The organism is Kitasatospora sp. NPDC048239 (genome assembly GCF_043202015.1).
In the GTDB taxonomy this organism is placed as follows: domain Bacteria; phylum Actinomycetota; class Actinomycetes; order Streptomycetales; family Streptomycetaceae; genus Kitasatospora.
Genome location: NZ_JBICZP010000018.1, coordinates 1 through 113,395, shown reverse-complemented (window position 1 = coordinate 113,395; position 113,395 = coordinate 1). Strand labels below are relative to the sequence as shown.

Annotated in this window: 102 protein-coding genes and 1 pseudogene (1 of these 103 cut by a window edge); 52 read left to right on the top strand and 51 right to left on the bottom strand. The window is 74.4% G+C overall.

Annotated elements, in window-relative coordinates; translation table 11 throughout:
* Together ACGFZP_RS34055 and ACGFZP_RS34050 are read right to left on the bottom strand one after the other, a co-directional pair.
* Positions 1-432, bottom strand: the 5' portion of a protein-coding gene (locus ACGFZP_RS34055) for a DUF6629 family protein (protein WP_392940329.1). Its footprint begins 363 nt before the window's first position; the window shows 432 of its 795 coding nt (coding positions 1-432); it begins with the start codon at positions 430-432; the stop codon falls past the left edge of the window.
* 16 nt (positions 433-448) lie between these two features.
* On the bottom strand, positions 449-1,468 hold the full coding sequence (locus ACGFZP_RS34050; protein ID WP_392940327.1) for a DMT family transporter: 1,020 nt from the start codon (positions 1,466-1,468) through the stop codon (positions 449-451).
* 386 nt (positions 1,469-1,854) lie between these two features.
* Here ACGFZP_RS34050 and ACGFZP_RS34045 point away from each other — a divergent pair, with 386 nt between their 5' ends.
* On the top strand, positions 1,855-2,118 hold the full coding sequence (locus tag ACGFZP_RS34045; protein ID WP_392940326.1) for a dsRBD fold-containing protein: 264 nt from the start codon (positions 1,855-1,857) through the stop codon (positions 2,116-2,118).
* Positions 2,119-2,434: 316 nt separating this feature from the next.
* On the opposite strand, the gene ACGFZP_RS34040 is transcribed toward ACGFZP_RS34045, so the two are convergent.
* Positions 2,435-3,031, bottom strand: a complete 597-nt coding sequence (locus tag ACGFZP_RS34040; protein ID WP_392940324.1) for a hypothetical protein — start codon at positions 3,029-3,031, stop codon at positions 2,435-2,437.
* A gap of 336 nt (positions 3,032-3,367) precedes the next feature.
* Entirely contained in the window at positions 3,368-4,261 is an 894-nt protein-coding gene (locus ACGFZP_RS34035; RefSeq protein WP_392940322.1) for an alpha/beta fold hydrolase, read from the bottom strand.
* 208 nt (positions 4,262-4,469) lie between these two features.
* Between ACGFZP_RS34035 and ACGFZP_RS34030 the strand changes: the two genes are divergently transcribed.
* On the top strand, positions 4,470-4,904 hold the full coding sequence (locus ACGFZP_RS34030) for a MarR family winged helix-turn-helix transcriptional regulator (protein ID WP_392940426.1): 435 nt from the start codon (positions 4,470-4,472) through the stop codon (positions 4,902-4,904).
* A gap of 284 nt (positions 4,905-5,188) precedes the next feature.
* Here ACGFZP_RS34030 and ACGFZP_RS34025 read toward each other — a convergent pair whose 3' ends face one another.
* Both ACGFZP_RS34025 and ACGFZP_RS34020 read right to left on the bottom strand, forming a co-directional pair.
* Entirely contained in the window at positions 5,189-5,314 is a 126-nt protein-coding gene (locus ACGFZP_RS34025) for a hypothetical protein (RefSeq protein WP_392940321.1), read from the bottom strand.
* A gap of 137 nt (positions 5,315-5,451) precedes the next feature.
* Positions 5,452-6,372, bottom strand: coding sequence for an AEC family transporter (locus ACGFZP_RS34020; protein WP_392940319.1), 921 nt, complete (start codon positions 6,370-6,372; stop codon positions 5,452-5,454).
* Between the two features lie 101 nt (positions 6,373-6,473).
* Between ACGFZP_RS34020 and ACGFZP_RS34015 the strand changes: the two genes are divergently transcribed.
* Entirely contained in the window at positions 6,474-6,914 is a 441-nt protein-coding gene (locus ACGFZP_RS34015) for an HD domain-containing protein (protein ID WP_392940424.1), read from the top strand.
* Between the two features lie 237 nt (positions 6,915-7,151).
* Here ACGFZP_RS34015 and ACGFZP_RS34010 read toward each other — a convergent pair whose 3' ends face one another.
* Together ACGFZP_RS34010 and ACGFZP_RS34005 are read right to left on the bottom strand one after the other, a co-directional pair.
* The gene (locus ACGFZP_RS34010; protein WP_392940317.1) at positions 7,152-7,526 is read right to left on the bottom strand and encodes a transglycosylase SLT domain-containing protein; all 375 of its coding nucleotides are present in this window, start codon (positions 7,524-7,526) and stop codon (positions 7,152-7,154) included.
* A gap of 591 nt (positions 7,527-8,117) precedes the next feature.
* On the bottom strand, positions 8,118-9,629 hold the full coding sequence (locus ACGFZP_RS34005; protein WP_392940315.1) for a carboxyl transferase domain-containing protein: 1,512 nt from the start codon (positions 9,627-9,629) through the stop codon (positions 8,118-8,120).
* A gap of 214 nt (positions 9,630-9,843) precedes the next feature.
* On the opposite strand from ACGFZP_RS34005, the gene ACGFZP_RS34000 reads away from it, so the two are divergent.
* Complete coding sequence (locus ACGFZP_RS34000) at positions 9,844-10,905, top strand: NAD(P)-dependent oxidoreductase (RefSeq protein WP_392940314.1); 1,062 nt, start codon at positions 9,844-9,846, stop codon at positions 10,903-10,905.
* Between the two features lie 96 nt (positions 10,906-11,001).
* Here the strand turns inward: ACGFZP_RS34000 and ACGFZP_RS33995 are convergent, their stop codons facing one another.
* From ACGFZP_RS33995 to ACGFZP_RS33980, 4 genes are all read right to left on the bottom strand, one after another.
* Positions 11,002-11,409: a protein-tyrosine phosphatase family protein gene (locus ACGFZP_RS33995; protein ID WP_392940422.1), complete on the bottom strand. Its 408-nt coding sequence runs from the start codon at positions 11,407-11,409 to the stop codon at positions 11,002-11,004.
* 476 nt (positions 11,410-11,885) lie between these two features.
* The gene (locus tag ACGFZP_RS33990) at positions 11,886-12,452 is read right to left on the bottom strand and encodes a GNAT family N-acetyltransferase (RefSeq protein ID WP_053694483.1); all 567 of its coding nucleotides are present in this window, start codon (positions 12,450-12,452) and stop codon (positions 11,886-11,888) included.
* Positions 12,453-12,721: 269 nt separating this feature from the next.
* Positions 12,722-13,144 carry a hypothetical protein gene (locus ACGFZP_RS33985; protein WP_392940312.1) on the bottom strand — a complete coding sequence of 141 codons (423 nt, stop codon included), beginning with the start codon at positions 13,142-13,144 and terminating at the stop codon, positions 12,722-12,724.
* A 207-nt stretch (positions 13,145-13,351) separates the two neighbouring features.
* Positions 13,352-14,113, bottom strand: coding sequence for a maleylpyruvate isomerase family mycothiol-dependent enzyme (locus tag ACGFZP_RS33980; RefSeq protein WP_392940310.1), 762 nt, complete (start codon positions 14,111-14,113; stop codon positions 13,352-13,354).
* Positions 14,114-14,177: 64 nt separating this feature from the next.
* Here ACGFZP_RS33980 and ACGFZP_RS33975 point away from each other — a divergent pair, with 64 nt between their 5' ends.
* On the top strand, positions 14,178-15,104 hold the full coding sequence (locus tag ACGFZP_RS33975; protein WP_392940309.1) for a MerR family transcriptional regulator: 927 nt from the start codon (positions 14,178-14,180) through the stop codon (positions 15,102-15,104).
* Positions 15,105-15,170: 66 nt separating this feature from the next.
* On the opposite strand, the pseudogene ACGFZP_RS33970 reads toward ACGFZP_RS33975, so the two are convergent.
* Positions 15,171-15,578, bottom strand: a pseudogene (locus ACGFZP_RS33970) (EamA family transporter); the annotation flags it as partial.
* Between the two features lie 326 nt (positions 15,579-15,904).
* Between ACGFZP_RS33970 and ACGFZP_RS33965 the strand changes: the two are divergent.
* The 4 genes from ACGFZP_RS33965 (at position 15,905) to ACGFZP_RS33950 (ending at position 18,931) form a co-directional block, all read left to right on the top strand.
* Positions 15,905-16,684 (top strand): DUF2071 domain-containing protein, encoded by a 780-nt coding sequence (locus tag ACGFZP_RS33965; RefSeq protein WP_392940307.1) that lies wholly within the window; start codon positions 15,905-15,907, stop codon positions 16,682-16,684.
* The gene (locus tag ACGFZP_RS33960; RefSeq protein ID WP_392940305.1) at positions 16,681-17,451 is read left to right on the top strand and encodes a class I SAM-dependent methyltransferase; all 771 of its coding nucleotides are present in this window, start codon (positions 16,681-16,683) and stop codon (positions 17,449-17,451) included. The genes ACGFZP_RS33965 and ACGFZP_RS33960 overlap by 4 nt, the downstream gene beginning before the upstream one ends.
* Complete coding sequence (locus ACGFZP_RS33955) at positions 17,448-17,879, top strand: hypothetical protein (RefSeq protein WP_392940303.1); 432 nt, start codon at positions 17,448-17,450, stop codon at positions 17,877-17,879. The genes ACGFZP_RS33960 and ACGFZP_RS33955 overlap by 4 nt, the downstream gene beginning before the upstream one ends.
* Before the next feature lie 104 nt (positions 17,880-17,983).
* Positions 17,984-18,931: a LysR family transcriptional regulator gene (locus tag ACGFZP_RS33950; protein WP_392940301.1), complete on the top strand. Its 948-nt coding sequence runs from the start codon at positions 17,984-17,986 to the stop codon at positions 18,929-18,931.
* 124 nt (positions 18,932-19,055) lie between these two features.
* On the opposite strand, the gene ACGFZP_RS33945 is transcribed toward ACGFZP_RS33950, so the two are convergent.
* Both ACGFZP_RS33945 and ACGFZP_RS33940 read right to left on the bottom strand, forming a co-directional pair.
* Positions 19,056-19,982 (bottom strand): sirohydrochlorin chelatase, encoded by a 927-nt coding sequence (locus ACGFZP_RS33945; RefSeq protein WP_392940299.1) that lies wholly within the window; start codon positions 19,980-19,982, stop codon positions 19,056-19,058.
* Entirely contained in the window at positions 19,982-21,103 is a 1,122-nt protein-coding gene (locus tag ACGFZP_RS33940; RefSeq protein WP_392940297.1) for a uroporphyrinogen-III synthase, read from the bottom strand. The genes ACGFZP_RS33945 and ACGFZP_RS33940 overlap by 1 nt, the downstream gene beginning before the upstream one ends.
* 408 nt (positions 21,104-21,511) lie before the next feature.
* Between ACGFZP_RS33940 and nirB the strand changes: the two genes are divergently transcribed.
* The 10 genes from nirB (at position 21,512) to ACGFZP_RS33890 (ending at position 33,365) form a co-directional block, all read left to right on the top strand.
* Entirely contained in the window at positions 21,512-24,142 is a 2,631-nt protein-coding gene (gene nirB, locus ACGFZP_RS33935; RefSeq protein WP_392940296.1) for a nitrite reductase large subunit NirB, read from the top strand.
* Positions 24,139-24,531 carry a nitrite reductase small subunit NirD gene (gene nirD / locus ACGFZP_RS33930; RefSeq protein ID WP_392940294.1) on the top strand — a complete coding sequence of 131 codons (393 nt, stop codon included), beginning with the start codon at positions 24,139-24,141 and terminating at the stop codon, positions 24,529-24,531. Before nirB ends, nirD begins: the two co-directional genes overlap by 4 nt.
* Positions 24,528-25,922 carry a nitrate/nitrite transporter gene (locus ACGFZP_RS33925; protein WP_392940293.1) on the top strand — a complete coding sequence of 465 codons (1,395 nt, stop codon included), beginning with the start codon at positions 24,528-24,530 and terminating at the stop codon, positions 25,920-25,922. The genes nirD and ACGFZP_RS33925 overlap by 4 nt, the downstream gene beginning before the upstream one ends.
* Before the next feature lie 166 nt (positions 25,923-26,088).
* Complete coding sequence (locus ACGFZP_RS33920) at positions 26,089-26,997, top strand: hypothetical protein (RefSeq protein ID WP_392940291.1); 909 nt, start codon at positions 26,089-26,091, stop codon at positions 26,995-26,997.
* Between the two features lie 105 nt (positions 26,998-27,102).
* A complete protein-coding gene (locus ACGFZP_RS33915; protein ID WP_392940289.1) occupies positions 27,103-29,397 on the top strand; it encodes a hypothetical protein in 2,295 nt (764 codons plus the stop codon).
* A gap of 224 nt (positions 29,398-29,621) precedes the next feature.
* Positions 29,622-30,320: a type 1 glutamine amidotransferase domain-containing protein gene (locus ACGFZP_RS33910; protein WP_392940287.1), complete on the top strand. Its 699-nt coding sequence runs from the start codon at positions 29,622-29,624 to the stop codon at positions 30,318-30,320.
* A complete protein-coding gene (locus ACGFZP_RS33905; RefSeq protein ID WP_392940420.1) occupies positions 30,221-30,601 on the top strand; it encodes a TetR/AcrR family transcriptional regulator in 381 nt (126 codons plus the stop codon). Before ACGFZP_RS33910 ends, ACGFZP_RS33905 begins: the two co-directional genes overlap by 100 nt.
* Positions 30,602-30,762: 161 nt before the next feature.
* On the top strand, positions 30,763-32,109 hold the full coding sequence (locus ACGFZP_RS33900; protein WP_392940286.1) for an aldehyde dehydrogenase family protein: 1,347 nt from the start codon (positions 30,763-30,765) through the stop codon (positions 32,107-32,109).
* Between the two features lie 111 nt (positions 32,110-32,220).
* Complete coding sequence (locus tag ACGFZP_RS33895) at positions 32,221-32,847, top strand: hypothetical protein (protein ID WP_392940285.1); 627 nt, start codon at positions 32,221-32,223, stop codon at positions 32,845-32,847.
* 311 nt (positions 32,848-33,158) lie between these two features.
* Positions 33,159-33,365, top strand: coding sequence for a hypothetical protein (locus ACGFZP_RS33890; protein ID WP_392940284.1), 207 nt, complete (start codon positions 33,159-33,161; stop codon positions 33,363-33,365).
* Between the two features lie 30 nt (positions 33,366-33,395).
* Here the strand turns inward: ACGFZP_RS33890 and ACGFZP_RS33885 are convergent, their stop codons facing one another.
* The 4 genes from ACGFZP_RS33885 to ACGFZP_RS33870 all read right to left on the bottom strand — a co-directional run bounded on the left by ACGFZP_RS33885 (position 33,396) and on the right by ACGFZP_RS33870 (position 39,622).
* Entirely contained in the window at positions 33,396-36,506 is a 3,111-nt protein-coding gene (locus ACGFZP_RS33885) for a BTAD domain-containing putative transcriptional regulator (RefSeq protein WP_392940282.1), read from the bottom strand.
* A 271-nt stretch (positions 36,507-36,777) separates the two neighbouring features.
* Positions 36,778-37,503, bottom strand: coding sequence for a TfuA-like protein (locus ACGFZP_RS33880; RefSeq protein WP_392940280.1), 726 nt, complete (start codon positions 37,501-37,503; stop codon positions 36,778-36,780).
* A complete protein-coding gene (locus tag ACGFZP_RS33875) occupies positions 37,500-38,708 on the bottom strand; it encodes a thiopeptide maturation pyridine synthase (protein WP_392940278.1) in 1,209 nt (402 codons plus the stop codon). The genes ACGFZP_RS33880 and ACGFZP_RS33875 overlap by 4 nt, the downstream gene beginning before the upstream one ends.
* A 440-nt stretch (positions 38,709-39,148) precedes the next feature.
* The gene (locus ACGFZP_RS33870) at positions 39,149-39,622 is read right to left on the bottom strand and encodes an Lrp/AsnC family transcriptional regulator (protein WP_392940276.1); all 474 of its coding nucleotides are present in this window, start codon (positions 39,620-39,622) and stop codon (positions 39,149-39,151) included.
* A gap of 147 nt (positions 39,623-39,769) precedes the next feature.
* Between ACGFZP_RS33870 and ACGFZP_RS33865 the strand changes: the two genes are divergently transcribed.
* From ACGFZP_RS33865 to ACGFZP_RS33840, 6 genes are all read left to right on the top strand, one after another.
* Positions 39,770-40,768, top strand: a complete 999-nt coding sequence (locus ACGFZP_RS33865) for an asparaginase (protein ID WP_392940274.1) — start codon at positions 39,770-39,772, stop codon at positions 40,766-40,768.
* Positions 40,769-40,957: 189 nt separating this feature from the next.
* Positions 40,958-42,328 (top strand): hypothetical protein, encoded by a 1,371-nt coding sequence (locus ACGFZP_RS33860; protein WP_392940272.1) that lies wholly within the window; start codon positions 40,958-40,960, stop codon positions 42,326-42,328.
* Positions 42,329-42,334: 6 nt separating this feature from the next.
* A complete protein-coding gene (locus ACGFZP_RS33855; RefSeq protein WP_392940271.1) occupies positions 42,335-44,317 on the top strand; it encodes a hypothetical protein in 1,983 nt (660 codons plus the stop codon).
* Positions 44,314-45,693 (top strand): hypothetical protein, encoded by a 1,380-nt coding sequence (locus ACGFZP_RS33850; protein ID WP_392940269.1) that lies wholly within the window; start codon positions 44,314-44,316, stop codon positions 45,691-45,693. Before ACGFZP_RS33855 ends, ACGFZP_RS33850 begins: the two co-directional genes overlap by 4 nt.
* Before the next feature lie 156 nt (positions 45,694-45,849).
* Complete coding sequence (locus ACGFZP_RS33845; RefSeq protein WP_392940268.1) at positions 45,850-47,940, top strand: VWA domain-containing protein; 2,091 nt, start codon at positions 45,850-45,852, stop codon at positions 47,938-47,940.
* Positions 47,941-48,191: 251 nt separating this feature from the next.
* Positions 48,192-48,731 (top strand): universal stress protein, encoded by a 540-nt coding sequence (locus tag ACGFZP_RS33840; protein WP_392940266.1) that lies wholly within the window; start codon positions 48,192-48,194, stop codon positions 48,729-48,731.
* A 7-nt stretch (positions 48,732-48,738) separates the two neighbouring features.
* Here ACGFZP_RS33840 and ACGFZP_RS33835 read toward each other — a convergent pair whose 3' ends face one another.
* Positions 48,739-49,563, bottom strand: coding sequence for an alpha/beta hydrolase (locus ACGFZP_RS33835; protein ID WP_392940264.1), 825 nt, complete (start codon positions 49,561-49,563; stop codon positions 48,739-48,741).
* A gap of 466 nt (positions 49,564-50,029) precedes the next feature.
* Complete coding sequence (locus ACGFZP_RS33830) at positions 50,030-50,932, bottom strand: IclR family transcriptional regulator (protein ID WP_392940262.1); 903 nt, start codon at positions 50,930-50,932, stop codon at positions 50,030-50,032.
* Between the two features lie 321 nt (positions 50,933-51,253).
* On the opposite strand from ACGFZP_RS33830, the gene ACGFZP_RS33825 reads away from it, so the two are divergent.
* Genes ACGFZP_RS33825 through ACGFZP_RS33815 form a run of 3 tightly spaced genes read left to right on the top strand, consistent with a single transcriptional unit; the run spans position 51,254 to position 54,427 of the window.
* Entirely contained in the window at positions 51,254-52,564 is a 1,311-nt protein-coding gene (locus ACGFZP_RS33825; protein ID WP_392940260.1) for an extracellular solute-binding protein, read from the top strand.
* 40 nt (positions 52,565-52,604) lie between these two features.
* The gene (locus ACGFZP_RS33820) at positions 52,605-53,582 is read left to right on the top strand and encodes a carbohydrate ABC transporter permease (RefSeq protein ID WP_392940258.1); all 978 of its coding nucleotides are present in this window, start codon (positions 52,605-52,607) and stop codon (positions 53,580-53,582) included.
* A complete protein-coding gene (locus ACGFZP_RS33815) occupies positions 53,579-54,427 on the top strand; it encodes a carbohydrate ABC transporter permease (protein ID WP_392940256.1) in 849 nt (282 codons plus the stop codon). Before ACGFZP_RS33820 ends, ACGFZP_RS33815 begins: the two co-directional genes overlap by 4 nt.
* Before the next feature lie 81 nt (positions 54,428-54,508).
* Here ACGFZP_RS33815 and ACGFZP_RS33810 read toward each other — a convergent pair whose 3' ends face one another.
* A complete protein-coding gene (locus ACGFZP_RS33810) occupies positions 54,509-55,153 on the bottom strand; it encodes an alpha-ketoglutarate-dependent dioxygenase AlkB (RefSeq protein ID WP_392940254.1) in 645 nt (214 codons plus the stop codon).
* Between the two features lie 267 nt (positions 55,154-55,420).
* On the opposite strand from ACGFZP_RS33810, the gene ACGFZP_RS33805 reads away from it, so the two are divergent.
* Positions 55,421-55,624 carry a cold-shock protein gene (locus ACGFZP_RS33805; RefSeq protein ID WP_392940252.1) on the top strand — a complete coding sequence of 68 codons (204 nt, stop codon included), beginning with the start codon at positions 55,421-55,423 and terminating at the stop codon, positions 55,622-55,624.
* 81 nt (positions 55,625-55,705) lie between these two features.
* Here ACGFZP_RS33805 and ACGFZP_RS33800 read toward each other — a convergent pair whose 3' ends face one another.
* The gene (locus ACGFZP_RS33800; protein WP_392940250.1) at positions 55,706-56,398 is read right to left on the bottom strand and encodes an ester cyclase; all 693 of its coding nucleotides are present in this window, start codon (positions 56,396-56,398) and stop codon (positions 55,706-55,708) included.
* A 267-nt stretch (positions 56,399-56,665) separates the two neighbouring features.
* Here ACGFZP_RS33800 and ACGFZP_RS33795 point away from each other — a divergent pair, with 267 nt between their 5' ends.
* The 7 genes from ACGFZP_RS33795 (at position 56,666) to ACGFZP_RS33765 (ending at position 64,280) form a co-directional block, all read left to right on the top strand.
* A complete protein-coding gene (locus ACGFZP_RS33795) occupies positions 56,666-59,809 on the top strand; it encodes a CHAT domain-containing protein (RefSeq protein ID WP_392940248.1) in 3,144 nt (1,047 codons plus the stop codon).
* A gap of 1 nt (position 59,810) precedes the next feature.
* Complete coding sequence (locus ACGFZP_RS33790) at positions 59,811-60,554, top strand: hypothetical protein (RefSeq protein WP_392940246.1); 744 nt, start codon at positions 59,811-59,813, stop codon at positions 60,552-60,554.
* A 638-nt stretch (positions 60,555-61,192) separates the two neighbouring features.
* Positions 61,193-61,576, top strand: a complete 384-nt coding sequence (locus ACGFZP_RS33785; protein WP_392940245.1) for a hypothetical protein — start codon at positions 61,193-61,195, stop codon at positions 61,574-61,576.
* A 94-nt stretch (positions 61,577-61,670) separates the two neighbouring features.
* On the top strand, positions 61,671-62,765 hold the full coding sequence (locus ACGFZP_RS33780) for a hypothetical protein (RefSeq protein ID WP_392940243.1): 1,095 nt from the start codon (positions 61,671-61,673) through the stop codon (positions 62,763-62,765).
* An 82-nt stretch (positions 62,766-62,847) separates the two neighbouring features.
* A complete protein-coding gene (locus ACGFZP_RS33775; RefSeq protein WP_392940241.1) occupies positions 62,848-63,243 on the top strand; it encodes a roadblock/LC7 domain-containing protein in 396 nt (131 codons plus the stop codon).
* Positions 63,244-63,355: 112 nt separating this feature from the next.
* On the top strand, positions 63,356-63,730 hold the full coding sequence (locus ACGFZP_RS33770; RefSeq protein ID WP_392940239.1) for a hypothetical protein: 375 nt from the start codon (positions 63,356-63,358) through the stop codon (positions 63,728-63,730).
* A 142-nt stretch (positions 63,731-63,872) separates the two neighbouring features.
* Positions 63,873-64,280 carry a VOC family protein gene (locus ACGFZP_RS33765; protein WP_392940237.1) on the top strand — a complete coding sequence of 136 codons (408 nt, stop codon included), beginning with the start codon at positions 63,873-63,875 and terminating at the stop codon, positions 64,278-64,280.
* Between the two features lie 45 nt (positions 64,281-64,325).
* Here the strand turns inward: ACGFZP_RS33765 and ACGFZP_RS33760 are convergent, their stop codons facing one another.
* From ACGFZP_RS33760 to ACGFZP_RS33750, 3 genes are all read right to left on the bottom strand, one after another.
* A complete protein-coding gene (locus ACGFZP_RS33760) occupies positions 64,326-64,709 on the bottom strand; it encodes a DUF6188 family protein (protein WP_392940236.1) in 384 nt (127 codons plus the stop codon).
* Positions 64,710-64,810: 101 nt separating this feature from the next.
* Positions 64,811-65,893, bottom strand: a complete 1,083-nt coding sequence (locus ACGFZP_RS33755) for an NUDIX domain-containing protein (protein ID WP_392940235.1) — start codon at positions 65,891-65,893, stop codon at positions 64,811-64,813.
* A 214-nt stretch (positions 65,894-66,107) separates the two neighbouring features.
* Positions 66,108-68,831, bottom strand: coding sequence for a hypothetical protein (locus tag ACGFZP_RS33750; protein WP_392940234.1), 2,724 nt, complete (start codon positions 68,829-68,831; stop codon positions 66,108-66,110).
* Between the two features lie 437 nt (positions 68,832-69,268).
* On the opposite strand from ACGFZP_RS33750, the gene ACGFZP_RS33745 reads away from it, so the two are divergent.
* Positions 69,269-70,513: an NAD(P)/FAD-dependent oxidoreductase gene (locus ACGFZP_RS33745; protein WP_392940232.1), complete on the top strand. Its 1,245-nt coding sequence runs from the start codon at positions 69,269-69,271 to the stop codon at positions 70,511-70,513.
* Positions 70,514-70,812: 299 nt separating this feature from the next.
* Entirely contained in the window at positions 70,813-71,709 is an 897-nt protein-coding gene (locus ACGFZP_RS33740) for an RNA polymerase sigma-70 factor (RefSeq protein ID WP_392940231.1), read from the top strand.
* A 305-nt stretch (positions 71,710-72,014) separates the two neighbouring features.
* On the opposite strand, the gene ACGFZP_RS33735 is transcribed toward ACGFZP_RS33740, so the two are convergent.
* A complete protein-coding gene (locus ACGFZP_RS33735; protein WP_392940229.1) occupies positions 72,015-72,620 on the bottom strand; it encodes an RICIN domain-containing protein in 606 nt (201 codons plus the stop codon).
* 216 nt (positions 72,621-72,836) lie between these two features.
* On the opposite strand from ACGFZP_RS33735, the gene ACGFZP_RS33730 reads away from it, so the two are divergent.
* On the top strand, positions 72,837-73,961 hold the full coding sequence (locus ACGFZP_RS33730; RefSeq protein ID WP_392940227.1) for a helix-turn-helix domain-containing protein: 1,125 nt from the start codon (positions 72,837-72,839) through the stop codon (positions 73,959-73,961).
* Positions 73,962-74,110: 149 nt separating this feature from the next.
* On the opposite strand, the gene ACGFZP_RS33725 is transcribed toward ACGFZP_RS33730, so the two are convergent.
* The 4 genes from ACGFZP_RS33725 to ACGFZP_RS33710 form a co-directional block, all read right to left on the bottom strand.
* Complete coding sequence (locus ACGFZP_RS33725) at positions 74,111-74,923, bottom strand: SGNH/GDSL hydrolase family protein (RefSeq protein ID WP_392940225.1); 813 nt, start codon at positions 74,921-74,923, stop codon at positions 74,111-74,113.
* 521 nt (positions 74,924-75,444) lie between these two features.
* The gene (locus tag ACGFZP_RS33720) at positions 75,445-76,737 is read right to left on the bottom strand and encodes a glycosyltransferase (protein WP_392940224.1); all 1,293 of its coding nucleotides are present in this window, start codon (positions 76,735-76,737) and stop codon (positions 75,445-75,447) included.
* Between the two features lie 106 nt (positions 76,738-76,843).
* Positions 76,844-78,196 (bottom strand): glycosyltransferase family 4 protein, encoded by a 1,353-nt coding sequence (locus ACGFZP_RS33715; protein ID WP_392940222.1) that lies wholly within the window; start codon positions 78,194-78,196, stop codon positions 76,844-76,846.
* Between the two features lie 178 nt (positions 78,197-78,374).
* The gene (locus ACGFZP_RS33710; RefSeq protein ID WP_392940221.1) at positions 78,375-78,563 is read right to left on the bottom strand and encodes a YegP family protein; all 189 of its coding nucleotides are present in this window, start codon (positions 78,561-78,563) and stop codon (positions 78,375-78,377) included.
* Positions 78,564-79,024: 461 nt separating this feature from the next.
* Here ACGFZP_RS33710 and ACGFZP_RS33705 point away from each other — a divergent pair, with 461 nt between their 5' ends.
* Complete coding sequence (locus tag ACGFZP_RS33705; protein ID WP_392940220.1) at positions 79,025-80,968, top strand: ABC transporter ATP-binding protein; 1,944 nt, start codon at positions 79,025-79,027, stop codon at positions 80,966-80,968.
* 97 nt (positions 80,969-81,065) lie between these two features.
* Here the strand turns inward: ACGFZP_RS33705 and ACGFZP_RS33700 are convergent, their stop codons facing one another.
* From ACGFZP_RS33700 to ACGFZP_RS33685, 4 genes are all read right to left on the bottom strand, one after another.
* Positions 81,066-81,827 (bottom strand): hypothetical protein, encoded by a 762-nt coding sequence (locus ACGFZP_RS33700; RefSeq protein ID WP_392940218.1) that lies wholly within the window; start codon positions 81,825-81,827, stop codon positions 81,066-81,068.
* Between the two features lie 223 nt (positions 81,828-82,050).
* Positions 82,051-83,118, bottom strand: a complete 1,068-nt coding sequence (gene sph, locus ACGFZP_RS33695; protein WP_392940216.1) for a sphingomyelin phosphodiesterase — start codon at positions 83,116-83,118, stop codon at positions 82,051-82,053.
* Positions 83,119-83,190: 72 nt separating this feature from the next.
* The gene (locus ACGFZP_RS33690; RefSeq protein ID WP_392940214.1) at positions 83,191-85,287 is read right to left on the bottom strand and encodes an MMPL family transporter; all 2,097 of its coding nucleotides are present in this window, start codon (positions 85,285-85,287) and stop codon (positions 83,191-83,193) included.
* Positions 85,288-85,411: 124 nt separating this feature from the next.
* Positions 85,412-86,389 (bottom strand): deoxyribonuclease IV, encoded by a 978-nt coding sequence (locus ACGFZP_RS33685; protein ID WP_392940212.1) that lies wholly within the window; start codon positions 86,387-86,389, stop codon positions 85,412-85,414.
* A gap of 166 nt (positions 86,390-86,555) precedes the next feature.
* On the opposite strand from ACGFZP_RS33685, the gene ACGFZP_RS33680 reads away from it, so the two are divergent.
* From ACGFZP_RS33680 to ACGFZP_RS33670, 3 genes are all read left to right on the top strand, one after another.
* A complete protein-coding gene (locus ACGFZP_RS33680; RefSeq protein ID WP_392940210.1) occupies positions 86,556-87,803 on the top strand; it encodes a cytochrome P450 in 1,248 nt (415 codons plus the stop codon).
* A 426-nt stretch (positions 87,804-88,229) separates the two neighbouring features.
* A complete protein-coding gene (locus ACGFZP_RS33675) occupies positions 88,230-89,312 on the top strand; it encodes a nitrous oxide reductase family maturation protein NosD (RefSeq protein ID WP_392940209.1) in 1,083 nt (360 codons plus the stop codon).
* 137 nt (positions 89,313-89,449) lie between these two features.
* Complete coding sequence (locus tag ACGFZP_RS33670; RefSeq protein WP_392940207.1) at positions 89,450-90,481, top strand: methyltransferase; 1,032 nt, start codon at positions 89,450-89,452, stop codon at positions 90,479-90,481.
* A gap of 83 nt (positions 90,482-90,564) precedes the next feature.
* Here ACGFZP_RS33670 and ACGFZP_RS33665 read toward each other — a convergent pair whose 3' ends face one another.
* The 4 genes from ACGFZP_RS33665 to ACGFZP_RS33650 all read right to left on the bottom strand — a co-directional run bounded on the left by ACGFZP_RS33665 (position 90,565) and on the right by ACGFZP_RS33650 (position 94,015).
* Positions 90,565-91,263, bottom strand: coding sequence for a class F sortase (locus ACGFZP_RS33665; protein ID WP_392940205.1), 699 nt, complete (start codon positions 91,261-91,263; stop codon positions 90,565-90,567).
* A gap of 105 nt (positions 91,264-91,368) precedes the next feature.
* Positions 91,369-91,803, bottom strand: coding sequence for a hypothetical protein (locus tag ACGFZP_RS33660; RefSeq protein ID WP_392940203.1), 435 nt, complete (start codon positions 91,801-91,803; stop codon positions 91,369-91,371).
* 333 nt (positions 91,804-92,136) lie between these two features.
* Positions 92,137-92,640 carry a hypothetical protein gene (locus tag ACGFZP_RS33655; protein ID WP_392940201.1) on the bottom strand — a complete coding sequence of 168 codons (504 nt, stop codon included), beginning with the start codon at positions 92,638-92,640 and terminating at the stop codon, positions 92,137-92,139.
* A gap of 1 nt (position 92,641) precedes the next feature.
* Positions 92,642-94,015: a tyrosinase family protein gene (locus ACGFZP_RS33650; RefSeq protein WP_392940199.1), complete on the bottom strand. Its 1,374-nt coding sequence runs from the start codon at positions 94,013-94,015 to the stop codon at positions 92,642-92,644.
* A 273-nt stretch (positions 94,016-94,288) separates the two neighbouring features.
* On the opposite strand from ACGFZP_RS33650, the gene ACGFZP_RS33645 reads away from it, so the two are divergent.
* Complete coding sequence (locus ACGFZP_RS33645) at positions 94,289-94,936, top strand: DUF4360 domain-containing protein (RefSeq protein WP_392940419.1); 648 nt, start codon at positions 94,289-94,291, stop codon at positions 94,934-94,936.
* Positions 94,937-95,033: 97 nt separating this feature from the next.
* On the opposite strand, the gene ACGFZP_RS33640 is transcribed toward ACGFZP_RS33645, so the two are convergent.
* The 7 genes from ACGFZP_RS33640 to ACGFZP_RS33610 all read right to left on the bottom strand — a co-directional run bounded on the left by ACGFZP_RS33640 (position 95,034) and on the right by ACGFZP_RS33610 (position 100,295).
* A complete protein-coding gene (locus ACGFZP_RS33640) occupies positions 95,034-95,369 on the bottom strand; it encodes a TcmI family type II polyketide cyclase (RefSeq protein WP_387948841.1) in 336 nt (111 codons plus the stop codon).
* Positions 95,370-95,374: 5 nt separating this feature from the next.
* Complete coding sequence (locus tag ACGFZP_RS33635) at positions 95,375-95,830, bottom strand: SRPBCC family protein (RefSeq protein WP_392940197.1); 456 nt, start codon at positions 95,828-95,830, stop codon at positions 95,375-95,377.
* A 1-nt stretch (position 95,831) separates the two neighbouring features.
* On the bottom strand, positions 95,832-96,092 hold the full coding sequence (locus tag ACGFZP_RS33630) for an acyl carrier protein (protein WP_392940195.1): 261 nt from the start codon (positions 96,090-96,092) through the stop codon (positions 95,832-95,834).
* Between the two features lie 67 nt (positions 96,093-96,159).
* Positions 96,160-97,401 carry a beta-ketoacyl synthase N-terminal-like domain-containing protein gene (locus tag ACGFZP_RS33625; protein WP_392940193.1) on the bottom strand — a complete coding sequence of 414 codons (1,242 nt, stop codon included), beginning with the start codon at positions 97,399-97,401 and terminating at the stop codon, positions 96,160-96,162.
* A 5-nt stretch (positions 97,402-97,406) separates the two neighbouring features.
* A complete protein-coding gene (locus tag ACGFZP_RS33620) occupies positions 97,407-98,663 on the bottom strand; it encodes a beta-ketoacyl-[acyl-carrier-protein] synthase family protein (RefSeq protein WP_392940191.1) in 1,257 nt (418 codons plus the stop codon).
* Positions 98,660-99,085, bottom strand: a complete 426-nt coding sequence (locus ACGFZP_RS33615) for a cupin domain-containing protein (RefSeq protein ID WP_392940190.1) — start codon at positions 99,083-99,085, stop codon at positions 98,660-98,662. The genes ACGFZP_RS33620 and ACGFZP_RS33615 overlap by 4 nt, the downstream gene beginning before the upstream one ends.
* A 46-nt stretch (positions 99,086-99,131) precedes the next feature.
* The gene (locus tag ACGFZP_RS33610; RefSeq protein WP_392940188.1) at positions 99,132-100,295 is read right to left on the bottom strand and encodes a SchA/CurD-like domain-containing protein; all 1,164 of its coding nucleotides are present in this window, start codon (positions 100,293-100,295) and stop codon (positions 99,132-99,134) included.
* 304 nt (positions 100,296-100,599) lie between these two features.
* Between ACGFZP_RS33610 and ACGFZP_RS33605 the strand changes: the two genes are divergently transcribed.
* On the top strand, positions 100,600-102,225 hold the full coding sequence (locus tag ACGFZP_RS33605) for an FAD-dependent oxidoreductase (protein WP_392940187.1): 1,626 nt from the start codon (positions 100,600-100,602) through the stop codon (positions 102,223-102,225).
* 84 nt (positions 102,226-102,309) lie between these two features.
* Here ACGFZP_RS33605 and ACGFZP_RS33600 read toward each other — a convergent pair whose 3' ends face one another.
* Positions 102,310-103,971 carry an APC family permease gene (locus tag ACGFZP_RS33600; protein WP_392940185.1) on the bottom strand — a complete coding sequence of 554 codons (1,662 nt, stop codon included), beginning with the start codon at positions 103,969-103,971 and terminating at the stop codon, positions 102,310-102,312.
* Between the two features lie 386 nt (positions 103,972-104,357).
* Between ACGFZP_RS33600 and ACGFZP_RS33595 the strand changes: the two genes are divergently transcribed.
* From ACGFZP_RS33595 to ACGFZP_RS33570, 6 genes are read left to right on the top strand one after another with little or no spacing between them, the layout of a single operon-like run.
* On the top strand, positions 104,358-104,660 hold the full coding sequence (locus ACGFZP_RS33595; protein WP_392940184.1) for an urease subunit gamma: 303 nt from the start codon (positions 104,358-104,360) through the stop codon (positions 104,658-104,660).
* A gap of 14 nt (positions 104,661-104,674) precedes the next feature.
* Positions 104,675-104,986: an urease subunit beta gene (locus ACGFZP_RS33590; RefSeq protein ID WP_392940417.1), complete on the top strand. Its 312-nt coding sequence runs from the start codon at positions 104,675-104,677 to the stop codon at positions 104,984-104,986.
* Positions 104,979-106,715 carry an urease subunit alpha gene (locus tag ACGFZP_RS33585; RefSeq protein ID WP_392940182.1) on the top strand — a complete coding sequence of 579 codons (1,737 nt, stop codon included), beginning with the start codon at positions 104,979-104,981 and terminating at the stop codon, positions 106,713-106,715. Before ACGFZP_RS33590 ends, ACGFZP_RS33585 begins: the two co-directional genes overlap by 8 nt.
* 13 nt (positions 106,716-106,728) lie before the next feature.
* Entirely contained in the window at positions 106,729-107,397 is a 669-nt protein-coding gene (locus ACGFZP_RS33580) for an urease accessory protein UreF (RefSeq protein WP_392940180.1), read from the top strand.
* Complete coding sequence (gene ureG, locus ACGFZP_RS33575) at positions 107,387-108,067, top strand: urease accessory protein UreG (RefSeq protein ID WP_392940179.1); 681 nt, start codon at positions 107,387-107,389, stop codon at positions 108,065-108,067. Before ACGFZP_RS33580 ends, ureG begins: the two co-directional genes overlap by 11 nt.
* On the top strand, positions 108,064-108,822 hold the full coding sequence (locus ACGFZP_RS33570; RefSeq protein WP_392940177.1) for an urease accessory protein UreD: 759 nt from the start codon (positions 108,064-108,066) through the stop codon (positions 108,820-108,822). Before ureG ends, ACGFZP_RS33570 begins: the two co-directional genes overlap by 4 nt.
* A gap of 75 nt (positions 108,823-108,897) precedes the next feature.
* Here ACGFZP_RS33570 and ACGFZP_RS33565 read toward each other — a convergent pair whose 3' ends face one another.
* Together ACGFZP_RS33565 and ACGFZP_RS33560 are read right to left on the bottom strand one after the other, a co-directional pair.
* The gene (locus ACGFZP_RS33565; RefSeq protein WP_392940176.1) at positions 108,898-109,977 is read right to left on the bottom strand and encodes a copper resistance D family protein; all 1,080 of its coding nucleotides are present in this window, start codon (positions 109,975-109,977) and stop codon (positions 108,898-108,900) included.
* Between the two features lie 190 nt (positions 109,978-110,167).
* The gene (locus ACGFZP_RS33560; RefSeq protein WP_392940175.1) at positions 110,168-110,665 is read right to left on the bottom strand and encodes a MarR family winged helix-turn-helix transcriptional regulator; all 498 of its coding nucleotides are present in this window, start codon (positions 110,663-110,665) and stop codon (positions 110,168-110,170) included.
* A 320-nt stretch (positions 110,666-110,985) separates the two neighbouring features.
* Between ACGFZP_RS33560 and ACGFZP_RS33555 the strand changes: the two genes are divergently transcribed.
* Positions 110,986-111,711 (top strand): phosphatase PAP2 family protein, encoded by a 726-nt coding sequence (locus ACGFZP_RS33555; protein ID WP_392940173.1) that lies wholly within the window; start codon positions 110,986-110,988, stop codon positions 111,709-111,711.
* 19 nt (positions 111,712-111,730) lie between these two features.
* On the opposite strand, the gene ACGFZP_RS33550 is transcribed toward ACGFZP_RS33555, so the two are convergent.
* Positions 111,731-112,684 (bottom strand): M48 family metalloprotease, encoded by a 954-nt coding sequence (locus tag ACGFZP_RS33550; protein ID WP_392940171.1) that lies wholly within the window; start codon positions 112,682-112,684, stop codon positions 111,731-111,733.
* On the bottom strand, positions 112,681-113,061 hold the full coding sequence (locus ACGFZP_RS33545) for a BlaI/MecI/CopY family transcriptional regulator (protein ID WP_392940169.1): 381 nt from the start codon (positions 113,059-113,061) through the stop codon (positions 112,681-112,683). The genes ACGFZP_RS33550 and ACGFZP_RS33545 overlap by 4 nt, the downstream gene beginning before the upstream one ends.
* Positions 113,062-113,395 lie beyond the last annotated feature (334 nt).

The following is a 113,395-nucleotide window of genomic DNA, read 5'->3' as shown; positions in this document are numbered from 1 at the left end:
AGCATCCCCCGGGCCGGCTGCGGGTCGGTCTCCTGCGGCGACTGGCCTCGCGACCGGCGACCCTCCAGCGAGGGCAGGCCGGGCGGTGACGGTGGACCGTTCGTCGACGGGAGACCGGTCGTTGACGGCGGTGCCGCCGTCGGCCGCGGCGGCGGCGCACCAGACCCCGGCCGGGACCAGCAGGGGCAGCAGCGGTAACGCGATGGCCGCCCAGGCGGTGCGGGCCCAGGCGGCCGGTCCGGGGGCGAGATCGCCGTCCAGGCCGAACCAGACGGCGGCCTCGATCAGTTGGTGCAGGCCCAACACCAGGGGGAGCGCCGCCAGTGGCAGCCGCTCCGGGTGTCCGGCCCGGTGCGCCCGGACCAGGCACAGCACGCCGACGCCGGACACCACGCCACCGGCGACCAGGTCCGCCTGCGCGCTCCAGCACATCCGAGCCTCCCGCCGGCTACCGGGGGCCCGGGCCGTCGTCGCCGGCTCCGTCGTTGACACCGTCGACCGTTGTGCCGCTCGCTGTGCCGTCCGCTGCACCGCTCGCTGCGCCGCCCGCGGTTTCGTCGGCGGTGTCGCCCTCGGTGGAGGCGCCGCCCGTGGCCGTCCCGCCGTCGCCGCCCTTGGCGGCGCTGCCGGGCATGGCGGGGTGGCGTCCGATCACCACCACCCCGACCACGATCGCGACCAGACCCGCGGACTCCCAGGCCAGGGCGCCCGGAGTGATCCGGAGCCGGTCGCCGAGGAAGGCGACCGCGCAGGCGATGCCGGTGATCGGCTGCGCCGCCGTCAAGGCGGGCAGCGACATCCGCAGGGGTGCGGCCTCGAAGGCGCTCTGCACCAGCAGCAGTCCGACCACCCCCGCGGCCGCCACCGCGTACGGCTGCCAGGTCTGCAGCACCGCGCCCAGGCCGTCCTGGCCCAGGCGCTGCGCGGTGGCCCGGGTGAGCGCGTCCTGGAGGCCGTACAGCAGCCCGGCGGCGAGGGCGAGCAGCGTGGCCTCCTCGAACAGCGGCAGTCGGCGGGCCATCGAGACCAGCAGCAGGGTCAGGCCCACCACCGTCCCGAGCACCAGCCACTGCCGCAGCTCCCCGCCCGCCTCGCCGCCGCCGGTCGGGCGGCCGGCCACGATGAAGGCGGTCACGCCGAGCGCGAGCAGCAGCACTCCGGCCCAGCCCGAGCGGCCGAGGCTCTGGCGGGTCAGCACACGCGACAGGGCCATCGCGAAGATGAGGTTGGTGGCGAGCAGTGGCTCGACCAGTGAGACCTCGCCCTGGTCCAGAGCGAGTGCGGAGAGGATCAGGCCGCTGACCATGAAGCCGGTCCCCAGCAGCCATTCGGGCATCCGCAGCAGGTCGAGCAGCAGCCGCCAGTGCAGTAGGTCGGCACGCGGAGCCCGCTGCGCGGCGTGCTGCTGGAGGACGAATCCGAGACCCAGGCAGCAGGCGGCGCTCAGGGCGAGAAGGAAGACCGCCACGAAGGGACCACCCGAACGTTGCTGCCGGCGCCGCACCGGCGGTCCGGGGTTCGACAGCGGTCGCGGCGCGCTGTCGCCAGCCTACCGCCGGGGTGGTTTGCGGGCGGCTTGTCGGCGGCCGGCCGGTCGCGCTCGCGACTCCTGCTCCACCGTGCCCGCTGCTGCCTCCGCCCGCCTCTCCGCCCGGTCGTTCGCCCGGCCGTTCGCGGGGGTGCCGCGTCCGCCCGTCCGGCCGGTCCCGACCGCCGTGGTGCCCGCGCTTGCCGCGGTGGGCGGGGCGGGCGCACGCTGGTGTGAGCAGCCGCCACGGAGCAGGTATCCGTGCCGGGTGACCATCCGTGCCGGTCAGAGCAGGCACGACGGGGGCCGGCGCCAGGAGGTGTGGCATGCACAACCAGTGGGATGTGGAGCTGAGCTTCGAGGAAGACGGCGTGCACACGGGATGTGACGCGAGGCTGACCGGTGCGAGGGCGCCGGGCCTCAGCGCCCACGGCGAGTCGATCAAGAGCGCGGACGACCGTCCGCTGGCCCGGATCGGCGAGGAGGTCGCGGCCTCCCGCGCCCTGGAAGCGCTGTCCCGCAAGCTGCGGGCGCAGGCCACCGGGGAGATCGAGGACGAGGGCCACCGGCCCGGCTACCTGATCTACTGACACCTGCACCTGCTCGAACCCGTGCCTGCCGGTGCCTGCTTTTACCGGCACCTGATCCGCGGGCGACGACCGGCCGGGCCGGGAACGACCGGCGCCGGCCGGCGGGGACGGCCTCCGGCCGGTCGCTCCGGCCGCGACCGGTGGAGCCGTTCCTCGCCGCGGTCGGCGGTCGGCGGTCGGCGACCGGTCGGCGGAGGCGCAGAGGCACAGAGGCGCGGAGGCACGGAGGCGCAGAGGTGGGGCGACCCCGGTCAGCGCCGCGCAGCCGCGGCCCGGCCCGGTACGAACACCACCGCGATCAGCGCCGTGACGCCCATCAGCGCCGCGGTGACGACGAACGCCCGGTCGTACCCGGCCGCCAGCGCCGCCAAAGGGGTGTCGCCCGCCGCCGAGGCGTGTCGGGTGGCACCCACGGCGAGGGCGGAGAGTACGGCGAGCCCGATGCTCCCCCCGCACTGGCGCCCGGCGTTGAGCAGGCCGCTGACCAGTCCGGCCTCGCGCGGGTCGACCCCCGAGGTGCCCACCCCTGGGCCGCGGCCTCGATGGACTCGGTGCAGTCGATGACGACCAGGCCGCGGTCGCCCTCGACGAAGGCCAGGTTCGCGATGTCGTTGTTGCGGACCTGGTAGATGCGATCGGTGACCTTGAACAGGCCGCCCTTGGCCAGGACCTGGGACTGCCGCCACAGGCTCGGGTTCACGGTGTCCGGGCAGGGCGCGTCCTCCGCCAGGTAGGCGAAGTCGGCGGGGTCGAACAACACGTGCCCGTCCTCGCGCAGCACCCGGCCCGGCAGCGGCGCGACCAGGCCCCGGTCGGCGAAGGCGAAGTCCTGCCGGTCCTCCATGGCGTAGCGGCCGGTGGCCTGCTGGTTCGCCGCGGCCGTGGGAGCCGTTGCGGGCTTGGCGGAACTCACGGCACGTCGACCCTTCTCCCGGTCGGTGCCGCCCTCGGGACACCACCCGTGGGGCGGACGCCACACCTGTCGTATGCCCCGTTTCACGAGTGCTTCCGGGTCGACGCCCGGCGAGCCCGGTCTGCGCAGGGTCGGGGCGGAACCGCTCGAACCGCGCGGCCGGCCGGCCGGCTCCCGCCCCGACGGCCGCTGCTCACGACGGGCCCGGCGGACTCTCGCCGGACCCCACCTCAGGCGGCCTGTGCGCCGGCGGTCTCCCCGGCCTGGACCGTGATCGACAGGCGCCGAGTGACGGCCGAACGGCCCATCGCCTCCGATTGCTCCGAAAGGGTTAGGTCACCCGTTGGGGGCGGTGAGGAACTCCGTGAGGCGGCGGTTCAGTTCGGCGGGGCGGGCCGTGGGGAGGGTGTGGTGAGAGACGCCGGGCAGCACGGTCACGGTGGCGGCGGGCAGGGCGGCGCGGGCCGCGTCCGCCATGCGGCTGGCGTCGTGGGGGCGGCTGAGCTCGGCGACCAGGACCAGGGTCGGGGTGGCGAGGCCGTGCAGACGGGCCGGGGTCGGGCGGGGGCCGGTGACCGGGCGCGAGGCCGGGAAGCCGGCGTGGCCCAGGGCGTACACCTCGCTCAGGTCGGCGTCGAGACCGCTGCCCCGGCTCTCCCAGTCCAGGTAGGAGCGGGCACGGGCGGCCGTGCGGGGCAGGAGGAGGAGCGGGAGCACGCGCAGCAGGTATCCGGGCCGAAAGCCCGCGAAGCACTGGGTGGGGTCGAGCAGGGCGAGTCGGCCGACCCGTTTCGGGGCGTGCAGCGCGTACTCCAGGGCGATCCACCCGCCGTACGAGTGACCGCAGAAGTCGGCGCTGCGGACGCCGAGCCCGTCGAGCACCGCGTCCAGCCAGGCCAGCAGCCCCGCCACCGAGCCGAGCGGGGGGCCGTCGAGGACGCTGCGCCCCGGGTCGCCGATCAGGTCGACGGCGAGGACGCGGTGACCGGCGGCGGCGAGCGCCCCGACGTTGGCCGACCAGGCGGCGGAGGTGGCGCCGCCGCCGTGCAGCAGGACCAGGGGTCGGCCGTCCCGTGGGCCGCAGGCGTTGACGCGGGTGGTGCCGTGCTTGGTCCGCACGTCGAGGGCCTCGGTCGGGGCGGGCCAGCGGGCCAGGGCCGCGTCGTAGGCGGCGAAGAAGGCGGATTCGGCGGAGTCGGTGGCGGAGGCCGTGGTCGGCGTGGTGGACATCGTGCCCTCCGGGGTGGCAGGTTTCCTCGCTGAACAATAATCTCGCTGAGCGAGAGAATAGTCGCACGGGCGGGGCCCCGGGAACGGCGATACCGGGGAAGGGTCGGCGCAGTGAAGAAGTAGCGTCGTGGAGACGTGGCGCCAGGGAGAGGACGACAAGGTGGAGAAAGCGGCTGAATCGGATGGACCGGACGGATCGGGCGAGCGGCTGCAGCTGGTCCATCTGCTGCGCGGGCTGACCGTCGAACTCGACCTCTTCGGTGCCGAGTTCGCCGGCCGCCACGGACTGCACCCGACCGACCTGCGGGCGCTGATCCACCTGTTGGACGCCGCCCGCGCCGGGACGGTGGTGACCCCCGGGCGTCTCGGCGACGCGCTGCGGCTGAACTCCGCGGGTACCACCGCCCTGGTCGACCGCCTGGAGCGGCTCGGGCTGATCCGCCGTGAGCGGGACCCGGGGGACCGGCGCAAGGTCCGGCTGCTGGTGGAGGAGCAGGCGATGGAGCTGGGCGAGACCTTCTTCGGCCGGCTGATCGCCGACCTGGTCGCGGCGATGGGCCGCTTCGACCCGGCCGAGCTGGCCGCCGCCCGCCGGTTCCTGCTCGCCATGACCGAGGTGGTGGCCGCGGCGCGCGAGGAGTGAGCGCAGGTCAGGGCCGGTCGGGCCAGGCCTCGCCGCCGTCGGGCCCTGCGGCGGGGGTTCAGCCGAACCAGTGGTCCCCGCCGCAGTGCTCGCCGGGGTGGCCGTCGCGCAGCAGGCGGATCGGGCGCCTTCGGCGGCGGATCCTGGTCGTCCGGGTCGAGGACCGCGGGGCGTCGCGCCGCCTGCTCGACCAGGTACTCCGGCCAGGACACCCGGTAGAGGTCGAATCCGACGCCCTGCAACAGCGCGGAGTGGACGCCCTCGTGGCGGGTCATGAGATCGCACTACAGGGTGGGCTCCACCATGAAGGCGCCCTGCGGGATCCGGTCGAAGTCGTCCAGGTCGGTCTTGGGGAGGGTGACGCGGGCCCGACACTGCTTCTCGTCGAAAGGCGGCAGGTGCGAGGTCATGGCGGCCGGCATTCCACTCCGGGTGACGGGTGCAGGTGGTTTCCGTCATCTTGGACCCGCGGGACGGCGGTCGCCCACAGGCTGACAGGTGCTGGTGCTGGTGCTGGTGCTGGTGCTGGTGCCGGTGCTGGTGCCGGTCAGGCCAGCGCCCAGCTGATCGCCGAGAGGGTGACCATCGAGACCAGGGTGGAGCAGAGCACCGAGTCCCGGGCGAGTGCCGTGCCCCGGCCGTACTCGCGGGCGTAGACGAAGACGTTCTGCGCGGTGGGCAGGGCCGAGAACAGCACGACGGTGAGCAGCTGGTGGGCGGGCAGGTGCAGCAGGTAGGCCCCGACGGCGTACGCGGCGAGCGGCTGGACGAGGGTCTTGACCGCGACGGTCACCCCGACCTCGGCGTACCGCGCGGACCCGGTGGCGGGCGGGCGGTTGTGCAGTGACATGCCGAGCGCCACCAGGGCGGTGGGCACACCCGCGCCGCCGAGCATTTCGCAGGACCGGTCCAGCTCGGCGGGCAGGTGCCATCCGGCGGCGGAGACCAGCGCGCCGAGGGCGACGGCCAGCAGGATCGGGTTGCGCAGCGGCAGGGTGAGCGCTGCCCGCAGGCCCGTGGTCCCGGTGTCCAGGACGGTCAGGACGGCGGGCGTCACCAGCAGGATCTGGAACAGCACCACCGGGGCGACGAACGAGGCGTCGCCGAGCACCTGCATCGCCACCGGGATGCCAAGGTTGGCCGAGTTGACGTACCCGGCCGCCATACCGCCGATCGCCCGCTCGGCGACGCCCCGGCCGAACAGCAGGTGCGCGGCCAGGACCCCGAGGGCGGTGGCGAGCACCGTCCCGGCGGCGAAGGCCAGCATCGACGGGTTGGCGAAACGGCCCAGCGGTGTCCGCGCGATCATGACGAACAGGGCGGCGGGCATGGCCACGTGGAAGACGAACCGGCTGAGCACCGCCTCCGCGTGTGGCCCGAGCAGCCCGCCGCGGCCGACCAGGTAGCCGACCCCGGTGAGGGCCCAGACGGGGACGAAGCCCGAGAGCAGCGGGTGCAGGCTGGGCATGGTTCCACGGTCCTTCCGGCAGATTCCGCCGTTACCAGCGCAGTCAACCAGGCGGCCGGACGCGGCCCGCAGGCAGGTCCTACGATGGGCCGGTGGAGTACCTGAGCCTGGCCGAGGTGGAGACGATCGCCCGGCGTGCCCATGCGGGTCAGACCGACAAGAACGGCCACCCGTACACCGAGCACCTCGCCGCGGTCGCCGGCGGCACCGCGGCGCGCGGCGGCGCCGAGGAGCAGATCGCGGCCGGCTGGCTGCACGACGCGATCGAGGACGACGCGCTGACCAGGGAGTGGCTCGCGGAGGCGGCCCTCCCGGACACCACCAAGGCGATCGTCGACGCGCTCACCAAGCGCCCCGGTGAGCCGCCCGAGCAGTACGCCGCCCGCATCCTGGCCACCCCCGGGGCCCTGCTGGTCAAGCAGGCCGACCTTGCGCACAACTCCGACCCGGGCCGCCTGGCCGCTCTGGACCCGGCCACCGCGGCCCGCCTCACCGCCAAGTACGCCCGGATGCGCGCCCTGCTCGGCCTGCCGGAGGCCTGACGAGGCCGCTCCTCGACATGCCCGCCGGAGGCCGGCGGGTGAAGGGGTCTGCGGCTCCGGGTCGGCGACGTCCAGCACGGTGAACTGGCCCGGCCTCCGTGCGGGCACACACGAGGGGCCCGGCCCGCGCGGATCGCGCGCGGGCCGGGCCCCTCGGTCACCCCGGTGGTCCCTGTCCGACCCCCGGGGTGGCGGGGAGTGGTCTGGACGCGGGTGGGGTCCTGGTGATGTGGCGGCTTAGTACCAGTGGTGGTTCTGCCAGAACGACCAGGCGGCGTTCGGGCTGCCGTAGCGGCCGTTCATGTAGTCCAGCGCCCACTTGATCTGGGTCTTCGGGTTGGTCTTCCAGTCCGCGCCGGCCGAGGCCATCTTGGAGCCCGGCAGCGCCTGGGCCAGGCCGTACGCGCCCGAGCTGGGGTTGGTCGCGGTCACGTTCCAGCTGGACTCGTGGGAGATGATCTGGTTGAACGAGGCGAGCTGGTTCGCCGGCACGATCTGCGCCGCGATCGCCTGCGGGGACAGGGTGGCGGCCGAGGCGGTGGCGGGCACCAGGCCGGCGCCCAGGGCGGTCAGACCGGCGGCACCGGCAAGAAGTGCGGCGGAAGTGCGCATACGGAGCTTGAAAGCGGGCATGAAGAAGAAGACCTCAATCAGGTTGGGCCGGTGTCATGCCCCGTTCCGATCCGCGGCCGGACAGGGGCCAAGGCGGATCACGGGGCGTGACTCGGCGAAGAGCCGCAGCCCGGCGGGACAGGTGCCGGTGCGGCTGACGACTGAGCCATTGTTGGCAGACGGCAGGGGCCGTCGCCAAGGGCCCTCTGCTACGACCCGCCGTCGTACGCGGCCGACGTGCCGTGGATTCGAAGGGCTCCGGGCGGGCGTGCTGCGCCGGGCCGACGGTTCGTGCTGCCCACCACTACCGCGCGTCGTGGAGGGCAATTGCATGTGAGCGCACTCACCGGGCGGCCGTCCCCGGCCATCACCGGCCGACGCGGCGCCGCCACACCGGGTACAGGCGATCTGTACGGCGCTGAGACCGGGGCCACACCGGTACCGATGAATGCCAGGCGCCGTGCTGAGACCGGGGCCACACCGCGGGCCCGGACTCAGGCATCGGGCCCGGGCCACATCGGATCGGCCACATCGGGTCGGCCGCGGCGCGACTGACGCGGCGCGACTGGCGCCGGCTCCCCGGTGGAGGCGTCAGCGGGTGAGTACGTCCCCCAGCCGCCGGTGCCGCAGCGCCCGGGCGGCCAGGCGGTCCGCCTCCGGCACGCCGGTCAGACCGTCGAGCGCCGCTCCGACCGCCCGGCCGAGCCGCTCGCAGAAGGCCGCGGGCTCCTCGGCGGCGTCGGGCCGCTCGGGGACGACGGCGTCCACCAGGCCGACTTCCGCCAGGTCGAGGGCGCCGATGCCCTGCGCCCGGGCGAGCTCGGCGGCGTGCGCGCCGTCCCGGTGGACGATCGCGGAGGCGCCCTCGGGCGGCAGCGGCGCCAGCCAGGCGTGCTCGGCGGCGAGGACCCGGTCGGCGGGCAGCAGGGCGAGCGCGCCGCCGCCCGAACCCTGGCCGAGCAGGACGGCCAGGACCGGAGTGCGCTGCGCGAGCAGGGTGGTCAGGCAGTGCGCGATCTCGATCGCCACCCCGTCGAGCTCGGCCTGGGCTGACAGCTCCGCGCCGGCCGTGTCCACCACGGTCACCAGCGGCAGCCCGAGCTGTTCGGCGAGGCGGGCGGTCCGTCGGACGGCGCGCAGGTCGGCGGCGGTGAAGGGGCGCTCCCGGTCGGCGGCGGCGCGCTCCTGCCCGACCACCAGGACGGGGTGTCCGTGCAGCACGGCGAGTGCCCGCACCAGTGCACCGTCCCGGCCGCCGGGCGCGTCCAGCAGGACCAGCTCCTCGGCGGCCCGGCGCAGCAGCTCGCGGGTGCCCGGCCGGTCGGGGCGGCGGGTGCGCTGCACGGAATCCCAGGAATCGGGGACCGTCGGTCGGACGGCCCGCGGCGCGCCCTCCCTCTCCTTCTCCCTCTCCTCTGTCCGCGTCGGACCAGGCCCCGGCCCCCGGGTCAGTACGGACAGCGAGCGCCGCAGCACCTCCCGCAGTTCCTCCGGCGCCACCACGGCGTCCACCAGCCCGCGTCCGGCCAGCGTCTCGGCCCGCTGGACGTCCGCCGGCAGCTCCACGCCGCGCAGCTCCTCGTAGACGCGCGGTCCGAGGAACCCGAGCCGTGCCCCGGGCTCGGCGAACACCAGCTGCCCGAGCGTCCCCCAGGAGGCGAAGACCCCGCCCATCGTGGGGTTGCGCAGATAGGTGAGGTACGGGAGTCCGGCGGCCCGGTGCGCCTGGACGGCGGAGGTGATCCGCAGCATGCAGAGGAACGCCGCCGACCCCTCCTGCATCCGCGTGCCGCCCGAGACCGGCAGCGCGACCAGCGGCAGGCGCTCGGCCGTCGCCCGCTCCACGGCCCGGGTGATCCGTTCGGCCGTGGCGACCCCGATCGATCCGCCGAGGAACCCGAACTCGGAGGCCACCAGGGCCACCGCCCGACCGCCGATCAGCGCGGCCCCGGTGACCACCGCCTCGTCCACCCCGGTCCGCTCCCGCGCCCGGGCGAGTGCCGCCCGGTACCCCTCGTCCACCGGCGCGGCCCCGGTCGGCGCGTCCCAGCCCTGGAAGCTCCCCGGATCCACCAGCAATCCAATCAACTGACGTGCGGTCAAGCCGGTTGCACTTCCCGTAGTCATCGCCCTGCCCACCCCAGACGCCGTCGCACACCGGACAAGATCCACCCTACGCACCCCGGCCGCGCCCGGCGGCGAGCAACGTGCGGGTGTGAGCAGCCTGACAGCGCCGCCCGCCCACCCGGGCGGGCCCGGGGCGCCCGATGGGCCCGGGGCGCGCAGTAGGGTCCGTGCGGGGAGAGGGGGTGCCGGCATGGAGCGGGCCCGAGTGCTGTTGCTGGACGTGGCCCCCGGCGAGTTGCTGGGCCGGGAGCTGGAGCGGCTGCTCGGCCACGGACTGGCCGTCACGCTGAACCTGCGGCGGGTGGCCGACCCTGCCGGGGTGCGGGCCGCCTGGACCGGTCGGGTGGACTTCACCGACGTCGACGGCTTCGACGAGACCGCGCTGATCGCCGAGACCGTCCGGGGCGGGATCGGTTTCCACGCGGTCAAGTCCCGGGCCGGGGTGCCTTTGCGCGCCGCGTTCCTCGCGGCGGCCACCGATCCCGCGCTGGCCAACCGGCTCCGGGTGATCGGCCGGGCGGGGGCCGGCACCGACCATGTCGAGCTGGCGGCCGCCGTCCGGCTCGGGGTCGCCGTCACCCACACCCCGGCCTCCAACGCGAACGCGGTCGCCGAGTTCGCCCTGGCCCAGCTGTTCGCCCTGACGAGATCCCTCGTCGCTCACAACACGTCCGCACACCAGGGCAGTTGGTCCCCACAGCTGACACCCGCGGTGGAGCTGTCGGAGCTGACCCTGGGCATCGTCGGCCTGGGGCGGATCGGCCGGGCGCTGGCCGACCGGGCGACCGCCCTGGGCCTGGCGGTCCAGGGTTTCGCGCGGAGCCCCGCCGAGCCGGGGCCGGTGCCGCGGGCAGCCTCCCTCGCCGCGCTGCTGGCGACCAGTGACGCGGTCTCCCTGCACCTGCCGCTGACCGCGCAGACCCGGGGCCTGATCGGCCGCTCGGAGCTGGCGCTGATGCGGCCGGGATCGATCCTGCTGAACACCGCCCGCGGCGGGATCGTCGACGAGCAGGCGCTGGCCGACGCGCTGCGCGATCCCGCGCACCCGCTCGCCGCGGCCGCCGTCGACACCTTCGAGCACGAGCACGCCGCGTTCGCCTCACCGCTGTTCGGCCTGCCCAACGCGCTGCTGACCCCGCACGTCGCCGGGATGACCAGGGCCGCGATGGCCACGGCGGCCCTGCGCTGCGCGGACCACATCGCAGCACTGCTCGCGGGCCGCCCGGCCGGGGTGCCCGTGGTGACGGGGTGACGGCCGCCCCGGGCTTACGACGCTCCGGCTACCGGCGTGACGAGGAGGGGTTCACCGGGTCGGCGAGGCGGCTCGGGGTCGCTCTGACGGGGCGGTTCACGGCCGGAAGCGGGAGACGAAGCGGCGTTGCCAGGGTGTCTCAACGGCGCGTGGCGCGTAGTGCTCGCGGACGTAGGCGACGGCCTCGTGGTGGGGCACTCCGTCCAGCACGGCGAGGCAGGCCAGTGCCGTGCCGGTACGTCCGCGTCCGCCGGCGCAGGCGACCTCGACACGTTCGGCCTCGGCGCGTCCCCATGCCTCGCGCAGTGCGTCGGCGGTGGCGGTGCGGTCGGACGGCAACCAGAAGTCGGGCCAGCGAAGCCACCGGGTTTCCCAGGCGACGGGGGGTGGCTCGTGGCCCAGCAGATACAGAGCGAACGCCGGCGCCGGACCGGCCGGGAGCGGTCGGCTCAATGCCCGACCGCGAACGAGCCGACCCGAGGGCAGTTGCAGCACGCCCGCCATCGCGGGCTCCCAGGTCTTGACCGGTTCTGCCACCGCACCTCCACGCGCCTGATCAGATGTGTCCTGACATCCAACAGGCCTGCCGCTCCTCCGCGCCATCGGCATACCCGGTGGACCTTCGCGGTCACAGCACTACCGCGCACCACGTCGTCGGGGCCGCTCTTTGGGGCAAGGCCGTGAAGCTACGGGCTGATTGCACCGCCTCGCACTCGGCGAGGACCTCATCGACCATCTCGAACGGCACGATCTGCGTCAACTCACCCAGATGACCAGGAGCGAAGACACCTTCGGCTACCGCGATCTCGCGGCTGATGACACACTGACCGGACAGCGGAGCTCCCGTGGTGAACGACTCGTCTGAGCAGACAACGTCGTTCTACCGGGGCTCCGCTCTCCACGTCAGGTGGTCCGCCAGAACCAGCTGGTGGAACGGCCGACCTATGACCAAGCCACTCAAGCAGCACTGCCTAAACTTCTCATTGAGCCCGATCGGCCTTCCACTCCCGGGCAAGCGTCGCATAGACGTACTCGCTGCCCCAGCGCTCGTTGTCGAGGTCGTTCTCGACAAGGTGCGCCTCCCGGCGCATGCCGAGGCGCTCGCACACGCGCACCGACCCGGTGTTGAGTACGTCGAGGCGGGCGAAGAGCCGGTGGACGCCCAACTCGGCGAAAGCCAACGCGGCGGTCGCACGCGCGGCCTCGGTCGCGTAACCCCGGCCGCCGTACGCTGGGTTGAAGATCCAGCCGATCTCCACCTGGCGTGCTCGCGCGCTCGTGAGCTTCAGGACAACCTCGCCGACGACCGTTGCTTCGCCGACCGGGCAGACGGCGACCACGAGGTCGTCGCCGTCCTCGGCCCACGCCGTGCCAGCCGCGCGCCTCGTCAGGCTCTGCGCGCACCGTTCACGAGTGAGCGGCTCCCGGTAGAGGTAGCGAGCGACTTCGGGGAGGCCCTGGTACGCGTACAAGTCATCGAGGTCGTCCGGCGTGAACATACGCAGAAGGAGCCGTTCGGTGCTGAAGGGCAGCGAGAGCATGGTCATCGATCTGGTGTTTCTCCCCCCGGGGGCTACCGCGCCAGCCTGAGTGACCGGACCGCGGACCTCCCAACGACTCATCTTGGGCAACAACGCCGTTCTAACCCCCTTGCCACCAGCAGCGCAACCGTAATTTCACGGCCTTGCTCTTTGGGGTCACGCGGGGTGGGCGAGGCCGGAGCACGCACTCCACCGCTGCCCGCCGATCCGACGTGATCCGAAGGAGAGGCCCTCGTTCCGTCCGGCGGATCGCCCGGCGGATCGGGCGGCGGAGCTCAGCGCAACCAGCCAGGGGTTTCGACACCTGTGAAGGTGTTCCAGGCACGGCAGTAGTCACGAGAGCGCGGGCCTACGGCCGCCCAGACGGAGGCGAGGTCGAACCCCTTGTCCCAGGCGTTCAACAGCGCTTCAAAGAACCCGGTGGCGACGGCGTTCCCGTCCTCCTCACCACCCTTCGCCAGGGCCTCCTCCAGGAGCTGGAACAGCTGCCGGGTCTGCTCGTCGGTGAACTCGGCCGCGTGCTCGGCGAAGACGCGTCCCAGCGTGCCCAGCCGAAGCGTCAACGGTGGCACGTCGTCCCCGTCCGCCGCGACCGTCTCTGCCGCGGGACCTCGCCAGCTCTCCACATCGGCACGGTCGGCAGCCGCCAGGATGCCGTTGATGCCTATCAGTTCTTCCCACCACGACGGGGTCGCCACGTGTGACCTCTCCTATCTGCCTGTACCGAGCCCCACTATCCCCCACGAGACCGCCGGTAGTGCCTGATGGCCTGACCATGATCCGCCGGACAGGGCCCACGCGCCCGCCCCTCCAACCGGGCCCGAGCCGGCCGCGGAGCAGGAAGTCGGTCTCGCCGACTTCCTGCTCCACCGGCGGTCCGGGGGGAGCCCCGGTCCGGGCGGATCCTAGAACGCGGTGTGGGTGAGCCAGTGGTCCAGTAGGGGGCGGTCACCCGTCACTGCCACCCGGTCGTTGTCCGGTGGGAGGCGGCGGGAGAGGAGCAGCATGAGGTCCGCCACCGCTCCGGACGCCACCACGTCGGCGTCGACCGGTCCGCGCTCCCACCGCACGGCCTCGGGCGTCCTGGTGACCGTCCAGCCCTCCGCGGAGGCCGGCCGGAAGCCGAGCCGCTCGCCGTGGCCGCGCAGTTCGGCGACCGCCGGTCGGATCGCCGCGAAGGCGGGTGTGGACAGCAGGTCCAGGTGTTCGGCGATCACGTCGGCCGCGAGGTCCTCGGCGATCGCGAACGCGGTGTCCGTCGCGAGCGCCGCGTCGTAGTGGTGGACGCAGGTGTCGCTCAGCACCCTGCGCAGCCAGAAGGCCGCCGGCCGCGGCCCGATGAAGGTGGGCAGCGGGGTGTCCGCGCCGGTCCGCCGGATCGCGCCGACCAGCTCCTCCACCCCCTCGCGCAGCCACCGGGCCCACCCGCCCGGGCTGCCGGGATCGGCCTCCTGCGGGTCGGGGACGGGCAACTGCGCGCGCCTGCGGACGAGTTCGGCCGCCCACCGGTGCTCCTGGCCGACGTGTCCGACGAGGGTGCGCAGCGGCCACTGCGGGCAGGTGGGCACCCGCGTGTCCGGGGCCCTCCCGGCGACCGCGCGGCCGAACCCCTCGGTCTGCTCCCGCAGGCCCTCCACGAGCCGTGCGGTGTCCAGCGTCGACGTCATCACGAACGCTCCTCTCAGGGGGTGACGCCGGTACGGTAGAACCTCCAGTCCGGTGGAGGTTCAAGTGCCTTTGCTCGATGAGACGCTGGGGATCGGCGACCTGGCGCGACTGACCGGTGTACCGGTGCGGACCATCCGCTTCTACTGCGACGAGGGCATCGTCGACTCGGTGCGCAGCACGGGCGGGCACCGCAGGTTCGACCCGGCGGCGGTGGAGCGGCTCGGCCTGGTCAGGCGGCTGCGCGGGCTCGGGCTGGGGCTGCCCGCAGTCAGGCGGGTGCTGGACGGCGAGCGCTCCCTGGCCGAGGTGGTGGCGGCCGAGCGGGCCGCGCTCGACGTGCGGCTCGCGGACCTGTCCTGGCGGCGGGCCTCGCTGCGCGCGGTCGAGGAGGCCGGACCGGCGGACCGGGCCGGCCGGCTGGAGCTGCTGGCCGCCGTGGAGAACGGGGGCGCCGCCCGGGACGCGCTGGTCGACTTCTGGAGGCGCGCGATGGTCGCCCCGGTGCCGGAGGCGGTGTTCACCGCGCTGGTGGCGATGACCGTGCCCGAGCCGCCCGCCGACCCGACCCCGCCGCAGGTGGTCGCGTTCGCCGAGCTGTTCGCCCTGGCCGGCGACCGGACGCTGACCCGCCTCCTGCTGGCCATGGCGCGGGAGAACGCCGAACTGGTCGCCGACCAGGCCGAGCTGATGAACGGGATCGGCGAGGCGTGCGCGCTGGCCAGGCCCCTGGTGCAGGCGGGGGAGCCTCCCCGGGCGGGGCCCGCGCTCGACCGGTTCGTCGCGGCGCACGCCTCGGTGCGCGGCGGCGGCGACACCCCGCGGTTCAGGGGGCGGCTGCTGGCCCGGCTGGCCGTCGACCGCGATCCGCGGATGCGCCGCTACTGGCGGCTGGTGGCCGAGGCCGGTGGCGATCCGGCCACCCTCGGCGCGTCCCACCTGTGGCTGAGCGACGCCCTCGAACGCTCGGTAGGGCAGGGCCGGACGGCGTGATCGGGACGGTGTGATCCGGGCGGAGCGACCCGGACACCGTGTCCGGACGCCGTGACCGGGACGGCCTCAGGCCAGGGCGAGCAGGCTGACCGCCACGGCGGCGGCGCCGAGGCCGATGAGCCGGCCGCGGTGGATGCGTTCGCCGAGCACGCTGCGGGCGAGCAGCACCGTGCCGGCCGGGTAGAGGGCGGTGATCACGGCGACGACGGCGAGGTCCCCGCTGCGGGAGGCGAGCAGGAACAGCAGGTTCGCCTCGGAGTCCAGTACCCCCGCGGCGGCCGACATCGCGTACGCGGGCCGCTCGGAGCCGAGCCTGCGGTACAGCAGCCCGGCGGCCAGGTGCTTGCCCTGCCGCAGCCCCACCCTGACGGGCAGCACGGCGGAGACCAGCGCGGTCACGGGCGAGAGCACGTTCATCGGCCCGATCGCCAGGGTGCGGCATGACGGTCCACCTGCCGCCCGCCCCCGTGCTCCGGGCCTGACCCGCTCCCGTGCCCCGGGCCTGGCCCGCTCCCGCGCCCCGGGCCTGACCCGCCGTCCCCGGGGGCGGGGGCTCCCGGCCCGCCGGGTCGGCATGGTGGGGAAGCGCCGGCCACCTGCAGAGTTGAACATGTTCAAATCGTTCGCCATGATGATGCCCGGCAGGGAACGGGCCTCCGACCACCGAAGTCCCGGCCGCCCTGTGGTGCCCCGGCGCGGCCGGCGCCGGTGACCGCCCCCTGCCCCGGGGCGTCCTCCGGCCGGTCCGACCGCCCCTCGCACGCTTCCCCACCACACCACCCGACCCCGAGGAGCCGGCCGTGAGACACCTGCTGCAACGCCACCCCTTCCCGATGCGGACCCGTTTCGCGCACTCGCTGGTCCTCACCTACGCGCTGCCGCCGGAGCTGCTCGCCCCCCTGGTGCCCCCCGGGCTCGACCTGGACACCTACACCGCCCCGGACGGCACCGCACACGGATTCGTCGCCGCGGCCCTGGTGGACGTCCGCGGGCTGCGCCCGGCCGGGCTGCCCGCCCGGTTCGGCGGCGACTTCGTGCTCACCGGCTACCGGGTCTTCACCCGCTTCCCCACCCCCGGCGGGCGGACCATGCGCGGTCTGCGGATCCTCCGCAGCGACACCGACCACCGGCTGATGGCCGCCGGCGGCAACCTGTTCTCCCGCTACAACTACCGCCTCGCCCGGATCGGCACCCGGGTGGCCGGCGACCACCTGGAGTTCAAGGTGCTGAGCGGCGACGGCCGCGCCGACCTCCACGTCCGGGCGGACCTCGCGAGCGGCCCGGCCCCGCTGCCCGCCGGCAGCCCCTTCGCCGACGCGCGCGCCGCCCGCCGCTTCGCCGGTCCACTGCCCTACACCTTCGAGTACGAGCCGCAGACCCGGTCCATGATCGTGGTGAAGGCCGTCCGCACCCGGTGGGAGCCGGTGCCGGTGACGGTCGAGGTGTCCCGGCTGACGTTCTTCGACCACGGCCCGCTCGCCGGGAGCACGCCGCGGCTCGCCAACGCCTTCCACGTCGCGGACGTCGACTACGGCTGGGAGGCGGGCAGCCGCCGCGCGCTGACGGGGGCGGCCCGGTGACCGGCGCGACCGCCCGGCCGGAGCAGCGGTTCTCCGGAGTCGCCGAGGTCACCAGGTTCAACTGGCCGCTCTACGCCGCGGGGGCGCTCACCGCGGCCGCCGGCTGGGCGCTCTCCCGGCGGCTCACGGGGGCGCCCGCCGCACTCGCGCGCACCGGCGCGCTGGGCGCGGCCGGCCTGCTCGCCACCAGCACGCTCGCCACCTGGTGCGTCTACGACCGCTCCGAGCTGCGCTCCTTCGACTGGCTGCCGGACCTCCTGCCGGACGGCCCGGGCGACCACCTGGTCGTCTCCACCGGGCTCGACGAGGCGAGCGGGCCGCTGGCCGCCCGCTGGCCGGACGGCAGGCAGCTGATCGCCGACCTCTTCGACCCCGAGCGGATGACCGAGGGCTCGATCCGCCGGGCCCGCCGCCTGGTGCCGCCCGCCCCCGGCACCCGGCCGGGCCGCCCGGACGCCCTGCCCGCCGCGAGCGCGTCCGTGGACACCGTCGTCTGCCTCTTCGCCGCCCACGAGCTGCGCCGCCCCGCCGACCGGAGGGCCCTGTTCGCCGAGTGCGTGCGGGTGCTGCGCCCCGGCGGCACGCTGCTGCTGGTCGAGCACCTGCGCGACCCCGCCAACGCGGCCGTGTACGGGCCCGGCGCCTGGCACTTCCTGTCGCGCGGCACCTGGCTGGGCCACGCGGCCGAGGCCGGGCTGCGGACGGCCGGCGAACGCCGGATCGCATGCCTGGTCAGCGGGTTCGCCTTCCGAAAGGCCGCCTCGTGAACGAGCTGCTGTCGATGGAGGGGCAGCTGCGGCTGGTCGGCGCCGTCCTGGTGGGAGTCGGCCTGTTCCACGCCCTGCTGCCGAAGGTGATCGGCTGGCCCGTCGACCTGGCCGGTACGAGCCTGCTGACCCGCCAGGTCTCCTACGCCCACCTGTTCTTCATCGCGCTGACCTGCGTCCTGCTCGGGCTGCTGCCGCTCTGCCTGGCACCGGACCTGCTGGCCGGCACACCGCTCGGCACCGCGCTGCTGGCCGGGCAGGTGCTCTTCTGGGGGATCCGCTGGATCCTGGAGTTCGCCTACTTCTCGCCCGCGCTGTGGCGCGGCGACGCGCTGCGGACGGCCGGCCACATCGCGCTCTCCCTGCTGTGGACCTGGGTCACCGCGGTCTTCGCGACGGGCCTGTGGCAGGCGCTGCGGACGGGCTGAGGCGCGCGGGCCGCGCACGGCCTGCGGCGCGCCCGCCAGTCCGGGGCCACACGGCTACGCTGGTCGGTGTCCGCCGTCAGCAGTCCCCCTGGGAGGGTGAGGTCATGGCGTCCGAGCCGGAGGAGGCCCCGGGCGGTGCGCCCGCCGGCCCGCCGGACCTGAACCTGCTGCGCACCTTCCTCGCCGTCCACCGGTCCGGCTCCTTCACCGCCGCCGCCCAGCTGATCGGGCTGTCGCAGCCGACCGTCACCACGCAGATCCGGGCGCTGGAACGCCAGTTGGGCCGCGAGCTGTTCCAGCGGCTGCCGCGCGGAGTGGCCCCGGTCGCGTACGCGGACGAACTCGCCGCCCGGGTCACGGCGCCGCTGGACGCCCTCGCCGCCGTGACCGGGCGCGGGGTCGACGGGGTCGGCGGCGTGGCCGGGCCCGTGCACCTGGCCGGGCCGGCGGAGCTGCTCTGCCTGCGGGTGCTGCCCGCCCTCGCGCCACTGATCGCGGACGGGGTGCGGCTGCGGTTGACGGCCGGTCTGACCGACGCACTGCTGGAGGAGTTGCGGGCCGGCCGGCACGATCTGGTGCTCGCGACCACCCGGCCGCGCGGTCGGACGCTGTCCGCCGCGCCGCTGATGGACGAGGAGTTCGTGCTGGTCGCGGCACCCGCCTGGGCGGAGCGGATCGGTGCACCCGGGTGCGGCGCCACGGCGCTGCTGGAGTCGCTGCACGGCGTCCCGCTGGTCGTCTACGCGGAGGACCTGCCGATCGCGCGCCGCTACTGGCGGCACGTCTTCGGCCGGCGCCTCACCTGCGGGGCCGCCGTCACCGTGCCCGACCTGCGCGGCGTGCTGGCCGCCCTCACCGCGGGCGCCGGGTTCAGCGTGCTGCCCCGCTACCTCTGCACGGAGGAGCTGGCCGCCGGCGCGCTGGTGGCCCTGCACGAACCCGAGGACCCGCCGATCAACACCGGCTACCTCGTCCAGCGGCCGGGCGCCGCCGCCAACCCGCACGTGGGCCTGGTCCGGGACCGTCTGGTGGCGACGGCCCGCACCTGGTGACCGGACCGCCGGACACCGGCATGCGGCCGGACAGGCCGTAGGACCCGTCTGACGGTTCCCGCCGGGCGCGCCACGCCGGGCATCCTCCCCGCGCGCTGATCCGACGCGAATTGTCAGACACGGCCTACCGGAGGGCCGCGGTGCGGCAGGCCTCGTCGTAGCGGAGCGCGACCAGCCGGGCGAGGGCGTCGTGGGTGCCGAGCGGCGCGGAGGTCCAGCGGGCGCCGGTGCCGGCCGCGCGGCGGGCGAAGAAGCCGGGGCCCAGCAGGTGGGTGGCGACGGCGACGTCCCGGTGGCCGGCGGCGTGCAGGGCCGCGACGGCCTCGGCGGGCGTCGGCCCGGCCGCGGACAGGAAGGCCGGGACGACGGGCCGGCCGTCGCCGAGGCGGCGGGCGAGGAGATCGGCCATCCGGCGGGTGTCCGCGTTGGCGGCCGGGTCGGAGGAGCCGGCCGCGGCCAGGACCACCGGCCCCGCGCCGGGCGGCCGGCCGGACTCGGCGAGGCGGTCCGCGAGCACGGCGGCCAGCAGCGGGTGGGGGCCCAGTGCGGGGGCGAGGCGGGCCGACGCGTCCGCCTCGGTCAGCGCGGTCGGGATGTCCACCCGCAGGTGGTACCCGGCGCCGAGCAGCAGCGGTACCAGCACCACCTCCTCCCCGGCGTCGGCCGGCTCGGCCAGGGCCTGCGGCAGCGAGGGCTGCGCCAGATCGAGGAAGCAGCAGCGCACCCGCAGCTCCGGTCGCAGCGCGCGCACCCGGGCCAGCAGCGCCCCCGTCGCGGCCACCCCCTGCTGGTCCCGGCTGCCGTGGGCCACGGCGAGCAGGACGGGTCGGCGGCCGGCGGCGTACCGGTCACCGGGCGTCGGCGCGGCGCCGGTGGGACGTCCGGTGGGGCGTCCGGCGGGGTGTCCGGCGCAGACGGCGCAGGGCAGGGCGCCCCGCGGGGCACCCGTGGTGCGCACGCCGGAGTGCACCCCGGAGCGAAGAGCCGACCGGGCGGCCGGGGCGAGCCCCTCGACGGTCCGGGTGGCGAGCCCGACCGCGTCGGCGGCCATCAGCCCGCCGCCAGTCGGTAGCCGCGCTTGGGCACCGTCCGGATCAGCCGACCGTGCGGTCCGAGCGCGGCGCGCAGCCGGCCGACCGCGGCCTCGACGGCGTGCTCGTCCGCCTCCGCGTCGACCCAGACGGTGCGCAGCAGGTCCGCCCGGCTGAGCACCCGGCCCGGCTGTTCGGCGAGGGCGCGCAGCACGGCCGCGCCGCGCGGGCTGAGCCAGTGGCTCTCGCCGTCGACCAGGACGGCGTTGCCCTGCAGGGTCAGGACCGTTCCGGCCAGGGTGAGTTCGCGCCGACCGCGGGTGGGCAGGGTGTCGGCGAGCAGCCGCACCAGGGCGCCCAGCCGACCGCGTTCGGGGAACACCGCGGGCAGGCCGAGCTCGGCGAGCGGGCGCGCGCACAGCGTGCCCACGCAGACCGGCAGGACGTCGTCGCTCAGCGCGTCGAGCAGTGCCTCGCGCAGGCCCTCGGACTCGGCGGTCGCCAGCAGGGCGGTGATCGCCGGCGCACTGGTGAAGGTCAGCGCGTGGACCTGCCGCCGGACGGTCTGCTCGACCAGCCGCCGCACCGGGGCCGGGTCGTCCGGCGGGAGCCAGCGGTAGACCGGGACGGAGATGACCTCCGCGCCGCGCTCGCGCAGCGCCGCCGCGAAGGCGTCCAGGCGTATCCCGTGCTCCTGGACGGCGATCCGCCGACCGGCCAGCGGGCGGGCCAGCAGCCAGGTGAGCAGCTCGTCGGTGGCCTCGGAGCCGGGGGAGAAGCCCTCGCCGAGGCCGCTGGCGCGGACCGCGCCGGTCGCCTTGGGGCCGCGGCTGAGCACCACCGCCTGCCGGAAGGCCTCGGCGAGGGCCGCGCCCCGGCCCCAGCCGTCCGCCGCGCTCATCCAGCCGCGCCAGCCGACGCCCGTGGTGGCGACCACGTAGTCCAGCGGGGCGGCCAGACAGCGTTCGGTGGCCTGGCGCAGGGCGAGGTCGTCGGAGAGCGGCATGATGCGCAGCACGGGGGCCTCGACCACCTGGGCACCGCGCCGGCTGAGCAGGGCGGTCAGTTCGTCGCGGCGACGCGCGGCGGTCACGCCGATGGTGAAGCCGGTCAGCGGGCCGGGCTGGGTGGTTGTTGCCATGGCCGGAAGCGTGCGGCTTCGGCGTTACGGGCGCGTTGCCCATCGGTCACCTGCGGGTTAGCGAAACCGCCCTCCCTGTTACGGCCGATGTCCGGCGGCGCACTCCGGCCGGGTCGGGGAGTGAGCGAGGCGTACCGCGTGCGCAACACAAGGGACATTGTGCGGAAACGGCGGTTCGGGAAGGTCCTCGGCATGACGGCGACCGTCACGACGACCGGGACAGCGGCCAGGACGACCGCCGGGACGACGACCGCGGTGCCGGCCGGGACCACCAGGACCACCGGCACCCCCCGCATCTGACCTACCGGCACCCGGCCCCGAACCCCGGTGCCCCCGAACCGCGGTGCCCCGCACCCGATCACCGGCACCCGATCACCGGGCACCACCCAGCACTGGAGGAGCAACACGATGACGCCGTGGACGCACGACCGCCCCCGGGACCTCGTCCTCGTCGGGCACGGCATGGTAGGACAGCGCTTCCTGGAGGCGTGGGTCGAGCAGCCCGGCGCGACGGCCTGGCGGGTCACCGTCCTCGCCGAGGAGCCGCGCCCCGCCTACGACCGGGTCCACCTGAGCTCGCTGTTCGACGGCCGCACCGCCGAGGACCTGTCGCTCTGCCCGCCCGGCTTCCTCGCCGAGCACGGCATCGACCTGCGGCTCGGCGACCCGGTCACCGCCGTCGACCGCGACGCCCGCACGGTCACCACCCGCTCCGGGCACCGGCTGCGCTACGACGCGCTGGTGCTGGCCACCGGCTCGGCGCCGTTCGTGCCGCCCGTCCCCGGGCACGACGCCGACGGCTGCCACGTCTACCGCACCATCGAGGACCTGGCCGCGATCCGGGCGGACGCCGAACGGCCCGCCGGCGCACCGGAGACCGCCGACGCGGCGCAGGCCGCGACCGGCGTGGTGGTCGGCGGCGGCCTGCTCGGCCTGGAGGCCGCCGGCGCGCTGCGGGCGATGGGCCTGAACACCCACGTGGTCGAGTTCGCCCCCCGGCTGATGGCCGTCCAGGTCGACGAGGGCGGCGGCGCCCTGCTCCGCCGCAAGATCGAGGACCTCGGCGTCACCGTCCACACCGGCGCCGCCGCACAGGCCGTCGCGACCACCCCGGACGGCCGGGTCCGCGCCCTGTCCCTCGCCGGCGGCACCGAACTCCCCGCCGACCTCGTGGTGTTCTCCGCCGGCATCCGGCCGCGCGACCAGCTCGCCCGGGACTGCGGCCTGCCGGTCGGCGTCCGCGGCGGCATCGTCGTCGACGAGCGCTGCCGCACCGCCGACGAGGCGGTCCTGGCCATCGGCGAGTGCGCCCAGGCCGCCGACGGCCGGGTGTACGGACTGGTCGGCCCCGGCTACCAGATGGCCGAGACGGCCGCCCGCGAGCTCGCCGGCCAGCGCGACGACCGCGGGTTCACCGGCGCCGACACCTCCACCAAGCTCAAGCTCCTCGGCGTCGACGTGGCCAGCTTCGGCGACCCGCACGGCACCGCCGAAGGCGCCCTCGACGTGCTGTACAGCGACAACCGGCGCGGCGTGTACCGCAAGCTGGTGATCGGCTCCGACGGCGCGCTGCTCGGCGGCGTCCTGGTCGGCGACACCGACGCGTACGGCACCCTGCGCCCGCTCGCCGCGAGCGGGAAGCCGCTGACCGAGGCGCCCGAACGCCTCGTCCTGCCCGCCGGGTTCGGCGGCGGCCCGGTGGCACTGCCCGACGAGGCGGTGCTCTGCTCCTGCCACAACGTCACCCAGGGCGCCGTCCGCGCCGCCGTCCGCGACCAGGACTGCGACAGCGTCGCGGCGGTCAAGAAGTGCACCCGGGCCGGCACCGGCTGCGGCAGCTGCCTCAAGCAGCTGACCAGCGTGGTCAACGAGGAGCTGGCGGCCGGCGGGGCGGCCCCGCCCACCGGCCTGTGCGAGCACTTCTCGTACGGCCGCGCCGAGTTGTACGAGATCGTCCGGGTCACCGGCATCACCGGGTTCTCCGACCTGCTGGACCGCCACGGCCGCGGCGAGGGCTGCGACGTCTGCAAGCCGGTCGTCGCCTCGATCCTGGCGAGCCTGGGCGGCGGCCACATCCTGGACGGCGAACAGGCCGCGCTCCAGGACACCAACGACCACTTCCTGGCCAACCTGCAGCGCAACGGCTCCTATTCGGTGGTGCCGCGGATCCCCGGCGGCGAGATCACCCCCGACGGGCTGATCACGATCGGCGAGATCGCCCGCGACCACGGCCTCTACACGAAGATCACCGGCGGCCAGCGGATCGACCTGTTCGGCGCCAGCGTCGACCAGCTCCCGGTCATCTGGCAGCGGCTGGTGGACGCCGGCTTCGAGTCCGGACACGCCTACGGCAAGGCGCTGCGCACCGTGAAGTCCTGTGTCGGGGAGACCTGGTGCCGATACGGTGTGCAGGACTCCGTCGCCCTCGCGATCGAACTCGAGCTGCGCTACCGGGGCCTGCGCTCCCCGCACAAGCTCAAGTCGGCGGTCTCCGGCTGCGCCCGCGAGTGCGCCGAGGCGCAGAGCAAGGACTTCGGAGTGATCGCCACCTCCGCCGGCTGGAACCTCTACGTCGGAGGCAACGGCGGTATGACGCCCCGCCATGCCGACCTGCTCGCCGCCGACCTGGACCGGGAGACGTTGATCCGCACCATCGACCGCTACCTGATGTTCTACATCCGCACCGCCGACCGGCTGGAGCGCACCTCGGTCTGGCTGGACCGGCTCGAAGGCGGTCTGGACCACCTGCGCGCCGTGGTGCTCGACGACTCGCTCGGCATCGCCGACGAGCTGGACGCCCTGATGGAGCGCCATGTCGGCGTCTACCAGGACGAGTGGGCGGCCACCCTGGCCGACCCCGACCGGCTGCGCCGCTTCGCCTCCTTCGTCAACGCCCCCGGCACCCCCGACCCGGCCGTGACCTTCGTCCCCGAACGGGGTCAGATCCGGCCCGCCCGCCCCGGCGAGAACGGGCGCATCCTCACCGCAACCGCCCCGGTCATGGTGGCCGGGCCCCGACTGGAGGTGGTCACCTCGTGAACGTACAGATCCACGACGGCGCGCACTGGCAGCCCGTCTGCCCCCTCGAACACCTGGAACCGGGACGCGGCGTGGCCGTGCTGCTGGACGGCGAGCAGGTGGCCGTCTTCCGCGACCGGACCGGGGACCTGCACGCCGTCGCCAACCGCGACCCGTTCAGCGGCGCGTACGTCCTCTCGCGGGGGCTGCTCGGCAGCCGCGGCGACCGACCCACCCTGGTCTCCCCGATGTACAAGCAGGCCTTCGACCTGCGCGACGGGCGCTGCCTCGACGAGGACACCGCCCCCGACGGCAGCCCGGCGGTCCTGCGGCTGTGGCCCGTCCGGGTCGCCCCGGCAGGCGAGCGGGCGGCCGAGCGGGTCGTCGCCACGGCGGGTGAGCGCGGATGAACGCCGTCCTCGACACGAAGGGATCGGACACCCGGCGGCCCGGCGGCAGAGCCGGCGCCGCCCCGCTCACCCCCTGGGACCCGGAGGACGAGGACTTCTGGGAGCAGGCCGGCGCCCGGATAGCCCGGCGCAACCTGGTGTTCTCGGTGCTCTCCGAGCACATCGGCTTCTCGGTCTGGAGCCTCTGGTCGGTCCTGGTGCTCTTCCTCGGGCCGCAGTACCACATCGACACCGCCGGCAAGTTCACCCTGACCGCGCTCCCCACGGCGCTCGGCGCCCTGCTCCGGCTGCCCTACACCTTCGCGGTGACCAGGTTCGGCGGCCGGAACTGGACGGTGTTCAGCGCCCTGCTGCTGCTCGTCCCCACCGTGCTGGCCGCCGTGGTGCTCACCCCGGGGGTCTCCTACGGCACCCTGCTCGCGGTGGCCTGCGTCGCCGGCGTCGGCGGCGGCAACTTCGCCTCCTCGATGGCCAACATCAACGCCTTCTACCCGCACCGCCTCAAGGGCTGGGCACTCGGCATCAACGCCGGCGGCGGCAACCTCGGCGTCCCGGCGGTGCAGCTGCTCGGCCTGCTGGTCCTGGCCACCGCGGGCGCGGCGCACCCCCGGCTGCTGCCGCTGCTCTACCTGCCGCTGATCGTGGCGGCCGCGGCCGGCGCGTGGTGGCGGATGGACAACCTGGCGGCCCCGCCGCGCGGCGCGGGCCGGGCACTGGGCGAGGTGGTCCGGGACCGCTACAGCTGGGTGATGTCCACCCTGTACGTGGGGACCTTCGGCTCGTTCATCGGGTTCGGCTTCGCCTTCGGGCAGGTGCTCCAGGTGCAGTTCCACGACCGCTTCGACACGCCGGTGAAGGCCGCCGCGCTGACCTTCCTCGGACCGCTGCTGGGCTCGCTGGCCCGGCCGCTGGGCGGGCGGCTGGCCGACCGCTGGGGCGGGGCCCTGGTCACCCTGGTCACCTTCGTGGCGATGGGCGCCGGTACGGCCGTCGTGCTGGCGGCCTCCCGGGCCGGCTCGCTGCCGCTCTTCCTCACCGGCTTCGTGGCGCTGTTCGTGCTGAGCGGGATCGGGAACGGCTCGACGTACAAGATGATCCCGGCCCACTTCCAGGCCAAGGCGCGGGCCGCCGTCCGGGGCGGCGCCGACCAGACGGCGGCCGAGGCGGACTCGCGCCGGCGGGCGACGGCCCTGATCGGCCTGGCCGGTGCGGTGGGCGCGTTCGGCGGGGTGCTGGTCAACCTGGCGTTCCGGCAGTCCTTCCTGGCCAGCCACAACGGTGACGCCGCCTACCTCGGCTTCCTGGCGGCGTACCTGCTCTGCTCCGTGCTGACCTGGGTGGCGTGCCTGCGGCCGGGCTCGGGCTGGGCGGAGGGCCGCGGGCGGGACTGAGCCGCGCCCGCAGAGCCCGGGGTCCGTCTTTGAACTCCCGTCGTTCGCCCGGAGGGCGGGCCGACGACGGCGGGAGGCCGAAGGCGGACCCCGGGCCCGGTTCGGCCGCCGGTGGCGGCGCCGCAGCCGAGCGGGGAGGATGGCCTCGCCGAGGAGGTGTGGCCGAGTGGCGGACGAACAGGGCTTCCCCCCGGGTGCGGTGAGCGGCCCGGGGGCGTTCCACGACGGACCGGCGCTGCGCCCGGAGGCGGTCGGCCGGGAGGACGGGGGCCGTCGGCGCCCCGCGCTGAGCGTGCTGGACACCCGCACCGGGCGGAGCACCGGGATCCCGCCCGGCCGCCGGATGCTGCTGCGGACCGGCGTCCGGCTCGCGGCCACCGGCGGCCGGGCCGGGCCGGGGGACCTCCGGGCCGCACTGGTCGGCGACGTGCTGCAGCGCGTCGCCGAGATCGAGGGCCTCCAGGTCCTGCGGGTCCTGCTCCTGCCGGTCCTCGACCCGGGCCGGGCCACCGCCTTCGACCGCGCCGCCGCGGCCCTCGGCATCCATCCCCCCGTCGCCGTCGTCGCCGCAGGGGATCCGGCAGACCCCGGCGAGGCGCTCGGCGGCCCGCCGGACGCCCAGCTGTTCGCGGCCGGTGCCGACCGGTCCGCCGCCGCCGAGGGCGTGTGGCTCGCCGTGGGCCCCGCCGGGGGCGACCCCGCGGACGGGCTGGTGGACGGCCTGGCCGCCGGCCAGGTCGAGGCCGCGGCGGTGCGGCTGGCCCTGCTCTCCCGCCCCTACCGCGAACCGGCCGACACCGGGCCGCGCGTGCTGGACGAGGCGGCCGCCACCCTGCGGGACTGGCGCCGCCGCGTCACCGACTGGGCCTGGGCGCCCTCGAAGCCCGTCCCGGACGACATCCGGCGGCAGGCCGCGGCCGCCTTCACCGGGGATCTGGACACCCCGGCCGCCCTCGCCCTGCTGCACCGGGTCCGGGCGGCCAACGGGCTGGAGGACGGCGCCCGGTTCGAGACCTTCGCGGCGCTGGACCGCGTCCTGGGCCTGGAACTCACCCGCGAGGTCGGCCGGCACTGACCTCGGGCCGCGCCCCCGGCGGGGGTCAGTACCGGTGTGTACACCCGTTCGCGGACGGCCTAGCGTAGGAGGCAGGGGTACCGCCCAGGACCCGAGGTTCGTGCGATGACGGACTTAGCCGGCCGGACCGCTTCGGCGCTGGCCATCGACATGGGCAACTGGAACGCCTTCTACGCGGAGTGGGTGAAGCCGGTCGCCCAGCTGATCATCCCCGGGGTGATCGCCCTCCTCGCCCTCGTCGCCCTCAGCGGCCTGCTCACCCGCTACCTGGTGCCGTGCGAAGCCGAGGCCTGGGGGAAGGCCACCAGACGCTGGTGGACGGCCGTCGGCGGGCTCGCCCTGCTGGCGGTGGCGGTCTTCGTCCCGCTCCAGCCGATGTACACCGTGGTCGGCGACGGCCGCTGGCTGAGCTGGGCCTTTCCCCTCGTCCTGGTCCTGCCCGGGGTCGTGGTGGCGTTCCTGGCCAAACGGTGGCCGGGGTGGGTGTGGAAGCACCGGACCGGCCCCGGGATCACCTGGCCGGCCTTCCTGGCGCTGCTGCTGGTCTGGGCCGTGCTGACGAGCTGCTTCTTCTCCTGGGGGGAGGGCAACCGGCTGATCGTCGCGGACATTGCGCTGGCCGTGCTCGGGCTCACCGCGACCGCGACGGCCCTCGGCCAGAACCGCCGGCTCCAGGTCGAGGCCCAGGGGGTGGACGGCAAGAGCGACGTCGCCGCGGCGGAGTACGTGATGGCCCGGTTGCAGTGCCTGGGCTCACGGCGGCCCGCGAGCCTGGGCATCGTCCGCCCCACCGAGCCCAGCAGGCTGGCCAGCGAGGACCTCAAGGCCGTCCCCGGCGGCGCCGTCGCGACGGCGGTGGCCCGCATCATGTACGTCCTCCGGCCGGGCCTGACCTGGCGGGCCCTGGTGACCCTGGTCGACGCCGACCGGGTGACGGTCACCCTCACCCGCAACGGCCACCAGGCCGACTGCGTCCTGATCAGCCGTCCGGCCCTCGGCCTGCTGCCGTCGGGGCCCGCCGCGGCCGCGAAGGCGGCGGAGGCCGAGGCGGCCGGGAAGGCGCCGGGCGGGGGCAGGCCCGCCGCGGGGGCGGAGGACGGCGGCCGCGCCCGAGCCCAACTGCTGACCGCCGCCGCGGCCTGCGTCCTGGTCCGGCTCAGCAGCATCCACCGGGAGCTGAAGGCCGGACTCTGCGGCGCCGAGCAGTGGCAGAGCGTGGCCCTGCACGTCATCGCGATGGAGCCGACGCTCACGGACAGCGGGCCGAAGCGGGTCGAGCTGCTGCGGCACGCCGTCAAGGTCGAGCCGGAGTACGGACTGGCCCGTATCGACTACCTGAGCGAGTGCTTCCGCCAGGTGCCGGGGACGGCCGCGAACCGCCTGCGGTTCGCCAAGCTGATGGACCGGCAGCTCAAGCTGGCCAGGCCCGATGAGGACAAGCCGATCCGCAAGGGTTGGGAGGTGATCTACCTCCGGACCCTCTACAGCGGCGCCGTGATGAGGGTGAACTGCTACCTGACGGAGCGGGCCGCGGGCGCCGCACGCCTGGCCCGGCTGCGTCAGCAGGAGGGCCTCATCCTCCATGACGCCCGCGCCAGGGTGACGACGCTCGGCGAGGAGTGCAAGGGGCTGGCAGGCAACGAGGACCGCCAGGTCAGGCTGTTCACCGAGGACATGGTGCCGGTGGCCGGGATCCTCACGAAGGTGATCGACCTGCTGCGGGAGGACGGGAGACGGGCCGGCGCGGCCGGCGGTCGGCTGCCGTGGGCGGCGCCCGCGCCCGCGGCCTACCCCTCACCCGATCTGGCCTACGACTACGCGTGCCTGGCCGCGCTGGTCAGGGAGGTGGGCCTGCCGCCCGCCTCCCTCGGCGACCTGGAGGACCACCTCGCCCTGGCGGTCGCCACCGCCGACGACCGCAGCGGGATGTGGGGCGACCCGTCCTTCGCGGCGCTGCTGCGCGACGAGGCGCACGGGCGGGAGATCGCGTGCGCCATCGGGCTCCCGGAACAACCGGTCGGGATGCTCGACCTCGATCCCTTCGAGCCCTCGGCGGAGAAGCTCCGGGCCATCGGCGTCACCACCTTCGACCAGTTCCGCCGGGTGGTCCCGGACGAGGCCGGGCGGACGGCGCTGACCGGCTACCTGGGCTGCTCGCCGCTGGTCACCGCCCACCTGACGGAGGTGGCCGAGCTGGCCGCGCTGCACGAGGACCTGAGCCGCCCCGAGGTCGTCAAGGTCTTCCTGGACGCCGGGATCAGCGGCCGTGCCGAGCTTGCCCGCCGAAAGGCGGCCGACCAGGAGAAGCTGCTCCTCCTGCTGTCCCACGGCGCCGACCGCTCCGGCCTGGCCGGGCAGCCCGCCTTCGTCGCGCCGCAGGGCTGGCTGGACGCGCTCTGAGCCGCTGCTCCGAGCCGCCGCCCCCCGTGTCGAGGCCCTGCGCCCGGTGTCGCCTTCGCGGGGAGGCCGCGCTCCGTGGCTGCCATCGGAAATCCAATGGCAGCCATCGGCAGGTTTATTTGAGTCACTCAAGTATCTGGTCGTACGGTCGAAGACATCGCCGCTCCGACGATCCGGACCCGGAACGTCGGAGCGCCACCCCGCCGACCGTGAGGAACCCCGCCATGGCGAAGACCGTCCTTTTCGTTGTCACCGGTGCCGACTACTGGACGCTGGCCGACGGCACCAAGCACCCGACCGGCTTCTGGGCGGAGGAGCTGGTCGCCCCCTACCGTGCGTTCACCGCCGCCGGTCACGACGTGGTGGTGGCCACCCCCGGCGGTGTGGTGCCGACGGTGGACCAGGGCAGCCTGTCCGCCGGGGCCAACGGCGGCCAGGAGCAGGCCGACGCGCTCCGCGCCGAGCTCGCGGGCATCGGCGCACTCGCCGCCCCGCTGAAGCTGGCGGACGTCGACCTCGCCGACTACGACGCGGTGTTCTACCCGGGCGGGCACGGGCCGATGGAGGACCTCGCCGTCGACGCCGACTCCGGGCGACTGCTCATCGCCGCCCTGGAGTCCGGCAAGCCGCTGGGCGTGGTCTGCCACGGCCCCGCCGCCCTGCTCGCCGCCGTCCGCCCCGACGGCACCTCCCCCTTCGCGGGCCGGCGCCTGACCGGCTTCACCAACGCCGAGGAGACCCAGGCCGGCCTCGCCGACCGGGCCAAGTGGCTCCTCCAGGACCGCCTCGTCCAGCTCGGCGCAGACTTCCAGGAGGGCACCCCCTGGGCCCCCCACGTCGTCACCGACGCCAACCTGGTCACCGGCCAGAACCCGGCCTCCTCCGTCCCCCTCGCCGCCGAGCTCCTCAGCCGACTGGGCTGACGGCAGGTGCCCGCCGACCGGCTGTCGACGTCCTGGACGCCGCCCACACGTGCCTGACCGGGTACGGGGTGCGGCACACCACCGTCGACGACATCGCCCCCGAGGCGGGCACCTCCCGGTCGGCCGTGTACCCGTACGTCCGCACCAAGGACGACGCCTTCCGCCGCCTGGTCGAGCGCCCGCACACACAGGCCCTCGGCCAGGCCCGGCAGGCGGCCGCGGCCGGGGCGCCGCCGGCACCCGGGGCCAGGCCCGGGCCGCCGACACCGGCATCGCCCTGACCGAGGGCCTGACCCCTGACCGCCGGACCCCTGATCGCCGGACCGGAGGGCCGCTCCGACGCGGCCGACCTCTTCGAGCCCGCCGTCGCCGCGCTGCGGTACGGCCCGCTGCCACCCGGCGCCGTCCGTCACCACCACCCACCGCATCTGCGAGGCACCTCTTGAGCACCACCCCCGCCACCGTCGACCAGCCCGTCGGTGTGGAGCAGCCCGCCGACCTCGTCGCCCGGCTCCGGACGGCCTTCCGCAGCGGCCGCACCAAGCCGCTCGCCTGGCGCGTGGAGCAGCTGAACCGGCTGCGCGCCCTGATCGCCGAGAACGGCGACGCCCTCGCCGCCGCCCTCCACCAGGACCTGGGCAAGCCGCGGGCCGAGGCGTCCGCGGCCGAGATCGACCTGCCGATCCGGGAGATCGACCACACCCTCGCCCACCTGGAGCAGTGGCTGAGCCCGGAGCCGGTGGACGTCACCGCCGTCTTCGGCCCGGCCGCCACCGCCGGTACGCGCTTCGACCCGCTGGGCACCGTGCTGGTGATCGCCCCCTGGAACTACCCGGCGCAGCTGCTGCTCGTCCCGCTGGCAGGTGCGCTCGCGGCGGGCAACACCGTCGTGGTCAAGCCCAGCGAGCTCGCCCCCGCCACCTCGGCACTGCTCGCCCGGCTCATCCCCGCGTACCTGGACCGGGAGGCCGTCGCCGTCGTCGAGGGCGGCGTGCCGGAGACCACCGCGCTGCTGGCCGAGCGCTGGGACCACATCTTCTACACCGGCAACGGCGCCGTCGGCCGGATCGTCATGCGGGCCGCCGCCGAGCACCTGACCCCCGTCACCCTGGAGCTGGGCGGCAAGTCGCCGGTCTTCGTCGACCGGGACGCGGACATCGACGCCACCGCCGAGCGCCTGGCCGCCACCAAGTTCGCCAACGCCGGCCAGACCTGCGTCGCCCCCGACTACGTGCTCACCGACCCGGCCACCGCCCGGAGGCTGGAGAGCGCACTCGCCCTGGCGGTGGAGCGGCGCTTCGGCGCGGACCCGCAGCAGTCCCCGGCGTACGGGCGGATCGTCAACGAACGGCACTTCGACCGCCTCGCCGCCCTGCTCGAATCCGGCCGGACCGTCACCGGGGGCGGCCACGACCGCGCCGAACGCTACATCGCGCCGACCGTCCTCGCCGAGGTCGCGCCGGACTCCCCGGTCATGCGGGAGGAGATCTTCGGTCCGGTCCTGCCGATCGTGGAGGTGGCCGACCTGGACGAGGCCATCGGCTTCATCAACGACCGGGACAAGCCGCTGGCGCTCTACGGCTTCACCGGCAACGAGACCACCCGGCGCCGACTGCGCGAGGAGACCTCCTCGGGCGGGCTCGGGTTCGGGCTGCCGATGGCCCACCTGCGGGTGCCCGAGCTGCCGTTCGGCGGCGTCGGCGAGAGCGGTCTGGGCGCCTACCACGGCCGCCACTCGATCGCGACCTTCAGCCACCGCAAGGCGCTCCTGGACGTCCCGCTCGGCTGACCTGGGCCCCGCCCCGGCGCCCGCCCCCGAACGGGCGGGCGCCGCCGGAGGCGGCAGGGCGGGGTGGAGTGCTTCCATGGAAGGGGGCACGCCGCAGACGGGAGCCCACCGATGGCGCACACCGACTCCGCAATCGCCGGCCGGCTGGTCGCACTGCTCGGGCTGGCGCGCAGCGCGCTGGGCCACGCGTCCGAGGCGGCGCTCGGTGCCGACACCACCGTCATCGCCCGGGAGCTGGCCGCCGTCGAGGACGCGCTCCGGCCCCTGCGCGGGGAGGTCGAGAAGGACGCCGCGACCCTGCTGGCCGAGCGCCGCGACGCCTCGGTCTACCTCAGGGAGGTGGTCTCCGAGGTCCACGTCGGCTGCGAGGCCCGGCAACTGGCCGAGCTCGCCGCACGGGTGGGCGAGCTGGCGCGGACCCGCGAGGCGAACGGGCCGCTGCCGGACGCCGTGCGGCTGCCCCTGCAGGGCATGAGCGCGCTCGCGCTCGCCATGGTCGCCATGGCCGGCGAGGCACTGGCGCGACCCGAACCCGGGGTGCTCGCCGACCTGCACGGCGGCCTCAGCGAGATCGGCCACCGCCAGCGCCTGCTCTACGGGCAGCTGCTCGCCGGGTCGACGTCGGTGGAGCGGACGGACGCCGTGGACGCGGCGCTGCTGAGCGTCTACTTCGAACGCTGCGCCGGACACGCCCTCTCCGCCGCCCGCCACGCCGGCCTGTTCGCCGGGCTGGCCTAGGGCCTGTCTGACAATTCGCGTCGCGTCAGTGCACGGCGTTGGGCGGGATGCCCGGCGTCGTGCGCGCGGCGGGAATTGTCAGACAAGCCCTAGCCCCGGGGTCCGGCTGCTCGGCCTGGCGATGGCTGGTCCCGCCCGGTGGGCGCTGGCCCGACGCGGGTGGTGAGGTGTGTCCTGGGCGCACTCGTGGGGCTCAAGTGACGGGCGGGACAGGGCGTGTAGATGAGATGTAGATCTCCGGGCGTGAGGATGGCGTCCGAGCACCTCCTCCAGACCGCCCAAGGACGACCGGGAGTCATCGCATGAAGCTCATGAAGCGACCTGCACAGTCCCTCCGACGTGGTACGCCGATCCTGCTGCCGGCCTTCGCGGCCGTGCTGCTGGCCGTCCTCGGCGCGTCCGTCGCCGCCCCGGGGGCCGGCGCCGACGCCGGCCGGCACGGGACCGTCGGCGGGCTGGCCGCCAAGTCCGGCGGGATGCCGCCGAGCGGGACGGCCGAGTGGAACACCAAGGCCTGACCTGCCCGGCCCCGGGCCGGCCCGCCGGGTTCAGTCCGCGGCGGCGCGCCCCGCACGGGCGGCGACCGCCTCGGCGCGGGCGGCGTCCGGCAGCCCGATCCCGGTGAACACGGCCTGGGCCTGCGAGGCGTGGGCCCGGCCCTCCTCGGGGCGGCCGAGGTCGAGCTCGATCTGCGCCAGGACCAGCAGGGCGTGGCCGTGGTCCCGGTCGCTGCCGGAGGTGCCGCGGTAGTGGGACAGCGCCCGCCGGGCCTCCTCCCGGGCCGGGCCGAGCCGGCCCAGCGCGTGCAGGGTGGCGGCGGCGCGGTAGCGGGCCTGGGCCTCCTGGCCGGGGATGTGCCAGGTGTCGCAGAGCGCCAGGCACTCCTGGTAGGCGGCCAGCGCGTCCTGGTACCGCCCGGACTCGTGCAGCGCCAGGCCCCGGACGCAGAGCGCATGCGCGGTGCCGTGCCGGTCAGAGACCTGACGCAACGTCACCAGTGCCTCGTCGCAGGCGGCCACCGCCTCGTCGGCGCGGCCGCTGCGCAGCCGTGCCATGGCGGCGTTCAGCATCGCGGTGAGCTCGCCGGAGCGGTGGCCGGTCCGGCGGGCGAGGGCGAGGGCCTGGTCGAAGCAGTCCACGGCGTCGGCGTAGCGCTGCTCGAACTGCGCGATCACACCGAGGTCGTTGAAGGTCTGCCGCAGGATGACCGTGTCACCGGCCCGGCGACAGGCCTCGGCCGCGCGCCGGGTGAAGACGTCGGCGGCCGCCAGCCGGGTGGTCTGCAGAGCGGCGTTGCCGCAGACGAACAGGGCGCGTCCGGCTGCGCGGTCGGCCCCGAGAGCCTCCGCCCGTTCGGCCACCGCCTCGGCGGAGGCGGCCAGTTGGCCGTACGGGATGTCGCGGCCGAACGGGCTCAGGGCGATCAGCAGGTCGGCTGCGCCGTCGAGCAGCGACGGCGAGGCCGACCCCTCCTGGACGGCGAGTTGGATGACGTGGACGGCGCCGTCGAACTCCTCGGTCACCCAGGCGCGGGCGGCGGCGAGGTCGGTGAAGCGCGGGCCCTGGGGGTCGCCGGGGGCGAGCGTGGTGTGCACCGGGTCGCCCGGGACCATCTGCTGGAAGGCCGAACCGGCCGCGCCCAGAAGGAAGTCGAGCAGTCGGCGGCGCACCCGCGCCGGGTCCTCCGGCACCTGGTCGCCCGCGACCGGTCCGTCGGCCGCCGATGTCGATGTCGGGAGCGGTGCCGGCGCGGGAAGGTGGCAGGCGAAGGACTGCACCAGCTGGTGGTACCGGTATCGGCCGGCCGAGGGCGACTCCAGCAGTGCGGCGTCCACCAGGGACTCCAGCAGCGGTTCGGCCTCCTCCTGGTCGAGGCCGAGCGCGGCGGCGGCCGCGCCGAGGCCGATGCCCGGCCCGGCGACCGGTGCGAGCGCGCGGAACGCCGCGGCCTGTCGGGGCGTCAACTGGTGGTACCCCAGCTCGAAGACGGCGGCCACGGCGAGCTCGCCGGCCTGCAGTTCGGTCAGCCGGCGCCGTTCGTCGCCGAGGCGGTCGACCAGGCTCGCCACCGTCCAGCCGGGCCGCGCCGCGAGCCGGGCGGCCACGATCCTCACGGCGAGCGGCAGATTGGCGCAGGCGGTGACCAGTTCGCGGGCGGCGTCGGGCTCGGCGTCGACGCGCTCCGCGCCGATCACCCGCCGGAGCAGCCCCAGCGCCTCGTCGGTCTCGAAGACGCCCAGGTGGACGTGGGCGGTGGCGGGCAGTCCGGCCAGCCGGCCCCGGCTGGTGACCACCACCGCACAGGCGGCGGACCCCGGAAGCAGCGGCCTGACCTGGGAGTCGTCCCGGGCGTCGTCGAGCAGCAGCAGGACGCTGCGGCCGTCGAGCACGGTGCGGAAGAGCCTGGTCCGGTCCTCCAGGGCCCGGGGGATCTCCTGGCCGGGCACGCCCAGTGCCGCCAGGAAGCTCCCCAGCACCGCGCCGGGGTCGGCCGCGTCGGCGCCGGTGCCGCGCAGGTCGGCGTAGAGCTGGCCGCCCGGGTAGCGGTCCTTGATCCGGTGGGCCACCCGCAGGGCCAGGGTGCTCTTGCCGATCCCGCCCATGCCGCTGACCGAGGCGACGGTGAGGGCGCGGTCGTCCTGGCCCGGCAGCGCCTCGCAGAGCCGGGTGACCGCTTCGTCGCGTCCACTGAAGTCGCTGCTGTCGGGCGGGAGTTGGGCCGGGCGCGGCGCCGCGGGCAGGGCGGTGGGCGGGGCGGCCGGGGGCTCCGACGGCGGGTCGGAGACCGTGGCGGGGGCGGCAGCGCCGGGCGGGTGCGCGGCGGTGTCCGAAGCGCCGGGCGGCGGCAGGTCGCGGACCGGCAGCTCGCGGGCCGCCACTTCGCCGGCCGGTCGTTCGCGGACCGGCAGCTCGTTGGCCAGCACGCGCTGGTGCAGGTCGCGCAGCTCCGGCCCCGGCTCGACCCCGAGCTCCTCGGCGAGCAGGCGCCGGGCCCGGGCGAAGACGGCGAGTGCCTCGGCCTGCCGCCCGCACCGGTAGAGCGCCTCCATCAGGAAGCCGTACGGGCGTTCGCGCAGCGGGTGCTCGCAGGTGAACGCCGTCAGGTCCGGGACGGTCACGGCGTGCCGGCCGAGCAGCAGGTCGTGGTCGAACCGCTCCTCCAGCAGCATCAGCCGCAGCTCGGAGAGCCGGCCCCGCTGCTGTGCGGCGAACGGGCCGGGGACGTTGGCCAGCGGCTCGCCCCGCCACAGGGCGACGGCCTCGGTGAGCAGCCGGGTGCAGTCCTCGTGCCGGCCGGCCGCGCGGGCCCGGGCCGCCTCGGAGCCGAGCTCCTCGGCGCGGTAGGCGTCCACGTCGGCGGGGGCCACCGCCAGGCGGTAGCCCGAGCCGGTGGAGAGCAGGATCCGGGGGGTGGAGCACTCGGACTCCAGCCGCTGCCGCAGCCGCCAGACGTAGGTGCGCAGGCTGGTCACGGCCGAGTCGGGGGCGTGGTCGCCCCAGACCGTGCTGACCAGCTCGTGCAGCGATGCCGAGCGCCCCGAGCGCAGCAGCAGCGCGGCGATCATGGCCTGCTGTTGCGGCGGCCCCGCCGGGACGCTCCTCCCGTCGAGGTCGATCCGCATGGCGCCGAGCACCGAGAACCGCACCACCCCCTCCATGCCGCGTTCCCTTTCCCCGACGTGACCGGCCGTAGTCCGCCGATCACGATCCCCTCCCCTGACAGGTGGATCATCCTAGTCATGGATACCGGGTATGGGGTCGGCACACGGACGACCGGTGGGACGGCGGGGTGCGCCGGCGGCGCCCCGCCGTGCGTGCGGGGGGCGGCCCGGCGGGACCGGGGAGGCCGGGCGGGGAGGCGGGGAGTGGAGAGGCGGGGGAGTGGGGCGGGCCGGGGGCGGACCCGCCCCACGTCGTGGGGCGGCGCGCTCAGGCCCCCGAGGGCGACCGCCGGGCGGGGGCGGCACGGTGGGCGGCGCCGCGGCCGGCGCCGACGGGCGGCGCCGGCGGGACCATCCGGTCCAGCAGGGTGAGCCGGGTGAGCGTGTCCGCGGCGTCCGCGGCCTTGCGGTCGGCGTGCTGCGGCCGGGCGGCCAGGAACTCCCGCAGCCCCCGCAGGTCGGCGCCGTCGGAGGTGCGTTCGACGGCGCGCCAGCTCCGGCGGTGGTAGGGCAGGGCGCGCGCGGCGTCGAGCAGCGCGGCGGCCTGCGGGGCCGGCAGCACCTCGGCCGCGACGGCGGCGCCGAGCGTGTGCCGGATGTTCACCAGCGGCTCGCTGGTCCGCCGGTAGTCGGGCCCCTCCCCGTGCGCGACCGCGACCTCGTCGTCCGCGTCGATGACGCCGTCGCGGTACATCCGGAAGACCTCGCCGTGCCCGATCATGCCGAACCCGCGCAGCTCGGCGGCCCGCAGTGCGCCCAGGCCGGCGCAGCCCACCACCCGGACCCCGGCGGCCAGTGCGGCGAGGATCTCCTCCTGCCGGACGCGCGTCGCGTGGTGGTGGTGGCCGTCGACGAGGATGGCGGTGTCCCCGGGCCCGAGGCCGAGCCGGAACAGGTCGCCGTGGGCGACGGGCGGGTGGACCTCGGCACCCGGGGCGAGGGCCGCGACCCGCGCGGCGGGCATGGTGGGCCCGACGAGGACGTGGACGGTCATCGGAGCTCCTTCGCTGGGGAGGGCCCGGCCGGGGCTGACCCGGTCGGGGCTGGGTGCGGGGCTGACCTGGCCGGAACGGGGTGCGGGCCGGCGCACGCGGGGGCGCGCTTCGGCGCGGGGGCCCCGAAGAGGTCCTCGACGGTGTTGGCGGCCAGATGGCAGAGCACGAAGCGCTGCCTCGGCCCGATGCCCAGCCGGTCCAGGTGGGAGCAGAGCACGTTGACCGCCAGCCGGTGGCTCTGGTGCCGGACGCCGGCGAGCACCTCCTGCGGGCAGGCCGGGTCGAGCAGCAGCAGGTCCACGGCGGCGCCCGACCCGTCCGCCGACGACGGCCCCTCCGTCAGCCCCTCCGGCGGCTCGACCGGTGGTGCCCCGCCGCGGTCCAGGGAGATCAGCCCCGACTCCAGCAGCGGTTCGGCGGCGGCCCTGACCTCGGCGGTGTGCCGCGTCCACCACCGCACGAAGGGCACCTGCCCGTCGCCGTCCAGGGTGTCCAGGACGGCGGTCAGCCGCCGTTCCAGCGCGGGCCGGCGGGCCCGGTACTCCACCTCCAGCGCGGCCCGCACCGCGGACGGGTTCCGGCAGTGGGTCAGAAAGCGCTCCACGTGGGCGCGGTAGGAGCCGGATCCGTCGGTGATGGCCGGCGCGCTCACCCGGGCGAACGCGAACATCAGGTCCAGCGCGATGCCCCTGCGGCTGTCGTGTCCGCCGCGCACCCGCTCCAGCGCGGAGAACAGCTGCTCGCAGCTCGCCGCGTACGCGTCGTCGAGCAGGTCGGCGAGCTGGCGGCTGCCGAGGACGTGCAGGCGGTCCTCGTAGGGCTCGTGCTGCAGGCTGTTGTCCGGGTGCCAGGGGAACAGCGGCCCCTGCTCGTCCTGTGCCTGCGCCATCCGCCGGTGCGCGGCGAAGTGGGCCCGCTGGTCGAGGACGGTGGTGGAGGGGGAGCCGAGCAGGTACTCGGCGAGCCCGAGCTGCGCGCCGGGCAGCACGGTGCCCTGCCAGTCCTCCTCGGTGGCGGTGAAGTTGAGCCGCAGGTGCGGCCCGCGCCGCCAGTGCCGGGTGAGGTACGGGCGGCCGATCTCCCCGGCGAAGCGGCGGAAGAGCGGGCGGACGGCGTCGAGGATGAGGTCGTCCTTGTCCTCGGCGTAGTAGCGGACCTGGATGCTGCGCCACCGGGCGGCCGTCGTCGCCGTGCTGCTCGTCATGGGGTCTCCTCGGTGCTGGGCCGACCGGCGAGGGCTGCGGTGACCAGGGGCCCGGGCGCAACGCCGGGCGCAGCGCAGGACGCAACGCCGGGCGCCGACCGGGGTGCAGCGCGCGCCAGGGCCTGCCCGGGGGCGGGCCCGAGCGGGTGGCCGGGCGGGTGGCCGGGCGGGTGGCCGGGGCGGTCGTCGATCAGGGGGTGGCGGCGGTCGGCCGGGGCGCGTCCCCGCCGGTTCGGCCGGGCCGGCCCGCCGACGGCCCGCCGGACGCTCTCCCAGGTGGCGGGCGCATGTCCGGCTCCTTCCGGTCGGGCGCACCGCCGTGGTGTGCCGCCTGCCGAAAGCTTCACCGGGCGGCATCTACGGCTGATCATCATCCGCTCTACGGCCCCCGCGACTCCGTGCCCACCCCTCGTGCCGCAGCCGGGCGGGCACGGAGCGGCCTACGCGGTCCGGCCCGTCGTCCGGCCCACCGGGAGCCCGCGTGGCTCCTTGATCCGCTTCATGATGATCTGCGAGTTCACCTCGGTCACCCCGGCCAGCGAGGTCAGCCGCTCGATCCAGAGCCGCTCGTACGCCTGCAGGTCCGCCACCGCGATCCGCAGCAGGCAGCCGGGACTGCCGAACAGCCGGTACGCCTCGACCACGTCGGGGATGCCCTGGAGGGCCTCCTCGAAGGCCTCCACCGCCTCCCGCTCGCGCCGCACCTCGACCGAGACCAGGACCTCGAAGCCGCGCCCGACGGCCTCGGGGTTGACCACCGCCCGGTAGCCCTCGATCACCCCGTCCTGCTCCAGTTGGCGCACCCGGCGCATGCAGGGCGACGCGGTCAGACCCACCCGCTGGGCCAGCTCCTGGTTGCTCAGTCGGCCGTCCTGCTGGAGCTCGCGCAAGATCTGTCGGTCAATCTCGTCCATGACGCAAGAATCCACCACACTCCAGGCCTGATCAAGCCGGAATTGGCGATCGTCGTGCGCGCATATTTTCATATCCTTGCGAGGATATTGCGACACTACCGAACCGCCTCGAAGCCCCCCACCGATCCCGAAGGGAGACGGCACGCCGTGAAAAGGGTCGTCCTGATCACCACCGGCGGCACCATCGCCAGCCGCTGGCAGGGAACCGGCTACGCCGCCGACACCCCTGGCCAGGAGGTCCTGGCCACCGCCGCCGTCCCGCACGGCGTGGACGTGAAGGTGGTCGACCTCTTCAACGTCAACAGCCCCCGGCTGACCACGGAGCACCTGCTGACGCTGCTGCAGGCCGTGCACCGGGAGCTCGCCGACCCCGAGGTCGCGGGCGTGGTCGTCACCCACGGCACGGACACCCTGGAGGAGTCCGCGTTCCTGGTCGACCTGCACCACGGCGACCCGCGCCCGGTGGTGTTCACCGGCGCCCAGCTGCCCCACGACGCCGCCGAGGGCGACGGACCGGGCAACCTGCGGGACGCCCTGGTGACGGCGTCGACGGTGTCCGGGCTCGGCGCGCTGATCGTCTTCAACGGCGTGGTGCACGCCGCCCGCGGCACCGTCAAGACCGAGACCCTCGACCTGGACGCCTTCGGGGACCTCTCCGGCACGCCGGTCGGCGACATCGGCTTCACCAAGGTCACCAGGCGCGCCGAGCCGGTCCGGCCGGCCGCCCTGCCGCTTCCCCCGCTGCCGCAGCCACCGGGCCGCGTCGACATGGTGATGCACCACATCGACGCCGACCCGCTGCTGATGCGGGCGGCCGTCGCCGCCGGGGCGCAGGGCATCGTCCTGGTCGGCACCGGAGCCGGCAACGCGACGCCGCAGTTCGTCGAGGCCGTCGCCGAGGCGACCGCCCAGGGCGTCCTGGTCGCCCTCACCACCCGGGTGCCGTCCGGCCCGGTGGCCGAGATCTACACCGAGGGCGGCGCGGTGGACCTGGTCGCCGCCGGGGCCCTGCCCACCGGCACGCTGCGCGCGGGCCAGGCCCGGATGGCCGTGCTGGCCGCGGTGCTCGCCACCCCCGACCCCGCGGAGCGCCGGCGCGTCCTCCAGCACGCCCTCGCCGTCAAGGAGCCGGCGTCCGCCCACTGACCGCGGCCCGCTCCGTACCGCAGGCTCCGCACCGCCCGCACCCGATCCGCCCCGCCGGCCCCGCCGCGCGGGGCGGACGCACACCCGGTGGACCTCGGCGCCGCCGCCCCGGACCGGTGATCGCGAAGTACCCACCCCGCGGCCCCAACGGCAGTAGCATGGTCGGGCTTTGGGGACAGGCGTGGACCGGTGGGGGTAGACGTGGTCATGCGGCGGGGGTCCGCCTATGTGGTGTTCGACGTCGACCTGGGCAAGGACGGCGAACCCGCCCTTCCCGACTGGGCCGAGGGGCCGCTTCCGGTCGCGGACCGGGACGGGGGAGTCGTCGACCGCGCGCGGCGGATGACGTACTTCGAGCCCAGGGTGGCCGAGTCGCTGTACGGCTCGCCGGAGCGGCCCGCCCGCTGGCACCGCCGCCTCACGGCTGCCGGTACCACCGGGACGGCCGAGCCGACCCCGACCGGCCGCGTCGTGGAGGGCGTCGAACTGCTGTGCCTGCCCGCCGTGTTCGGCCCCGGCGCCGAACGGCGCGGCCTCGCCGTGCTGCACGTCAGGCTCTCCGCCGACCCGTTGACGGACCTCGCGGAACTCGCCGACCTCACCGCGAGCGGCGCGGCGTACACCCGGGAACTGCCGGAGGGCGTCCGGATCGCCGCCTCCGGCCGGCGGCCGTGGACGCTCTGCCACGTGACCTTCGCCGACGGCACCCCACCCGAACCCCTGCCGCCGCCCTACGCGGGCTGGGGCGCCCGCGACCAGTGGCTCTGGCTGCTCGCCTCCGCCACCCCGCTGAGCCGCTTCCCGCCCGACCCGGAGGACACCGCCCTGTTTGACGGCCGGGTCCGCTTCTCCGCCGACTGGCAGGCGCTGGTCCTGCGCGACGGCGCGGCCTTCCTCGGCACCTCGCCGGACCCGGGCGGCGACGCGGTCTTCCACGCCGGCGCGGCCGTCCTGGTCCGCACCATCTACCTGGACACCTTCCTGCTCGGCCGCCTCCAGGTGCTCGGCCTGAACCGGCTCGCCAACTCCCTGGCCGGGATGACCGCCCAGGACGCCGACGCGAACCGCCTGCTGGCCCTGGAGGGCAGGCTGATCGAGCTGCGCCGCGCCCTCTGGTCGTCCCACATCACCACCCGGGCGAAGGCCAACGAGCTGCTGGAGCGCTTCCAGGAGCAGCACCGGCTGGCCCATCTGCTCGCCGCCACCGGCAGCGGGCTCGCCGACGCCGCCCGCTACGTCGATGCGGCCCGCTCGCGCCGCAGCGCCCTGGCACTCGGCCTGCTGTCGGCGGTCGGGCTCCCGTTCGGGGTGGCGTACGCGGCCGGGGCGCTGTGGGGCGACCCCGCGCCGGCGACGCTGCTCGTCTGCACCCTGGCCGCGCTCGCGGCGGCCGCGCTGCTGTTCGCCCTGCTCCCGCCCCTGCGCGGCCTCGCCTCGGGCGAGTTGCGCGGTCGCGCCGGCGGCCCGAACGGCAGCGGATCAAACGGCGGCGGCCGAACCCGCGGGACCCGATCCGATCGCGACGCGCGCGCGGACGATCCGCACGCCTGGGAGGACTGATCCGCGGTGCTGGTCTCGCTCTACCGTTCCGGGCCGCTGCGCCAGCGGATCGCCAAGGGGTACACGGCCGTCGGCCGGCCCGGTGCCCGCACCGCCCCGGCGCAATTGGTCGACGCCCTGCTCGCCCGCCCGCCGCAGCTGCCCCGCCTGCCCGGTGGCGAGCCTGCGCTGCTGCGCGCCGATCCGCGGACGCCGGGCGCGCTCTGGGTCGACACCGGCCGGGTCTCGCTGCACGACCCGGGCGCGCGGGCCGCCGTCGCCGCCGGGCTCGCCGAGTCGGTGGCGGTGGTCGCGCGGTCCCTGCGCAAGGCCGGCGCGCTGCTGGTACCGGCCGGCTGGAGTCCGGCCGGTGCCGGTGCCGAGGCGGGTGCCGGGCCCGCGGTCCTTCCCCCGGACGTGCACTCGTTGGAGGTGGTCAGCGAGGTGCAGCGCGAGCTGCTCTGCAACCTGGTCCGCGAACACTCCGCCTGCCTGATCGCCCTGACGGGCCGTCAACTGTACGGCCCGGCCGGCGCCGCGGCCGGCGGATCGGCCCGGCTGTCCAGGGCCGCCGACCAGGTCGCCGCCCGCTATGTCGCCTCCTTCGCGCCGCAGCACCTGGACCGGGTCCGCACCGTGCTGCGACAGGAGGAGCGACTGGCCCGGCTGGAGGCGATGGACGTCAACCCGCTGGGGGAGCCCGGGGTCGGCGCCCAGGGCGATGTCAGCCTGCGGCTGGTCGACGGACAGGTCTCGGTCTCCTCCGCGCTGGCGCACGCGCTGCTCGTCCAGGCCCTGGGGATGAAGGCCCGGGAGCTGGAGCGCTCCGGGCGCCGGATCGGGGCCGTCCCGCAGGCCCTGATCGAGCGGAACCGGGCGCGGGCCATCGCGCACGGGCTGGCCGCCGGGTTCGAGATCGAGCAGAAGGAGCCGCGCGGCAAGGGCCGACCCGTCGGCCGCCGCGGCCCGGAGGCGCCGCGGATCGTCCCGGCGAACCGGGCAGCCCTTCAGCTGCTCACCGAACTCCTCCCGTACTTCCGCCAGTTGGACGCCACGGCGGACGAACTGGGCCAGCTGTTCAACGGTCTGGAGCTGGCCGCCGGAAGCGGCTCGGGCGGCGCCGGCCCGAGCGCCTTCGTCCGCAACGAGAACGACCTGCTGGCCCGTTGGCGCTCGTACGATCCCCGGCTGCTGGACGCCGAGCGGCTGGCCGAGCACCTGGGCAACCCCGGCTGGCTCGTGGCGGACCACATCGGCGAGGCCAACCGGGCCCTCGGCGCCGGGAGTTCGGCCGCCGCCCGGGTCTGGTTAACCGAACTGCTGGCCCCGAGCGCCCCCGCCGCCCGCACCGCGCCCGCCGCCTCCACCGCCCGCAACGGCTCCAGGCCCCATGGCGGCCCAGGCGCCCGCACCCCCTCGACCACCCCGCCCAGGCAGCACGACCCGAGGCAGCACGACCCGAGGCAGGCCGACCCGAGGCAGGCCGACCCGAGGCAGACCGACCCCAGCCGGCAGAGCCCGAAGCAGCAGAGCCCGAAGGCCGAACCCGGCCTCGCCGAAAAGCGGTTGCTCGACCTGCTGGCCCGCCCCGGCCTCGCCCCCGAGGAGATCCTCCCCGCGCTGCGCTCCTACTGCCGCGCCGGCACCGCCCTCGACCTGAACCGCACCCTGCGCACCCGCGACCGGGAGGAGGCCAAGGCGACCCGCCGCCTGCTGCGCCCCGAACCCGCCCGCCGGGTCCGCCTCGACGCCCCGCCCTCGGCCTGGGACGACGAGCGGATGGCCCGGGCCGTGCGCGCGGCGACCGAGGCGGGCACCGCCCTGCTGCACTGGGACGTCCCCGCCGCCGACCGCCACCTGGTCCGGACCGCCCTGCGGGCACTCGGCCGACCGCCCCACGACCTCCGGCACGTCCTGCTGACCGACACCACCTACACCGCCAAGGCGGACGAGCGCCGCGGGACCGTCGAGGTCCTGCTGGTCGCGCCCGGGGAGGAGCCCGCCCGATGACCACCACCGCACCCGCCGGCCCGCCCGCCCCCGCACCCGTCCCCGTCCTGCTGGACCTGCGCCGCTACCACGCCGTCCCGGCCTCCGCCGACGGCTACATCGAGCTGTGGGGCCGGCTCGAACCGACCGTGGTGAGCGTCGACCCGCGCCTCGGCCCCCGGCTGAGCCTCGACCTCGGCCCCGAGGGGGAGGTCGGCATCTGGTTCCTCGCCCCGCACAGCGCGCCCCGGCCGATGACCGCCGCCACCCCGTTCGCCGTCCGCGGCATCCTGGAACCGCCCCAGATCCGCTACCCCTGCGACACCTGCCGCGACTCCGGCACCCTCGCCTACGCGCCGTTCAGCTGCCCCGGCTGCGGCACCGGGGAGCGGCCCGGACGGGTCTGCGACACGCACGCCGTGTTCCTGGACGGCAGCCTGCGCGCCTCCTGCGACCGCCACACCCCCCAGTGCCGCTGCGGGGCCCGGGCCCGCGCCTGGTGCGGCGGCCCGCGCTGCCGCTCCGGGCGGGCCTGGTGCGCCGACCACCTGGTCCGCCACCCCAACGACGCCTCGGTGGCCTACTGCCAGGACTGCTACGGCGAGCGCTTCCCCGACTGCGAGCACTCCGGCTGCCGCTCGACCGGCCACGTCCGCTGCGAGCACCGCAGCCTCGACGCCCTGCTCCGCGGCGCCCGCCCCGGCGGCCAGACCGCCCGCGGCACCGCCGGCCCCGGCGACCACGCCTGCGGCCGCCGGATGTGCGCCGAGCACGCCGTCCGCTGGCAGATCTACGGCGCCCGCAGCCGCGGCCTGGCCCTGTGCGCCCGCCACCACCAGGACCTGCGCGCGGCCACCCCCGAGACCCTCGTCGGGCTCATCCTCGCCGGGACGGCGGCCCGCGCCCAGGCCCACGCCCGCAGCCGCACGCGCCCCGGCGGCGGTGACGCCGCCCGCCGCCAGGCGTTCCTGCCCCGGCTCGCCATCGTCCGGCACATCTTCATCAACACCCGGCGGACGGTCCTCGACATGGGCGCCCTGGACACCCTCTTCGCCGGGCTGGAACAGCGGCTCCGACGGGCCGACGGCCCCGCCGCCGAGACGGCCCTCAGACTGCTGCGCCAGCACGAGCCCTCCCGCCGCGACGACGTCCGCCGCTTCCACGAGGGCCACGAGGAGGGCCGGGCGCACTTCGCCCGGCTGGTCGCCCTGCTGAACTCCACCGGCAAACGGGAGCTGGCCGAGGGCATCGCCTTCTCCGACTACCGCAGCAAGAGCCGCATCCTCTACGTCAAGGTCCCCGCCGAGCTGCGCGGCCGCTTCTACGGCACCAGGCACGCGCACGTCGACGACCTGAAGCAGCGGCTCGGCATCGACATCCAACTGGAGCGGGATTGACCTCCCCTCCCGGCCGGGCCTAGCGGCCCGGTCCACCCGGGCCGCGGCCCCCGGCTGACCGGCCGGGACCAGCCCGGCCGGCCCGACCGCCCGCCCCGCCCCGCAGTCCGTCTTCACCTCCGCCCTGAAGGACGGAGCATCCACGGAGGAACCCCGATGACTCTCCTCGGCCGCGGCGGCCCTGCCTTCACGCCGAACGACACCCGGCTGGTCACCGCCCCCGGCCACGGCCTGGCCGAGGGCAACCGGCTGGCCGTCCCCGCACAGCGGCTCGCCGCCGACGGCCCGGGCCTGCTCACCGTGCGCGACCCCGCCGCCGGGCGGTCCTCCGCCGCCCGCGCCGTGGCGGTCCGCCTGGTCCCGGTCGCCGGCCTGCCCGCCGACGTCGTCGTCGTCCCCGAGGAGCTGGCCGGCGAGCACCGGCTGACCGACGGGGGCTGGCGGCTGGAGCCCGCCGCGGCGGCCGTCCCGGCGGCCGTCGAGCTGGAGTCCCCGGCGGCCCTGTCGCTGGACGAGGCGGCGCTGGCCGTGCAGCGCTCGCCGCTGCTGGCCGGCCACGTCCTGACCCACGGCCAGGACACCGCCCAGGACACCTGGATCGACCTGGACGGCCTGCCGTTCCGGGTGCGCTCGGCCACCGACCAGGCCGGGCAGCGGCTGCGCGGACTGCTCGCGATCGGCGCCGAGACCCGCTTCAGCGTCTTCGCCCCCGGCGGGCGCAGCGGCGTGGACATCGTCGTGCTGGCCGACTGCAGCGGCTCGATGGGCGTCGACGACATCCCCGACCGCCGTGAGTCGGCGCGCCGGATCACCGCGCGGCGCAACACCCCCGCCGCCACCGTCACCAGGCTGGACGCCCTCAAGGGCGCCCTGCGCGCCATGATCGACGCCCGCGCCCGGGTGGACGGCCTGGTCACCCGCTTCGCCCTGGTCCGCTTCGACCTGACCACCCGGACGCTCTTCCCCGGCGCCGACGGCATGGCCGAGGTCACCGGCGGCTCCGGCGACCACACCCTGGACCAGCTGCGCGGCGCCGTGACCCTGCTCCAGCACGACAACCAGGCGACGGACATCGGCCGCGCCCTGCACAAGGCGGCCGAACTCCTCCACCGGCACGGGGTCCCGGGCAACGAGCGGCTGATCGTGCTGGTCAGCGACGGCGCCCACTGGGCCCCGATGAGCGAGGAGCGCAGCGGCGAGTCGGTGGCCGCCACCGACGACCCGGTCTCGCTGATGGAGGACCTGCACGGCGGCCTCGGCATCCGGCTGCACGCCGTCGGCATCAGCGACCGGTCGATGTTCGGCAGCTGGTGGAACGAGCTGTGCCGCACCGACCCCACCCTGCGCGAGCCGCCCGAGAACCTGGTGCCCAACCACGACCTGCTCGGCCGCCTGGTCGACGTGGCCGGCGGCGACCGGCACCGGATCGGCGGGGTGGACGTCCTGGAGGAGTACTTCGCCGAGCTCGGCAGCGGCGTCGTCCGCGCGGTCGGCCGCCCGACGCCGGGGCGGCTGCCCGCCCTGCAGCTCGACCCGGCGGCGCTGGCCGCGGCCCCGGCGGGCCCGGCGGCCGACCCGGAGCGCCAACGCCGCTGGGAGCAGCAGGTGGAGGAGGTGGTCCGCCGGTACGCCGAGGTCTGCACGGCCTCCTCGACCCGGCTCGGCTACCCGCTGTTCCGCACCTCGCTGTCCGATGTCGCGCGGCTGCGCCAGGCGGCCGCCAGCCACACCCAGTTCACCGCCTGGCTGTCCGTCGCCGACAAGGTCTTCCACGAGCGGCTGCACGAGTCGGTGCGCTTCCCCCGCCGCAACCGGCGCGACCTCGCCGGGCTCGACCTGCCCGAGCTGACCGGCCCGCTGTGGGACGGGCGGCTGGGCGAGGTGCACGGTCTGCGCAACTTCTTCCTGCACGACGCGGAGTCCGAGAAGCGCAGCCCCGAGCAGAACCGCGCGGTCGGCGAGGTGATCCTCCGGCACACCGGCAAGTACGCGGTGGAGGAGCACGACGCCGCCGGCTGGCACAGCCTCCAGCAGGGCCTGCTGAACAACCTGGCGGGCGTGCTGGCCGAGGTCTACGAGATCCTGGTCGCCGCGCCGCCCCCGCACCCTCCTGCACCCCGGGAGCCCGAGCGCGGGTCCGGACCGGCCGGGCCCTCCGCCGTCCCCCCGGCCGGAGCCGCCGTCGCCCCCGCCGCCGCGCCGCCCGTGCCGACGGCCGTCCGGGTGGTGGCCCAGGGCTTCGACTGAGCCGCCCCCGGCGGCACGCCCAGGGCACCGGACCGCACCCACGGGAGGCGGCCGGTGCCCCGGGCATGCCGGGTCGGGCCGCCAGGCCGCCAGACCGTCTGACCGTCTGACCGTCTGACCGTCAGGGCGGCGTACGGATCCGCGGCGAACGCGTCAGAACCCCGTCAACGAGCGGCCCCCGCCCGGCCGGCCCCGGGTTTGCTGGAGCAGGCAGCACACTCCACCGCACGTCAGAGGGACGGGACCGGGCCATGGCAGACCTCCACGCCGACGGACAAGCCTTCCACGCGGGGTACCCCCGCATCGTGGTCGGCGTCAGCGGATCGCTCGGCAGCCTCGCCGCCCTGCACCACGCCGTCGCCGAGGCCCGCCGCACCGGCGCCGAGGTCCTCGCCGTGCACTGCTGGACCCCGGTCGGCGGCGAGTTCGGCTATCGCCGCTCCCCGTGCCCGCCCCTGCTCGGCGCCTGCCGCGACGCGGCCGCCGCCCGGCTGCGCCAGGCGCTGGACGAGGCCTTCGGCGGCGCCCACGCCGGTGTGCGGCTGCGCAGCCAGGCCGTCCGCGGCGAGACCGGCCAGGCGCTGGTCCGGGTCGCCGACCGACCGGGAGACGTGCTCGTCCTCGGTGCAGGCCGCCGGGGCGCGCTCGCCCGGGTGCTGCGCCCGTCCGTCACGGCGTACTGCGTGCGCCACGCGGACTGCCCGGTCCTGGCCGTCCCGAAGCCGCCGCTCCAGCGGGAGCTCGAGGCACTGGAACGCCACCACGTCCGGCTGCTGCCGATCGGCCACTGAGGAGGCCTCACCCCGTGCCGGCCCACCCCGGCCGCCTGTCTGACCGCCACGCGAGGTGCCCGCCCCGTTCACACGTTGGTGCCGCCGCCCCGCGCGGTAGGTGGACGACACCGGCGGCCGCCGCCAGCACCCGGGCGGTGGCCAGCCCGCCCTGCACCGCGTGCTCCGCCCGCGCCGGCAGGCACCGGTTCGCCGCCGGGTCGTACTCGGTGAGCACCACCCCGGCGTGGTCCGTCGCCGGCTCCTCCAGGACCACCGACGACCCCTGCGCGACCAGTGCGGCGTTCAACTCCCTGGTCCGGTCGGCGCTCAGCACGTCGTCGGCCGTGCCGTGGACCAGCCACACCGGCACCGGGGACGGCCCGGCGGTGAGCACCTCCAGCGGCGCCGCACCCGTGGTCACGGCGGGGGAGTGGTAGGCGGAGGCGATCCCCACCACGGCCGTCGGACGCCAACCGTCCACCGCCGTCGGCCGGGTGGCCACCGCGACGGCCTCCCGGCCGCCCATCGACCAGCCGGCCAGTACGAACCGCTCCACGTCGCCGCCGTACGCGGCCGCGGTACGGCGGGCGTGGTCGAGCGAGGCCAACAGGTGCGCCCGGCCGCCGTCCGGGCTGTCGGAGCGCCAGTCCGGCACCAGCACCAGCAGCCCCGCCGCGGCCACCTCGCGGGCCAACGGCCGCATCACGTCCCGTTCGTCGGGCCCGCGGCCGTGCCAGAGCAGGACCACCGGCACCGGCCCGGCGGCGGAGTCAGGCCGGTGGACGTCCATCAACCGCCCGTCCGCGGTGTACGGGACGGCCTCGGGCGGGGCGGGGTGAGCGATCGTCATGCGCTGTTCTCCTCGGGTTCGGGCACGGGTTCCGGCCTGGTACTGTTCTTCCCGTCGAGAGGAAATGATCTCTCGGGCAGGCGTCAGAGGTGCTACTGGAGCACGTCCTACTTTCAGTAGGAAGAGTCCGTTCGACCCGGGCCTGGCGCTCCATGATCGGATGAGGTCCGGTGCCGTCAAAGGTGCCGGGCCTCATGCGCGTTCGGGGGCCGGTGAGGTCGAGTGCGGTGCGGGGCCGGGTGGTTCGGGACAGGGCCGCTGACCTGGTAGTGTTCTTCTCGTCGGGAGGGAAACAACCTCCCGGGCAGGCGTCAGAGGTGCTACTGGAGCACGTCCTACTTTCAGTAGGAAGAGTCCGTTCGACCCGGGCCTGGCGCTCCATCACCGGCTGAGGCCCGGTGCCCCCACAGGCGCCGGGCCTCAGCCGTTCCCGGACGCGGCCTCGGCCGTCGCCCGGGGCGGCCGCTCAGCCCACCGGCCGGTCGGAGCCCAGCTCGCGGGAGATCCGCAGGCCCACCTGGGCGACCACCGGGCCGAGCGAGCGGACTCTGGCCGCGGTCATCCGCGAGGTGAGCCCGGAGACCGAGAGCGCGGCCGTCACCTCGCCGGTGTGGTCGAAGATCGGGGCCGCGACGCAGCGGACCTCCGGCTCGTTCTCCCGGTCGTCGATCGAGTAGCCGCGGGCGCGGATCCGGGCCAGATCGGCCCGCAGGTGCGTCTCGTCGGCGATGGTCCACGCGGTGACCGGCCGCAGCCCGGCGGCGACCACCTCGGCGACGGCCTCCTCGGGCAGCCAGGCCAGGATCGCCTTTCCGGTGGCGGTGCAGTAGGCGGGTGCCCGACTGCCCACCCGGGACGCCATCCGGACGTTGGTCTCGTCCTCGACCTTGTCCAGGTAGACGATGCCGGGGGCCTGCCAGACGGTCAGGTGGACGGTCTCGCCGGCCTCGCGCTGCAGCCGGCGCAGGTGCTCGGCGGCGACGCTGCGCAGGTCGAGGGTGGAGAGGTAGGCCTGGCCGAGCCGGAGCGAGCCGTGGCCGAGCCGGAACCAGCCGGTCTCCCGGTCGCGGTCGAGCAGGTGCTCGTCGAGCAGCGGTCCGGTCAGCCGCAGCACGGTGCTCTTGTTGAGCCCGAGCGACTCGGCGAGCTGGCCGAGCGGGACGCCGCGGCCGCCGTTGCCGTGGTCGCGGACGTAGCCGAGGACGGCCAGCGCGCGGCGCAGCGAGGAGGACTGGTTGCGGTCCCCGGTGGCCGGCCTCTTCGGCCTGGCGTCGTCCGCACCGCCGTCCGGCGCCCCGTCGGCTGCGTTCCCGTCGGCTGCGGTCCCGCCGTCCGGCGTCCCGTCGGCCGGGCTCGCGGTGTCCGTCATCGGTCCGTTCCCCTCTCGTCCACCGCCGGACTGCGGCGGTGGCTCAGACCGTACCCGCTCACACCGCGATAGCCGATTCTTCGGCACGCTGTTGTGCAGTGCAAAACTTCCAGAACGGCCCCTTGTTGGCCCCGAGCGCACCCGCCTAACGTCCCTGGCATCGAGCAGGCGACGCCGCCCACCCGAGCGGTCGCTCTGCCGTACCCCCACATCACCGCGTTCACGCACCCACCATCGGCCCCGGTCAGGGCCTGCTTCGACGTGTCCGTCCCCAGCGGCGCACGTCCTGGCGGCAGCTGTCGGGAGGGGAGGTCTCCACCCATGCGACTGATCAGACGGACCGCTGCGGCCGCCGTTCTCACCGCCACCTGTATCGCGGCGGCCGCCTGCTCGCCCGGCACCGCACTGCCGGCCGGCGACAAGGCGGGTGACGACAGGACGGGCACCCTGCAGGTCTGGCTGTACAACGAGGCCGGCAACGCGGCGAAGGAGGCGGTGATCGGCAAGGCGGTCACCGAGTTCCAGGCCTCCCACCAGGGCGTCACCGTCGACATCAGCTACATCGACACCGATGCCTCGGCCCGCGCCGCCAAGATGAAGGGCGCGTTCAACGACCCCAACAGCGCCCCGGACCTGGTCGAGTTCGGCAACACCGACCTCCCCGGCTACGTCGCGGCCGGCGGCCTCGCCGAGATCGGCGCCGACCTCGACAAGTGGAAGGACAAGGGCGACCTCGACCCGGCGATCGCCAAGACCGCCGTGCTGGACGGCAAGACGTACGGTCTGCCCTGGTGGGTCGGCGTGCGGGCGCTGTACTACCGCACCGACCTGTTCACCGAGGCCGGCCTGACCGCGCCGAAGTCGTACGACGAACTGGTCGCCGCCAACCAGAAGATCCACGCCGCGCACCCGGACACCTTCGGCATCGCGGTCGGCGGCAAGTACACCTTCGGTGCGCTGCCCTTCGTCTGGGACGCCGGCGGCGACATCGCCACCAAGGACGGCTCCAAGTACAAGCCGGCCATCAACTCGGCCGCCTCGCAGGCGGGTATCAAGCGCTACACCGACCTGTTCGGCGCCGACGGCTGCCCGGCCCAGCAGTGCGCGGACCTCACCGGCGGCAAGACCGTGGACCTGTTCGCGGCCGGCAAGTCCGCGATGGCGATCCTGCCCAACTCCAGCCGCAGCAAGGTCGACGCGGGCGCGGCCAAGGGCAGGTACGGCGTCGTCCCGCTGCCCGGCGAGAAGCCGGGCTCGATCGCCCCGGCGTTCGCCGGCGGCAACAACCTCGGGGTGATGAAGGCGGCCAAGCACCGCACCCTCGCCGTCGAGTTCGCCGAACTGCTGGCGAGCCCCGGGTACCAGGAGCAGATGTACGACGCGATGGGCAACCTGCCCACGCTCAGGTCGGTCAACGACAAGGTCGCCGCCAAGGACGCCTTCCTCAAGCCGTTCACCGACACCATCGCGGCCGGCACCCGGTTCGTCCCGATGGACCAGGCCTGGGCGCAGATCGACGCGCAGGCCGTCGTCCCGACCATGCTCCAGCAGATCGTCACCGGCAAGGCGGACGTGGCGAAGGCCTCCGGCGACGCTGCCGGGCAGATCACCTCGGCCTTCGCGGCCCACTGAGCACAGGCCGCAGGGCGTCTCCAGAGAGCAGGTCCCGTACGTGTCCGCACCCACCACGACCGCCCCGGCGGCATCGCCCCCGCTGAGCGGGCGCCGCCGGGGCGCCGGCCCGGCCGCGCCCCCGCGCGGCCGGCGCCGGCCCCCGCTGCTGCTGCTCCTACCGGCCGCCGTCATCATGATCCCGCTGGTGGCCTACCCGATCTACCAGCTCGGCCTGCTGTCGGTGCTGGACTTCGGCCAGGCCCAGGCCTCCGGGGGAGTGCCGACCCGCTTCGTGGGCTTCGGCAACTACCAGAAGATCCTGAGCGACGGCCAGTTCTGGTCGGTGCTGCTGCAGACGGTCGGCTTCGCCGCGTTCTGCGTGGTCGCCACCCTGGTCGTCGGCGCCGCCCTCGCCGTCCTGCTGACCAGGGTCGGCAGGACCTCCCGGCTGGTCCTGACCACCGCCGCGATGGCGGCCTGGGCGGCGCCGGCGATGACCGGCTCGACGGTGTGGAGCTTCCTGTTCGACACCAACCTCGGCCTGGTCAACAAGACCCTGGTCAACCTCGGTCTGAGCGGCTTCCACGAGTACAACTGGTTCTACGACAAGTGGACGGCGTTCCTGATCGTCGGCGCCGTGGTGGTGTGGCACTCCTTCCCGTTCGTCATGGTGACGCTGTACGCGGGCATCAGGGCGATCCCCGAGGAGATCCTGGAGGCCGCCGCACTGGACGGCGCCAGCACCTGGACGACCTTCCGCCGGATCACCGCCCCGATGCTGCGGCCGATCCTCACCATCGTGGTGATCCAGTCGGTCATCTGGGACTTCAAGGTCTTCACCCAGATCTACGTGATGACCGAGGGCGGCGGCATCGCCGGCCAGAACCTCGTCCTGAACGTGTACGCGTACCAGAAGGCGTTCGCCTCCTCCCAGTACGGGCTCGGCGCGGCCATCGGCGTGATCATGCTGCTGGTCCTGGTCGTCCCGACGGTCCTCTACATCCGCACCCTGCGACGGACGGGGAACGAACTGTGAACACCCGCAGCCGTTGGCGGCTCGCCGCCAACACCACCGCCCTCCTGGTGGCCGTGGTCACCGCCTTTCCGATCTTCTGGATGGTGCTCTCGGCCTTCAAGCCCAAGGGCGAGGTGCAGTCGCTGGACCCGAAGCCGTGGACCGCGCACCCCACGCTGGACAGCTTCCGGCAGGTGCTGAGCGTCGACGGGTTCGGCCGCTACTTCATGAACAGCCTGGTCATCGCGCTGTCGGTGGTGGTGCTCTCGGCGGTGGTGGTCTTCCTGGCGGCGGTCGCGGTGACCCGCTTCCGGTTCAGGTTCCGCACCACCGTCATGGTGATGTTCCTGATCGCCCAGATGATCCCGGTCGAGGCGCTCACCATCCCGCTGTTCTTCATGTTCCGCGACGCCGGCCGCTTCGCACCGGGCATCGGCCTCAACACCCTGGCCTCGCTGATCCTGGTGCAGCTGGCGTTCTCACTGCCGTTCGGCATCTGGATGATGCGCGGCTTCGTCGCCGCCGTCCCGGCCTCGATCGAGGAGGCCGCCCAGATCGACGGCGCGAGCCGCACCCGCATCCTGTGGCGGATCCTGCTGCCGCTGGTGGCCCCGGGCCTGGCCGCGACCAGCGTCTTCTCCTTCATCGCGGCGTGGAACGACTTCGTCTTCGCCAAGACCTTCATCATCAGCGCCACCGAGAACCAGACGCTGCCCTCCGCCCTGCTGGTCTTCTTCAAGCCGGACGAGAACGACTGGGGCGGCATCATGGCGGCGTCCACGCTGATGACCGTCCCGGTGCTGATCTTCTTCATCGCCGTGCAGCGCAAGCTGGTCTCCGGGCTCGCGGGCGCGGTCAAGGACTGACCTGGCCGCCGCCAACCCGCCCGGACCGCCGGGGCGTTGGGCCGCCGCCCACCGCCCCGGCCGCGGCATCGGGCGGCCTCCTCACGCCACCCCGCGCGGCCGGAACTGCACACTGATCCGCGGCCCGACCGGCCGGGCCGTCTTCGGGATCGCATGCTCCCAGGTCCGCTGGCAGGACCCGCCCATCACCACCAGGTCCCCGTGCCCGACCAGGTGCCGCACCACCGTGCCGGCGCCCCCGCCGTTCCGTGGCCGCAGCAGCAGGGCCCGCGGTTCGCCGACCGACAGGATCGCCACCATGGTGTCCTCGCGCTCCCCGCGCCCGATCCGGTCCCCGTGCCAGGCCACGCTGTCCCGCCCGTCCCGGTAGTAGCAGAGCCCCAGCGTCCGGAACGGCTCGCCGAGCTCCCGCGCGTAGTGCGCGCTCAACGCCGCCCGCGCCTCACCGAGTACCGGATGCGGCGGCGGCGCCTGCTCCCCGTAGTGCGCGAGCAGCCGCGGCACGTCGACCACCCGCTCGTACATCTCCCGCCGCTCCGCCCGCCAGGGCACCTCCGCGGCCAGGTGTTCGAACAGTTCGTCCGCCCCGGTCAACCACCCCGGCAGCACGTCCAGCCACGCCCCCGCCCCGAGGACCGTCCGCCGCAGCCCCGCCGGGGACCCGAGCCCGATCACGCCGTCGGCGGCGTCGAACAGCGAGGGCTGGAGGTTCACGGCGGTGCGCATGGCATCAGCCTACGCCTGGATTCGAACGTGTGAGCGAATTAGGTCGCAGTCCACCCCTGGGCCGGACGCGCGCACCACGCCGTCACGCAGTGCACTCGTCCGGGCGTGTAGCGTGATCGCCACCAGCTGTCGTGGTTCCGAGGCACCTCCTCCGTCTGCGCGTCGCGCAGGCGGTCGTGCTGTTCGGGTGCCTTCCGAGGACCAGGGCGATCACCTCCGCCCACCGCACCGTGCGGCGGGCGGAACCGACTTCCCCTTGGAGGGCGCATGGCATCCGGAACCGTGAAGTGGTTCAACGCCGAGAAGGGCTTCGGCTTCATCGAACAGGACGACGGGGGACCGGACGTCTTCGCCCACTACTCCAACATCGCGGCCCAGGGCTACCGCGAGCTCCAGGAGGGGCAGCGGGTGAACTTCGACGTCGTCCAGGGCCAGAAGGGCCCGACGGCGGAGAACATCGTCCCCGGGTGACCTCCGGCCGCCTGCCGGCCCTCGCCCGGCCGGCAGGCGGCCCCGTCAGGAAACAGTCGAACGGGTACGCGGGCGTCCGGGTCAGCCGGGCATCATGCCCATCTGGCGCATCATGGCGACGGCGTCCCAGCTCCACCACCCCTCCTTGACCATGCCGTCCTCGAACCGGAACATCGTCATCCCGGCCGACTCGATGGTCCGGTTGCTGGCCGGCACGCCCATGTACTCCCCGATGTGGGTGCCGCGCCAGATCCAACGGGTCGCCACCTGGTCGCCGTCGGCGACCTGGCTCTGGATGTCGAAGGTGAAGTCGAAGGCCCTGCGGTAGCCCTCGATCATCTCCCGCACGGCCGCCGGGCCGACCACGTCACCGTCCATCGACGGGTCGTGGTCGCAGTAGTCCGGCGCCAGCAACTCGTCGAGCGCGGACATGTCGCCCCGCGCCGGGTCCACCAGCAGCCGGCGGGCCGCAGCCTTCTGGAACTGCTCGTCCCGCACCAGGTCGAGGTTGGTGAAGGTCGGCGGCTCCTGGCAGAGCGCCACCATCTCCCGGAAGATCCGGTCGGTCTCCGGCAGCCCGGAGTTGCGCATCGCCGCCTCGTACGACGGGAACTCGATGATCTCCACGACGTGCCGGGCGTCCGCCCGGTTGGTGCCCACCATGGCGTGGGTCGCGGTCCGCCGCCCCTGGCTCTGCTCGATCCAGGTGTCCATCAGCCGGTTGAGCTCGTCGGGCTGCTCCGTGCGGCACTCGACGATCTGTACAAAGGTCATCGCAGACCTCCCGATCACACCCCCTGCTGGCCGCCGTCCGCGAACGCGTCGCCTTCCACTCTCCTCCTCCCGACCCCAGGGCACCACAACACCGGCGGTACGTCCCGCGTGACGCGTCCGCGCGACCGGCCGTACGACCCGTCCGCGAGGTCCACCCCGTACGGCCCCCCGTCCTCCGTCCTCCGTCCGAAACCCGCGGCCACCGCGCCGTGCTGTGCCATGATCCTCGGCAGGCCCCGCGGGGAACGGGCCGAAGGGGGCAGAGGCATGGACGACCATCGCAACGACCCGGCCGTCCGGGCCGCCATCGGACTCGTCAGGGACGTCCAGGGGCACCACCTGAGCGAGACGACCGCCGTCGAACGGGTCCGCGACCGCACCTGGGAGCTCACCGAGGAACAGGCCCGGTACCTCGTCCGGGTCGGCATCGGCCTCACCCGCAACGCCGACGCCTCCGCCGGCTACCTGCTGGCCCGGCTGGTCCTGGAGGCGGCCGACGTCCGCTGGGGGCGCGGCCGACAGAGCCCGTGGTGGTGGGCGGCCGACCAACTGGTCGAGTCCGCCAGGCTGTTGCTGGTGGCGGAGCCCGACGGCGCCCGGCTGCGCCACGCCTGCACGATCGCCGACGAGCAGATCCGCACCCTGCGGGCGGACCGCGAGCTGGACGAGCTCGCCGAGACCATGTACGCGGCCGGAATCCTGCGCGTGCACCCGTTCATCGGCGTCCCCCGGGCCGGGCTGCCCCCGGAGGAGCTGCTCGCCCGGCAGCTGGCCCGGGCGGAGCGACGGGTGCCCTTCGACCGCGGGGCCGAGCCCGACGGGACCCTCGGCGGGATGCCGCACCCCGGCAACGCCGCCCTTGAGGCGCTGCCCTACCTGTACGGCGCGGTCGCCCTCAGCGAGGGCCACCTGCGCGGCCGCTGCCTCACCGGGCTGGGGGAGGTGCTGGCCCTGCTCTCCCAGACGGCCGGGGACGCGCCCTGGATCGACGACGAGGTGCTGCGCGTCGGACGGGAGGCGGTGGCCCTGCTCGACCCCGCCCTGGACCCGTACAACCGGATCCGCCTGCTGCGCATGGTCGCCGCGGCCGACCGGGCCCCGGTGCCGCGGACCGTCCACGAGGTACTGGGCCTGCCGGTCGCGGACCTGGTCCGGCTGCGCGGCAGCCGGGAGGCCGGCGCCGTGGTGGACCAGGCGCTCTGCCTCTTCCGTGAGGCCGGCAACACCGAGGCCCTGCGCGCGCTCGTCGCCGAGGTGTACGCGGACCTGCCCGACCTCGACGACCCGGAGCGCCGGCTGGAGCTCTGGGAGAGCCAGGTCCACGCCCTGCCCGGCTGCGACCACCCCTGCCCGGCCGACCGGGCCGGCGTCGACCTGCTCTTCTCGACCGCGATGGACCACCCCGACCCGCACACCCGGTCGGCGGCGGCCCTGCACCTGGCCGCCCACCTCTACCACCGCGACGGCGCCCGGACGGCCTGGCAGCTCGTCCAACGCGCCGCCGCCGACGGCCCGCACCCGTCCGACCGGGAACGCGACCCGGCGGCCGTCCTCCACCTGCGCGCCGCCGTCGCCTCCCGCGCGGCGCTGGAGCACGCCGAGGCCGGGGAGCCGAGCGAGGCCCTGACGATGCACGGGCACGCCGCGGTCGGCTACGCCTCCCTCCGGCTGTCCGATCTCGCCGCCCAGCAGCTCGACCACCTGGTGGCCAGGGCGACCACACCGGACACGATCGTCCTCGCCGCCGTGATCCTGCGCGACTCCCTCGTCCCGGCCCTCTCGGCGGACCCCAGGGCCGATGTCGCCTTCGCCCTGTACCGCGCCGGCCAGCTGCTGGTCGCCGCCCTGGGCGCCGGCCGCTCGTACCCCGTCGCCCTGGTCGCTCTGATGACCGCCGCCAAGGGCCTCGACTTCGGGTCCGCGCTCGCCGCCCACCGCGGGCCGCGCCCGCTCGGGCCCGGCCTCCCCGAGCTGCTCGGCGAGATCGGGCGCCGCGAACGCGAGGTGGTCGCCCCCGAGCCGCCCCGGCTCACCGACCTGGGCGAGGACCTCCACATGCTCTGCTACGCCGGCGCCCAGGAGACCGGCGACGGCCAGGACGACCGCGCCTACCTGGACAATCTGCGCCGCGGGTTCGACCGGGAGTTCTCCCGGCGGCTGTCCGGGTCGAGGCCCGCCCCGGCCGCCCCGCGCGAACCGGGCGACACCGACCTGGACGGGCTGTGCCGGGCCCTGCCGGCGGACACCGTGCTGCTGTCGCTCTTCATGGGCGTCACGCCGCAGGCCGCCGCTCCGGACACCTCCGCCGCTTCCGAGGGCGCCGAGGCTGCCGGGAGAACGGACGCCGCCGAGGAGCGAACGGCAGCCCTCTACCTGGTCACGATGACCCGGGAGGGCGTGGTGGAGACCCGCGTGGTGCCGACCACCGGACTGCCCTCCGCGCTGCTCAGGCTCAGCAGGGACGGCCACAGCCACACCCTGCACCCCTTCGCGCTGGACGTCCAGGAGGTGCGCTCCGCCGTCCTCGACGACCCCCTGCACCGCCCGGTCACCCGTGAGGGCGAGGAGCGGCTGGCCCTGGAGAACAACCTGGGCGCCGGCCTGGCCGGGACGCTAGACCGCCTCCACGACAGGGGCTACCGCCACCTCTGCGTCTGGGCGCACGGGCCGTTCCACTACCTGCCGTTCCACCTCCTGCACGTGGACGGCCGCCCGCTGGCGGACCGCTGGACGGTCACCGCCGCGCCGAGCCCCGCCTGTCTCACCGCACCCGCCCCGCGCGGCCACGGCTCCGGACTGCTCGCCCTGGGCGCCGCGAACGGCGGGGCCGGCTGGGGGCTGCCGCCCGAGCCCGAACTGGACGCGCACGTCAGGGCGGTGGCCGCGCAGGCCGGCGGCACCGCGCTGACCGGGGCCGACGCCACCGCCCGGGCACTACTGGAGCGGGCGCCCGGCCACCGCTACCTCCACCTCGCGGCGCACGGATCGCACAGCCCGGTGGCGCCCTGGTTCCAGTGCCTCTACCTCAACCCGCCGCAGGACGGCGCCGACGGCCGCCTGTTCGCCCACGAGGTCGTCTCGGCGGACCTGCGCGGGGTGGAGCTGGTGACCCTCAGCGCCTGCGAGTCGGCGCTGGGCCGCTTCGACCTCGGCGACGGCCTGCGCGGCCTGCCCGCCGCCTTCCTGCTGGCCGGCGCCCGCGCCGTGGTCGGCTGCCTCTGGCCGGTCCGGACCGAGACCGCGACCAGCTTCTTCGCCGCGCTGTACCGGGTCCTGGCCGAGGGCCGGGCCCCGCTGGAGGCCTTCCGGCTGGCCCAGACCGAGACCCGGGCGCGCCACCCGCAGTACCGCGACTGGGGCGCGTTCACCTACTCCGGCAGCTGGGGCCGGGACGACGAAGGGACCGGCTGACGTGCCGATCGACATCCCCGCCCTGGAGCCCGGCGAGGTGGACCTGGTCGTACCGGCCACCCTGCAGCGGCCGTCCGCCGAGGAGCGCATCCGGGGCCGGCTGGCCGTCAGCCGCCGCCCGTTCGTCACCCGTCTCACCCGCGCCGGGCTGGCCGACGTCGACGTGGACCCGGCCCTGCTGGCGAGCCTGCCGGCCGACGACGAGTACTTCGTGCTGGCCTTCTACTGCACCTACCGGCCGGACGCCGCCGGGGGGTCCGCGCCCTTCACCCAGTCGCGGATCGGGGTGCGGCTGAGCACCCCGGGCGACGGGCCGCAGCCGGTCGCCCTCGCCCTGGCCCCGCAGACGGCCGCCGCCCCCACCGACCGGTCCTTCCGGATCGCGGTCGCCGCTCCGCTCGGCTTCGTCGAGCCGTCGGTGGAGTACAGCCGCAACGGGAACCGCGAGGACCGCTACGTGACGGCGCTGGGCCGCGGCCAGAGCGACCCCGAGTGGCACCTGCGGGCCCTGCCGAACCACCCGCTGCTCGGCGATGTCCGGCTGGCGATGGTGATCCAGAGCCCGCCGGCGGCGGAGGTCACCGCCGAGGTGATCGTCGCCGCGACGATCCGCCGGCTCGGCCTGGTCCGCAGCCGCGCCGAGCTGCCTCCGCTGCTCCACCGCGTCGACCTGCGCGCCGCCGCCGAGTCCCTGCCGGCGCAGCGCTCGGGCGAGCTGCCACCGACGGGTGCGGCGGCGGAGTGAGCATCGACGGACCGGGTGGCGCCCGGCCGAGCGGCGGCGCCATCTGTTCGCTTTTTGACCAGGCCTGATGGCCTGCTAGTGTTCTTCCCGTCGAGAGGAAACGTTCTCTCGAGCAGGCGTCAGTGGTGCTACCGGAGCACGTCCTACTTTCAGTAGGAAGAGTCCGTTCAACCCGGGCCTGGCGCTCCATCGCAGGGCGGTCGTTCCTCTTCGGAACGGCCGCCCTCTGCGTTTCCCCGGGCGCGGCCGAGTGGCGCCCCCCGCGGCCCCCGTCGGCCCCCCGCGCCCCCTTGGTCGAGTGTCGACCCGCGCGCCCCCCGCCCCGGTGGTCGGCCTTATCGCATCGCGCGTTCGAAACCCGCCGGCGTGGCCGACAACCGGCCAAGGTCCCGCTCCAGGTCGGCCGGTGGGCCGTCGCCCGGCCGGGGCGCGGGCCAGCGGGTTCGCCGGGGCGACCTCAGCTGACGAATCGTCAGAGGATGGCTGAATCAAGCCCTTTGTGGTGTGAATATGCCATTGGAATGTTCGTCATATGGAATCCGGCAGTAGCCTTCCGTGTCGAACCCGCCACTCGTCGTGGCGGCTCGGTCGGGTGTTCGCCCAACTCCGACCGTCCCCGAACCTCCGAAGGAGCCCGTGTGCCGGGTATCGACGAATGCCTCTCCGGGGCGATGGCGATCGCCGGCGCCCGTGCCGCGAGCCTGATTGACTGGAGCAGCGGCCTCGCCCTCGGCAGCGTCGGGGTGAGCCCCACCGGCGACCACGAGACCTCGGCCGCGGAGGCAACCGACCTGGTACGGGCGGCGGTTGAGAGCCCGACCTTCACCGGGGCGGAGGACGTCCGGGCACCGTTGCAGGACATCATCGTCACCGCGGGCCGCAGTTACCACCTTCTTTGCTTCATCGATACCGTCTTCGACAGCCGACTCGTCCTGCACCTCTGGTTGGACCGGACCGAGGGCAACCTCGCCGCCGCCCGCTACCGCCTGCAGGGCCTGGCCGAGGAACTGGTGCTCGGGTGACGAATCCGCTTGCGAACCCTGCGGATGGGCGCCGGGATCCCGCCATCGCGTTTCGGCCACAGTGCCGTCCGCTCGCCGATCGTCGGCGGTGGAGGTGAACGCCTCCCCGACCCGCCTCGCCGTACCGGTCCGGCTGCCGCGGACCCCGGCCGAGACGGTCGAGCGGCTGGCCGGCGAGCGCGCCACCGGCGCCCTGTCCGGCCCGGTCGGCACCGTCTACCTCGCCGACGGCCTGGTGGTGCACGCCGAGTCCGAGCTGGCCCCCGACCTGGCCGCGCTGCTCACCGGCTGCGGCCGGATCGCCCCCGAGACCTGGCGGGAGACCGTCCGCCTGTTCGGCCCGCAGGGCGGTGTCGGCGGTGCGCTGCTCGCCCAGCACCGGCTCACCCGGGGCGAGTTGGAGCTCTGCCATCTCGGTGCGCTCTACGACGCCGCGTTCTTCCTGCTCGACGCCGCTACCGCGGGCCCCTGGCACTTCGAACCGGGCGTCCGGCACTGGCTCGGCCCGGTGACGGCGGTCGCCGCCCAGCGGCTGTGCCGGGAGACCGAACGCCGCCGCCGACTGCTGGAGCGGGTCTGGCCCTGGCCGCAGCTCGACACCGCGCCGGTCCGGCCGGCCGGGCAGCCGGACGGCCGGGAGGCGTGCACCGACCAGGGCGGCCGCGGCCCGCGCCGCCGACCGCCCACCCGGCGCCAGTGCGAGCTGCTCGCCCACGCGGACGGCCGAAGAACCCCGGCGGAGCTGGCCCGGCTGCTCGGCCGCTCGGCCTTCGCGACCGCGGTGGACGTCCGCCGGCTCGCCGCCGCCGGGCTGCTGACCACACCGGGGTGCGAGGTCGCCGGGTGGACGCCCACCGGGCGGCTGGCCCCGCGGCACGCCGCCCCGAGGCCCGCGCCCACCGAGGGCCGGGTGTCCGAGGGCCGGGTGCCCGAGGCGCGTCAGTACGAGGCCCGTCCGCCCGGGACCTCGCCCGGCATCCCGCCGGCGGCCTCCTCGCCGCCCAGGACCGCCGGCGGGCTCCACCGCCGAGTCCCCGGCGCCACGCTGGCCGGGCTCGCACCGGCAGACACCACCCGCTCCGCCCGCCCGCCGACCACGACCACGGCAGCGGCGAACCCGCTGATCGCCCCCGACCCGGACATCGCGCTGCTGACCCGGGTCCGAATCCTTCTGGAGGCCCGACTTTGAACCACTCTCCGCCCGCGACCCCGCGCTCGCGGTCATGAGGCGGGCGCTCAAGCAGCGTGTCGGAAGGAGACAACTGATCGCCTTGGAGACCGAGCTGCTCGCCGAACTCCGCGCGCTCAAACACCGGGTACCCCACCTCGCGGGCGGCCTGGTGGCCAGCGTGGACGGCCTGCTGGTCGCGCACGACACCCACGGGACCGAACCCTCGGGCCTGGCGGCGATGACCGCGGCCTCCCTCGGCCTCGCCCAGCGGCTCGCCGACACCACCGGGCAGGGGGACTTCCGCGAGTCGCTGGTCCGCGGCGAGCACGGCTACGTCGCCACCTACGCGGCCGGCGGCAGCTGCGTGCTCACCATGCTGGCGCACCCGGACGTGAACGTCGGCCGACTGCACCTGGAGGCCCGCCGGTCCGCCCAGCGGATCGCCGCGCTCCTCACCGACGCGCTCGCGCCCAAGGAACCCAGGGAGGTGGTCTGACCACCGCCCCCGGATCCTCCCGAAACCCCGCGGGCCGGCCTCACCGGCCACCCCGCACCGTCCGTCCCACACCCCTCAACTGCCGTACCACCGAACGAACTGGAGAAACGACATGACCGACGCAGCCGGCGCGCTCAAGCAGACCATGACCGTGATCGAGGGTGCCATCGGCGCCGCCCTGGTGGACTACAACAGCGGGATGGCACTCGCCACCCTGGACGGTCCCGGCGGAATCGACCTGAACGTCGCCGCCGCCGGGAACACCGACGTGGTCCGCGCCAAGATGCGCACCATGGACATGCTGGGCCTGGGTGACGGGATCGAGGACATCCTCATCACCCTCAGCAGCCAGTACCACCTGATCCGCCCGCTCACCGGCCGCGGCAGCAAGGGCCTGTTCCTCTACCTTGCGCTGGACAAGGGCCGGGCCAACCTGGCGATGGCCCGCCACCAGCTCACCAAGATCGAGTCGGACCTGGAGGTCTGACGCCGGGACGCTCCCCGGTAGGCGGCGGACTGCGCCGTCCGGGTTACGGACCCCGCGCCGCCCGGCGCGGGGTCCGGCCGGATTGTCGGTGCCGTCTGCCAGGCTGACTGCCGTTCAGCCGAGACCACCGAAAGGGTCCCCCGTGTCGTCCACCAAGATCTTCGTCAACCTGCCCGTACGGGACCTCGCCCGGTCCGTGAAGTTCTTCACCGAGCTCGGCTACAGCTTCAACCCGAAGTTCACCGACGAGAACGCCGGCTGCCTGGTGATCAGCGACTCCATCTACGCGATGCTGCTGGTGGAGCCGTACTTCAAGTCCTTCACCGGTCTGGCGATCCCGGACACCACCACGTCCGCCCAGGCGATCCTCGCGCTCGGGCTCGACACCCGCGCGGAGGTGGACGAGCTGGTCGACAAGGCCCTCGCCGCCGGCGCCACGGAGCCCCGCGAGGCCACCGACGAGGGCTTCATGTACGGGCGGAGCTTCGCCGACCTCGACGGCCACCTGTGGGAGGGGTTCTGGATGGACCCGGCCGCCGCCCAGGGCTGAGCGGTTCTCAGGGCCGGGCGGTTCCCAGGCCGTGTCCGACACGGCCTACGGGGCCTCCTGCGCCCACTTCACCTCGCCGCCGGCCAGCGCGGTGCAGACGACGCCGTCCGGCGTGCCCACACTCCAGGGTGCGACCTGCGCGTGCGGCGGCACGGACAGCGTGCCGCCGCCGTCGAAGTCGAGCTCCAGCCCGCCGGCCATCGTCACCTGCGCCGCGCCGACCGTCCGGCCCACCAGCGCGAGCAGCGCGCCCGAGGGCCGGAAGCCCAGCGCCGGGTAGAAGTGCTCCACCTCGGTCGGCGCGGCGAACCGGAAGTCGTGCCCCACCCGCACGGTCACCGGCCCGGCGAGCGCGATGTCGAGCTGGACCCCGCCCGCGACCGACTCCACCCGACGACCGACCAGTATGTCCTCGATCAGGTTCCGCATGCCCCCAGTGTGAACCACCACGGGTACGCCCGGCCCCCGATCGACGAGGCCCGTGATCAACGAGGCCGCGGGCGGGCAGGTTGCGATCGTGGGGTGGCCGGTCAGTCGGCGGGCCGGCCCCCGACCAGCTCGGCCGGGCCGCCCGTCCCGGCCCGGGCGGCGAGCGCGGCGGCCGTCCGGGCCCAGGACGACCCGGAGAGCAGCGCCTGCGCCTCGGCCGGATCGCAGAGCCGCCACTCCACCAACTCGTCCTCGGCCAGGCGGATCCCGGCGAGCTGGGCGTCCGTCACCACCCCGCCGTCGAAGACGTACACCAGCACGGCCGTGTCGCGCCCGTTCGCCGGGTCCGCCGCGCGGCCCGGCAGCCAGTCCAGGGCCAGCAGGCGGCCCGGTGCGCGCTCCCACCCCAGCTCCTCGCGGATCTCCCGCCGGGCCGCCGTCCGGGGCAGCTCGCGGTCCGCCTCGATGCCGCCGCCCGGCAGGACCCAGTACGGCTCCTCGCCCCCGGGCTCCCACGGTTTGAGCCGCACCAGCAGCACCCGGCCGGCCGTGTCCGTGAACAGCATCCGCGCCTTGGCCCGGATCCGCGGCAGACTGGCGATGTAGGTCGCCCGGTCCAACGGGGGCTCCTGCGCCCGGACCGCGCCCTCGGCTAGCGGCAGGCCCGCCAACCGGGTGTACTCGGCGGGCGGTTCGACCGACAGGTGCTCCAGGGTGTGCCCGACCGGCAGGCTCTCCTCCAACTCCAGCGGCCCGGCCGAGCGCGGCACCCGCAGACAGGCACCGACCCGTCGGGAGAGCCGGGGCGGCAGCGCGTGCCGCGCCTGCTCCGGCGTCAGCCAGGTCCAGCCGCCGATCTCCGCCACATCCGGCGTGATCGCGGCCGACTGCTCCGGGGTGAGCGGCTCGGCCCAGTACAGGTGCGCCGCGATGGGCGGACGGAAGTAGTCGACCGCCCAGTCGATGCACGCCAGCGCCCCGAGCCGGGGTGTGAAGCCCAGCTCCTCGGCGATCTCCCGCTCGGCGGTCCGCCGCGGCGACGCGTCCTGCGGCTCCCAGCCCCCACCCGGGACGGCCACCGGATGCCGCTGGTCGTACGGCAGCCGCACTACCAGCACCCGCCCCTGCTCGTCCGGGAACAGCACCCCGGCAGCCGCCAGCAACTCGCGACCCTCACCAACCACGACTTCCTCCACCCCGTCACGACGACGATCCGTACCCACCCGATTCCCCACCGCCACCGCCCCCACGCCCCACCCCCGACAGCGGCGATCGTCGCGACCGTTCGGACGGGCCGGGAGGCGTCCGGCAGACGCGGTTCCGGCCGGCACACGGGGGGTGTGCCGGCCGGAGCCTGGTGCTGGTGCTGGTGCTGGGGCTGGTGTTGCGGGTGGTGGGTCAGTGCCGGCGGCGGGTGCGGCGGGCGGTGAGGAGGAGCGGGGTGCCGGCGGCGATCAGGGCTGCGGCGCCGATCGCGGCGAGGAGTGGGAGTGTTCCGGCCCCGGTGTCGGGGAGGGGGTGGCCGACGGGGGGTTTGCCGTGCGGCGGGGGCACGTTTGCGTGGCTGGGGGTGGGCTTGTGCGTGTGGGTGGGCTCGTGGGTGGGGTGGTGCGAGGGCGACGGGGACGGCGACGGTGAGGGCGAGGGCGAGGGTGAGCCGGGCGGCTGGGTGGCGGGCTTGGCCTCGACGGTGGCCGATGCGGGGGCGGAGGTCACCGTGGTGCCGCCGGGTGCGGTGGCGGTCGCCACCGCGGTGTTGTCGATCCGGCCGAGTTTCAGGTCGTGGACGAGGACGGTGTAGGTGGCGGTGCAGGTCATGGTTGCGCCTGCGGCGAGGTCCGTCGACGGGCAGGAGATCACGGGTGCGGTGCCCTCGCCGCTGAAGTCGGTGTCCTTGACGGAGACCGCGCTGAGGGGGACGTTTCCGGTGTTGGCGACCTGCAGGGTGTAGGTCACGGTCTGTCCGGCGGAGGTCACCGTGGCGGGCGCCGCCGACTTGGTGAGCGTCAGGGCCGGCTTGGCCGTCGTCACGGTCGCGGTGGCGGGCGGTGAGGTGACCGGTGAGCCGGTGGGCGGGGTGCCGGTGGCGGTCGCCGTGTTGGTGATGAGCCCGGCGTCCACGTCCGCCTGCGTCACGGTGTACGTCGCGGTGCAGGTCATCGACGCGCCTGCGGCCAGGTCCGTGGACGGGCAGGAGATCACGGGGGCGGTGCCGGTGCCGGAGAACGCGGTGTCCGTGACGGCCACGCCGGTCAGGTCGACGTTGCCGCTGTTGGTGACCACGAAGGAGTAGTTGAGCACCTGCCCGGCGGTCAGGGTGGTGACCAGGGTGTTGCGGCGGTTGTTGCCGCCCCCGCCGTTGTGGCCGCCGCCGTTGTTGCCGCCTCCGCTGCCGGTGGCGACGATCTTGTCGAGGGTCAGGGCGGGTTTGGGTGATTCGACGGTGGCGGTGGAGGGCGGGGTCGTCACGTCGGGTCCGCTGGGCGGGGTGCCGGTGGCGGTGGCGGTGTTGGTGACGCGGCCGGCGTCGACGTCCGCCTGCGTCACCGTGTACGTCGCCGAGCAGGACATCTGCGCGCCGGGGGCGAGGCTGGTCAGCGGGCAGGTGATGACGGGCGGGGTGCCCGTGCCGGAGAACGTGGTGTCCACGACCTTCAGGTTCGTCAGGGTGACGGCGCCGGTGTTGGTGACGATGAACGTGTAGACGAGGGTCTGGCCGGCCGTCAGGGTGGTGACGACGGTGTTGCGGCGGTTGTTGCCGCCGCCGCCTCCGGTCGAGACCGTCTTGTCCAGGGTGAGGGACGCCTGCGGGCCGGTGACGGTCGCCGTGGTGGGCGGTGAGGTGACCGGTGAGCCGGTGGGCGGGGTGCCGGTGGCGGTCGCCGTGTTGGTGATGAGCCCGGTGTCGACGTCCGCCTGCGTCACGGAGTACGTCGCGGTGCAGGTCATCGACGCGCCCACGGGCAGGTCCGTCGACGGGCAGGAGATCACGGGGGCTGTGCCGGTGCCCGAGAACGCGGTGTCCGTGACGGCCACGCCGGTCAGGTCGACGTTGCCGCTGTTGGTGACCACGAAGGAGTAGCCGAGCACCTGCCCGGCGACCAGGGTGGTGACCAGGGTGTTGCGGCGGTTGTTGCCGCCCCCGCCGTTGTGGCCGCCGCCGTTGTTGCCGCCTCCGCCGCTGGTGGCGACGATCTTGTCGAGGGTCAGTGCGGGCTGTGCCTGCGGGCCGGTCACCGTCGCGGTGGAGGGCGGGGAGGCCACCGGCGAGCCGCTGGGCGGGTTGCCGGTCGCGGCGGCGGTGTTGGTGATCGACCCGGCGTTCGCGTCGGCCTGCGTCACGGTGTACGAGCCGGTGCAGGTCATCGCCTCGCCGGGCGCCAGTGTGGTCAGCGGGCAGGTGATGATCGGCGGCGCCCCGGTGCCGGAGAACGAGGTGTCCGCGACCGTGATCCCGCTCATGGTGACGTTGCCGGTGTTGCGGACGGTGTACGAGTAGCTCAGCGTCTGCCCGGCGGTCAGGGTGGTGACCAGGGTGCTGCGGCGGCTGTTGCCGCCGCTGCCGTTGCCGGACGCGGCGGACTTCTCCAGGGAGAGCGCGGCGCTCTGCACCGCGACCACGAGGAACTCGCTCTGGGTCGTGACCGGCGGGCCGGCGGGCGGGGTGGCGGTGGCGGTGGCGACGGTGCTGAAGCCCCCGGCGTCGATGTCCGCCTGCGTCGCCGTGTACGGCGCGGTGCAGGTCAGTACCGCCCCGATGGCCAGCGGGGTGTTCGGGCAGGAGACCACCGGAGCGGTCCCGGAGCCCCCGAAGGTCAGGAACGACGCGGTGATCCCGGTCAGCGGCTCGTCACCGGTGTTGGTGACCTGCAGCGAGAACGTCACCGCCTCTCCCGCGCGGCTGAGCGTCGCGGGGCTGAGCGAGGGGGCCACGGCCAGGGCGGGCGCCTGCGCGTTGGCCACCGCGCCGAGCGGCAGGCCGGTGGCGAGTACCGCCGTCACCGCCGCCGCCGGGACCAGCCTGCGTAGCAGGCCGGGAATCGCGCGGGCGCGCGACGCCGCTCGCAGACGTCTCCAGCCCTGCGCCGAACCACCCGGCGGCTTCGCCTTGCGGACTCTCATAGCGGTCTCCCGAATCTCGGTTGGAGCGCCCGAGCCCCCGAGGAGCGGCACCCGGATCGTTGTGCCGACCAGGGTCCGCAGGTACAGGGGTGCGGCACCCGACCGCCTTGGGCTGCAGGACGCCGCACAGACCCGGTCGGGCCTTCACACCCATCACCGCGGGCAGCCCCGAGAGGGCCACCGAGCCGCCGATGCGCGCGTCCTCTCGAAAGCATCGCCACCTTCCCCAAGGCCACGTCCTTCGACAGCATCGAAGTGCACCTGATCAGCTGAGACTTTCACCGGATTGGACCGTCAACAGACCAACAGCACCCACCGCCACGAGGACCCTGCCCGTGGCTTCGAGCGGGCCCGTGGAGTGATCCGCCTCACACGCTGTCACAGCGTCGGGTGGTGCGGTGTCTTGTGTCCGAACCCCTTGAAGCGGAGGAGACATCATGGGCGGGAACACCGAGGTGGTCGTGGTCGGCGGCGGTTATGCCGGTGTGATGGCGGCGAATCGTCTGATGCTGCGCGAGGACGTGCGGGTGACGCTGGTCAACGCGCGTGCGGAGTTCGTCGAGCGGGTGCGGCTGCACCAGCTGGTGGGCGGGTCCGACGACGCGGTCGCGGACTTCCGGGAGGTGCTGGCCGGGGGTGTGCGGCTGGTGGTGGACACGGTGGCCCGGATCGATGCGGCCGGGCGCGCCGTGGTGCTGGAGGGCGGCGGACGGCTGGGTTACGACTACCTGGTGTACGCGGTGGGCAGCGGGAGTGCGGATCCGGGGGTGCCGGGGGCGGCGGAGTTCGCGTATCCGGTGGGGACGTTGGAGGACGCGCAGCGGTTGCGGCCGGTGCTGGAGGCGGCCGGGTCGGTCGGGGTGACGGTGGTCGGTGGTGGTCCGACGGGGATCGAGACGGCGGCGGAGCTGGCGGAGGCGGGCCGCGCGGTGACCCTGGTGTGCGGCGGGGTGCTGGGTCCGTATCTGCACCGGCGGGGGCGGCGGTCGGTGGCGGGCCGGCTGGCGGGGCTGGGCGTGCGGGTGCTGGAGGGTGCGGGGTCCAGGGTGGTGGAGGTGACGGGCGAGGCGGTGCGGTTGGCGGACGGGCGGTCGGTGCCCAGTGGGGTGACGGTGTGGACGGCGGGGTTCGGTGTGCCGGATCTGGCGGCGCGCAGCGGGTTTCGCACCGATGCGCTGGGGCGGCTGCTGACGGACGAGACACTGACGAGTGTGGACGACGAGCGGGTGGTGGCGGCGGGGGATTCGGCGGCGCCGTCGGGTGTGCCGTTGCGGATGAGCTGCCAGGCGGCGATTCCTCTGGGTGCGCGGGCGGCCGATACGGTGCTGAGCCGGATCGCGGGGGAGCGGCCGGCGGTGCTCGGTGCGTCGTTCGCGGGGCAGTGCATCAGCCTGGGGCGGGGTGGGGGGATCTTCCAGTTCGCGCGCAGGAGTGATGTGGCGGTGGGGTTGCACATCGACGGCGGGCTGGGTGCGAGGGTCAAGGAGCTGGTGTGCAAGGGCACGCTCAAGCACCTGGCGGGGGAGGCGGGCAAGCCCGGTTCGTACGGTCTGCACCGCGCCCCCGGAGGCGCCAAGCAGCGGCAGCAGCGGCTGCAGGCCGGGCCGCAGCAGCCGTCGGCGCACGACGAGGCACCGGCCGCCGCGGAGAGCAGCCGGCCGCGCGTCGCCGATCCGGTCTGACCGCGCCGAAGCGCCTGTTGTGCGGCGCCGGGCGATCGCCGGGCGCCGCCGCGCGGTTCGCCGCGGGCCGGGGGGCCTGGGTGGCGGTCCGTCACGGACCGGCCTCAAGGTGGCCTGCCTTGGTGTGTTTTGGTGCGTCTTGGCACGTCACAGCCGTGCGCAGGTGGTGTCCCGCCCTCCGTCGCACCAGACGGGTGGGCCAGAATCGAACGGCTGTCAACGCAAGAGGACCCGGCTGTGGATGCACGTCCGAAGGCCTTCGGCAACCAGGGCCGGCCGCGAGGAAGAGGGATCGAGATATGAGCGACCAGGCCTCCGACCCGGCGACCGAGAGCTTCGTCGCCCACCGGAACCTGCTGTTCACCGTCGCCTACGAGATGCTCGGCTCGGCGTCCGACGCCGAGGACGTCCTCCAGGAGACCTGGCTGCGGTGGGTCAAGGTCGACCTGGGGCACGTGCAGGACCAGCGTGCCTACCTGGTCCGGATCGCGACCCGGCAGGCGCTCAACCGGCTGCGCACGATGAAGCGCCGCCGGGAGACGTACGTCGGACAGTGGCTGCCCGAGCCGATGCTCACCGCGCCGGACGTCGCCGAGGACGTCGAGCTCGCCGAGAGCGTGTCGATGGCGATGATGCTCGTCCTCGAAACCCTCTCCCCGACCGAGCGCGCCGTCTTCGTGCTGCGCGAGGCCTTCGACGTCGGCTACGACGAGATCGCCGCCGCTGTCGACAAGAGCCCGGCGGCCGTCCGTCAGATCGCCCACCGCGCCCGGCAGCACGTCGACGCCCGCCGTCCGCGCCAGGCGGTCTCCCAGAGCGAGACCCGGGCGGTGCTGGAGTCGTTCCAGCGGGTCCTCGAAACCGGGAACACGCAGGGCCTCCTCGACGTGCTCGCCCCCGGGGTCGTCCTGGTGGGCGACGGCGGCGGCGTCAAGCGGGCCGCGCTGCGGCCGGTCGTCGGCGCGGATAAGGTGGCGCGTCTCATGGCCGGCGGTCTCGTCAAGAACGACCGCTCGATCACCGTCGCTTTCACCGTGGTCAACGGCAACCCGGCACTGCGCATCCTCCTGGACGGCGAGATGGACGGCATCATGGCGGTCCGTATCGAGGACGCCCGCGTCACCGGCCTCTACTACGTCCGCAACCCCGAGAAGCTGAACCGCGTCGAGACCGAGACCTCGCTCACCCTGCGGTGAACCCCCCTTGGCCTACCGGCCACTCGGGGACCAGCTGAGGTCTGGACCTCACGCGTCCACGGCTCTGCGCTCCCGCCACGACCGGGAGCGCAGAGCCGTGGCCATCGGGCGGGGTGCGTCACCCCGCCCCTGGCCGTTGGGTCCGTCTTCAAACCCGCGTCTGAGGGGCGGCGTTGGGGCGCGCGCCCCAGTCTTCGGCCGGGAGGTGCCCCCACCGCAGTGGCTCCCTCCTCCGCCTTGCGATGCGCGCACCCCAACGCCGCCCCGTCCGCCCTCCGGGCGCGCGACGGGGGTTTGAAGACGCCCTAGACCAGCTTCCACGAGTGGTCGTCGTTGTCGCTGCAGTAGTACAGCGTGAGGCGGGCGTTGTCGCCGCCGGTCCGCACGCCGTCGACGTCCAGGCACAGGCCGCTCTTGAGGTTGACGATCCAGGAGCCCCCGCCGCCGCGCGGCAGCAGCCAGAACTGCTGGTTGTCGCCCGAGGTGCCGTCGCAGGTGAACTCGCTGACCGTGGCGCCGGCCTCCACCGCACCGTAGTCGTGGACGTCCAGGCAGAGCTGGTCCTTGGCGTTGCGGACGGTGTAGACGGGGTAGCCGTTGCTGGTGGTGCCCTGGAGGTCCCAGAAGAAGAGCTGGTTGTCACCCGAGGTTCCGTTGCAGGTGTACTCGTTGACGGGGCCGTTGATCCTGCCGGGGCCGAAGTCCGGGAGGTCGGCGCACTTGGTGGTGACGGTGTTGTACAGGAGGTACGGGCCGTAGCTCGCGCTCGCGTTCGCGGCCTGGCCGGTCGCGGTCGTGCGGGGCTCGGTGGCGGCCTGGGCCGCAGGTGCGGTACCGAAGGACAGGGCGCCGAACACGGCGGCGGCACCGAGTGCGGCGCCGGCCCTGCCCGCGAAGCTCTTCCTGCTCATCGAACTCCTCCAGTGGTGAACGGGTCGGTACTGGTGTCCGGCTCGTCGAGGCAGCACCGTTCGCGTCGGCGCGAAGCTGTGCCGGCAGCGGGCTCCCGCGTGACGGCCGGTTCGGCCGTGCATCTCCAATGCTCGGCGGCAACTGCACCGAGGCGCACGCTACTTCGGCCTGTGCCGAAGGTCCGGTAGCCTTGTGCGGCTGCGGACGGCACGGCGGTGGCCCTGCCAACGAAGGCCTGGCGCCGGATACTTGCGGGGGTGGGCGTGCTGCGCGTTCATTTCACGGCCGACGACCTGTGCAGCGTGACGCTGATCAGCCGACTCCCGCAGCTGGGTGAGGCGGTGCTGAGCGTGCAGGCGCTGCGCCGCAACGACCAGCGGCAGCGGTTCGACGCCTGGCGCCGTAGCCTGCGCGGGAACCTGCCGGCGAAGGTCGGACCACTGCTGGACCTGGTGCCCGCGTACGGCTGGATCCCGGACTTCCTCACGTCCACCAGGGACAACGGAAGCGTGCGCGACGTACTGGAGGCCATCCGGGCCGTTCCGCGGCGGCAGCTGACGGCGGATCTGAACCGGCTCGCCTCCGTGCACCCGTTACCCGGGTGGGTGCGCGGGCTGGCCGACGGCGACCCGGACGCGATGAACGCGGTCACCGGCGCGCTGGCCGCGTACCACGACCTGGCGATCGCTCCCCACGCCCGCCGCATGCAGGCCGCTCTCGACGTGGACCTCGACCGGCGGGTGACGACGCTGCGCAGAAACGGCGTCGGTGCACTGCTCGCGGGACTCCACCCCGCCCTGCGCTGGCAGTCACCCGTACTGACGGTGCCCGCCCCGTTCGGCCGGGACATCCACCTGGCCGGGCGTGGCCTGACAGTGGCCCCCGTCGTGTTCGGCGGACCGTTGCCGCGGCTTCTGGTCGGCGACCGCGACGACCGGCCGGTGCTGATCTACCCGCTCGCGTTCGACGGCGTCGCCAACCCGCTCACCCGGCCCGCACCGGACGGCCGGCAGCAGCGCGCGGCGAAGGCCCTGGGAACGGTGCTGGGCGCCACCCGGTCCGCCGTCCTGCACGCCGTCGCCGCCGCGCCCGGCCTGAGCACCTCCGAACTGGCCGACCGGGTCTCCGTCTCGCCGGCCTCGGCCTCCGAACACGCCACCAGCCTGCGCGATGCCGGACTCGTCACCAGCCGCCGCGAACGCAACCGGGTCCTGCACTACCCGACAGCCGCCGCCACCACCCTGCTCAACGCACCCCACACCGTACCGCCGCACGCGCCACCGACGGGACCGCCACCCCGCTGCAACGGCGACGCACCCAAGCCGCCGCGCACCTCCTGACCGACAGCCGGGCCATCGGCCGACACCGGGTGGCCGGCATTCGTCCGCACCCCCTCAAGGGCAACTGCCAAAGCCCCGAATTGGCCGGCGGGTTGCCTGCTCCCTGCGGTCCTAGCCTGGGCCCGAGCCCGAGGGCGGGACTGCGGTTCCTACCCAAGGGAGTTGAGGGCGGCCGCCGCCGCTCGGGCCATCTGCTCGTCGTAGCGGCCGGTGCCGCCCCGGAGGCGGGCCAGGCCCTCGGCGGCGGCCAGGGCGAGCAGGCCGGGGAGGAGATCGGTGCTGCGGTCGACGACCCAGCGGGTGCCCTTGGTGGCCATCCACCACAGGTCGGTGGCCAGCCCGGGAGGCGGTTCGGCGGGCTCGGCGACGGGTGCTGGGCCGAGGGGGCGGCCGACCGTGGCGAGTTGGCGGTGGAAGCCCCGGGCGATCAGGTGGTGCCCCTCGGCGCTGGGGTGCAGCCGGTCGACGCTCAGCAGTCGCCGTTCCGCCGACCACGGGAAGTCGGCGATGTGCAGGTGCACGGCCCGGTGTCGCGTGGACAGTGCGTGCACCACGGTGTTCACCGCCCGCATCCGCCGGGCCAGCGGGCGGGCCAGCGGTTGCGGCAGCCGCAGCAGGGTGCCCGGATCGGGCAGGCAGGCGGTGAGCAACACCGCGCCCCCGGCGGACAGTTCGCCCAGCGTGGCATCCAACTCAAGCGTGGTGCGCCGGATGTCGAAACCGGCGCGCAGGGTGTCGTTGCCGCCGACCACCACGGCGGCGACGTCGGGGCGCAGGGCCAGGGCGGCGGGCAGTTGCTCCGCTGCGAGGTCGCCGGCCAGGGCGCCGCTGCGGGCGAGGTTGCTGAACTCGATGCCCGTCTCCGCCGGTGCCAGCGACAGCGCCAGCAGCGCCGCCCACCCCCGCCACCCACTGCCCACCGGATCGCCGACCCCTTCCGTCAGCGAATCCCCGAGTGCCACGAACCGCACCGGCTCCCCGGTCCGCCGGTTACCTCCGCCGACGCCCCGGGTCCGCCCCGCCTGTGCGGATCCCGTGCCGTCGCTCCCCGGGCCCGCGCCGTTGCCGGCCCCCGGCCCCGGCCCCGCAGCCCGCCGACCGGTACCCAGCCCCTCACCTGTCGTCCCCGCATCCACCGTCACCGTCTGACCTCGTACCTCGCGAGAGGCCTCCCGACCCGTGGTCCGCGGGGCCTCGCCTCCAAGAAATATGTCGACCGGTCTACATAGCTCCTGATGGGCGGCGCCCCGCCGTCCACTGCCCTCGAATATGTCGACCGGTCGACATATTCGTTCTCCTGCTGTGGCATTGCCGTACTCCAAAGCCCTCGAATCAATAGACCGGTCGACATATTTACCCGGGCCGGCGCGCCTTCCCGCCCCTTTCATGTAGACCGGTCTACATATTTCACCCGCCGATCGCACGCCCCTCGCCTCCGCCAGCTCCCTCCTCGCCCCGGCCGCGTTCCCCTCGCTCCCCACTCTCAAAGCAGCCCTCCCCGCCCTCCCCGTTCCTCGCCGGAGTGGGAAGTCGGCCGGTCCGACTTCCCACTCCGAACCTCCGCTGCACCGCCCGCCCCTGAGCCACCGCCGGACCTCTCCACCCCTCTGCCCACCCCTCCGCCCGCCCCGGCAACGCGCGCCCGCGCCCCGTGCGCCGCCAGGAACGCCTCCACCGCCGCCGGCCAGCCGAACTGTTCGGCCTGTGCGCGGGCCACCGCCCGACGGTCCGCCTCCGGCCGCGACAACAGTTCGCGAACCGCCTCGGCGAACCCCGCGCCACTGTCCTCGGCCGCCACGCCCGCCGGGCCGACCAGCCCGGGGAGGGCCGAGGACCGGCTCACCGCCACCGGAGTCCCGCAGGCGAGCGCCTCCATGGCGGCCAGGCCGAACGTCTCCACCGGTCCGGGCGCGAGCACCACGTCGGCGCACCCCAGCAGCCGGGCCAGAGCCTCGCGCCCGCCGACGTGCCCGAGGAAGTGCACCGGCAGCCGCAGCCGCCCGGCCTGGGCGGCGAGCCGCTCCCGCAGCGGTCCCGTGCCGGCCACCGCCAGGACGACCGGGAGGCCGCCCGAACGCAGCAGGGCCAGCGCGTCGAGGGCCCGCTCGGGCCGCTTCTCCGCCGACAGCCGCGAGCAGAGCACCAGCAGCACCTGTTCCGGCTCCGCGTACTGCGCCCGCTCGTACGCCCGCGCGGTCGGTGCCGACGGGCGCATGGCCTCCAGGTCCACGCCCAGCGGCGCCCACGCCAGGTTTCGCACACCCAGCCGGTGGAATTCGGCGGCCGCCCAACCGGTCGTGCAGACCACGGTGTCGAACGCCTGCGCGGTGCGGGCGTTGAGCCGGTCCGCCGCGGCCCCGGCCAGCGCGCCCGGGAGGCCCCAGGTGCGGAGGAGTCCGGCGGCACTCTCGTGCGACACCATCACCGAGCGCACACCGTGCCGCCGGGCCCAGGCGCCCGTCCAGCGCAGGGTGGTGCGGTCGGAGACCTCCAGGCGGTCGGGCGCCAACCGTTCCAGCTCGCGCGCCACCGCCCGCCGGTCGGTGAGCAGCCGGTAGCCGCCGCTGCCGGGCAGCACTGGTCCGGGCAGGGTGACCACCAGCCCCTGCCCACTCTCCTCCTCCACCCGCGCCGCTCCCGGCACGACCAGCACCGCCTCGTGCCCGGCGGCCCGGTAGCCCGCGCCGAGGTGTCGCAGCGCGGTCCGCAGCCCGCCCGACACCGGGGTGACGAAGTTCGCCACCCGGACTATTCGCAGCCCGTCCGTCGTACTCACGCCGCCGACTCCTCCGCCACTCCGTGGGGAGCGCCACCGGGCCGCACAACCACCACGGCCGGCCAACGCGTCAAGCCCCGCCCGACCCTCGCCGCGCACCGCCCCCTCATGCCGGCAACTCCTCCGCCACCACCGGCTGCACCACAGCGGGGGCCACAACAGGACCCACACCAGGGGCCGCAGCAGGAGCGACGGCAGAGCCGACCGCAGGAGCCACGCTCGGCGGTGCGACCGGCACGGCCACGCCCCGGTGCTCCGCCAGGACCTCCGCGTAGTGCCGCAGCAGAAGGTCCCCGACCGCCTCCCAGGTGCGGGCCGTCACCTCCGCCCGCCCGGCGCGCCCGTACGCGGCCCGCAACTCCTGGTCCCCGGCCAGCGCCGCCACCGCCCGGGCCACCGCCCCGCCGTCCCGGGGCGGGACGAGCAACCCGGTACGGCGGTGGGCGACGAGGTCCAGCGGACCCCCGGCAGCCGGACCGATCACCGGCACCCCGCTGGCCATCGCCTCCTGGATGGTCTGGCAGAAGGTCTCCAGCGGGCCGGTGTGCACGAAGACGTCCAAGGTGGCGAAACAGCGGGCCAGTTCGTCCCCGGTCCGGCGGCCGAGGAAGACGGCGCCGGGCATCGCGGCCTTGAGCCCGGGCGCGCTCGGCCCGTCGCCGATCACCACCACCCGGACCCCGGGCAGCGCCGAGGCCGCCGCCAGCAGGTCCACCCGCTTCTCGGGCGCGAGCCGCCCGACGTACCCGACCAGCACCTCCCCGCCGGGTGCGAGCGCCCGGTGCAGGGCCTCGTCCCGGTGGCGAGGGTGGAAGCGGACGGAGTCCACCCCGCGCGGCCACAGCTGGACCCGGGGGACGCCGTGCGCGGTGAGGTCCTGCGCGGCGGGCGTGGACGGCGCCAGGGTGCGGGCGGCCGCGGCGTGGACCGTGCGGATGCGGTGCCAGGCGGCGGCCTCGCCGAGACCCCGCCCCGCCCGGTACGCGTGCGCGTAGCCGGCCAGGTCGGTCTGGTAGACGGCGACGGCGGGCACGCCCAGCCGGGTGGCGACCTGCATGCCGCGCGCCCCGAGCACGAACGGACTGGCCAGGTGGACCAGATCGGGCCGGTGCCCCGCGACGGCGGCCGCCAGCCGCCGACTGGGCAGCGCGATCCGGACCTGCGGGTAGCCGGGCAGCGGCATGGACGGGATCCGCACCACGGGCAGTTCCCCCACCCCGTCCCCCGCCCCGAAAGCCGGTTCCCCGGCCTCGGAGCCGGCCGTGGAGCCGGCCTTGGAGCAGGTGTCGGCGCCCGTACCGAAGGTGTGCGGCGGGCACTCGGCGCCGCGGGCGGGGGCCGGGGTGATCACGAGCGGTTGGTGGCCCCGGCGGACCAGGTGCTCGGCCGTCCGCAGCACGCTGTGGGCGACTCCGTTGACCTCGGGCGGGAAGGATTCGGTGACGATGACGACGCGCATGTCAGAGTTCTGTCCGTACCCGGCGTGCACGCGGCCAAAGGGATCTGTCGTACAAACGAACGCGGGTCGGCGATTTGTACCGCCGACCCGCGTTACCGCCGACCTGTCGGCCCGTCGATCACGGACCGCAGAAGGCAGACCGCCCGCGACCCCGTCTCGGGCGGGGCCGCACGGGACCTCAGGCCGAGCCTGCCGTCTCCTTGAGGTCCGCATAGGGCGCGAGCTTCCGGAGCGACTCGATGCTCTTGATGCAGTCGTCCCGACTCTCGTGCGGGTCACCGGTCACCACGACGGTCCCGTTGCTCGCCTTGAGCCTGAACCGGTGCATCCCGGTCTCGTCGGTGTAGAGCTCGAACTTGCCTGCCATCGCAGTAGACACCTTTCGTTCAGGGAGCCCCCTCGAACGGCAACGTAGGCCCAAAGCCCTTCTGCCGCTTGTCAGATGAGGCATTCGGGTTTCCGCCAAACGGGTAACGACCGCTCCGGACGGCCGCGCGACCCCCCGCCGAGCCCCGCCTCGCCCGAACCCCGCCGCGGCCCGCCGGCCACCGCCCGCGCCGTACCTTCACCGTGATCGACATCCACCAACTCGCCGACGCCCGGCTCGATTTACCCGGAAGGAGTGAGGCGCGGGGCGACACGCCGAGCGGGCCGCCGCCGCCCTGCCAGGATCAGGGACCGCACCAGCAGCCCGCCCCCCGCAGAGTGCCGCCCGGCACCGCTGCCACCCGAGTACGTCCACCGCCAGGCCGCCACCACCCACCGGCCGCCCGGCAGTCCGGCCTGCCCGTGCACACCTGCCACCCAGCCGCCGAACCAGGGAGCAACGTGACCAAGCCCAGCGTGAAACAGACCCCGACCCCGCGGGCCCCCGAGCCCGAGGAGCACCGGGAGGAGTTCCGCTCCCGCTACCACGGCGACAAGCGCCGGGAGGCCGGGGCGTCGATCTCCACCATCGCCATGCTGCGCCGCCTGCCGCGGCTGATCCGCCGCGCCATCGCCCTCGCCTGGGCCGTCGACCCGCGTTCCACCGCGCTCCTGCTGCTCTGCCAGGCCGCCTCCGGCGTGTTCGGCGCGCTCGCCCTGTACTCCACCACCGACACCCTGGCCGCGCTGCTCGTCCCCGGCCCCGTCGCCGGGCACCTGCGGGACGCCGCCTCCCCGCTGACCGTCCTCACCGTCGCGGCCGTCCTGCGCGCCGTCCTCGGCATCGCCGTCACCACCCTGTCCAGCCGGGTCGCACCCCGGGTCAACCGCGAAGCCGACCTCGCGCTCATCGAGGCCGGGTGCTCCGCCGAGCTCGCCGCCTACGACGAACCGTCCTACGGAGCGAACTGGGAGGCCGCCGACCGGGGCGCCGCCACCACCCCCGACCTGCTGTCCAACGCGCAGGACGTGATCGCCTCCGCCGTCTCCCTGATCGCGGCGGCCGGCGTCCTCGCCACGCTGCACCCCCTGCTGGTGCCCTTCCTGCTGCTCGGCTCCGTCCCCACCGGCGTCGCCGCGGTGCACACCGCCCGGATCCACTACCTCGCCACCGTGACGACCAGCGAGGAACGCCAGGCCCTGCGGATCTACCGCTGGTACCTGATCGACAAGGGCCGGGCCGACCAGGTCCGCTCCGACCAGGTCACCCCGTTCATGATGCAGAAGTACCGGCAGACCGAGGCCCGGATCGTCGCCGCCACCGACGACGCCGGGCGCAGGGCCGCCAAGGTCTCCCTCCTCGCGGCCGTCGGCACCGGCGCCGGGTCCGCCCTGATCTGGGGCACCCTGCTGTTCCTCTTCTCCACCGGCCGCATCGACCTCGCCGCCGCGGGCTCTGCCACCTTCGCGCTGCGCACCGCGGCCGGCGGCATCCAGGGCATGGTCGGGCACGGCGCCCGCCTCTACCGGATGGGCCTGTACCTCGACGACTTCTTCCGCTTCCTGGACGAGGCCGGCGGCCACCGCATCGCCCGCGGCAGCGCCGTGCCCGGACCGCCGAAGACGATCCGGGTCACCGACCTCACCTACGCCTACCCGGGCGAGCAGCAGAAGCCCGCGCTCCGCGGAGTCACCCTCACCCTCTCCGAGGGGGAGATCGTCGCCGTGATCGGGCAGAACGGGAGCGGCAAGTCGACGTTCCTCAAACTGCTGTCCGGCCTGTACCTGACGCAGCCCGGCGGCGGGTCGATCACCTGGGACGACGTGCCGATCGAGCTGCTGGACGCGGACGCCCTGTGGCGGCATGTCGCCCGGGTGCCCCAGGAGTTCGCCCGCTGGCCCCTCCCGGCCGCCGAGAACCTGCACCTGGGGCACCACGACGGGGACCCCGCCGAGGCGGTGGCCGAGGCCGCCGGGCTCACCGGCTTCGACGAGGTCGTGGCCCGACTGCGGTCGGGTTGGCGCACCCTGCTGGCGCAGGGCTGGCTGGGCGGGGCCGAGTTGTCCGGCGGCGGCTGGCAGCGCGCCGCCGTCGCCCGGGCCTTCTACCGCACCGCCCGCCACCCGGGCCTGCTCATCCTCGACGAGCCGACCTCGGACCTCGACCCCCGGGCCGAGCACAGGATCCTGCACGCCCTGCGCGGCTTCGCGGACGGCCGGATCACGCTGCTGGTCACCCACAATCTCGCCAACGCCCGTCTCGCGGACCGCATCGTCGTCATGGACCAGGGCCGCATCGTGCAGACCGGTACCTGGGACCAGCTCGCCGACCGCCCCGACGGCCTCTTCCGTGAACTCCTCGACCTCCAGCGCGACCGCAGCATCCCCGGCCAGCGCCGGCGGTAGTGCCGAGGCCCCGGGCGCCCGCCACCCCGCGGGCGCCCGGGGCGCGTCGGACAGCCGGCCGGGTTCCGTCCCGGCCGCCGTCGCCAGGACCGCCCGGTCACATGTGGGCGCTGATCTCGCCGCCGGTGCTGAGCACGATGTAGACGCCGTTGGCGACCGCTCCGGCGTCCTGCTGGTTCGCCTCCAGCGTGCCGTTCACGGCGTTGTCGAGGCCGAGGATCTGCGCACGGTACCGGAGTTCACCGAGCTTCGTGACCTTGGCCGTCCAACCGCCCGCGAGCTTGAACGTGCCCGGACCCTGGTGCCCGCCGCCCATCCAGGAGTGGACCTGGCCGTCCAGCGAGAGCACGATGAACATGTCGTTGGCGTCCAGCCCGGCGTCGGAGCCGTTCGTCTCCAACGTGGCGAGGACATCACCCTTGTTGACGATCCTGGCGACGTAGCGCTGGGCCCCGACCTCCTGGACCTCGGCCGTGCTGCCGTCCACCAGCGGCACGTTGTGGACCGGGCCCTTCGCCTTGGCCGTGGCGGCCGGTGCGGTGGCCCGGGGCGAGGCGGGCGAGGCGGGAGTGGCAGGCGGGGCGGCAGGCGGGACGGCCGACGGGGTGGCGCTGCGCGCGCCCGTCGCGGTGGCCGGAGCGGCGGTGGCCGGAGCGGTGGTGCCCGGCGCCGAAGGGGACGCAGGAGCGACCGGAGAAGCAGGCGCGGAGGCAGAGGCGGCCGCAGTGGCAGCAGCGGTCCCGTGCGCATCGGACGTGGAACTGCAGGCTGTCGCGGCGGGGACGATCAGAGCGGCTGCCAGGACGGTGCAGGCCAGCGTCCGGACGGAGGTCGCGCGTCGGGTCGTCGAGGGGGACATGAAGGTTCTCCTGAGCGAAGTACGGCTGCGGGCCCGCACACCGCCCGTTCCGTTCCCCCAGGTGCAGGAACCGCGCGGGCGGTGCGGCGGCTTGCACGATCGAACCTAGTGCGAACAATCGACGGAATAGGGCGTTCCGTGTCACCGGACTGCAACCGCCGGGGCGGGCCCGCGCCCGCGCCGGGGGTCCACGCCCCCGGCGCAGGCCGTCGTCGGCCAGGACCTAGCCGGCCGTCAGAGGGTAGTGGTCGGAGAGGTCCTGGTAGGTGTAGCTCTTGCCCCAGCTGCTCACCGTCCACGGTGCGCTGTGGGAGCGGACCACCGTGTTGGTGTAGGCGGTCGGCCGCGCGTGGTCGGCGCGGTAGAGGACGTAGTCGAGGTCCTCCTTCGGCTCACCGGGGTACCGGTAGGCGGCGATCGAGTTGTCGACCGTGTCGAAGGAGTACGGCCAGCCCGTCCGGGTGTCGGCCGGTGCGACGTTCGCGTTGGCGAGCAGCGCGGGGTACTCGGAGCCGTGCGAGTCGATGTTGAGGTCGCCCGCGATCAGCACCGGCTCGGCGGCCGGGATGTTCTTGCCGTCGATGAAGGACCGCATCGTCTGCAGCTGCGCCGCCCGCACCGCCGCGGGCTGTCCGGCCGAGCAGCCGGTGTCGGTGGACTGCAGGTGCGTGCCGATGACGTGGGTGCGTACGCCGTCGACGTTCAGCACGGCGTAGACGAAGCCCTTGTTCGACCACCAGTCGCTTCCGCACGCGTCCTTGAACACGTACTGCTCCTTGCGCAGGATCGGCCACTTGCTGAGCAGCGTCACCCCGCCGTCCTCCGGGGTGGAGGAGGAGAAGCTGCCGCCGGTGGCGTCCCAGCCGCTGGTGGAGCGGCCGACGACCGGCGTGTGGTACGGGTACGCGGCGGAGGCCTGCGCGGTGAGCAGGTCGGACGCGGCGTTGTCGAAGGCCTCCTGGAGCACGACCACGTCGTGGCCCTGGAAGACGTCGGCGGCGGCGATCGCCCTGGCCCGGTAGTCCTGGCCCCAGTTGGGGTACAGGTTCTTGCTCATCAGGAAGACGTTGTACGTCAGGACGTTGAGCGCCGGTACGGCGCCGAGAGCACCGGCGGCGGGCGTCACGGCGGAGGGAGCACCGGCAGCGGACGCGTCGGCGGCAACGGCAGGCGCACCGACGGGAGCGGCCGAGGCGCCCGGCGCGGCGGCCAGCGGGGCGAGCAGGGCGGCGGCGGCCGCGCACGCGGCGGCGAGTCGCGGACCGCGACGGAGGGTGGCGGGAGTTGGCATGTGCGCAGTCAACGCGCCGTCGACCACGCCCGGCAAGACATCTGACGAGAACCGTGTGAACTCATCGGTAACTCAGAGATGTTTGGCCAACTCCCCTTCCTCTCGATCGACTTGCCTGGACAACTTGCCCGGCCACCACATGTGCCGGTCCAGGTCCATGGTCAGCGCCGTCACCAGCACCGAGCGCACCACCAGGGTGTCCAGCAGCACCCCGAGCGCCACCGCGAAGCCGATCTCGGCGAACCCCACCACCGGCAGCGTCCCCAGCACCGCGAAGGTGCTGGCCAGGATCAGCCCGGCCGAGGTGATCACCCCGCCGGTCGCGGCCAGCCCGGCCACCGCGCCCTTCCTGGTCCCGTGCTGGGCGGACTCCTCCCGCACCCGGGTCATCAGGAAGATGTTGTAGTCGATCCCGAGCGCGACCAGGAAGACGAAGACGAACAGCGGGAACGCGCTGTCCTCGCCCTCGAAGTGGAAGACGTGCTCGAAGAAGAAGGCGCTGATGCCGAGCGCCGCCGCGTAGCTCAGGACCACCGTCGCGATCAGCACCAGCGGCGCGGTGACCGCCCGCAGGAGCAGCGCCAGGATCACCAGCACCACGCCGAGGACCAGCGGGATGATCGCCCGGTTGTCGTTCGAGGCGGCCCGCCCGGCGTCCAGGATCACCGCCGTGCTGCCGCCCACCTTGGCGTCCGCGCCGGGGACGGCGTGCACGTTCGCACGGACCCGGTCCACGGTGTCCTTGGCGGCCTGGCTGTCCGGCGGATCGGCCAGCGTGGCCTGGAACAGCGCCTGCCCCTCGTGCGTCACGGGCGCCGAGGTGCCCGCCACGCCCGGCGTCGCCTGCGCCACGGCCCGCACGGTGCCCGCGGTGTCCGCCGTGCCGATGATGGTCAGCGGGGCGCCCGTCCCGCCGGGGAAGTGCTGCTCCAGCACCTGCTGGCCGACCACCGAGTCCGGCGTGCCGGTGAAGGAGCCGGCCGTGCTCAGACCGGTGGCGTTCAGCGACACCAGTCCGACGCAGCAGGCCGCCAGTGCCAGCGCGGTGCCCACCCACACCTTGCGCGGCCGGGCGCCGATCCACCCGCCGATGTGCGCCCAGCGGCCGGACCTGGTCGGCTCCGGCGTCCCGTACCCGGGCTTGACCGGCCAGAACACCCAGCGGCCCAGGATCACCAGCAGGGCCGGCAGCAGGGTCGTCATGGCCGCCAGGGCCACCACGACACCGATCGCGCAGACCGGGCCGAGGCCGCGGGTGGAGTTCATCTCGGCGACCAGCAGACAGAGCATCGAGGCGATCACCGTCGCCGAGGAGGCCAGGATCGCCGGGCCGGCCCGGTGCAGGGCGAAGGCCATCGCCTCGTGCCGGTCCTCGTGGCGTCTCAGCTCCTCGCGGTAGCGCGCGGTGAGCAGCAGCGCGTAGTCCGTCCCCGCACCCAGGACCAGCACGATCAGGATTCCGGCGCTCTGCGCGTTGACGGTGAGCCCGCCGTGCTCGGCCAGCAGGTAGATGACCGCCTGCGCGACCACCAGCGCCCCGGCCGCGGAGACCAGCGGCAGGGTCCACAGCACCGGGCTGCGGTAGGTCAGCAGCAGCAGGACGATCACGACGCTGACGGTGGCGAACAGCAGGGTGCCGTCGATGCCCGCGAACGCCTCCGCCTGGTCGGCGCCCACCCCGGCGGGGCCGGTGACGTGGGTGGCCATGCCGTTGCCGTCGGCGTCGGCGGTCGCGCGCAGGCTGTCCACCGCCGGCCGCAGGTCCTGCCAGCCGCCGGTACCGATGTCGATCGGCACGATGGTCTGCATCGCCTGGCCGTCCGTCGACACCACGGGGCCGATCACCGGGCCCACCACGTGCGGGGCGGTGGCGAAGGCCGCCGCGTCCCGGGCGGCCTCGGCCCGGTCGGCGATCGTGATCCCGCTGTCGCGCTGGTACACGACCACGGCCTGTGCGGTGTCCACCGGCTGGAAGGCGCGCTGCTCGTTGAGGACCTGGGTGGACTCGGCGTTGCCGGGCAGCCAGCTGGAGGCCTGGTTGTCCTCCGCGTCTGTGAGTTTGCCGGCCAGCGGGCCCGCCACCACCAGCAGGACCAGCCACAGGGCCAGCACCACCCACTTGCTGCGCCGCCCGCACGGCAGTGCGGCCAGTCTCCGGATCGGGCTCATCGGGAAACCCCCAGGGCCTCGGGCATCACTCGTTCCAGACTCCCACCGCCCCGGCGACCCGGCAGCCCGGGAGGTCGGCCCCGGTACGGCCGGGCCGCACCCGGCGCAGTCCGACAGCGAGTGCCTAGGCCAGGACGGCGGCCCGCTCGCGCAACTCCTTGAGCAGCGCGATGTCCAGCGCGTGGCCGGCGCCGTCGCCGCCGTGCTTGCGGTCCGGGGTCTCGACGATCAGCGGGACCCCGGCCGTCTCCGGGTGCTCGAACAGCTCCCGGAACGGCTCCGCGCCGATCCGTCCGGCACCGATGTTGGCGTGGCGGTCCTTGCGCGCACCGACCACGTCCTCCGAGTCGTTGGCGTGGATCAGCCGGAGCCGCCCCGGCCCGGCGGCCGCGACCAGCGCGTCCAGCGCCTCCCGGACGCCGCCGGGGGCGGCCAGGTCGTGGCCGGCCGCGAAGGCGTGGCAGGTGTCCAGGCAGACCCCGACCCTCGGGTGGCCGTCGAGCGCGTCCACGTACCCGGCGAGGTCCTCCATCCGTGAGCAGAGCGAGCTGCCCTGACCGGCCGTCGGCTCCAGCAGCAGCCAGGGCGCCGACTCGCCGAGCGCGTCCAGCTCCTCCAGCAGCGGGCGGACGTCCGTACGGACCTGCGCCATCGCCTCCGCGCGCCGGGAGCCGCCGCCGGGCGCCGAGCCGACCGCCGAACCGGTGTGCACCACCACGCCCAGCGCACCGATCGCGTGCCCGCGCAGCAGCGAGTGCCGCAGCGAGGCGACCGAGTGCTCCCGGGTCGCCGTGCTGTCCGAGCCGAAGTTGATCAGGTACGGCGCGTGCACGTACGCGGGGATGCCCTGCTCGGCGCAGGCGGTCCGGAACTCCTCGTCCTGCGCCGGATTGCCCGGGGGAGTGGCCCAGCCGCGCGGGTTCGCCACGAACACCTGGACCGACTCGGCACCCACCCGCCGCGCGTACGCCAGACCCGTCCCGGCCAGGCCCCGGGCCGCCACCGGCACATGGGCGCCGATCGGGTTGCGGACGGTCACCACGGACGGCGAGGCGGTCGGCGGAGCGGTCGGCGGGGTGGCGGGCGGAGCGGCGGCGTTCATGGCCCCGAGCATGCCACGCCGGCCCGGCCCCGCCGGCACCGGGCGGCGCTGCCGCCACCAGGCCTCCTCCTTACCCGATCGAGTGAAACCCGGGCCCCGACGTTAGGTCGGGAGGCCCTCGGGTAGTCGCCATCCGTGACCGATCCATGACTCAAAGGAGCCATCCATGGCCACGGCCGAGCCCGTCGAGACGGTGGACCTGCGCGCCGCCCAGCTGGTGGAGGACCCGTTCGCGGCCTTCTCCCGGATCCGCGAACGCGCCCCGCTCGCCCGCGGCACCATCCCCGGGGTCGAGCCGGTCTGGATCGCCACCCGCTACGAGGACGTCCGCGCCGTGCTCACCGACCCGCGCTTCGTCAACGACGCCGCCAACGTGCCCGGCGCCGCGCCCACCCACCGCACCGCGCAGGTCTGGCGGGCCCGCGGCCTGCCGCCGGAATGCGAGCAGTACCTGCGCGCGGGCGTCTTCGACGCGGACGGCGCCGAGCACCGGCGCCTGCGCGGGTTGGTCCACCCGGCCTTCACCGCCGGCACCGTCGGCCGGCTGCGCCCGCGGATCGAGCGGCTCGCCGAGCAGTACGCCCGCGCCCTGCGGGAGCACGCGGACGAGGAGGGCGTCGTCGACCTGATCGCCCACTTCGCCTACCCGCTGCCCGTCACCGTCATCTGCGAGCTGCTCGGCATCCCCGAACCGGACCGCCCGCAGTGGCGCGAGTGGAGCTCCTACCTGGGTCGCGGCGCCGGGCCGGGGCTGGACGATGCGCTGCGCGCGATGATCGAGGCCGCCCGGGAGCTGATCGACCGCCGCCGGGCCGAGCCGGGCGACGACCTGATCTCCCAGCTGGCCGCAGCAGAGGGCGACACGCTCGATCCGGTCGAGACCGTCTCGCTGATCCTCAACCTCATCGTCGCCGGCCACGAGACCACCGCCACCCTGATCGGCAACGGCATGGCCGCGCTGCTCGCCCACCCCGGGCAACTCGCCCTGCTGCGCGCCGATCCCGGTCTGCTGCCCGCCGCCGTCGACGAGCTGATGCGCTGGTGCGGCCCGACGCTCGGGGCGCTGCCGCGCTACGCCACCGAGGACGTCACCCTCGCCGGCACGCTGATCCGCAGGGGCGAGGCGGTGATGCCGATCCTTGCCGGGGCCAACCACGACCCCCGGGTGTTCGCCGAGCCCGAGCGGCTCGACGTCTGCCGGGCCGCCGCGCCGCACCACGAGGTCCACCTCGGCTTCGGCCACGGCGCCCACCGCTGCATCGGTGCCGCACTCGCCCACGAGGAGGCCGTCGTCGCCTTCGGTGCCCTGCTGCGCGGCTACCCCCGCCTCGCCCTCGCCGTCGACCCGGGCGCCATCGAGCGCGGGCCGAACCCGGTCGCCTGGCACCTCGCCGCCCTGCCCGTTCGCCTCTGACGCTCCACCTGTGCCTGCGCCTCCCCGCTTCTGACCCTCCGCCACCCCCGTCGCACCGCCCCGTCCCGCCTGGCCCCGTCCCGCCTGGCGCCGTCCCGCGCCCGACCGCCCCCGCGGTCGGGCGCGTCGCCATGCCCGCCGCCGAGCCCGCCCACTGCCACCGCAGCCCGCCCGCCCGCCGCTGCGGCGCTGGCATGCCCGCCCCGTTCAGCCCCACACCCGCAGGCCCGTTTTCACCCGCTCGCCCGCAGGGCTACCACCACTGGCCGACGCCCCGTCAGTCCCGCAGCCCAGCCCTGGTGGCGGGCCCACCGGTGCGCCCATAGCGTCGATTCGGCCGACAGTCCCACCGGCCGTCATCCTCCGCTCACATCGCGTCACCGCGCCGGCGTCCCCGCGAGCGCGTAAGAAAGCAGGTCACCACTCATGCCCACGCGACGGGTCCACCACCTCGCCGCGGCCACCGCCGCCGCCCTGACCACCGCTCTGACCACCTCGCTCGTCACCCTCGGCACCGCGCCACCGGCCCACGCCGACGCCCTGCACCTGGTCCAGCCGGGAGAATCGATTCAGCAAGCCGTCGACGCGGCCCAGCCCGGCGACACCGTCCAGCTGCTGCCCGGCACCTACCGGGGCAGCGTCCGGATCACCACCGCGGGCCTCACCCTGCGCGGCGCGGGCGGGGGGAGCGTGATCACCCCGGGCGACACCGCAGACGGCAACGCCTGCGCCGCCGCCGGCCACGGCCTCTGCGTCGTCGGTACCGAGGGCCACCCCCTCGCCGACGTCCGGATCGAGGCGCTGGCCGTCACCGGCTTCCGCAAGAACGGCATCGACGCCAGCGGGACCACCGGCATGACCGTCCGCGCCGTCCAGGTGCACGACAACGGCCAGCAGGGCATCAGCCAGGAGCGGTCCACCCGGGGCGTGATCGTCGGCAACGAGTCGACCCGCAACGGCCAGTCCGGCGTCTTCCTCGCCAACAGCGTGGACAGCGAGGGCGGCGCCCTCAGCACGGACGGCACCGTGGTCAGCGGCAACCTGCTCGCCGACAACCGGATCGGCGTCACCGTCCGGCGCCTGCGCGACCTGAGCGTCGAGCAGAACGAGATCCACGGCAACTGCGGCGGCGTCTTCATCGTCGGCGACGAGGGCGTGCCGCGCGCGGGCGCGCTGACGGTCACCCGCAACCGGGTGGTCGCCAACAACAAGTACTGCCCGCCCAACCCCCGGCTGGACTACATCCAGGGCACCGGCATCCTGCTCACCGGCGCCGAGCAGACCACGGTGACGGACAACCAGGTCCGCGACAACGTCGGCGCCTCGCCGATGTCCGGCGGCATCGTGCTCTTCCGCAGCGTCGTCGGCGTGGCCAACGCCGACAACACCGTCACCGGCAACCTCGTCGTCGGCAACGGCCCGGCGGACCTCGCCGACCGTGACACCGGTACCAGCAACTCCTTCGCACGCAATCACTGCGTGGTCTCCGAGCCGGCCGGCCACTGCTGACCCGCCCTCACCCGGACCCGCCCGGCCCGGCCTGACCAGGCCGGGCCGCCCCGAGTCCACCGCCGAGTCGGCCACCGCACCCCAACACCCCCAGTCCCACCCCCAGTCCTGCCCAGCCCCCAACCGAAAGACGGCACATGACCACCGCACCCGCCACCACCCCGCAGGCAGCGATGCGCCTGCGGGAGCTCGTCTTCGGCGCCGCCTGCGCCGCCGCCGTCCGCGCGGCCGCCCGGCTCGGCGTCGCCGACGAGCTCGGCGACACCCCGACCACCGTCACCGACCTCGCGGCCGCGCTCGACACCGAGCCCAAGCCGCTGCGCCGCCTGCTGCGCGCCCTCACCTGCTACGGCATCTTCACCGAGGTCGGCGACGACCGCTTCGAGCACACCGAGATGTCCCGTCTGCTGCGCGAGGACGCGCCCAACAGCCTGCGCTACATCTCGCTCTGGTGCACCGAGCCGTGGACCTGGGAGGCCTGGCCGAAGCTGGACGAGGCCGTCCGCTCCGGCCGCAACGTCTTCCCCGAGCTGTTCGGCAAGGAGTTCTTCGACTACCTGCACAGCGACGCGGGGGACTCGGCCAAGGTCTTCGACAAGGCGATGACCACCTCCAGCCGCCAGTCCGCCGCCGACTTCGCCGACTACCTCGACCTCACCGGGATCGACTCGGTGGTCGACATCGGCGGCGGCCAGGGCCATGTGCTGGCCAGCCTGCTGGAGAAGCACCCGGCGCTGCACGGCACCCTGCTCGACCTGCCCAAGGTGGTGGCCGGCGCCGACTCGCGACTCCAGGACGGCGGCGCGTTCTCCGCCCGGGCCCGGCTGCTGCCCGGCGACTGCCGGGTGGACATCCCGGTCCGCGCCGACCTCTACATCATCAAGAACATCCTGGAGTGGGACGACGCCAGCACCCGGCGCACCCTCGCCAACGTGGTCGCGGCGGCCCGCCCCGGCGCCCGGGTCGTGGTGGTCGAGAACCTGGTCGACGACAGCCCCTCGATGCGCTTCACCACCGCCATGGACCTGATGCTGCTGCTCAACGTCGGCGGCGCCAAGCACTCCAAGGAGAGCATGGTCCGGCTGATGGAGGAGGCCGGCCTGGCCATCTCCGAGGTCCGCCCGGTCAACCCGTACCTGCACGCCTTCGAGGCCACCGTGCGCGGCTGACACCCGCCGCACGGGAGGACGCGACAAACGGACCGCCCGCACCGATCCGGTGCGGGCGGTCCGTTGTCACCACTCCTGGTGGCTCAGGCCTTGTGCGAGGACTCCAGGTGGGCGAAGACCACCACGTTGTCCAGGTAGTCCTTGCGCTTCTTGTCGTACGTGCCGCCGCAGGTGATCAGCCGCAGCTGGGAGTCCGGGGTCTTCCCGTACACCTTCTGGTCGGGGAACGCGGACTTGGCGAAGGTCTCCACGGAGTCCACCGAGAAGACGGCGACCGTGCCGTCCGCGCGCGACACCTCGACCTTGTTGCCGGGCAGCAGCAGGCTCAGCAGCAGGAACACCGCCGGGCCCTTCGCGGTGTCCACGTGCCCGGCCACCACGGCGCTGCCGCGCTCGCCGGGGCTGGCGCCGCCGCGGTACCAGCCCACCAGGTTCTTGTCGTCCGGCGGCGGCGCGTTGAGCTGCCCGGCCGGGTTCAGGGTCAGTTCCGTGAACGGCGCGTCGACGCCGATCTGCGGGATCCGCAGCCGGGTCGGCTTGGCCGCCTTCAGCACCGGGGCCGCAGGCGCGGCGGGCGTCGCCTTCGGGGCGGCCGCCGCCGCGGCCGCCGGGCCCGCGCCCGGCACGGCGGGGGCCGAGGCCGCCGGAGGGGCGGCCTGGACCGGCTCCGGGGCGGACGCGGGCGCGGTGTCCACCGAGTTGTACATCACCAGCAGACCGACCGCCGCCGCGCCCAGCCCCGCTCGCAGCAGCCGGGACGCCCCGGGGACCACACCGGCCATCACTCACTCCTCCCGTCCGGTGCGTGCACCGCCCCCGACGCCCCCGCCGTGGCCGACGCGGTGAGGCGGCGGCCACGACGGGGAGGCACGGGGAACGGCGCCGGGTCAGATCGCGGCGCCCGCGGTACGGCGTCCGCGGCGCAGCGCGATGGCGCCGGCCCCGAGACCGCCGAGCAGCAGCACGGCGCCCGAGGCGAGGCCGCCGCCGGACAGCGCGAGGCCGCCACCGCCGGTGTGCACGCCGCCGTGCGGGGCCTTGTACTCCTCGCCCTTGGACTCCTCGCCCTTGGACTCGGTCTTGGAGTCGCTCTTCGAGTCGGACTTGGAGTCGGCCTTGTGCTCCTCGCCCGAGGAGCCGCTCTGCTTCTCCTCCCAGGTCTTCTGGCCCTCAGGGCTGGCGGCCTTCTCCTGCTTCTCCTGCCAGGTGAGGTTCGCGCCCTGGTCGGGGGTGCCGTCCGCGAAGGCGAGGGGGGAGCCGACGGCCAGGACGGCGGCGACGGCCGCTCCGGCGAGCAGCGTGCGAGTACGTGCAGAACGCATGAGGGTGATCCTTTTCCGGCGCCGGCCGCGACTGCCGACAGGTCGTCGGGCAAGGGGACTCGCGGAGGTGCGCCTGATCCACCGTCAACCACCGTGGTGGCCGCTGCCACCTGAGGGAGGCGGCGGCGGGCGCCGACGTGCGCCCTTCGAGTGGACTCCGGGGCATGTTCACCCGGCTGGCCCGGCGATCCGGGTGATTCCCGCCGGAGGAGGTCTGATCGGGTTCCCGGCCGGTCGGTGACGGGTGCGGACCCCCAACCGGTACGCCACCCGTGCCGGTACGACGGGCGGCGGCCCCGGGGCGGGCGAGCCCCGAGCCACCGCCGACCGGGTTCAGTGCAGCTGCTGCACACCCGAGCTGTCATGGGCGAAGACGAGCCGGGTGTCGGTGGGGTGGTAGCGCTCCTTCAGGGTGAAGGCGGCGGGTGTCCCGGCGACCGGCGCGTCCGGCGGCTCCAGGTAGAGGACGTACGTCTTGGCGCTGTCCGTCTCGCTCTCCAGCTGGAGCCAGCCCGTGAAACCGGCGGCGGGGAAGGTGCCGGTCGCGGTGACGGTCACGGCGGAGTCCGTCCGGGTGAGCGTGAAGGTCGCGGTCCCCGTCTGCAGGCGCTTGTGCCCGCTCTCGTGCCAGCGGCGGAAGAGCGCGATCCACTCCTCGGGCCAGGGCCCGCCGTCGGCGTCCGGCGGCATACCGGCGCCGTCGACCCGGGCGAGGATGTCGTCGGCGTTCTCGACGACGGAGTCGAAGTCCCAGAGGTCGACCGCGAAGGCCATGTGCTCGCGGTCGGTGGCCCGGAACATGGGTCGGATGTGGAGCTCGAAGACGGGAGTGCGCATATCAGCTGTAGACCTCCATCATGACGTCCTTCAGGGCCACTTCCCCGACCAGGCCGGGCGGGTGCTGGGGCATCCCGGTGGAGGTGGGGGAGGGGAGGTACTGAAGGGTGAGTACGTGGGTTTCGGGCGCGGAGGGCGACGCCGCGAGGACCGCGGTGACGTCGAAGCGGGCCGTGCAGGCGGTCGGGTGGTGGGGGTGGGCGTCGCCGGGGTGCCCGGGGTGTCCGGGGTGTCCTGGGTGTCCTGGGTGGTCGGGGTGCCCGGCGTGTCCGTCCCCGTGGCCTCCGGGCGGCCCGCCGTCGTGGCCGTGCTCGACGGCGCCGTGGTGCGCCTTCCACAGCGCGGCGTAGCCGACGCCGTAGCGCTCCGCGAACTCCTCGTCCTCGCCGCGGAACGCGACGTCGGCGGGGTGGACGAAGCCGCGCAGCACGTAGCTGCCGGTCACCGGGATCCTCAGCTCGTCGAGCCGGACGACCACCCGCCGCCCGCGCGCGGGCGGGGCCGGGAGGCCGAACCGGGCCCGGGAGGTCTCCCGCAGCTCGGTGGTGAGGTCGGTCGAGGACTCCAGGCCCAGCGGCCGGGTCGCGAGCAGCGTGCTCGCGGCGGCCGGCGGGGTCGGCACGCCGAAGGCCGCCGCGAGCCGCCCGGTGTACTCGTAGGAGTAGCCCAGCGCCACGGTGTCCGCGAAGTCCGCCACCTTGTGCCGCGGCTGGGAGAGGAAGCCGCGCAGGTCGCGGGTGGGCGAGGTGGGGGCGGGAGACCCGTTGCGCCGCTGCCACTCGGCCCAGAGCAGGTCGACGAAGCTGTGGAAGCTGAAGTAGATCGGGTCCAGCGCCGCCGTCTCCGGGTCCGCCATCGGGCCGCCGATGAAGTCGGAGTGCATGAAGTTGTGCGGCCCGAGCTCCAGCCGGCCGTAGTCGCCGCCCGGGTGGGCCTTCGGGTAGCCGCCGAACGCGCCCTGGTCGGTCTCGGTGGTCACGATCCCCAGGGTGTCGGGCGGCAGCGCCACCGCGGCCGTGCTGCGTCCGTCGGCGAACAGCCCGGGCCTGGCGAACGCGGGCGGGAACTTCCCGCCCGGCTGCGGGTGCAGCCAGTCCCAGTACGGCACCGTGACGTTCGCCGTCCGCGGCGGGTCGGACTCCTGCAGCAGCCGCTCGAAGTAGTGGAGGTGTGCGCGGTGCCAGGGCAGGAAGAGGTCACTGCCGTGCTCGCACGGGCCCACCAGCTGGTCGTTGTGCAGCGCGGCCTGGTGGTCGTATCCGCCCGGGTCGGCCGGGTTCGCCGCGGACCGCGCGCGCAGGATCCCGAGCGCGTGGATGTAGTCGTCCAGTTCGCTCGGGGAGAGGGAGTTGATGTCGCGTCGGCTCCTGGCCATGGTGGCACCTCCGTCGCGGAACACCGTATGCGAACCGGAGGGCCGTCCCCGGTAGCCGGTCCGGTGCGGCGTGTTCACCGCGGCGCCCGCCCCGGGATGCCCGTCAGCGCTCCCGCGTCCGCCCCGGCGCTCTGGGATGCGCCGCGCTGCGCCCCTGTCGGGGGTGGAGTCGAGATGGTGACATGTACGCGACAACCCATCGGCGGTCCGCACGTGGGGGTGCGTGGCCCTGGGCCGGTGGGCGAGCGGAAGGAAACGCCCGTGACTGTACGCATGCTGGCCGTCGGCGGTGCAGCGGCTGCACTGCTCGGCTCCTCGGTCCTCGGCGGTGGAGGCGGCGGCGCCACCACCGGCTGGAGCACGCCTCCCCCGGACAAGATCGTCATCGACGTGGCCACCGTCAACGGGTCCGGCTGCCCGACCGGCACGGCCGCCATTGCCGTCTCCCCGGACAACACGGCCTTCACGGTCACGTACAGCCAGTACATCGCCCAGGTCGGTGTCGGCTCCAAGCCCACCGACTTCCGGAAGAACTGTCAGCTCAACCTGAACGTCCACGTCCCGCAGGGCTTCACCTACGCCATCGCCTCCGCCGACTACCGGGGCTTCGCGCACCTGGAGAAGGGGGCGAGCGCCGTGCAGAAGGCCAACTACTACTTCCAGGGCTCGCCCCAGACCGCCTCGCTCAGCCACCAGTTCACCGGGAGGCTCGACGACAGCTGGCAGGCGACCGACAGCGTGGCCGTCGCGGCCCTGGTCTGGGCACCCTGCGGAGAGCTGCGCAACTTCAACATCAACACCGAGCTGCGGGTCAGCGCCGGCACCTCGGACCCGACCCGGACCACCAGCTTCATGACGATGGACTCCACCGACGGAAGCATCAACACCACGTACCACCTCGCCTGGCGGCAGTGCCCCTGAGGCTCCGGCCCCTGAGCCCGGCTGAGGCGGTAGGCCGTCCGACGCCCGAGGGGACCGCCCCGGCCGCTGCCGGGTTGGTCCCCTCGGGGAGGCGGGGTCAGTTGAGACCGGCGCCGCGCTCCCAGCGGTAGAACTCGCGGGCCATGGCGTCCTTGGGCTCGCGCCAGGTCAGCGGGTCGAAGGCCTGGACGTAGGCGGTGAGGCGGTCGCTGACGTCCCGGAACTCCGGGTGCCCGGCCACCTTGGCGACGGCCGGGCCCGGCGGGCGGTCGGCCTCGATCAGGTGCAGGTAGACATCGCCGAACTGGAACAGGCTCCGGCCGGTGACGCCGATCAGGTGCGGCAGTTCGCCCCGGTCGGACTCGGCGAAGACCTCGGCGATGCCCTGGGCGGCGTCCGGCTTCATCCGGGCGACGATGAGAGCGCGGTGCATCGGGCTCACGCCTCCCCGGCCTTCTTCTCGACCTTCTCGCGGATCAGCTGCAGCTGGATCCGCGAGTTGCGGTTGATGTGGTTGACCATGCCGTCGTCGTCGACCGGCGCGGTCGGCTTCATCGCGAAGTCCTGGATCCAGCGCATCCTGGTGCCGGCCGGGACCTCCGCGTACTCCCAGCGGATGTCCATGAACTCGAACGGGCCGGGCTCGACCCGGCGGGCGCGCACCGCGAGAGAGGAGCGGTCGGTGGTGCGCTCGGAGACCCAGCTCCACACCTGGCCGTTCTCGTCGGGGTGCATGGTGAGCCGGAAGCGGACGCTGTCGCCCTCGCGCTCCAGCACCTCGACCGAGGCGTACTCGCTGAACAGCTGCGGCCAGTTCTCCAGGTCGTTGGTGATCTCCCAGACCAGGTCGAGCGGCGCGGCGATGACGATCTCGTTGTCGGTGTGTCCGGGCATCTCAGGCACCCGCCTTCGTGGCGAGCGAGGAGTTGACCAGCTCCAGGAACTCGGCCGGGGTCTTGGCCGACTCCGCGCCGTTGGTGACCTTCAGACCGTGCCGGTTCTCCAACTCGCCGACCACACCGAGCAGACCGAGGGAGTCGACGCCGAACTCGTCGAAGTCGGAGCCCGGGCGCTCCAGGTCGAGCGGGTCGATCACGACACCGGCCCGGGCCTGGATCAGCGCGGCCAGTTCGGGATAGCTGAGGGTGTTGCTCACGGGGTGTTCCCTTCGGATCAAAAGTGGATCACGGGCGGATCAGGGCGGGACGAGGGGGCGGCAGGGCTCAGCCCTGCCCGTCGCGCCGGACCACCAGTGCTGCGTTGGAGCCCATCAGTCCGCGGCTGAGCACCAGGGCGGTGCGCAGTTCGGCCGGTCGGGCGCGGTCGGTCACCAGGGCGAGGTCGTGGCAGACCTCGGTGACGTTGGGGGTGGGCGGCAGGATGCCGTCCTCCATGGCGAGTACGGCGGCGGCCACGTCGAGCATCGGCGCGCCGCAGTACGCCCGTCCGGTGCCGGCCTTGGGCGCGGTGACCGGGACGCGTTCGGCGTACGGGCCGAGGGCGTCGGCCAGGGCGAGGGCCTCGGCCCGGTCGGCGGCGGGGACGCCCAGGGCGTCGGCGAAGACCACGTCGATCTCCTCGGGGGAGATCCGGGCCTCCTCCAGGGCGATCCGGATGGCATTGGCCAGGCCCGCCCGGGACTCCTCCCAGCGGGAGGCGCCGGTGAAGGTGGCACCGTGCCCGGCCAGTTGGGCCCGGACATTGGCGCCGCGAGCGCGGGCCGTCTGCTCGTCCTCCAGCAGCAGCATCGCACCGCCCTCGGCGGGCGCGAAGCCGGCGGCCGCCGGCGAGAACGGCAGATAGGCCCGCTCCGGGTCCTCGACGAGGCTGAGCTCGGGGTACCCGAGCTGGCAGACCATCGAGTACGGCGCCAGCGGGGCCTCGGCCGCGCCGACCACCACCGCGTCGGTGCCGCGCCGGATGGCCCGGGCGGCGTGGGCGAGGGCGTCCAGGCCGCCGGCCTCGTCGCTGGCGACCACCCCGCAGGGGCCCTTGTAGCCGCCGCGGATCGAGATCTGGCCGGTGCTGGCCGCGTAGAACCAGGCGATGGACTGGTAGGGGCCGACGAACTGCGGCCCCTGGCCCCAGAGTTGCTGGAGCTCGCGCTGGCCGAACTCGCCTCCCCCGGAGCCGGCCGCGGTCACCACGCCCACTCCGAACGGATCCTGGGGGTCGGGCACGAAGCCTGCGTCCGCCACCGCGAGGTCGGCGGCGGCCATCGCGTAGTGCGTGAACCGGTCGGTCTGGACCAGGAAGCGGCTGTCGATCGCGTCCTGCGGGGTGAAGTCCCTCACCTGGCCCGCGATGCGCAGCGGAAAGTCCGCGCACCCGTCGCGCGATATCCGGTCGAGGACGCTCACGCCCTGCCTGGTGGCCTTCCAGAAGGCGTCTGCTCCGACACCGTTCGGCGCCACCACCCCGAGGCCGGTGACCACGGCCCGGCGGCCCTGCTGACGTGACGTCATGGATCTCACCCCGTTCTGTTGAGCACGACGGCGGACTGGAATCCGCCGAATCCGCTGCCGACCGACAGGATGTGACGGAGCGGCAGCTCGCGCGCGGTGCGCGGCACGTAGTCGAGGTCGCACTCCGGGTCCGGAGTGTCGTAGTTGGCCGTCGGCGGGACGACGCCGTGGGCCAGCGCCAGGGTGCAGGCGACCAGTTCGATCGCGCCGATCGCGCCGAGCGAGTGCCCGACCATCGACTTGATCGAGCTCATCGGCGTCTCGTAGGCGTGCGGGCCCAGCGAGCGCTTGACGGCGGCGGTCTCGTGCCGGTCGTTCTGCTTGGTGCCGGAGCCGTGCGCGTTCACGTAGTCGACGTCGGTGCGGTCCACCCGGGCGTGGGCGAGCGCGCTGTCGATCGCCCGGGACATCTCCAGCCCCTCCTGGGTGAGGCCGGTCATGTGGTAGGCGTTGCCGAAGGTGGCGAAGCCGCCGATCTCGCCGTAGATCCGGGCACCCCGGCGGCGGGCGTGTTCCAACTCCTCCAGTACCAGGACGGCGCCGCCCTCGCCGAGGACGAAGCCGTCCCGGTGGGCGTCGAAGGGGCGGGAGGCGTGCTCCGGGTCGTCGTTGCGTTCGCTGGTCGCCTTGATGGCGTCGAAGCAGGCGACGGTGATCGGCGAGATCGGCGAGTCGGAGGCGCCGGCGATGCAGATGTCGGCGCGCCCCTCCTCGACGGCCTGGAAGGCGTAGCCGATCGCGTCCAGGCCGGAGGTGCAGCCGGTGGAGACGGTCTGCACCGGGCCGTGGGCACCCGTGCGTTCGGCGACGGCCGAGGCCAGCGTGCTGGGCGCGAAGGCCCGGTGCAGCTGGGGCTCGGCCCGTCGGTGGTCGACGTCCCAGCGGGCGCCGCCGGCGCTGACCAGTGCGTAGTCGTGCTCCAGCCGGGTGGTGCCGCCGACCGCGGTGCCGAGCGAGACACCGATCCGCCACGGGTCCTCCGCGGCCAGGTCCAGGCCCGCGTCGGCGACCGCCTCGTCCGCCGCCACCATCGCGAACTGCACGTAGCGGTCGGCCCGTTGGACGTCCTCCGGGCCGAGCCCGTGCGCCGCCGGGTCGAAGTCGCACTCGGCGGCGATCCGGGAGCGGAACCCGGTGGGATCGAAGAGCGTGATGCCCCTGGTCGCCGTCCGGCCGGAGGTGAGCAGCCGCCAGAAGGCCGGCACGCCCACCCCGCCGGGGGCGACCACACCGATCCCGGTGACGGCGACCCGCCTGGTCACGAAGCCACCTTGGCGTGTTCCGGCGGGCCGGAGGCGACGGTCTCCTCGGTGTCGACGTGGCCGAGTTCGGGGCGGGGCGCCAGCGGGCCGAGGTGGAAGACCATCCGGGCCTCGGTGTCGCCGACGTTGCGGAAGCGGTGGCGCATGTTGAGCGGGATCATCAGGCCCTGGTTGGGCTTCAGCGGGTGGGCGACCCCGTCCAGGTCCACCTCCAGGTCACCGCACACCACGAACACGAACTCCTCGGAGTACGGGTGGTAGTGCTCGCCGATCCGCTCGCCGGGCCGGACGATCGCCAGGCCCATGAACCCGCTGGTGGCACCGCAGGTGGCCGGGGTGAGCATGGCGCGCAGATCGCCGCCGCGCCGGCGGTTCTCCGGTGCCTCGTCGACGTTCACGATCCGTGGGTACTGCGTGGACATGGTTACTTCCTCCGGGCTGGATCTGGACTGTGGATGTGGCGCTCGATCAGTTGTCCTGCGAACTGCGGTCGGTGACCGGGCTCATGGAGCGCGCGGCGAGGAAGGCGCCGAGTCCGGCGACGGTCCGCAGGTCGCCCTCGGCACCGAGGTCGAGCAGCCGGCCGAGGACGGTGGCCTCCCGTTCGCCCGCCACGCCGAGTGCGGCCGCGGGGTCGGCCTCGGCGGGCACCCGCAGGTCCACCAGGCGGACCACGGTGTCCTCGCGGTGGAAGACGGTGCTCCCCGCGACCGGGCCGGTCGGGTCGGCGGTGGCGAGGTCGTCGTGTTCGGCCAGCAGCGCGGCCACGGCCTCGCCGTTGCCGGGCTTCACCGGGTAGAGCACGGCGTGCCGGTGCAGGCGCCCGGCCGGCGCGGTGGCGATCGCCTGGTGCTTGGCGGGCAATGCGGCGCGGGCGAAGAAGGCGCGCGCGGCCTGCGGGTCGCCGAGCTGGCGGTCCTCCTCCAGGAACGGGTTGATCGCCTCCTCGACGGCCCGCACCTCGGGCTGCATCGCGACGTGGCGCAGCGCGTCGCCGAGGCTGCCGATCACCTCGACGGCCCGGACCACCCGGTTGCCGTGCATGAACAGCGAGGTGCGGCGCAGCCGGGTCTCCTCGTCGACCTCGGCCTTGGGGGAGGCGTAGCCGGACAGGATCCGGGCCACCTGGTGCTCGCTGCCGGGCTTCACGGTGAAGGTCAGGGCGTGCCGGACCACTCCGTCCGGGCCGGGCTCGGCCTGCGGCGGGCCGACGTGTCCGGCCGGCACGGTGCGCGGCAGACCGGGCGGCACCTCGACCGGCTTGCGGGTGCCGGTGGCGCCGGCCGCCGAGGTCTCCCGCAGGATCGAGTAGCGCAGCGAGCGGAAGGTGTCGCTGACGCAGCCGTGCATGGGCTTGACCATCTCGCGGTGCGCGGGGCTGTCCACCCACTCCAGGAAGGTCTCCTGGTCCTTCCACTCACTGGTGATCAGCCACTGCCGGGGGTCGTTGATCGACTGGCAGAGCTGGTCGCTGACGTGGCCGGGGACCGAGGCCACCTGGTGGCGCAGCTTCTCGTACACGTCCAGGAAGCGCTGCTGGGCGCCGTCCTTGATCTCCAGCATCAGCATCACGCGGAGCCGGGTGTGGGACTCGGCGTGCTGGTGCGCCTGCGGTTCGGACAGAGTCGTCATGATCCACTTTCTGCTCTGGGCCGCACGCGTCGGACCGCGCGGTGGGCGCGGCATCCGGCGAGGGTCCCCGACGGGCGGAGGGTGCGGTGGTCGGTCGGCCCGGGCGGCGGCGCCAGGCCTGAGGTCGATCGTGCGCGGCGGGCCCGGGCCGCGCGAGATATGCGGGCCATCCGAGCGAAGAGGCGGCACAAGACCCTCGGCGCGGGGGATGGAAGGACGGGGCCGCCGTGTGTGCGGGCCCCGCCGAGGGCGGCGCCGAGCCCCGTAGCCGGGCCGCGGATCCCCGTACAGGCTGGAGCAATTGATGAATCCGAAGGTTGACGACCGGGTGCCGGTCCTGATCGTGGGCGGCTCGCTGGTCGGGCTGTCCGCGTCGCTCTTCCTGGGCCGACTGGGTGTCAGACACCTGCTGGTCGAGAAGCACGCGGACACCTCGCATCACCCGCGTGGCCGAGGCAACAACGTCCGAACGATGGAGCTCTACCGGGGGGCCGGGATCGAGCAGTCGATCCGCGAGGCGGCCTCGGTGCTCGCCGCGAACCACGGCATCCTGCAGGCCCCCTCACTGACCGGGCCGGAGCAGGAGTGGCTGTTCAGGGAGATCGACCCGGGCGGCCGGCTGGCCCGCTTCAGCCCCAGCTCGTGGTGCCTGTGCAGCCAGAACGACCTGGAGCCGGTGCTGCTGCGGGCGGCGCGCGAGTTGGGCGGGGAGCTGCGGTTCAGCACCGAGCTGCTCTCCTTCGAGCAGGACGCCGAGGGGGTGACGGCGCTGCTGCGCAGCCGGGAGACGGGCGAGGAGCGGACGGTCCGGGCGCAGTACCTGATCGCGGCGGACGGCCCGCGCAGCCCGGTCCGGGAGCAGCTCGGGATCGGCCAGAGCGGCAAGGGCGAGCTGTTCCACAACGTCAGCATCACCTTCCGCGCCAAGCGGCTGGCCGAGGTGGTGGGCGACCGGCACTTCATCGCCTGCTACCTGACCAACCCGGAGGCCGACGGCGCCCTGCTGCCGGTGGACAACCACGAGGAGTGGGTCTTCCACGCGCCCTGGCACCCGGAGCACGGCGAGCCGCTGGAGGCGTTCACCGACGAGCGGTGCGTGCGGCACATCCGGACCGCCGTCGGGATGCCGGACCTCGACGTGGAGGTCACCGGGAGGGCGCCCTGGCACGCGGCGGAGCGGGTGGCCGAGAGCTACTCGACCGGGCGGGTGTTCCTGGCCGGCGACTCGGCGCACGAGATGTCGCCGACCGGTGCGTTCGGCTCCAACACCGGCATCCAGGACGCGCACAACCTGGCCTGGAAGCTGGCCGCGGTGCTCTGCGGCTGGGCCGGCCCGAGGCTGTTGGAGAGCTACGGCGAGGAGCGCAGGCCGGTCGCGCAGGTGACCGGCGAGCGGGCCTCGGCGCGCTCGGCGGAGCACAGCCACCCGGGGTACGCGGTGGTGCCGGGCGTGGGCCGGCAGGCCGGGGTGCTGGCGGTGGCGCTCGGCTACCGCTACCCGGCGGGCGCGGTGGCCGGGGCGGACCGCGACGGCCCGGTGGTGCCGGAGGCGTTCGAGTCGGCGGGCGAGCCCGGCAGCCGGGCGCCGCACCAGTGGCTGCTGCGGGCGGGCGTGCGGCTGTCCACACTCGACCTGTACGAGCAGGCGATGGTGCTGCTGACCGGTCCCGAGGGCGCGGCCTGGCACGAGGGCGCCCGGCGGGCGGCCGACCGGCTGGCCGTCCCGCTGGACGCCTACCGGATCGGCACCGGAGCGGAGGACGACCTGGCGCCCGAGCCCGGTGCGGACTTCGCCGAGCTGCACGGCGTGCGGCCGGACGGCGCGGTGCTGGTCCGCCCGGACGGCTTCGTCGCCTGGCGTTCGCCGGGTGCGGCGGACGACCCGGAGGCGGCGGTGGAGGCGGCGCTGCGCACGGTGTTGAGGATGTAGCACCCGCCGCAACGGGACGGGCCCGCCGGGGTGAACCGGCGGGCCCGTCCTGCTGTCTGATGGTCGATCAGTGGTGACCGGGGGTCAGTGGCCGCCCGCGTCGACCACCTCGATGTCCTCGATGTTCTGCTCGATCGCGTCGGCGGGCAGTGCCACCCGGATCGCCCAGAAGTAGACGGCGAGGGCGAAGGCGGCGACGGCGCCCATGTCCCACCACATCGGGATGTTGCCCCGGCCGTCGCCGAAGCCGCCCTGCCAGGAGATCAGGCCCAGGCCGATGAGGTAGACCGGCAGCCACTGGGCGGCGCGCCAGTCCAGGCGCGGCGCGTTCGGCAGGCCCTTGCGGATCGCGTAGGCGGCGTAGCTGCCGAGCAGGACGTAGCCGAGGACGATCGCGATGCCCAGACGGGACAGGGTGTGCCAGCCGGCCCAGTAGATGATCAGGCTGGCCACCACGAAGGCCAGCGGGGAGATCACCCCGCCGAACGGCAGCCGGTAGGAGCGGTCGCGCTCGGGCAGGCGCCGGCGCAGCGCGCCGAAGGCGAGCGGGGCGCCGGCGTACATCAGCACGCTGGCGGACGTGATGAAGCCGACCAGCTCCTGCCAGCTGGGGAAGGGCAGGAAGCAGATCACGCCGGTGACGAAGGAGAGGATCAGGCCGAACCACGGCACGCCGCGCTTGTCGAGCTGCTCGAACTTCTGCGGCGCGTAGCCGTTCTTGCTCAGGCCGTAGGAGATGCGCGAGGTGGAGGTGGTGTAGATCAGGCCGGTGCCGCCGGGGGAGACGATGGCGTCGAAGTACAGCACCCAGGCGAGCCAGCCCAGGCCGACCAGGGTGGCGAGGCCGGCGAACGGGCCCTCGATGCCGGGGAAGTCGAGCTTGTCCCAGCCGGCCGCGAAGGAGCTGGCCGGCAGCGCGCCGATGAAGACGACCTGCAGCAGGACGTAGATCAGGGTGCCGATGGCCACCGAGCCGAGGACGGCGCGCGGGATGTCGCGCTTGGGGTTGCGGCTCTCACCGGAGATCTGGATGGCCTGCTCGAAGCCGAGCAGCGCGAAGATGATGCCGCTGGAGCTGATCGCGGCGAGCACGCCCTTGATGCCGAACGGGGCGAAGCCGTGCGAGGTGAAGTTCGAGCCGTGGAAGTTGGTCAGCGCGAGCACGAAGATCGCGAGCAGCGGCACGAAGATCTTCAGCCAGGTGGCGACCGAGTTGGTCCGGGCGAGCACCCGCACACCGAGGAAGTTGACCGCGACGAAGACGCCCATCAGCAGCACGGCGACGATGAAGCCGCTGGTGGTGAGGGTGCCGTTGTCGTTGAGGAAGCTCTTCGCGAACTCCCAGTGGCCCGCGTAGCCGATCATCGCCTCGACCTCGATCGGGGCGACGGTCGCGGCCTGCAGCCAGGAGAACCAGCCGAACGACATGCCCGCCAGGCCGCCGAACGCGTAGTGCGGGTAGCGCGCGGTGCCACCGGCGACGGGGAAGAGCCCGCCGAGCTCGGCGTGCACCAGGGCGAGCAGCACGATCGCCACGGCGCCGATGCCCCAGGAGATGAGCGCCGCCGGACCGGCCACGATGACGGCGTTCTTGGCGCCGAACAGCCAGCCGGAGCCGATGATCGAGCCCACCGAGGCCCAGAGGAGGCCGATCAGGCCGACCTCGCGGCGCAGCGAGCGGTGGGCGGGGGCCCCGGTGCCGGTGGTGTCGGTACCCGGCGGGGAGAGCTGGTTGAGGGATGCCATGCGAAATCTCTCTGTGGTGTGGGGGCCCCGCAGTCGGAGCGCGGAGAGTTGCCACACAGTAGGCGTATTCATAGGCCTATGCACAGATTTCATTACTGAATGTTTACCTACTTTGCGGGATATCCCCGCAGGTAGGGGGCCGTCTGTTCATGTGCGTGTTACGTGACTGGTGAGTAGTTTCAGTATTTGAGCATGAATTGAGCTTCGGTCCGGCGTCGGGCATTCTTAACGACCCGTAGGGTTATAGAAATAGTGGCCGCCGCATAGTGATACCGGCGTGGTCCGCACGATGCCCTGCCTCCACGGGTCGTTCGTCGGCTACGGTATGCGTCACATCGCGGCACAGCGTCGTGTCCGCGCGCTCTTACCCCCTCAAAGGTGCGCGCATGAAACTCACCCCGCACGAGCAGGAGCGCCTGCTCGTCCACGTCGCCGCCGACGTCGCCCGCTCGCGCCGGGCCCGCGGCCTGCGGCTGAACCACCCCGAGGCCGTCGCACTGATCACCTCGCACGTGCTGGAGGGCGCCCGGGACGGCCGCACGGTGGCCGAGCTGATGGAGTCCGGCCGCAAGGTCCTCACCCGGGCCGACGTGATGGACGGCATCGCCGAGATGATCCCGGACGTCCAGGTCGAGGCGACCTTCCCCGACGGCACCAAGCTGGTCACCGTCCACGGGCCGATCCTGTGACGGCCGACGAAGGCCTGATCCCCGGTCAGATCCTGTACGGCGAGGGCGACATCCGGCTCAACGCCGGTCTTCCGGTCACCCGTCTGGTCGTCGTCAACGCCGCCGACCGGCCCGTCCAGATCGGCTCGCACTACCACTTCGCCGAGGCCAATCCGGGCCTGGACTTCGACCGCGCGGCCGCCCGCGGCCTGCGCCTCAACATCCCCGCCGGTACCGCGGTCCGCTTCGAACCGGGCATCCCGGCGGAGGTCGAACTCGTCCCGATCGGAGGCCGCCGCGAGATCGCGGGCCTGCGCGGGGAGACCGGGGGGCCGCTCGATGGCTGACCGGCCCGCCCTGATCCTGACCCGCGAGCGCTACGCCGCCCTGTACGGACCGACCGCCGGCGACCGGATCCGGCTCGGCGACACCAACCTGCTGATCGAGATCGAGGAGGACCGCAGCCGCGGCGGCGACGAGGCCGTCTTCGGCGGCGGCAAGGTGATCCGCGAGTCGATGGGCCAGGCGCGCACCAGCCGCGCCGAGGGCGCCGCCGACACCGTGATCACCGGCGCCGTGGTGCTCGACCACTGGGGCGTGGTCAAGGCGGACATCGGCATCCGGGACGGCCGGATCACCGCCCTCGGCAAGGCCGGCAACCCCGAGACCATGGACGGCGTCCACCCCGCACTGGTGATCGGCCCGGAGACCGAGGTGATCTCCGGCAACGGCAGGATCGTCACCGCCGGAGCCGTCGATGCCCACGTCCACCTGATCTGCCCGCAACTGGTCGACGAGGCGCTCTCCTCCGGGGTCACCACCCTGGTCGGCGGCGGCACCGGCCCCGCCGAGGGCACCAAGGCCACCACCATCACCCCGGGGGCCTGGCACCTGAGCCGGATCTTCGCCGCGATGGACGACCTGCCTGTCAACATCGGCCTGCTCGGCAAGGGCAACACCGTCAACCAGGTGGCGATGCACGACCAGCTGCGGGCCGGCGCACTCGGCTTCAAGATCCACGAGGACTGGGGCGCCACCCCGGCCGCGATCGACGCCTGCCTGCGGGTCTGTGACCGGACGGGCGCCCAACTAGCCATCCACACCGACACCCTGAACGAGGCCGGGTTCGTCGGCGACACCCTGGCCGCGATCGCCGGACGGGGCATCCACGCCTACCACACCGAGGGCGCCGGCGGCGGACACGCCCCCGACATCATCACCGTGGTGAGCGAGTCCAACGTCCTGCCCAGCTCCACCAACCCGACCAGGCCGCACACCGTCAACACCGTCGACGAACACCTCGACATGCTGATGGTCTGCCACCACCTCAGCCCGCACGTGCCGGAGGACCTCGCCTTCGCCGAATCCCGGATCCGGCCCGCGACCATCGCCGCCGAGGACGTCCTGCACGACCTCGGCGCGATCTCCATCATCAGCTCCGACTCCCAGGCGATGGGCCGGATCGGCGAGGTGGTGCTGCGCACCTGGCAGACCGCCCACGTGATGAAGGCCCGGCGCGGCGCGCTGCCCGGCGACGGCCGCGCCGACAACCACCGGGCCCGGCGCTACGTCGCCAAGTACACCATCAACCCGGCCGTTGCCCAGGGCCTCGACGGCGAGATCGGATCGGTCGAACCCGGCAAGCTCGCCGACCTGGTGCTCTGGACGCCTGCCTTCTTCGGCGCCAAACCGGATCTGGTGATCAAGGGCGGCCAGATCGCCAGGGCCCAGACGGGCGACGCCAACGCCTCCATCCCCACGCCCCAACCCGTCCTGCCCCGACCGATGTTCGGCGCCATCGGACGCTCGGCGGCCGGCAACTCGATCAACTTCACGGCACCGGCCGCGATCGAGGACGGCCTGCCCGGGCGGCTCGCCGAACAGCTCGGCGTGGCCAAGGAGTTCACCGCGATCCGGAACACCCGCGGGGTCACCAAGGACCACATGGTCAACAACGACGCCCGGCCGGACGTCCGGGTCGATCCCGACACCTTCACCGTCACCGTCGACGGCGAGGTCGTCACCCCCGAACCAGCCACCGAACTACCGCTCGCCCAGCGGTACTTCCTCTTCTGACCGGCGCGCCGCGATGGCCTCCACCGCCGCGCTCCTGCTACTCGCCGACGGACGCTTCCCGGCCGGCGGCCACGCCCACTCGGGCGGTGCCGAGGCGGCCGTCAAAGCCGGCCGGGTGCACGACACCGACACCATGACGGCCTTCCTCACCGGACGGCTGCACACCACCGGCCTCACCACGGCCGCGCTCGCCGCCGCGGCCGCCACCGGGCAGGACACCCTCCTGCTCGACGCGGCCGCGGACGCCCGCACCCCCTCGCCCGCCCTGCGCCAGACCAGCCGGCGCCTCGGCCGCCAACTGCTGCGCGCGGCCCGCGCCACCTGGCCGCACCACCGCCTCGACCGGCTCGCCGAGCGGTTCCCGCGCGGCGCGCACCAGCCGGTGGCCCTGGGCAGCGCCGCCCTGGCCGCCGGACTCACCCCCGAACAGACCGCGTCCATCGCCGCCTACGAGAGCGTCAACGGCCCCGCCACCGCCTGCGTCCGACTGCTCGGCCTCGACCCGTACGAGGTCGCCGCCGCGCTCGCCCGCCTCGCGCCGCAGCTCGACGCCGTGGCCGCGGCCGCCGTGGCGGCGGCCCTGCTCGGCGACCCGGACGCCCTGCCCGCCTCCTCCGCCCCGCTGCTCGACGTCTACGCCGAACAGCACAGCTCCTGGAAGGTCCGCCTCTTTGCATCGTGACCACGTCGACCACGTCGACGCACCGATCCGGCACACCTACTCCGCCGACGGCGCCCGCCGCGCCCTGCGGATCGGCCTCGGCGGCCCGGTCGGCTCCGGCAAGACCGCCACCGTCGCCGCACTCTGCCGACTGCTGCGCGAGGAGTTCTCGCTGGCCGTCGTCACCAACGACATCTACACCACCGAGGACGCCGAGTTCCTGCTCCGCAACGCCGTCCTGCCGCCCGAGCGGATCACCGCCGTCGAGACCGGCTGCTGCCCGCACACCGCCATCCGCGACGACATCTCCGCCAACCTGGAGGCCGTCGAGGACCTGGAGGAGGCGGTCGGGCCGCTCGACCTCGTCCTGGTGGAGTCCGGCGGCGACAACCTCACCGCCACCTTCAGCCGGGGCCTGGTCGACCACCAGATCTTCGTCATCGACGTCTCCGGCGGCGACAAGATCCCGCGCAAGGGCGGCCCCGGCGTGTCCACCTCCGACCTGCTGGTGATCAACAAGACCGACCTGGCCCCCCTGGTCGGCGCCGACCTGGAGGTGATGGCACGCGACGCCGCCGCCCAGCGCGGCGCGCTGCCGACCGTCTTCTGCTCGCTCACCTCCGCCGAGGGCGTGCAGCCCGTCGCCGCCTGGCTCCGGGACCGCCTCGCCGACTGGCGCGGGGCGCGGTGACAGCGGCCACGGAGGCCAGGGCGGCCAAGGCGGCCCCGGCCCGGATCGTGGCCGAGCCCGACGGGCGGGGCGGCACCGCCCTGCCCGTCCTGGCCGGCGCCGGACCACTCGCCCCGCGCCGCACCCGGGGCGCCGCGCCGGGCGCCCATGTCGTGATCGTCGGCTCGATGGCCGCGCCGCTCGGCGGGGACCGGCTCGCACTGGCCGTCGAGGTGGCACCCGGCGCGGCCCTCACGGTGACCGGCGCGGCCGCCACCCTCAGCCTCCCCGGGCGGCCGGGCGCCGGGCCCGCCTACTACGAGGTCGAACTGGGGGTGGGGGAGGGCGGCCGGCTCGACTGGCGGCCCGAGCCGGTGATCGCCGCCGCCGGCAGCCACCTCCTCCTGCACACCCGGATCACCCTCGCCGCCGGCGCCCGGCTGCACTACCGCGAGGAGCAGGTGCTCGGCCGCCACCACGACTGGGCGCGGCAGGCTCCGCCCGGGCGGATCACCTCCCGGCTGACCGTCCGCCGGGCCGGGCGGACACTGCTCGACCAGCAGACCGACCTGGGCTCCGGCGCCCCGGGCTGGGACGGCCCCGCCGTCCTCGGCGGCCACCGCGCCACCGGGCAGCTGCTGACCGTCGGCTGCCCACCGCCCGGGGCGCCCGCCGCCGGCGACGCGGTCCTGCTCGCACTGCCCGGCCCGGACGCCGCGCTGCTCACCGCGGCCGCCCCCGATGCGCTGGCGCTGCGCAGGCTCCTCGGGCCTTAGGCCGTGTCCGGCCGGTCGGGTCTTGGGGGCCGGGGGGCCGGGGGCCGGGGGGCGGGCCCCCGGCCCGAGTCGCCGTCAGGCGGTGGCGGCGCTCCCGCGCCGGGCGAGGGCGTCGGAGACCCGCGCCGTGATCAGGAACGAGGCCGCGAGGGTGAGGACGAGCGCGGCGCCCGCGGCGAAGATGCTGCCGCTCGAAACGGCCGGCGGGCTGCCGGCCTCGGTGCGGGCGGACCCGGCCAGGAAGGGCATGACGCCCAGGACGGCGACGCCGAGGGCGACCTCGGCCCAGACGACCTTCGGGAAGTGTCGGAGCGTGAGGTGCACCAGGGAGCCGGCCGAGTCGGCCTGCCGGGCCCGGACGATCCTCGGCATCAGCCAGAGCTGGTTGAAGCCGCCCGCCGCGATCATGGCGAGGACCAGGAGGATCTTGACCAGCAGGGCGAAGCCGTAGCCGGTGGTCCAGAGCTGGCCGAGGCCGCCGACGTGCTTCCAGCTGAGCCACAGGCCGGAGACGAGGACCGCGCCGACGCACACCAGGGCGACCAGGCTGAAACGGCGCCAGAGATCGGCCCACAGCACCCCGGCTCCGGCGCCGAGCGCGCGGCGGGCGTCGGCGAGCGCCACGAGCAGGGCGAGGCCGCCGATCCACACCACGCCGCTGACGATGTGCAGCTGGTCGAAGACGGGATTGAGGGCGGCGTCCGTGTCCTTCGGCTTGACCGCCGGCATCCCCGCGATCAGCGTCACCAGCAGCGACAGCGGAAGGGCGGTCAGCGCGAGGGCGTCCAGGTGCCGTCGGGCCTGCGGGAGGAACAGCGCGAGCAGGGCGGCGGATGCCAGGACCAGGACGGCGTTCTGCACCAGGAAGAGCGTGCCCTGGGCCACCCAGGCGCCCTTGCCCGCCGGTGCCTGGAGGTAGTCCCAGATGCGTCCCGGCGCGAGGGCGTCGCCGAAGGCCATGCCCTTGCCGGCCCTGGCCACCCGGGCGGCCAGCTGGAAGTACCCGGCGACCAGCAGGACGAGCCCGGACCAGGCGAGGTAGGACGCCGTTCTTCGGCGCAGCACCGCGATGTCGGCGGCCTCTGCGGCCTGCGAGCGCAGGGCGGGGCGGATCACCGAGGCGTACGTGACCGTGGCGCCGATGGCTCCGGACAATCCGACAAAATAGCCTGATTTGGTGAGGATTCGATAGATCGGAGGCATGGCGTAGCCGGCCGAAGCGGCCAGGTGGGCGGAATTCATGGAGGGTAGGCTAACCTAAATTTAGGTGCGCCTGTCTACAGCGCTGTCGTCAGACGGCTTCCCCCGGTGTCGGCGCGGGCGCGCCTGCGCACGCAACGGTGCGTCAGTTCTTCGGCCCGGAGGCCGGATCCGCCGCGGCGGCTCTGCTCGGCGCGGTACGGTTCGCGGCGTCGCAAACCCGGCGCAACAGGGCGTTCAGCTGGATGCGCTCGCCCTTGGTGAGCGGGCGCAGCAGGTCGTCCTGGGCCGCGGCGGCGTCGGCGTGCATCCGCTCAAGCGCCTCCCGCCCGGCGGAGTTCACCATCACCACTTCATGGCGGCGGTCGAGGTGGACGTGGAAGGACTCGATGAACCGGTGGGCCAGGAGGTCCGCCACGATCGGCAGCGTCTGCGCGAGGGGGAGCCCTATTCGCGCGGCCAGGTCGGCCTTCCCGTGCGGCCCGTGCTCGGCGAGCGTCGCGAGCACCTCCAGGTGCGGGCGGCTCATGCCGCGCTCGGCGAGGCGCTCGGCCAGTCGGAGCTCGGCGGCCCGACCTGCCAGGGGCAGGAGGTGAATGGCCTGGTGCAGCGGGCTCGGGGATCCCTTCCGGCCGTCGTACATCTGCGCTCCATCCGCACGGCCGCCCTGGGGCGCGCCTCGCCGGGGTACGGCCGGACCGCTGTGCCGTCTGCTCCGCCGCCATGGTCGCGGTGCCCGTGACCCGTTGGTCGGGATGGCTGCACCTGGGGGCAGCCGAGCGCACCGTCTACGGAAGTGTAGACGAATCGGGCCGCGCCGGGATGCCGGAGCGGGAGGGCCTGCACCGGGCTCGGGAGGGGCGCGCCGCAGCCGCCGTCTTCGGCGTCTTCGGCGCCGGAATGTCTACAGTAATGTAGACGAGGATGGATGTGGAGGCATCCCCCGACGAGAGGTGCCGACCCATGCCGCGTCCCCCGGGGCGGTCGGCCGCGGCCGCCGGGATCCCGCTGCTGCTCTTCGGCCTGCTCACCGTCCTGCTCGCCGTCCACGGCTGGGGCCCGTACCCGGTGGAGTCGGCCCTGCACTCCTGGGCGGTGGCCCACCGCCCCGCGTGGGCGGTGCACGTCGCCGACGCGGTGACGGATCTGGGGACCGGACTCCCGCCCTACCTCGCAGCTGTCGCGGCGGGCCTCCTGACCGCCCGGCGGACGGCGCGTCCGCAGGGCCGGACCGCCTGGACCATGTGGATCGCCCGTGCCTGCGCGCCGCTGGCGGTACTGGCCGTGGGGCAACTGGTCCGCCACGGGCTCATGAGGGCCTTCGGCCGCCCGCGGCCGCCGATGGCGGACTGGGTGGCGGCCTCGCCCAGCGGCTACGCCTACCCGTCCGGCCACAGCTTCAGCGCCGCCGTCGCCGCCGGATTGCTGGCCTGGGCGATCCTCCGCGGCGCCCGGCCGGCCTGGGCGGTGCCGGTCGCGGGGGTGCTCGGCCTGGCCGCGGCCGCGGTCGGCCTGACCCGCGTCTACCTCGGCGTGCACTGGCCCTTCGACGTGGTCGGCGGCTGGCTCCTCGCCGCGCTCTGGCTGGGCCTGACCCTGCCGCTGGTTGCGCTGATCGGCCGGCCCCCGTCCGTCGGGCGCACGGGTGGGGCGCCGGTGGAGCCGGACTCCGGAGGTCCGCGCCGATGAACACGGCCTCGGAAGCGGCCTACGGCCGGACGATCTCCCGGACGTGCTCGATGTACTCGTGCAGGCCGTAGGCGGAGCCGACGCTCAGGGTGAGCGAGAGGGCGACGACGCCGAACAGCGCGACGGCCGCCGTCCGCAGGGCCCGTCCGCTCGGGGGCGCGGGCGGGGGGTCGAGCAGGGCGCTGACCCGGCGCGGCACCGGGCCGGTCCCCATGGCGGGGAGCAGGCTGGGGTGCCGCCCGGAGGAGGCCGAGGCCAGCGCCGCGCGGGCGACGGCCGCGGCCGCCACCCTCCGGTTCCCCACCGCGGCGGCCGCGTCCTCGTCCGCCCACCGCTCCAGCTGGAACGAGGTCGCGGACGCCAGGCCGCGGACGGCCGGGTGAGCGGCCGAGGAGAGCTGGACCGTCCGCGCGAGCAGGTGGTGGCGCCCGGAGAGATGGGACCGCTCGTGGGCGAGCAGTACGTCGCGCCCATGGGCGTCGAGGGTGCGCAGCATGGCCGCGGTCACCACGATCCGGCCCGTCCGGCCGCCGTGGCCGGGAAGTGCGAAGGCGTCCGCGGACTCCCCCGGGACCACCACGAGTTCGCCGCCGTCCGGGTGCCCGCCGACGGTCAGCCAGGTCCGTGCGAGCAGCTGTCGCTGCCGGTGCCACAGGCGGGCCATCAGGGCCGCGACGACCAGCAGGGCGGCTGCGCCGACCCCGGCGGCCGAGAGCGCGGCTGAGGAGTCCCCGTCGGCCCAGGAGCGTGCCAGGCTGCCGTCGGAGGCGAGCAGTTGGAGGTCGAGCAGGCCGCCGGCGACGAGCCCGCCCAGCGCCCACACCGTGCTGCCGGCCAGGGCCACGGCCGAGCCGACGAGGGTGAGGGCGGCGGCCTTCGGCGGGAGGAGGCCGGCCAGCCGGCGGGCTGCGGGGACGGCCGCCCACGGCCAGACGAGGGCCAGGACCACCAGGACGACGACGAGGAGGTTCACTCGCCACCCTCCTCGGCGGTGTGCAGCAGGCGGCGCAGCACGTCCTCGTCGTCCGGGGAGAGCGCGGAGACGAAGCGCTCCAGGACGAGCGCCCGGTGCGGGTCGTTGTGCAGCTCGCGGTGCATCCGGCTGGCGGTCAGGCCGGGGGCGTCGTGCACGGGGGAGTAGACGAACCCGCGGCCGTCGCGTTCGCGTCTCAGCGTCCCCTTCTCGTGCAGGCGGGTGAGGATGGTCGTCACGGTGGTCCTGGCCAGCCGGTTGCCGAGGGCGTCCCTGACCTGGCCGGCTGTGAGTGGCCCCGACGCCGCCCAGAGGGAGGCGAGCACATCGGCCACGAGCTCGCCGTGCGGCCGCCTGGGGTCGCTCCCGTCCGACATGTACGCCGCTCCCGTCCTCGATGGTCCTCACGCCAGCGCCCGCGGCCGTCCCTGACGGCGACTACGGCGATGTAGACGACCAGGTCCTCTTTCATTAAGGTACGCCTAAGCTAACTGTACGGGGCTGCCTGCCCGGGCGGTTGGTCGATCCTGCCTTCCCCCTGCTTGGAGCCCCCACATGTCGTCCCGTCGTTCCACCGCCGCCACGCTTCTCGTCCTTGCCGTGGCGAGCGCCGCGCTGGTCGGCTGCTCGCAGAAGAAGGACGACAAGGGGTCGTCGGACGCGGTGAAGGTGACGGCGTCGGACACGGCGTGTGAGGTGTCGAGGACGACG

Coding starts and splice junctions, on each gene's coding strand:
- ACGFZP_RS33605 (WP_392940187.1), top strand. CDS start 100,600: ATGAATCCGAAGGTTGACGACCGGGTGCCGGTCCTGATCGTGGGCGGC.
- ACGFZP_RS33870 (WP_392940276.1), bottom strand. CDS start 39,622: ATGGACGAGATTGACCGACAGATCTTGCGCGAGCTCCAGCAGGACGGC.
- ACGFZP_RS33990 (WP_053694483.1), bottom strand. CDS start 12,452: ATGACCATGCTCTCGCTGCCCTTCAGCACCGAACGGCTCCTTCTGCGT.
- ACGFZP_RS33685 (WP_392940212.1), bottom strand. CDS start 86,389: ATGAACGCCGCCGCTCCGCCCGCCACCCCGCCGACCGCTCCGCCGACC.
- ACGFZP_RS33675 (WP_392940209.1), top strand. CDS start 88,230: ATGCCCACGCGACGGGTCCACCACCTCGCCGCGGCCACCGCCGCCGCC.
- ACGFZP_RS33595 (WP_392940184.1), top strand. CDS start 104,358: ATGAAACTCACCCCGCACGAGCAGGAGCGCCTGCTCGTCCACGTCGCC.
- ACGFZP_RS33745 (WP_392940232.1), top strand. CDS start 69,269: ATGGGCGGGAACACCGAGGTGGTCGTGGTCGGCGGCGGTTATGCCGGT.
- ACGFZP_RS33980 (WP_392940310.1), bottom strand. CDS start 14,113: ATGACGTCGACGCTGGACACCGCACGGCTCGTGGAGGGCCTGCGGGAG.
- ACGFZP_RS33770 (WP_392940239.1), top strand. CDS start 63,356: ATGACCGACGCAGCCGGCGCGCTCAAGCAGACCATGACCGTGATCGAG.
- ACGFZP_RS33650 (WP_392940199.1), bottom strand. CDS start 94,015: ATGGCCAGGAGCCGACGCGACATCAACTCCCTCTCCCCGAGCGAACTG.
- ACGFZP_RS33580 (WP_392940180.1), top strand. CDS start 106,729: ATGGCCTCCACCGCCGCGCTCCTGCTACTCGCCGACGGACGCTTCCCG.
- ACGFZP_RS33845 (WP_392940268.1), top strand. CDS start 45,850: ATGACTCTCCTCGGCCGCGGCGGCCCTGCCTTCACGCCGAACGACACC.
- ACGFZP_RS33805 (WP_392940252.1), top strand. CDS start 55,421: ATGGCATCCGGAACCGTGAAGTGGTTCAACGCCGAGAAGGGCTTCGGC.
- ACGFZP_RS33610 (WP_392940188.1), bottom strand. CDS start 100,295: ATGACGACTCTGTCCGAACCGCAGGCGCACCAGCACGCCGAGTCCCAC.
- ACGFZP_RS33635 (WP_392940197.1), bottom strand. CDS start 95,830: ATGCCCGGACACACCGACAACGAGATCGTCATCGCCGCGCCGCTCGAC.
- ACGFZP_RS33875 (WP_392940278.1), bottom strand. CDS start 38,708: ATGACGAGCAGCACGGCGACGACGGCCGCCCGGTGGCGCAGCATCCAG.
- sph (WP_392940216.1), bottom strand. CDS start 83,118: ATGCCAACTCCCGCCACCCTCCGTCGCGGTCCGCGACTCGCCGCCGCG.
- ACGFZP_RS33625 (WP_392940193.1), bottom strand. CDS start 97,401: ATGACGTCACGTCAGCAGGGCCGCCGGGCCGTGGTCACCGGCCTCGGG.
- ACGFZP_RS33945 (WP_392940299.1), bottom strand. CDS start 19,982: ATGGCCGCCGACGCGGTCGGGCTCGCCACCCGGACCGTCGAGGGGCTC.
- ACGFZP_RS33740 (WP_392940231.1), top strand. CDS start 70,813: ATGAGCGACCAGGCCTCCGACCCGGCGACCGAGAGCTTCGTCGCCCAC.
- ACGFZP_RS34020 (WP_392940319.1), bottom strand. CDS start 6,372: ATGCCCAGCCTGCACCCGCTGCTCTCGGGCTTCGTCCCCGTCTGGGCC.
- ACGFZP_RS33710 (WP_392940221.1), bottom strand. CDS start 78,563: ATGGCAGGCAAGTTCGAGCTCTACACCGACGAGACCGGGATGCACCGG.
- ACGFZP_RS33645 (WP_392940419.1), top strand. CDS start 94,289: ATGCTGGCCGTCGGCGGTGCAGCGGCTGCACTGCTCGGCTCCTCGGTC.
- ACGFZP_RS33555 (WP_392940173.1), top strand. CDS start 110,986: ATGCCGCGTCCCCCGGGGCGGTCGGCCGCGGCCGCCGGGATCCCGCTG.
- ACGFZP_RS33795 (WP_392940248.1), top strand. CDS start 56,666: ATGGACGACCATCGCAACGACCCGGCCGTCCGGGCCGCCATCGGACTC.
- ACGFZP_RS33715 (WP_392940222.1), bottom strand. CDS start 78,196: ATGCGCGTCGTCATCGTCACCGAATCCTTCCCGCCCGAGGTCAACGGA.
- ACGFZP_RS33665 (WP_392940205.1), bottom strand. CDS start 91,263: ATGGCCGGTGTGGTCCCCGGGGCGTCCCGGCTGCTGCGAGCGGGGCTG.
- ACGFZP_RS33830 (WP_392940262.1), bottom strand. CDS start 50,932: ATGACGGACACCGCGAGCCCGGCCGACGGGACGCCGGACGGCGGGACC.
- ACGFZP_RS33615 (WP_392940190.1), bottom strand. CDS start 99,085: ATGTCCACGCAGTACCCACGGATCGTGAACGTCGACGAGGCACCGGAG.
- ACGFZP_RS33835 (WP_392940264.1), bottom strand. CDS start 49,563: ATGACGATCGCTCACCCCGCCCCGCCCGAGGCCGTCCCGTACACCGCG.
- ACGFZP_RS33950 (WP_392940301.1), top strand. CDS start 17,984: ATGGCGTCCGAGCCGGAGGAGGCCCCGGGCGGTGCGCCCGCCGGCCCG.
- ACGFZP_RS33585 (WP_392940182.1), top strand. CDS start 104,979: ATGGCTGACCGGCCCGCCCTGATCCTGACCCGCGAGCGCTACGCCGCC.
- ACGFZP_RS33800 (WP_392940250.1), bottom strand. CDS start 56,398: ATGACCTTTGTACAGATCGTCGAGTGCCGCACGGAGCAGCCCGACGAG.
- ACGFZP_RS33810 (WP_392940254.1), bottom strand. CDS start 55,153: ATGCGCACCGCCGTGAACCTCCAGCCCTCGCTGTTCGACGCCGCCGAC.
- ACGFZP_RS34045 (WP_392940326.1), top strand. CDS start 1,855: ATGCACAACCAGTGGGATGTGGAGCTGAGCTTCGAGGAAGACGGCGTG.
- ACGFZP_RS33825 (WP_392940260.1), top strand. CDS start 51,254: ATGCGACTGATCAGACGGACCGCTGCGGCCGCCGTTCTCACCGCCACC.
- ACGFZP_RS34000 (WP_392940314.1), top strand. CDS start 9,844: ATGGAGCGGGCCCGAGTGCTGTTGCTGGACGTGGCCCCCGGCGAGTTG.
- ACGFZP_RS33545 (WP_392940169.1), bottom strand. CDS start 113,061: ATGTCGGACGGGAGCGACCCCAGGCGGCCGCACGGCGAGCTCGTGGCC.
- ACGFZP_RS33660 (WP_392940203.1), bottom strand. CDS start 91,803: ATGCGTTCTGCACGTACTCGCACGCTGCTCGCCGGAGCGGCCGTCGCC.
- ACGFZP_RS33560 (WP_392940175.1), bottom strand. CDS start 110,665: ATGTACGACGGCCGGAAGGGATCCCCGAGCCCGCTGCACCAGGCCATT.
- ACGFZP_RS34010 (WP_392940317.1), bottom strand. CDS start 7,526: ATGCGCACTTCCGCCGCACTTCTTGCCGGTGCCGCCGGTCTGACCGCC.
- ACGFZP_RS33880 (WP_392940280.1), bottom strand. CDS start 37,503: ATGACCGTCCACGTCCTCGTCGGGCCCACCATGCCCGCCGCGCGGGTC.
- ACGFZP_RS33760 (WP_392940236.1), bottom strand. CDS start 64,709: ATGCGGAACCTGATCGAGGACATACTGGTCGGTCGTCGGGTGGAGTCG.
- ACGFZP_RS34025 (WP_392940321.1), bottom strand. CDS start 5,314: ATGACCTCGCACCTGCCGCCTTTCGACGAGAAGCAGTGTCGGGCCCGC.
- ACGFZP_RS33640 (WP_387948841.1), bottom strand. CDS start 95,369: ATGCACCGCGCTCTCATCGTCGCCCGGATGAAGCCGGACGCCGCCCAG.
- ACGFZP_RS33995 (WP_392940422.1), bottom strand. CDS start 11,409: ATGGCGGGCGTGCTGCAACTGCCCTCGGGTCGGCTCGTTCGCGGTCGG.
- ACGFZP_RS33700 (WP_392940218.1), bottom strand. CDS start 81,827: ATGTCCCCCTCGACGACCCGACGCGCGACCTCCGTCCGGACGCTGGCC.
- ACGFZP_RS33655 (WP_392940201.1), bottom strand. CDS start 92,640: ATGCGCACTCCCGTCTTCGAGCTCCACATCCGACCCATGTTCCGGGCC.
- ACGFZP_RS33850 (WP_392940269.1), top strand. CDS start 44,314: ATGACCACCACCGCACCCGCCGGCCCGCCCGCCCCCGCACCCGTCCCC.
- ACGFZP_RS33885 (WP_392940282.1), bottom strand. CDS start 36,506: ATGGAGGGGGTGGTGCGGTTCTCGGTGCTCGGCGCCATGCGGATCGAC.
- ACGFZP_RS33925 (WP_392940293.1), top strand. CDS start 24,528: ATGAACGCCGTCCTCGACACGAAGGGATCGGACACCCGGCGGCCCGGC.
- nirB (WP_392940296.1), top strand. CDS start 21,512: ATGACGCCGTGGACGCACGACCGCCCCCGGGACCTCGTCCTCGTCGGG.
- ACGFZP_RS33910 (WP_392940287.1), top strand. CDS start 29,622: ATGGCGAAGACCGTCCTTTTCGTTGTCACCGGTGCCGACTACTGGACG.
- ACGFZP_RS33940 (WP_392940297.1), bottom strand. CDS start 21,103: ATGGCAACAACCACCCAGCCCGGCCCGCTGACCGGCTTCACCATCGGC.
- ACGFZP_RS33735 (WP_392940229.1), bottom strand. CDS start 72,620: ATGAGCAGGAAGAGCTTCGCGGGCAGGGCCGGCGCCGCACTCGGTGCC.
- ACGFZP_RS33915 (WP_392940289.1), top strand. CDS start 27,103: ATGACGGACTTAGCCGGCCGGACCGCTTCGGCGCTGGCCATCGACATG.
- ACGFZP_RS33690 (WP_392940214.1), bottom strand. CDS start 85,287: ATGAGCCCGATCCGGAGACTGGCCGCACTGCCGTGCGGGCGGCGCAGC.
- ACGFZP_RS33600 (WP_392940185.1), bottom strand. CDS start 103,971: ATGGCATCCCTCAACCAGCTCTCCCCGCCGGGTACCGACACCACCGGC.
- ACGFZP_RS33680 (WP_392940210.1), top strand. CDS start 86,556: ATGGCCACGGCCGAGCCCGTCGAGACGGTGGACCTGCGCGCCGCCCAG.
- ACGFZP_RS33895 (WP_392940285.1), top strand. CDS start 32,221: ATGGCGCACACCGACTCCGCAATCGCCGGCCGGCTGGTCGCACTGCTC.
- ACGFZP_RS33890 (WP_392940284.1), top strand. CDS start 33,159: ATGAAGCGACCTGCACAGTCCCTCCGACGTGGTACGCCGATCCTGCTG.
- ACGFZP_RS33750 (WP_392940234.1), bottom strand. CDS start 68,831: ATGAGAGTCCGCAAGGCGAAGCCGCCGGGTGGTTCGGCGCAGGGCTGG.
- ACGFZP_RS33670 (WP_392940207.1), top strand. CDS start 89,450: ATGACCACCGCACCCGCCACCACCCCGCAGGCAGCGATGCGCCTGCGG.
- ACGFZP_RS33840 (WP_392940266.1), top strand. CDS start 48,192: ATGGCAGACCTCCACGCCGACGGACAAGCCTTCCACGCGGGGTACCCC.
- ACGFZP_RS34035 (WP_392940322.1), bottom strand. CDS start 4,261: ATGTCCACCACGCCGACCACGGCCTCCGCCACCGACTCCGCCGAATCC.